The organism is Nonomuraea composti (assembly GCF_012034275.1).
GTDB classification, from domain to species: Bacteria; Actinomycetota; Actinomycetes; order Streptosporangiales; family Streptosporangiaceae; genus Nonomuraea; species Nonomuraea composti.
Genome location: NZ_JAATEP010000008.1, coordinates 169255 through 281097, shown reverse-complemented (window position 1 = coordinate 281097; position 111843 = coordinate 169255). Strand labels below are relative to the sequence as shown.

General features: G+C 71.2%; 109 protein-coding genes, 1 tRNA gene, 1 pseudogene and 1 riboswitch (2 of these 112 cut by a window edge). Of the genes and pseudogenes, 60 read left to right on the top strand and 51 right to left on the bottom strand.

Features of this window, described 5'->3' with window-relative positions; translation table 11 throughout:
• The 6 genes from HCN51_RS14495 to HCN51_RS14470 form a co-directional block, all read right to left on the bottom strand.
• Positions 1-1027, bottom strand: the 5' portion of a protein-coding gene (locus HCN51_RS14495) for a catalase (protein ID WP_168010152.1). 632 nt of this gene lie to the left of the window's left edge; only the first 1027 of its 1659 coding nucleotides appear in the window; the start codon lies at positions 1025-1027; its stop codon lies beyond the left edge, outside the window.
• Positions 1028-1151: 124 nt separating this feature from the next.
• Positions 1152-2201, bottom strand: coding sequence for a hypothetical protein (locus HCN51_RS14490; RefSeq protein WP_168010151.1), 1050 nt, complete (start codon positions 2199-2201; stop codon positions 1152-1154).
• A gap of 237 nt (positions 2202-2438) precedes the next feature.
• Positions 2439-3401 (bottom strand): sugar kinase, encoded by a 963-nt coding sequence (locus HCN51_RS14485; RefSeq protein ID WP_346433641.1) that lies wholly within the window; start codon positions 3399-3401, stop codon positions 2439-2441.
• A gap of 101 nt (positions 3402-3502) precedes the next feature.
• Positions 3503-4603 carry a winged helix DNA-binding domain-containing protein gene (locus HCN51_RS14480; protein WP_168010149.1) on the bottom strand — a complete coding sequence of 367 codons (1101 nt, stop codon included), beginning with the start codon at positions 4601-4603 and terminating at the stop codon, positions 3503-3505.
• A 130-nt stretch (positions 4604-4733) separates the two neighbouring features.
• Positions 4734-6281 carry a clostripain-related cysteine peptidase gene (locus HCN51_RS14475; RefSeq protein WP_168010148.1) on the bottom strand — a complete coding sequence of 516 codons (1548 nt, stop codon included), beginning with the start codon at positions 6279-6281 and terminating at the stop codon, positions 4734-4736.
• The gene (locus tag HCN51_RS14470) at positions 6281-7243 is read right to left on the bottom strand and encodes a hypothetical protein (RefSeq protein WP_168010147.1); all 963 of its coding nucleotides are present in this window, start codon (positions 7241-7243) and stop codon (positions 6281-6283) included. Before HCN51_RS14470 ends, HCN51_RS14475 begins: the two co-directional genes overlap by 1 nt.
• Positions 7244-7486: 243 nt before the next feature.
• On the opposite strand from HCN51_RS14470, the gene HCN51_RS14465 reads away from it, so the two are divergent.
• From HCN51_RS14465 to HCN51_RS14450, 4 genes are all read left to right on the top strand, one after another.
• Positions 7487-10435 (top strand): helix-turn-helix transcriptional regulator, encoded by a 2949-nt coding sequence (locus HCN51_RS14465; RefSeq protein WP_168010146.1) that lies wholly within the window; start codon positions 7487-7489, stop codon positions 10433-10435.
• Between the two features lie 144 nt (positions 10436-10579).
• Positions 10580-11584, top strand: a complete 1005-nt coding sequence (locus HCN51_RS14460; RefSeq protein ID WP_168010145.1) for a hydroxyacid dehydrogenase — start codon at positions 10580-10582, stop codon at positions 11582-11584.
• Positions 11585-11643: 59 nt separating this feature from the next.
• Positions 11644-13260: a methionine--tRNA ligase gene (gene metG, locus HCN51_RS14455; RefSeq protein ID WP_168010144.1), complete on the top strand. Its 1617-nt coding sequence runs from the start codon at positions 11644-11646 to the stop codon at positions 13258-13260.
• Positions 13261-13322: 62 nt separating this feature from the next.
• The gene (locus HCN51_RS14450; RefSeq protein ID WP_206066989.1) at positions 13323-15116 is read left to right on the top strand and encodes a serine/threonine-protein kinase; all 1794 of its coding nucleotides are present in this window, start codon (positions 13323-13325) and stop codon (positions 15114-15116) included.
• 12 nt (positions 15117-15128) lie between these two features.
• On the opposite strand, the gene HCN51_RS14445 is transcribed toward HCN51_RS14450, so the two are convergent.
• From HCN51_RS14445 to HCN51_RS14435, 3 genes are all read right to left on the bottom strand, one after another.
• Positions 15129-19139, bottom strand: a complete 4011-nt coding sequence (locus HCN51_RS14445) for an nSTAND1 domain-containing NTPase (protein WP_168010143.1) — start codon at positions 19137-19139, stop codon at positions 15129-15131.
• A gap of 122 nt (positions 19140-19261) precedes the next feature.
• Positions 19262-19840 carry a GNAT family N-acetyltransferase gene (locus HCN51_RS14440; RefSeq protein WP_080045652.1) on the bottom strand — a complete coding sequence of 193 codons (579 nt, stop codon included), beginning with the start codon at positions 19838-19840 and terminating at the stop codon, positions 19262-19264.
• Between the two features lie 12 nt (positions 19841-19852).
• Entirely contained in the window at positions 19853-20362 is a 510-nt protein-coding gene (locus HCN51_RS14435) for a shikimate kinase (RefSeq protein ID WP_206066987.1), read from the bottom strand.
• A gap of 38 nt (positions 20363-20400) precedes the next feature.
• Between HCN51_RS14435 and HCN51_RS14430 the strand changes: the two genes are divergently transcribed.
• A complete protein-coding gene (locus tag HCN51_RS14430) occupies positions 20401-20682 on the top strand; it encodes a hypothetical protein (protein WP_168010142.1) in 282 nt (93 codons plus the stop codon).
• Positions 20683-20695: 13 nt separating this feature from the next.
• Positions 20696-21076, top strand: a pseudogene (locus HCN51_RS59395) (ChaB family protein); the annotation flags it as partial.
• Positions 21077-21403: 327 nt separating this feature from the next.
• On the opposite strand, the gene HCN51_RS14420 reads toward HCN51_RS59395, so the two are convergent.
• The 3 genes from HCN51_RS14420 to HCN51_RS14410 form a co-directional block, all read right to left on the bottom strand.
• Positions 21404-23233 carry a transketolase gene (locus tag HCN51_RS14420; RefSeq protein WP_240972800.1) on the bottom strand — a complete coding sequence of 610 codons (1830 nt, stop codon included), beginning with the start codon at positions 23231-23233 and terminating at the stop codon, positions 21404-21406.
• 102 nt (positions 23234-23335) lie between these two features.
• Positions 23336-24349, bottom strand: coding sequence for an SDR family oxidoreductase (locus HCN51_RS14415; protein ID WP_168010140.1), 1014 nt, complete (start codon positions 24347-24349; stop codon positions 23336-23338).
• Positions 24350-24356: 7 nt separating this feature from the next.
• Complete coding sequence (locus tag HCN51_RS14410) at positions 24357-24620, bottom strand: hypothetical protein (protein WP_155129213.1); 264 nt, start codon at positions 24618-24620, stop codon at positions 24357-24359.
• Positions 24621-24704: 84 nt separating this feature from the next.
• Between HCN51_RS14410 and HCN51_RS14405 the strand changes: the two genes are divergently transcribed.
• From HCN51_RS14405 to HCN51_RS14395, 3 genes are read left to right on the top strand one after another with little or no spacing between them, the layout of a single operon-like run.
• The gene (locus tag HCN51_RS14405; RefSeq protein ID WP_168010139.1) at positions 24705-25700 is read left to right on the top strand and encodes a DNA topoisomerase IB; all 996 of its coding nucleotides are present in this window, start codon (positions 24705-24707) and stop codon (positions 25698-25700) included.
• A 45-nt stretch (positions 25701-25745) separates the two neighbouring features.
• Complete coding sequence (locus tag HCN51_RS14400) at positions 25746-25994, top strand: BON domain-containing protein (RefSeq protein WP_080045658.1); 249 nt, start codon at positions 25746-25748, stop codon at positions 25992-25994.
• Complete coding sequence (locus HCN51_RS14395) at positions 25987-26730, top strand: metallophosphoesterase family protein (RefSeq protein WP_206066985.1); 744 nt, start codon at positions 25987-25989, stop codon at positions 26728-26730. Before HCN51_RS14400 ends, HCN51_RS14395 begins: the two co-directional genes overlap by 8 nt.
• Positions 26731-26739: 9 nt before the next feature.
• Here the strand turns inward: HCN51_RS14395 and HCN51_RS59390 are convergent, their stop codons facing one another.
• Positions 26740-28521 (bottom strand): SpoIIE family protein phosphatase, encoded by a 1782-nt coding sequence (locus HCN51_RS59390; protein ID WP_168010138.1) that lies wholly within the window; start codon positions 28519-28521, stop codon positions 26740-26742.
• A 141-nt stretch (positions 28522-28662) separates the two neighbouring features.
• Entirely contained in the window at positions 28663-28812 is a 150-nt protein-coding gene (locus HCN51_RS14385) for a GPGG-motif small membrane protein (RefSeq protein ID WP_165959640.1), read from the bottom strand.
• A 62-nt stretch (positions 28813-28874) separates the two neighbouring features.
• Between HCN51_RS14385 and HCN51_RS14380 the strand changes: the two genes are divergently transcribed.
• Positions 28875-29828 carry a TIGR03557 family F420-dependent LLM class oxidoreductase gene (locus HCN51_RS14380; protein WP_168010137.1) on the top strand — a complete coding sequence of 318 codons (954 nt, stop codon included), beginning with the start codon at positions 28875-28877 and terminating at the stop codon, positions 29826-29828.
• A gap of 30 nt (positions 29829-29858) precedes the next feature.
• Here the strand turns inward: HCN51_RS14380 and HCN51_RS14375 are convergent, their stop codons facing one another.
• Entirely contained in the window at positions 29859-30419 is a 561-nt protein-coding gene (locus tag HCN51_RS14375; RefSeq protein ID WP_346433640.1) for a TetR/AcrR family transcriptional regulator, read from the bottom strand.
• 81 nt (positions 30420-30500) lie between these two features.
• Here HCN51_RS14375 and HCN51_RS14370 point away from each other — a divergent pair, with 81 nt between their 5' ends.
• A complete protein-coding gene (locus HCN51_RS14370) occupies positions 30501-31652 on the top strand; it encodes an FAD-dependent monooxygenase (protein ID WP_168010136.1) in 1152 nt (383 codons plus the stop codon).
• Here the strand turns inward: HCN51_RS14370 and HCN51_RS14365 are convergent.
• The 3 genes from HCN51_RS14365 to HCN51_RS14355 form a co-directional block, all read right to left on the bottom strand.
• The gene (locus HCN51_RS14365; RefSeq protein ID WP_240972799.1) at positions 31579-32613 is read right to left on the bottom strand and encodes a DMT family transporter; all 1035 of its coding nucleotides are present in this window, start codon (positions 32611-32613) and stop codon (positions 31579-31581) included. The two genes, HCN51_RS14370 and HCN51_RS14365, sit on opposite strands and share 74 nt — an antisense overlap.
• A gap of 208 nt (positions 32614-32821) precedes the next feature.
• Complete coding sequence (locus HCN51_RS14360; RefSeq protein WP_168010135.1) at positions 32822-33193, bottom strand: VOC family protein; 372 nt, start codon at positions 33191-33193, stop codon at positions 32822-32824.
• A gap of 115 nt (positions 33194-33308) precedes the next feature.
• Positions 33309-33653 (bottom strand): PRC-barrel domain-containing protein, encoded by a 345-nt coding sequence (locus HCN51_RS14355; protein ID WP_080045662.1) that lies wholly within the window; start codon positions 33651-33653, stop codon positions 33309-33311.
• 149 nt (positions 33654-33802) lie between these two features.
• On the opposite strand from HCN51_RS14355, the gene HCN51_RS14350 reads away from it, so the two are divergent.
• The 4 genes from HCN51_RS14350 (at position 33803) to secA2 (ending at position 39184) form a co-directional block, all read left to right on the top strand.
• Positions 33803-34882, top strand: coding sequence for an acyltransferase family protein (locus tag HCN51_RS14350; protein WP_168010134.1), 1080 nt, complete (start codon positions 33803-33805; stop codon positions 34880-34882).
• Between the two features lie 77 nt (positions 34883-34959).
• On the top strand, positions 34960-35763 hold the full coding sequence (locus tag HCN51_RS14345; protein WP_168010133.1) for an SAM-dependent methyltransferase: 804 nt from the start codon (positions 34960-34962) through the stop codon (positions 35761-35763).
• A gap of 204 nt (positions 35764-35967) precedes the next feature.
• On the top strand, positions 35968-36828 hold the full coding sequence (locus tag HCN51_RS14340) for a DMT family transporter (protein WP_168010132.1): 861 nt from the start codon (positions 35968-35970) through the stop codon (positions 36826-36828).
• Between the two features lie 145 nt (positions 36829-36973).
• Complete coding sequence (gene secA2, locus HCN51_RS14335) at positions 36974-39184, top strand: accessory Sec system translocase SecA2 (protein ID WP_168010131.1); 2211 nt, start codon at positions 36974-36976, stop codon at positions 39182-39184.
• A 38-nt stretch (positions 39185-39222) separates the two neighbouring features.
• Here secA2 and HCN51_RS14330 read toward each other — a convergent pair whose 3' ends face one another.
• Complete coding sequence (locus tag HCN51_RS14330) at positions 39223-39819, bottom strand: nucleotidyltransferase (protein WP_080045667.1); 597 nt, start codon at positions 39817-39819, stop codon at positions 39223-39225.
• 70 nt (positions 39820-39889) lie between these two features.
• Here HCN51_RS14330 and HCN51_RS14325 point away from each other — a divergent pair, with 70 nt between their 5' ends.
• Positions 39890-40378: a DUF1360 domain-containing protein gene (locus HCN51_RS14325; protein WP_168010130.1), complete on the top strand. Its 489-nt coding sequence runs from the start codon at positions 39890-39892 to the stop codon at positions 40376-40378.
• 54 nt (positions 40379-40432) lie between these two features.
• On the opposite strand, the gene HCN51_RS14320 is transcribed toward HCN51_RS14325, so the two are convergent.
• Both HCN51_RS14320 and HCN51_RS14315 read right to left on the bottom strand, forming a co-directional pair.
• Positions 40433-42844, bottom strand: coding sequence for an nSTAND1 domain-containing NTPase (locus HCN51_RS14320; protein WP_168010129.1), 2412 nt, complete (start codon positions 42842-42844; stop codon positions 40433-40435).
• 56 nt (positions 42845-42900) lie between these two features.
• A complete protein-coding gene (locus HCN51_RS14315) occupies positions 42901-43491 on the bottom strand; it encodes a GNAT family N-acetyltransferase (RefSeq protein WP_168010128.1) in 591 nt (196 codons plus the stop codon).
• Positions 43492-43598: 107 nt separating this feature from the next.
• Between HCN51_RS14315 and HCN51_RS14310 the strand changes: the two genes are divergently transcribed.
• From HCN51_RS14310 to HCN51_RS14300, 3 genes are read left to right on the top strand one after another with little or no spacing between them, the layout of a single operon-like run.
• Positions 43599-44801 (top strand): acyl-CoA dehydrogenase family protein, encoded by a 1203-nt coding sequence (locus HCN51_RS14310; RefSeq protein ID WP_168010127.1) that lies wholly within the window; start codon positions 43599-43601, stop codon positions 44799-44801.
• Entirely contained in the window at positions 44798-45961 is a 1164-nt protein-coding gene (locus tag HCN51_RS14305) for an acyl-CoA dehydrogenase family protein (protein WP_346433639.1), read from the top strand. The genes HCN51_RS14310 and HCN51_RS14305 overlap by 4 nt, the downstream gene beginning before the upstream one ends.
• Entirely contained in the window at positions 45958-47010 is a 1053-nt protein-coding gene (locus HCN51_RS14300; protein ID WP_168010125.1) for an acyl-CoA dehydrogenase family protein, read from the top strand. The genes HCN51_RS14305 and HCN51_RS14300 overlap by 4 nt, the downstream gene beginning before the upstream one ends.
• Here the strand turns inward: HCN51_RS14300 and HCN51_RS14295 are convergent.
• Positions 46975-47571, bottom strand: a complete 597-nt coding sequence (locus HCN51_RS14295; RefSeq protein ID WP_230465841.1) for a TetR/AcrR family transcriptional regulator — start codon at positions 47569-47571, stop codon at positions 46975-46977. The two genes, HCN51_RS14300 and HCN51_RS14295, sit on opposite strands and share 36 nt — an antisense overlap.
• A gap of 174 nt (positions 47572-47745) precedes the next feature.
• Between HCN51_RS14295 and HCN51_RS62255 the strand changes: the two genes are divergently transcribed.
• A complete protein-coding gene (locus HCN51_RS62255) occupies positions 47746-48513 on the top strand; it encodes an NERD domain-containing protein (protein WP_168010124.1) in 768 nt (255 codons plus the stop codon).
• 13 nt (positions 48514-48526) lie between these two features.
• On the opposite strand, the gene HCN51_RS14285 is transcribed toward HCN51_RS62255, so the two are convergent.
• Complete coding sequence (locus tag HCN51_RS14285; RefSeq protein WP_168010123.1) at positions 48527-49909, bottom strand: vWA domain-containing protein; 1383 nt, start codon at positions 49907-49909, stop codon at positions 48527-48529.
• Complete coding sequence (locus tag HCN51_RS14280; protein ID WP_168010122.1) at positions 49902-50741, bottom strand: AAA family ATPase; 840 nt, start codon at positions 50739-50741, stop codon at positions 49902-49904. Before HCN51_RS14280 ends, HCN51_RS14285 begins: the two co-directional genes overlap by 8 nt.
• 112 nt (positions 50742-50853) lie before the next feature.
• Between HCN51_RS14280 and HCN51_RS14275 the strand changes: the two genes are divergently transcribed.
• From HCN51_RS14275 to HCN51_RS62955, 4 genes are all read left to right on the top strand, one after another.
• Positions 50854-50927, top strand: a tRNA-Lys gene (locus tag HCN51_RS14275).
• 639 nt (positions 50928-51566) lie between these two features.
• Complete coding sequence (locus tag HCN51_RS14270) at positions 51567-56288, top strand: Ig-like domain-containing protein (RefSeq protein WP_168010121.1); 4722 nt, start codon at positions 51567-51569, stop codon at positions 56286-56288.
• Between the two features lie 101 nt (positions 56289-56389).
• Entirely contained in the window at positions 56390-56998 is a 609-nt protein-coding gene (locus tag HCN51_RS14265; RefSeq protein ID WP_168010120.1) for a hypothetical protein, read from the top strand.
• A gap of 293 nt (positions 56999-57291) precedes the next feature.
• The gene (locus HCN51_RS62955; RefSeq protein WP_428981537.1) at positions 57292-57444 is read left to right on the top strand and encodes a hypothetical protein; all 153 of its coding nucleotides are present in this window, start codon (positions 57292-57294) and stop codon (positions 57442-57444) included.
• A 450-nt stretch (positions 57445-57894) separates the two neighbouring features.
• Here the strand turns inward: HCN51_RS62955 and HCN51_RS14255 are convergent, their stop codons facing one another.
• Positions 57895-59139: a hypothetical protein gene (locus HCN51_RS14255; protein ID WP_168010119.1), complete on the bottom strand. Its 1245-nt coding sequence runs from the start codon at positions 59137-59139 to the stop codon at positions 57895-57897.
• A gap of 957 nt (positions 59140-60096) precedes the next feature.
• On the opposite strand from HCN51_RS14255, the gene HCN51_RS14250 reads away from it, so the two are divergent.
• A complete protein-coding gene (locus tag HCN51_RS14250; protein WP_168010118.1) occupies positions 60097-61071 on the top strand; it encodes a nuclear transport factor 2-like protein in 975 nt (324 codons plus the stop codon).
• 417 nt (positions 61072-61488) lie between these two features.
• Positions 61489-62127: a hypothetical protein gene (locus HCN51_RS14245; RefSeq protein WP_168010117.1), complete on the top strand. Its 639-nt coding sequence runs from the start codon at positions 61489-61491 to the stop codon at positions 62125-62127.
• Between the two features lie 17 nt (positions 62128-62144).
• On the opposite strand, the gene HCN51_RS14240 is transcribed toward HCN51_RS14245, so the two are convergent.
• Positions 62145-63500 carry a cytochrome P450 gene (locus HCN51_RS14240; RefSeq protein ID WP_168010116.1) on the bottom strand — a complete coding sequence of 452 codons (1356 nt, stop codon included), beginning with the start codon at positions 63498-63500 and terminating at the stop codon, positions 62145-62147.
• 98 nt (positions 63501-63598) lie between these two features.
• On the opposite strand from HCN51_RS14240, the gene HCN51_RS14235 reads away from it, so the two are divergent.
• Entirely contained in the window at positions 63599-64714 is a 1116-nt protein-coding gene (locus HCN51_RS14235; RefSeq protein ID WP_168010115.1) for a terpene synthase family protein, read from the top strand.
• A 152-nt stretch (positions 64715-64866) separates the two neighbouring features.
• On the opposite strand, the gene HCN51_RS14230 is transcribed toward HCN51_RS14235, so the two are convergent.
• Positions 64867-65631, bottom strand: coding sequence for an MBL fold metallo-hydrolase (locus tag HCN51_RS14230; RefSeq protein ID WP_168010114.1), 765 nt, complete (start codon positions 65629-65631; stop codon positions 64867-64869).
• A gap of 156 nt (positions 65632-65787) precedes the next feature.
• Positions 65788-66885 (bottom strand): oxygenase MpaB family protein, encoded by a 1098-nt coding sequence (locus tag HCN51_RS14225; protein ID WP_168010113.1) that lies wholly within the window; start codon positions 66883-66885, stop codon positions 65788-65790.
• A 333-nt stretch (positions 66886-67218) separates the two neighbouring features.
• On the opposite strand from HCN51_RS14225, the gene HCN51_RS14220 reads away from it, so the two are divergent.
• Both HCN51_RS14220 and HCN51_RS14215 read left to right on the top strand, forming a co-directional pair.
• Entirely contained in the window at positions 67219-67497 is a 279-nt protein-coding gene (locus HCN51_RS14220; RefSeq protein WP_168010112.1) for a chitin binding peritrophin-A domain-containing protein, read from the top strand.
• Between the two features lie 402 nt (positions 67498-67899).
• Entirely contained in the window at positions 67900-68274 is a 375-nt protein-coding gene (locus HCN51_RS14215; protein ID WP_168010111.1) for a hypothetical protein, read from the top strand.
• Positions 68275-68300: 26 nt separating this feature from the next.
• Here the strand turns inward: HCN51_RS14215 and HCN51_RS14210 are convergent, their stop codons facing one another.
• Positions 68301-69119, bottom strand: coding sequence for a hypothetical protein (locus HCN51_RS14210; RefSeq protein ID WP_168010110.1), 819 nt, complete (start codon positions 69117-69119; stop codon positions 68301-68303).
• Positions 69120-69242: 123 nt separating this feature from the next.
• Here HCN51_RS14210 and HCN51_RS14205 point away from each other — a divergent pair, with 123 nt between their 5' ends.
• The 3 genes from HCN51_RS14205 to HCN51_RS14195 all read left to right on the top strand — a co-directional run bounded on the left by HCN51_RS14205 (position 69243) and on the right by HCN51_RS14195 (position 71366).
• Positions 69243-69662, top strand: coding sequence for a RidA family protein (locus tag HCN51_RS14205; protein WP_168010109.1), 420 nt, complete (start codon positions 69243-69245; stop codon positions 69660-69662).
• 65 nt (positions 69663-69727) lie between these two features.
• Positions 69728-70372: a hypothetical protein gene (locus tag HCN51_RS14200; protein ID WP_168010108.1), complete on the top strand. Its 645-nt coding sequence runs from the start codon at positions 69728-69730 to the stop codon at positions 70370-70372.
• Positions 70373-70523: 151 nt separating this feature from the next.
• Positions 70524-71366 carry an SDR family oxidoreductase gene (locus HCN51_RS14195; protein ID WP_168010107.1) on the top strand — a complete coding sequence of 281 codons (843 nt, stop codon included), beginning with the start codon at positions 70524-70526 and terminating at the stop codon, positions 71364-71366.
• A gap of 91 nt (positions 71367-71457) precedes the next feature.
• Here the strand turns inward: HCN51_RS14195 and HCN51_RS14190 are convergent, their stop codons facing one another.
• Entirely contained in the window at positions 71458-71874 is a 417-nt protein-coding gene (locus HCN51_RS14190; RefSeq protein WP_240972798.1) for a VOC family protein, read from the bottom strand.
• A 394-nt stretch (positions 71875-72268) separates the two neighbouring features.
• Here HCN51_RS14190 and HCN51_RS62950 point away from each other — a divergent pair, with 394 nt between their 5' ends.
• From HCN51_RS62950 to HCN51_RS61330, 3 genes are all read left to right on the top strand, one after another.
• A complete protein-coding gene (locus HCN51_RS62950) occupies positions 72269-72439 on the top strand; it encodes an SEC-C metal-binding domain-containing protein (RefSeq protein ID WP_206067024.1) in 171 nt (56 codons plus the stop codon).
• A gap of 263 nt (positions 72440-72702) precedes the next feature.
• Complete coding sequence (locus HCN51_RS14180; protein ID WP_168010105.1) at positions 72703-74154, top strand: MFS transporter; 1452 nt, start codon at positions 72703-72705, stop codon at positions 74152-74154.
• A 4-nt stretch (positions 74155-74158) separates the two neighbouring features.
• The gene (locus HCN51_RS61330; protein ID WP_168010104.1) at positions 74159-74461 is read left to right on the top strand and encodes a YciI family protein; all 303 of its coding nucleotides are present in this window, start codon (positions 74159-74161) and stop codon (positions 74459-74461) included.
• Here HCN51_RS61330 and HCN51_RS14170 read toward each other — a convergent pair.
• Together HCN51_RS14170 and HCN51_RS14165 are read right to left on the bottom strand one after the other, a co-directional pair.
• Positions 74442-75674, bottom strand: coding sequence for an ATP-binding protein (locus HCN51_RS14170; protein ID WP_168010103.1), 1233 nt, complete (start codon positions 75672-75674; stop codon positions 74442-74444). The two genes, HCN51_RS61330 and HCN51_RS14170, sit on opposite strands and share 20 nt — an antisense overlap.
• A complete protein-coding gene (locus HCN51_RS14165; protein WP_080045685.1) occupies positions 75671-76327 on the bottom strand; it encodes a response regulator transcription factor in 657 nt (218 codons plus the stop codon). Before HCN51_RS14165 ends, HCN51_RS14170 begins: the two co-directional genes overlap by 4 nt.
• Before the next feature lie 267 nt (positions 76328-76594).
• Here HCN51_RS14165 and HCN51_RS14160 point away from each other — a divergent pair, with 267 nt between their 5' ends.
• From HCN51_RS14160 to HCN51_RS14145, 4 genes are read left to right on the top strand one after another with little or no spacing between them, the layout of a single operon-like run.
• On the top strand, positions 76595-77122 hold the full coding sequence (locus tag HCN51_RS14160) for a hypothetical protein (protein ID WP_168010102.1): 528 nt from the start codon (positions 76595-76597) through the stop codon (positions 77120-77122).
• Positions 77123-77127: 5 nt separating this feature from the next.
• Complete coding sequence (locus HCN51_RS14155; RefSeq protein WP_240972797.1) at positions 77128-78252, top strand: efflux RND transporter periplasmic adaptor subunit; 1125 nt, start codon at positions 77128-77130, stop codon at positions 78250-78252.
• A complete protein-coding gene (locus HCN51_RS14150; RefSeq protein ID WP_168010100.1) occupies positions 78249-78959 on the top strand; it encodes an ABC transporter ATP-binding protein in 711 nt (236 codons plus the stop codon). The genes HCN51_RS14155 and HCN51_RS14150 overlap by 4 nt, the downstream gene beginning before the upstream one ends.
• Positions 78959-80173: an ABC transporter permease gene (locus tag HCN51_RS14145; protein ID WP_240972796.1), complete on the top strand. Its 1215-nt coding sequence runs from the start codon at positions 78959-78961 to the stop codon at positions 80171-80173. The genes HCN51_RS14150 and HCN51_RS14145 overlap by 1 nt, the downstream gene beginning before the upstream one ends.
• 283 nt (positions 80174-80456) lie before the next feature.
• Here HCN51_RS14145 and HCN51_RS14140 read toward each other — a convergent pair whose 3' ends face one another.
• Positions 80457-80915, bottom strand: a complete 459-nt coding sequence (locus tag HCN51_RS14140; RefSeq protein ID WP_168010099.1) for a hypothetical protein — start codon at positions 80913-80915, stop codon at positions 80457-80459.
• A gap of 141 nt (positions 80916-81056) precedes the next feature.
• Here HCN51_RS14140 and HCN51_RS14135 point away from each other — a divergent pair, with 141 nt between their 5' ends.
• Positions 81057-81383: an STAS domain-containing protein gene (locus HCN51_RS14135; protein ID WP_168010098.1), complete on the top strand. Its 327-nt coding sequence runs from the start codon at positions 81057-81059 to the stop codon at positions 81381-81383.
• Positions 81384-81429: 46 nt separating this feature from the next.
• Here the strand turns inward: HCN51_RS14135 and HCN51_RS14130 are convergent, their stop codons facing one another.
• The 3 genes from HCN51_RS14130 to HCN51_RS14120 are packed head-to-tail and all read right to left on the bottom strand — an operon-like array spanning position 81430 to position 83488.
• A complete protein-coding gene (locus HCN51_RS14130) occupies positions 81430-81942 on the bottom strand; it encodes a VOC family protein (RefSeq protein ID WP_080045691.1) in 513 nt (170 codons plus the stop codon).
• Positions 81939-82517, bottom strand: a complete 579-nt coding sequence (locus HCN51_RS14125; RefSeq protein WP_080045692.1) for a DUF421 domain-containing protein — start codon at positions 82515-82517, stop codon at positions 81939-81941. The genes HCN51_RS14130 and HCN51_RS14125 overlap by 4 nt, the downstream gene beginning before the upstream one ends.
• Positions 82514-83488, bottom strand: coding sequence for a rod shape-determining protein (locus HCN51_RS14120; protein WP_168010097.1), 975 nt, complete (start codon positions 83486-83488; stop codon positions 82514-82516). Before HCN51_RS14120 ends, HCN51_RS14125 begins: the two co-directional genes overlap by 4 nt.
• A 78-nt stretch (positions 83489-83566) precedes the next feature.
• On the opposite strand from HCN51_RS14120, the gene HCN51_RS14115 reads away from it, so the two are divergent.
• The 4 genes from HCN51_RS14115 to HCN51_RS14100 all read left to right on the top strand — a co-directional run bounded on the left by HCN51_RS14115 (position 83567) and on the right by HCN51_RS14100 (position 86598).
• Positions 83567-84148 carry a methyltransferase domain-containing protein gene (locus HCN51_RS14115; protein WP_168010096.1) on the top strand — a complete coding sequence of 194 codons (582 nt, stop codon included), beginning with the start codon at positions 83567-83569 and terminating at the stop codon, positions 84146-84148.
• Between the two features lie 48 nt (positions 84149-84196).
• Entirely contained in the window at positions 84197-84397 is a 201-nt protein-coding gene (locus tag HCN51_RS14110) for a DUF5302 domain-containing protein (RefSeq protein WP_080047561.1), read from the top strand.
• 153 nt (positions 84398-84550) lie between these two features.
• Positions 84551-84685, top strand: a riboswitch (cyclic di-AMP (ydaO/yuaA leader).
• 189 nt (positions 84686-84874) lie between these two features.
• Complete coding sequence (locus HCN51_RS62945) at positions 84875-85600, top strand: hypothetical protein (protein WP_428981536.1); 726 nt, start codon at positions 84875-84877, stop codon at positions 85598-85600.
• Positions 85601-85752: 152 nt separating this feature from the next.
• On the top strand, positions 85753-86598 hold the full coding sequence (locus HCN51_RS14100; RefSeq protein WP_346433638.1) for an alpha/beta fold hydrolase: 846 nt from the start codon (positions 85753-85755) through the stop codon (positions 86596-86598).
• 75 nt (positions 86599-86673) lie between these two features.
• Here HCN51_RS14100 and HCN51_RS14095 read toward each other — a convergent pair whose 3' ends face one another.
• The 5 genes from HCN51_RS14095 to HCN51_RS14075 form a co-directional block, all read right to left on the bottom strand.
• The gene (locus HCN51_RS14095) at positions 86674-87045 is read right to left on the bottom strand and encodes a hypothetical protein (protein WP_080045695.1); all 372 of its coding nucleotides are present in this window, start codon (positions 87043-87045) and stop codon (positions 86674-86676) included.
• A gap of 21 nt (positions 87046-87066) precedes the next feature.
• Positions 87067-87441, bottom strand: coding sequence for a roadblock/LC7 domain-containing protein (locus HCN51_RS14090; protein ID WP_080045696.1), 375 nt, complete (start codon positions 87439-87441; stop codon positions 87067-87069).
• Between the two features lie 29 nt (positions 87442-87470).
• Complete coding sequence (locus HCN51_RS14085) at positions 87471-88256, bottom strand: transcriptional regulator (protein WP_168010095.1); 786 nt, start codon at positions 88254-88256, stop codon at positions 87471-87473.
• Positions 88257-88259: 3 nt separating this feature from the next.
• On the bottom strand, positions 88260-88634 hold the full coding sequence (locus tag HCN51_RS14080) for a roadblock/LC7 domain-containing protein (RefSeq protein ID WP_168010094.1): 375 nt from the start codon (positions 88632-88634) through the stop codon (positions 88260-88262).
• A 137-nt stretch (positions 88635-88771) separates the two neighbouring features.
• Complete coding sequence (locus HCN51_RS14075) at positions 88772-89080, bottom strand: winged helix-turn-helix transcriptional regulator (protein ID WP_346433637.1); 309 nt, start codon at positions 89078-89080, stop codon at positions 88772-88774.
• A 96-nt stretch (positions 89081-89176) separates the two neighbouring features.
• Between HCN51_RS14075 and HCN51_RS14070 the strand changes: the two genes are divergently transcribed.
• On the top strand, positions 89177-89779 hold the full coding sequence (locus tag HCN51_RS14070; RefSeq protein ID WP_168010092.1) for an NAD(P)-dependent oxidoreductase: 603 nt from the start codon (positions 89177-89179) through the stop codon (positions 89777-89779).
• 18 nt (positions 89780-89797) lie between these two features.
• Here the strand turns inward: HCN51_RS14070 and HCN51_RS14065 are convergent, their stop codons facing one another.
• Complete coding sequence (locus HCN51_RS14065) at positions 89798-91009, bottom strand: DUF4032 domain-containing protein (protein ID WP_206066982.1); 1212 nt, start codon at positions 91007-91009, stop codon at positions 89798-89800.
• Positions 91010-91031: 22 nt separating this feature from the next.
• Here HCN51_RS14065 and HCN51_RS14060 point away from each other — a divergent pair, with 22 nt between their 5' ends.
• Positions 91032-92600 carry a DUF885 domain-containing protein gene (locus HCN51_RS14060; protein ID WP_346433636.1) on the top strand — a complete coding sequence of 523 codons (1569 nt, stop codon included), beginning with the start codon at positions 91032-91034 and terminating at the stop codon, positions 92598-92600.
• A 48-nt stretch (positions 92601-92648) separates the two neighbouring features.
• Here HCN51_RS14060 and HCN51_RS14055 read toward each other — a convergent pair whose 3' ends face one another.
• Entirely contained in the window at positions 92649-93275 is a 627-nt protein-coding gene (locus HCN51_RS14055) for a class II aldolase/adducin family protein (RefSeq protein ID WP_168010090.1), read from the bottom strand.
• 49 nt (positions 93276-93324) lie between these two features.
• Positions 93325-93909 (bottom strand): TetR/AcrR family transcriptional regulator, encoded by a 585-nt coding sequence (locus tag HCN51_RS14050; RefSeq protein ID WP_168010089.1) that lies wholly within the window; start codon positions 93907-93909, stop codon positions 93325-93327.
• A 45-nt stretch (positions 93910-93954) separates the two neighbouring features.
• On the opposite strand from HCN51_RS14050, the gene HCN51_RS14045 reads away from it, so the two are divergent.
• On the top strand, positions 93955-94872 hold the full coding sequence (locus tag HCN51_RS14045) for a carbohydrate kinase family protein (RefSeq protein ID WP_168010088.1): 918 nt from the start codon (positions 93955-93957) through the stop codon (positions 94870-94872).
• 45 nt (positions 94873-94917) lie between these two features.
• A complete protein-coding gene (locus HCN51_RS14040; RefSeq protein WP_168010087.1) occupies positions 94918-96135 on the top strand; it encodes an aminotransferase class III-fold pyridoxal phosphate-dependent enzyme in 1218 nt (405 codons plus the stop codon).
• Between the two features lie 398 nt (positions 96136-96533).
• Here the strand turns inward: HCN51_RS14040 and HCN51_RS14035 are convergent, their stop codons facing one another.
• Positions 96534-96959: a nucleotide triphosphate diphosphatase NUDT15 gene (locus HCN51_RS14035; RefSeq protein ID WP_168010086.1), complete on the bottom strand. Its 426-nt coding sequence runs from the start codon at positions 96957-96959 to the stop codon at positions 96534-96536.
• 84 nt (positions 96960-97043) lie between these two features.
• Here HCN51_RS14035 and HCN51_RS14030 point away from each other — a divergent pair, with 84 nt between their 5' ends.
• Both HCN51_RS14030 and HCN51_RS14025 read left to right on the top strand, forming a co-directional pair.
• On the top strand, positions 97044-97586 hold the full coding sequence (locus HCN51_RS14030; RefSeq protein ID WP_168010085.1) for a sigma-70 family RNA polymerase sigma factor: 543 nt from the start codon (positions 97044-97046) through the stop codon (positions 97584-97586).
• Between the two features lie 50 nt (positions 97587-97636).
• Positions 97637-98560 carry a hypothetical protein gene (locus HCN51_RS14025; protein ID WP_168010084.1) on the top strand — a complete coding sequence of 308 codons (924 nt, stop codon included), beginning with the start codon at positions 97637-97639 and terminating at the stop codon, positions 98558-98560.
• A 115-nt stretch (positions 98561-98675) separates the two neighbouring features.
• On the opposite strand, the gene HCN51_RS14020 is transcribed toward HCN51_RS14025, so the two are convergent.
• Complete coding sequence (locus HCN51_RS14020) at positions 98676-99911, bottom strand: alkyl sulfatase dimerization domain-containing protein (RefSeq protein ID WP_168010083.1); 1236 nt, start codon at positions 99909-99911, stop codon at positions 98676-98678.
• Positions 99912-100057: 146 nt separating this feature from the next.
• Here HCN51_RS14020 and ngcE point away from each other — a divergent pair, with 146 nt between their 5' ends.
• From ngcE to HCN51_RS13985, 7 genes are all read left to right on the top strand, one after another.
• On the top strand, positions 100058-101509 hold the full coding sequence (gene ngcE / locus HCN51_RS14015; RefSeq protein ID WP_168010082.1) for an N-acetylglucosamine/diacetylchitobiose ABC transporter substrate-binding protein: 1452 nt from the start codon (positions 100058-100060) through the stop codon (positions 101507-101509).
• Positions 101510-101512: 3 nt separating this feature from the next.
• Positions 101513-102427, top strand: a complete 915-nt coding sequence (locus HCN51_RS14010) for a carbohydrate ABC transporter permease (RefSeq protein WP_168010081.1) — start codon at positions 101513-101515, stop codon at positions 102425-102427.
• 2 nt (positions 102428-102429) lie between these two features.
• Entirely contained in the window at positions 102430-103278 is an 849-nt protein-coding gene (locus HCN51_RS14005) for a carbohydrate ABC transporter permease (RefSeq protein ID WP_168010080.1), read from the top strand.
• Positions 103279-103301: 23 nt separating this feature from the next.
• Positions 103302-103586, top strand: a complete 285-nt coding sequence (locus HCN51_RS14000) for a 4a-hydroxytetrahydrobiopterin dehydratase (protein WP_168010079.1) — start codon at positions 103302-103304, stop codon at positions 103584-103586.
• A gap of 85 nt (positions 103587-103671) precedes the next feature.
• Positions 103672-104226 carry a superoxide dismutase family protein gene (locus tag HCN51_RS13995; RefSeq protein ID WP_080045713.1) on the top strand — a complete coding sequence of 185 codons (555 nt, stop codon included), beginning with the start codon at positions 103672-103674 and terminating at the stop codon, positions 104224-104226.
• A 34-nt stretch (positions 104227-104260) separates the two neighbouring features.
• Positions 104261-105463 carry a low temperature requirement protein A gene (locus HCN51_RS13990; protein WP_168010078.1) on the top strand — a complete coding sequence of 401 codons (1203 nt, stop codon included), beginning with the start codon at positions 104261-104263 and terminating at the stop codon, positions 105461-105463.
• Positions 105460-105789, top strand: a complete 330-nt coding sequence (locus HCN51_RS13985) for a nuclear transport factor 2 family protein (RefSeq protein ID WP_168010077.1) — start codon at positions 105460-105462, stop codon at positions 105787-105789. Before HCN51_RS13990 ends, HCN51_RS13985 begins: the two co-directional genes overlap by 4 nt.
• Here HCN51_RS13985 and HCN51_RS13980 read toward each other — a convergent pair.
• From HCN51_RS13980 to HCN51_RS13965, 4 genes are all read right to left on the bottom strand, one after another.
• A complete protein-coding gene (locus HCN51_RS13980; protein ID WP_168010076.1) occupies positions 105782-106144 on the bottom strand; it encodes a nuclear transport factor 2 family protein in 363 nt (120 codons plus the stop codon). The two genes, HCN51_RS13985 and HCN51_RS13980, sit on opposite strands and share 8 nt — an antisense overlap.
• Positions 106141-106692, bottom strand: a complete 552-nt coding sequence (locus HCN51_RS13975) for a MarR family winged helix-turn-helix transcriptional regulator (RefSeq protein WP_168010075.1) — start codon at positions 106690-106692, stop codon at positions 106141-106143. The genes HCN51_RS13980 and HCN51_RS13975 overlap by 4 nt, the downstream gene beginning before the upstream one ends.
• A 44-nt stretch (positions 106693-106736) precedes the next feature.
• Entirely contained in the window at positions 106737-107705 is a 969-nt protein-coding gene (locus tag HCN51_RS13970) for a pirin family protein (protein ID WP_168010074.1), read from the bottom strand.
• 65 nt (positions 107706-107770) lie between these two features.
• Positions 107771-108592 (bottom strand): spermidine synthase, encoded by an 822-nt coding sequence (locus HCN51_RS13965; RefSeq protein WP_168010073.1) that lies wholly within the window; start codon positions 108590-108592, stop codon positions 107771-107773.
• A gap of 123 nt (positions 108593-108715) precedes the next feature.
• Here HCN51_RS13965 and HCN51_RS13960 point away from each other — a divergent pair, with 123 nt between their 5' ends.
• Together HCN51_RS13960 and trhA are read left to right on the top strand one after the other, a co-directional pair.
• Positions 108716-110176: a penicillin-binding transpeptidase domain-containing protein gene (locus tag HCN51_RS13960; RefSeq protein ID WP_168010072.1), complete on the top strand. Its 1461-nt coding sequence runs from the start codon at positions 108716-108718 to the stop codon at positions 110174-110176.
• A gap of 61 nt (positions 110177-110237) precedes the next feature.
• A complete protein-coding gene (trhA, locus tag HCN51_RS13955) occupies positions 110238-110885 on the top strand; it encodes a PAQR family membrane homeostasis protein TrhA (protein ID WP_168010071.1) in 648 nt (215 codons plus the stop codon).
• Between the two features lie 2 nt (positions 110886-110887).
• Here trhA and HCN51_RS13950 read toward each other — a convergent pair whose 3' ends face one another.
• Positions 110888-111583: a DUF4097 family beta strand repeat-containing protein gene (locus HCN51_RS13950; protein ID WP_168010070.1), complete on the bottom strand. Its 696-nt coding sequence runs from the start codon at positions 111581-111583 to the stop codon at positions 110888-110890.
• 152 nt (positions 111584-111735) lie between these two features.
• Between HCN51_RS13950 and HCN51_RS13945 the strand changes: the two genes are divergently transcribed.
• Positions 111736-111843, top strand: partial view of an SPFH domain-containing protein gene (locus tag HCN51_RS13945; RefSeq protein WP_168010069.1) — the 5' portion only. The gene runs 828 nt beyond the window's last position; the window shows 108 of its 936 coding nt (coding positions 1-108); its start codon is at positions 111736-111738; the stop codon falls past the right edge of the window.

Sequence of the window (111843 nt, the reverse complement as noted above, 5' to 3'; positions counted from 1 at the left end):
CGGAGAAGTCGAGGCCGTCCACGAGCACGCCGGTGCCGAACGCGGACTGCTCGTTCTCGGCGAACTGGTTCTCGACGTTGCGGTTCAGCACGATCCGGCCGACCGCCTGGGGCGGGAAGTCGTTCTCCGGCCAGACCTTCGTGTCGTCCAGCGGGTCGAAGTCCAGCTCGGGGTGCTCGTCGTCGGTCATGATCTGCACCAGCAGCTCCCACTCGGGGTAGTCGCCGCGCTCGATCGCCTCGTACAGGTCCTTCGTGGCGTGGCCGAGGTCGTGCGCCTGGACGGCTGCGGCGTCCGCCTCGGTCATGCTGCGCACGCCCTGCTTCGGCATCCAGTGATATTTCACGAGATGCGTCTCGCCCTGCGCGTTGACCCACTTGTAGGTGTTCACCCCGAACCCCTGCATGTGCCGGTAGTCGGCCGGGATGCCGCGCGGGCTGAACAGGTTGACGAGCATGTGCATGCTCTCCGGCGTCTGCGACATGAAGTCGAAGATCCGGTTGGGGTCCTGCCGGAACGTGACGGGATCCGGCTTGAGCGCGTGGATGACGTCGGGGAACTTGATGGCGTCCCGGATGAAGAAGACGGCCAGGTTGTTGCCCACCAGGTCCCAGTTGCCGTCCTCGGTGTAGAACTTGATCGCGAAGCCGCGCGGGTCGCGGGCCGTCTCCGCCGAGTCGCGCCCGCCGATCACCGTGGAGAAGCGCAGCGCGATGTCCGTACGCTTGCCGCGCTCCTGGAAGAGCTTGGCCCTGGTGTAGCGGCTGATCGGCTCGTCGCCGAACGTGCCGTACGCCTCGAAGTAGCCGTAGCTGAGCGCGCCGCGCGCGTGCACGACCCGCTCGGGGATGCGCTCCCTGTCGAAGTGGCTGATCTTCTCCAGGAACTGGTAGTTCTCCAGCGTGGCCGGGCCGCGCGGGCCGACCGTCCGCTGGTTCTGGTTGTCGTAGACCGGGTGTCCCTGCCTGTTGGTGAGCACTGGCCGCTCATCGTCAGGCCGAGATCCCATGCCCGAAACGTCTGTCATCGCACCGTTCCTTCCCCCGGACGAGATCTTCCCCGCCTGCCCCCAAGGCCGGAACGGAAACGGGCAAAGGTTGCTCCTGCGGGCAGGGGCCGGGCGGGGAGATCTGCGGTGCGGCCTCCAGGCGTTACTCGGGGGCGCCCTCTGGCGCGACCCGCGACAGCCAGTCCGCGGCCTCCTCGGCCGGCAGGATCCGCTCCAGGCGGATGCGGCCGTCCATCATCGGGTAGCGGCGGCCCGGGCTCCACGACCGCTCGTACGGCGGCGGGTCGAGGACCACGACCCGGACCCCGTCCAGGCGCGGGATGTCGGCGGGGACGCCCTCGTTCCAGATCCACTTGCCGTACGCGTCCACCAGGTTGAACTGGCCGTGCACCGGGTCGAGGTCGTCCGGGTCCACCTCGCCGTCGGAGGCGGCCAGGACCCACTGCGGGTCCGGCTGCACGCCCTCGATCAGCCCGTGCTCGGACGGGCCGCTCACCACGTCGGCCAGCAGCGTGTGGAGCTGGAAGTTGTCGCCGATACCGCCGATCACGACCTCGTAGCCGCGGCCGCTCTCCCGGTGCAGGACGATCAGGCGCTCGTCCTCCAGCACCTGGAGCAGGCCGGTCAGCCACTCCAGGTCCGCGCGGTCCGCCACCACCGCCGACAGCGCCTCGGCCAGGCGCTCGCGGCCGGGCAGGTCGGCGCGCAGGCGCGGCGAGAGCTGGAGGATGGACAGGATCGGCATGTGCGCCAGGTAGACCGTCGCCCACGCGTCGGCCAGCGCGAACGCCTCCCCCTCCGGCAGGCCGGTCAGGCGGGCGGCCGCGCCCACGAACCACTCGGGGTCGTTGTCGTCGGGCTCGGGCGGCTCCTCGCCGGTCGCCGCCCGCCACGCCGCGGCGAACCTGGCCGACTGCTCCAGCAGGCCGGTGAGCTGCTTGACCAGCGGCTCGGCCAGCGGCACCGGGTCGGCGCCGCGCTCGGCCAGCGCGCCCGCCACGATGCCCAGGCGGGCGCCGATGCCGGGGGGCACCAGGTCGAAGACCTCGCCGAACCGGGCCGTCGCGGCCGAGAGCGTCGGCTCGTCGGCGTCCTCGCTGGCGGCGTAGAGTTGCGAGGCGTGGCCGAAGAGCCGGTCGGGGTCGCGGTCGCCGGCCGCCTGGAAGAGCGCGTCGAGATGGTGATCGAGCATTCCGGCAGGCTATGACATGTCGCGACTCGCCGCATGCCAAAGGCACGGACCGGCGAAGCCGGGGCAGCCGGGCCCGCCGCATCCCAAGCGCGCGGACAGCGGGCGCCGGGTGCGGTGCGGTGCGCGGGCGGTCAGTGGGCGGTGGGTGTGGCGCGGTGTTTGGCGGTCAGTGGGCGGTGGGTGTGGCGCGGTGTTTGGCGGTCAGTGGGCGGTGGGTGTGGCGCGGTGCGCGGGCGGTCAGCGGTTGACGCCGTCGGCGGGGCTGTGGAGCAGGGCGAGGTCGGCGCGGCGGGGCAGGCTCTCCCAGTCGCCCTGGCTGGTCACCGCGAACGCCCCCACCGCGCACGCGGTCGCGAGCCGCCGCTCGGGGTCGGCGCCCGCCAGCCAGTCGGCCAGCCACCCGGCCGCGAAGGCGTCGCCGGCGCCCACCGAGTCGACCTCCGTCACCCGGTACGGCTCCGCCCGCCGCACCACGCCGCCCGACAGCTCCAAGGCACCCTGGGCGCCGAACTTGAGCAGCACGTGCCGCGGCCCCATCCCGGCCAGCGCCTTGGCCAGCTCCTCGGCCCCCTCGACCTCGGCCATCAGCCGCCCCTCGGCCTCGGTCGCGAACAGCACGTCCACGTCCCCGGCCACCTCCCGCAGCCACGCCCCGGCCTCCTCGGGCGTCCACAGCGCGCGCCGGTAGTTGACGTCGAGCGAGACCGTCACCCCGGCGGCGCGCGCCACGGTCATCGCGTGGCGCACGGCTTCGCGCGCCGACGCGGACAGCGCGGGCGTGATGGCGGAGACGTGCAGCACCCTGGCCGAGCGGATCAGCTCGGGGTCGAGGTCGGCGGCGCTCAGCCGGGAGCCGGCGCTGTCCCTGCGGTAGTACCGCACGTCGATCAGGTCGGCCGTGCGCCTGCCCTTGATCATCAGGCCGGTGGGCGCGCCGGGGTCGGGGATCGCGTGCGTGCTGACGCCCTCGCCCATGAGCGTGGTGCGGATCAGGTCGCCGAACTCGTCGGCCCCCACCCTGCCGACCCAGGTGGCGGCGTGGCCGAGCCGGGCCACGCCGATCGCGACGTTGGACTCGGCGCCGCCCACGCCCAGGTCGAAGTCGCGGGCGAAGCGCAGCGGGCCGGTGCGGCGGGCGGCGAACAGGGCCATGGTCTCGCCGAAGGTCACCAGGTCGGTCGACGGGTTGCGTTCCTGCACGTGGCCCACCATACCGGCGCAGATCGCCCCGCCCGCCGGCCTCACCGCTCGGAGGCGGTGATCACCGCTTGGAGGCGGCGATCAGCGTCTGGAGGCGGCGATCAGCGCCTGGAGGGGCCGTCGAGGACGGTGACGTCGTGCCGGTCGCCCGGGGCCAGGAACTCCAGGAGCCGCCGCCCCTCCTCCTCGACCTCGTCCAGCACCTTGATCGGCTCCCACTGGTGCACGTGGAGGGTGGAGACGCCCTTGGCGCGGGTGACCGTCCACTCGCCGGCGGTGACCCCGTCCACCAGGATCACGCGCGGCACGATGTTCGTGCCCATGAAGCTCTGCAGCACCGCCGCGCCGGTCTCGGTGATGGTCCTGGAGCGGTCGGCGTAGGAGAGGAAGAGGTTGTCGAAGTCGTACATGAGCCGCACCGGGGCGGGCACGTCGGGGCCGGGCCGGGGCGCGTCCGGCAGGTCGTACAGGGTGCGGCCGGCCTCGTCCCTGAGCCTGATCAGGCCCATCGGCTCGACCACCTCGGCCAGCCGGGTCAGCCCCGACCACGTCTGCACGTCCTGCACCGACGCGGGCCCGAACGCGGCCAGGTAGCGCCGCACCAGCTCGGCCGGCGTCATCGGCGGCACGTCGTAGCCGATCCAGGACTCGGCGCTGGTGTGCGCGACCGGGCCGCTCCTGCCCCAGACGCCGCGCGGCGGCACCTGCACCAGCGGCACGAAGCAGCGCACACCCTGGCCCAGCGCGTGCGGGTCGGCGTCCGGCCAGCGCTCGGCCAGCGCCCGCCCGAGCTCGGCGAACGTCATCGGCTTCGCCTCCAGCAGCGCCCGCCCGGCCGCCGCCAGCTCGTCGAGGTCGACGCCGGCCAGCCGCTTGCCGAACGTCGTGCGCGTCATGCGTTCGGTCACCGGCTGCAGCAGCGGCCGCATGGCCAGGCAGTCGCGGGCGGTGACCAGGTGGATGGTGGAGCGCTGCAGCGCGATGCGGACGAGCTCGCGCGAGAGCAGCAGGTCGGCCGCGTCGGCGGGACGGAACCCGGCGATGCGGCTCCACAGGCCGGTGTACCAGGTGTGCGGGGTCTGTGCCTGCAGCCCGCCCAGGTGCTCGACGACCTCGGCGACGGAGCGGTCGGTGCGGCGCAGCAGGTGCTGCCGCTCCAGCGTGGCCCGGTTGAGCGCCCTGCGGCTGATGAGGGGATCCATGACAGCAAAGGTAGGGGCTATTGCGGCCGGTCCCGGGCCGCAATAGCCCCAGCGACGCCGGCGGAACGCCGGCATGTGGCTCTGACGCCGCCTTGAGACGCCGTCTGAAGACGCCGCCTCGGGCGCTCTCCTACCGCCTGATGGTACGCGCGTTCGCGTAGTCCCTGAGGAATTCGTCCCACTCGGTGTGCTGGGCGATCTGGAGGTCCCCGTAGTAGCGCGAGATGGTGCGCTCCATCGGGAAGTACGCGCTCAGCCCGCCGCACTCCTCCACCTTCTCGCCCTGGTGGCCCTCGTTGATCACGAAGCCGCCCGGCCCGTGGATGGCCAGCAGCTTGTCCGCCACCGAGGCCAGCGTCGGGTCGGTGCGCGAGTCGGCCACCAGCGCCAGGCAGATCGTGCGCAGGTCCATGAGCGAGCGGTCGATGTGGAAGCGGGTCGCGACCGACTGCACGCTGTCCACCACGGACCGGTTGACCTGCACCTGCCGCCGCATGCCCGCGGCCAGCGTCTGGAACTCGCCCATGAACTCCTCGATGCGGGTCGCGTCCACCGCGCACTGGGTGACGGTCTGGTGCGTGCCGCGGTAGGACTTCACGTACTCCTCCACGGCGATCCGCCCGAGCTCGCGCGCGTCCATGCGCGGATCGGCCGCCATGGCGGACAGGATCTCCGTGTACGGCCAGCCCTCGTTCGGCTCCAGCTCCTCCGAGCCCACCACGACGCCGACGTGCTCGCGCAGCTCGAAGCAGACCTCCAGGTTGCTCATGAGGCAGGCGTCCATGCCGAGCAGGTCGAGCGGCCGGCCGAGGTCCTGGTGGACGGCCCGCATGACGTTGCACAGCTCGATGGTGTCCAGCGAGTGCAGCGTCCCGTCGTCGCCGGCGATCGCCCGCTCCTGCCCGTTCGGCAGGCGCAGCACCTCGGTCAGCGACGTCGTGAACACCGCCTTGGTCATCTCCTGCGACTCCGTCAGCCTGGACAGCTCCGAGAAGGCCGGCTCGCCGTCCGCCATGGACGCGCGCGGCGCCCTGCGGACGTAGCCGCTCTCCACGTCGCGCCGCGCCGCGCGGCCCCTGACCTGGGTGTAGATCTGGTCGAGGTCGTCGGGGGACCAGCCGCCGCCGTGGTTCCAGATCACCAGCGCGTACCGCTTGGCGGGCGCGCGGCGCACGGACCAGCGCACGAAGTCGAGCAGCGTCTGCGGGTGGCCGGAGTCGACCGGCGGGTGCAGCTCCTCGATCAGGTCGGGCGCGCCGCCGGCCCTGACCTCCATGTGCTGGGCCCGGCCGCCGGCGTCCTGCCGCTTGACGAAGCAGGTGACCCGGACGCCGTTGTACGACGGGACGGCGCGCAGCTCCTCCAGGTCGCGCCCGGCGGCGTCGGACAGGTTGTTGTTGCCGGCCATGTAGACCATGAAGCTCCACTCGGCCGGCTCGTCCTGGCGGGGCTCGCTCGCCAGGCTCGCCTGGGTCCGGCCGAGCGCCCGCCACGTGCCGGGGCCGGTCACGCCGTCGGCGGGCAGCCCCTCGCGCTGCTGGAGGCTCAGCACGGCCCCGTACGTGGCGCCGCCGAAGTACCCGTCGGCCCGTACCCGGTAGCCGCGGGCGCGCAGCAGCTCCTGGAGCCGCCTGACCTGTTCTCCTCTGCTGCCGAGCCGCAGCGTGGGCCCGGCCATCAGTCGGCGGCCCAGTGCAGGTCGAAGCACTTCCCGTCGGGCGTCAGGTCGCCGATCGGGATGACGTACATCGGCGCGTGCTCGCCGAACATCCGGGCCTTCCACAGCACGATGGAGCCGCCGGACTGCACGGCCCTCGACTCGAAGACGGCGTAGCGGTCGCCGTCGGTCTCGACGAAGCAGAGCTGCTGGCCGGTCTCGTCGGTGACCTGAACGCCCTTCCACCACATGGTGTGCGGCGCCGTCGTGATGCGGATCTCGGTGGTGCCGGGCTGGGCGGGCGTCTCGGTGAGGTGGAGGACGTCGCCGTCGCGCAGCCGGTGGGCGTTGACGAGGTCGTTCCTGGAGATCCGCATGAGCTGGATGGGGCCGCGACCGGGCATGGGCTCGTACCGGACGGGGGCGCGCTGGTCGCCGTGCACCATGGCCAGCAGCTCGGGCAGCTGCGAGACGATCGCGGGCAGCGTGGCCTGCACGATCGGGCCGAAGTAGCGCTGGTTGAGCTCGCGGTCGGTCACGCGTACGGGGTGCTCGGCGCGCATGCCGTGCATCGACTGGAGCAGGCCCGGCAGCACCTGCATCATGATCGGCGTGACCGTGCCGAGCAGCTGCGGCACGAACTGCAGGAAGCGGTCCTCCTCGTTCTGGTCGGTGTCGGCCTTGGCGGGGCCGAAGCTGAGCAGCTGCTCCACCAGCGGCGGGATGATGGCCTGCACGACCGGCATGAGGACGGCGGCCACGTCCATGAACGAGCGGTCGGCGGCGAGCTGGGCGTAGGTCCACCCGGGGCTGAAGGGCTCCTGTTGCTGCTGGTACTCCACGGGCCGGTGCTCCATGCGCGGCCTCATCGGCAGCAGGTGGGCCTGTTGCGGACGTGCTCCGAACTGGTCGGCTGCCTGGTGGGTCAGCTGGAGTCCCTGGAGGATCGTGGGGAAGAGCACGTTGAGAATGCGTGCTTCCACTCCCCGCTGCTCCTCGGCGATGTAGGACGGCATCATGTTCTCCCGGCGATTTGGGGCATTCGTCCACGTTGGACGGTATGAATGGGTTTTGCCGGGAGCATCAGGGAACGCCCTGGGGAATACCCCGGGGCGTTTCCCTAATGACCGAAAGAGCTGACTCGGGTAAAGGAGACTGGACGCCCGCCGGGCCAAGGCCCACGATGAACTTTGGCCTAGGGAACATCCGGCGAGGGGGTGAGTCCGATGGCAGCCCGCGCCCTCCGCAATGGACCCGAGCGCTCCCGGGACGAACAGTTCGTCGGCCGGTACCGCGAACTGGCGGTGCTCCACGCTCAGCTCGGGCGGGTCTGCGAAGGACGGTCGAGCCTCGTCGTGCTGGAGGGGCCGGCCGGGATCGGCAAGACGGCGGTGGCAGGGGAGTTCCTGTCCGCGATCGAGAACGCGGCCGTGCTGGAGGTCAGCGGCGACGACGGCGAGTCCGAGCTGCCCTACGGCGTGCTCGCCCAGCTCGTGACCCAGGCCCACCAGGTGCCCGAGGCGCTGGCCGGGCTCGCCGCCGGCGCCACCCCCGACCCGCTGGCCGTGGGGGCCGCGCTGCTGCAGCTCCTGGCCCAGCTCCAGCACGCCGCGCCCGTCGTCGTCGCCATCGACGGGGCCGACTGGGCCGACCTGCCCTCGCTGCAGGCGCTGACGTTCGCGCTGCGGCGGCTGCGTACCGACCGGGTGCTCGCCGTCGTGATCGTCAGGGAGAGCGACCACCCCCGCCTGCCCGACGGGCTGCGGCGGCTGCTGCGCAGCAGCGCCGCGCTCCGGCTCCCCCTGGACGGGCTCAGCGCCCGCGAGCTGCAGGCGCTCAGCGCCCGGCTCGGCCCCGTGCGGCTCACCCCCCAGGCCGCCGAACGCCTGCACGAGCACACCAAAGGCGTCCCCCTGCACGCGCGGGCGCTGCTCCAGCAGGTGCGCGCCGAGACCCTGGCCGACGTGGACGCCCCGCTGCCCGCGCCACGCGCCTACGCCACCTACGTGCGCGGGCGGCTGGGCGCCTGCGACGACCCCGCGCAACGGCTGCTCACGGCCGCCGCCGTGCTCGGCACGTCCGCGCCCCTGCACCTCGTCGCCCGCATGGCCGGGCTGACCGAACCGCTGCCCGCCCTGGAGCAGCTCACCGGCGCCGGGCTGCTCGCCGAGTGGCGTACCGGCGCCGGCGTGTCGGTCGGCTTCCCCAACCCGCTCGTCAGGGCCGCCGTCTACCACGACCTCGGGCCCGCCACGCGGCGGCGGCTGCACCTCCAGGCCGCCTCCCTCGTCGAGGACGTCGTGCACCGGCTGCACCACCGGCTCGCCGCCGCCGACCAGGTGGACGACGCGCTCGTCCGCGAGGTCGCCCTCGTGGGGCGGCGGCAGGCGGCGGCCGGGCACTGGGCCGGCGCGTGCGGCTGCCTGACCAGGGCCGTCCAGCTCACCCGCGCCGGGCCGGAACGCGACCGGCTGATCGCCGAGGCGGTGGAAGCCCTCCTGGCCGCCGGCCGCCCCGCCGACGCCGCCGCCCTGGGCGCCCAGATCTCGCCTGGGGGCGATCCCGGGGTGCACGGTTACGTCCAGGGGTCGGTGGCGCTGGTGGCGGGACGGGTGGAGGAAGCCGTCCGGCGCCTTCACGAAGCCTGGACCCACGCCTCCGGCGCCCCGGACCCTGCCCAGGCGCGCGCGGGCGGTGACGTGCGGCTCGCCTCCGCGATCGGCGCTCGCCTGGCGCTGGCCGGCCTGCTGCGGGGCAGCGGCCCGGACGCCGCGCGCTGGGCCGCTCACGCGCTGGCCCTGCCCCGTGGACAGGAGGACGGTCAGGACAACGGACGGGACTGCAGGCAGGAGAGCGGACGGGGAAGCAGGCAGGCGAGCGGCCAGGAGGGCGGCCAGGAGAGGGGACGGGGGACCAGGCAGGAGAGGGGACGGGGGACCAGGCAGGAGAGGGGACGGGGGAGCAGGCAGGAGGGTGGCGGGGAGTTCGGGCGGTTTGCCCGGTTGGTGGGGCTGGGGCTGGCCGGGGAGGTCGAAGCGGGGCTGGCGGAGTGCGCCGAGCTGCCCGTGCCCGCGCAGGCCGGCCCCAGTGAGCTGGACGCCCTGCTCGGGCGCGGCACCCTGCGCCTGTGGGCCGACGACCTGGCGGGCGCGCAGGCGGACCTGCTCGGGCTGCTCGCCGTGAGCGCCGGCCGGTCGGCGCCGTTCCAGCTGCTGGTGGCGACGACGCTGGCCCAGGCCGAGTACCGGCTGGGCCGGTGGGACGACGCGGCCGGGCACGCCGAGCTGGGCGCCTCGACGGCCGACGACTTCGGCCAGGCGTGGCTGGCGAGCCACGCCCACGCCGTGGCCGCCCTCGTCCCGGCGGCGCGCGGCGAGTGGGAGCGGGCCGCCACGCACGTACGGGCCGCCCGCGCCGCCTGCTCGCCCGGCAACGTCGCCGCCCAGGTGAGCACGGCCGCCGCCGAGGCCCTGGTGGCGACGGCGCGCGGCGACCACGACGGGGTCGTCGCCGTGCTCACCCCGCTCACCAGGACGAACCTGCCGGACGAGCCGGTCGTCGTGCTCTGGCGCACGCTCCTGGCCGACGCCCTGGTCAACGCGGGCCGGCCGGAGGAGGCCGAGGAGGTCCTCGTCCCGTGCGAGCTGCTGGCCCTGGACAGGGAGCGGCGCAGCGTGCTGGCCGCCGCCGCCCGCGCCAGGGCGGGGCTGCACGCGGCCAGGCACGAGCCAGGCGAGGCGGAGACCTGCTACCAGGTGGCGCTGGAGCACACGGCCAAGACCGAGACGCCGTTCGAGGAGGCCAGGATCCAGCTCGCGTACGGAACGTTCCTGCGCCGTAGGGGCCGCCGCTCGGCCGCCGCGGAGCAGCTCGAAGCGGCCCAGCTCACGCTGTCGCGGCTGGGGGCGCTGCCGTACCTGGAGCAGTGCGACCTGGAGCTGGCCGCGAGCGGGCGGGCGGTGCTGCGCCCGCAGGACACCGCGCGGCTCGGGCTGACGCCGCAGGAGCACACGGTGGCGGTGCTGATCAGCAGGGGCCTGACGAACCGGCAGGCGGCCCGCAAGCTGGTGCTGAGCGTCAAGACCGTGGAGTACCACCTGAGCCACATCTACACGAAGCTCGGCATCACCTCCCGCACGGCGCTGATCGGCAAGCTGAGCGATCTCGGCGAGTGAGACGGCGTGCGGCGACGGCACGAGCACGGCTGAGGAGGCGGGTCGTAAGGCGACAGCCCGGCCGAGGAGGCGGCCCGGGCGGGGCCGGGCCGTAGTCGATCGTTATGATCGCGTTTGACCTACGCCGATGTCCGGGGGAGCGTGATGACCGTTTCGCGGCCGAAGACCCTGCTCGCGATGGCACCGCACATCGCCGACCGGCTCATCACCGGGCCGGTGCGCGAGCGCCTGGTCGCGATCGCCGACGTGGACCCCGGCCTGGTGGCCGCCGACTTCGCCGACCCGGCCGTGGCCGGGGCGCTGGCCGAGGCGGAGGTGCTCTACACGAGCTGGTGGTGCCCGCCCATCACCGCCGAGGTGCTGGCCGCCGCCCCGCGCCTGCGGGCCGTCGTGCACGCGGCCGGCTCGGTCAAGCACCACATCACCGAGGCGTGCTGGGAACGCGGCCTGCTCGTCTCGTCCGCGGCGGTGGCCAACGCCGAGCCCGTCGCCGAGTACACGCTGGCCGCCATCCTGTTCGCCGGCAAGCGGGTCGTGGACATCGCCCGGCTCTACCGCGAGCACCCCGGCACCCGGCTCGACCTCGACGCGATGTTCCCCGGGTTCGGCAACTACCGGCGCACCGTCGGCATCATCGGCGCGTCCAAGATCGGGCGGCGGGTGATCGAGCTGCTGCGGCCGTTCGAGCTGGAGGTGCTGGTCGCGGACCCGTACCTGACCGACGACCTCGGCGTGGAGAAGGTCGAGCTGGACGAGCTGTTCGAGCGCAGCGACATCGTCAGCGTGCACGCGCCCGCGCTGCCCGAGACCCGCCACCTCGTCAGCGCCGCCCGCCTGGCTCTGATGCGCGACGGCGCCACGCTGATCAACACCGCTCGCGGCGCGCTCGTCGACCAGGACGCGCTCATCGCCGAGCTGGCCTCCGGCCGCCTGTACGCCGTCCTCGACGTCACCGAGCCCGACGTGCTGCCGGCCGGCTCGCCCCTGTACGACCTGCCGAACGTGCTGCTCACCCCGCACATCGCCGGGTCGCTGGGCGGCGAGCTGGCCCGCCTCGCCGACCTGGCCGTGGACGAGCTGGCCAGGTACGCCCAGGGCCTGCCGTTCGCGCACGGCGTCGCCGCGGAGGAGCTGTCCACGCTCGCCTGACCGGGGCCGTCGGTCAATCCATGTGAAACGCCGGGGCCCCGGCCAGTAGGATCACGCCCATGGTGGCCACCGGATCCGGGACTAAGAGTGGAAAGGCGTTCTACGTCACCACTCCCATTTACTACGTCAACGACGCGCCGCACTTGGGCCATGCCTACACGACGGTCGCCGGCGACGTTCTCACCCGGTGGCACCGGCAGCGCGGCGAGCGGGTCTGGTTCCTCACCGGCACCGACGAGCACGGCCAGAAGGTCCTGCGCACCGCCGAGTCCAAGGGCGTCAGCCCGCAGGAGTGGTGCGACAAGCTCGTGGAGGAGGCGTGGAAGCCCCTCTGGCAGCACCTGGAGATCGCCAACGACGACTTCATCCGCACCACCGAGAAGCGGCACACCGACCGGGTGCGCGAGTTCGTCCAGGACCTTTACGACAAGGGCGAGATCTACAAGGGCGGATACGAGGGCCCCTATTGCGTGGGCTGCGAGGAGTACAAACTCCCCGGCGAGCTGCTCGAAGGCACGGGCGAGAACGCGGGCAAGCAGTTGTGCCCGATCCACAAGCGGCCGGTGGAGATCCTCAAGGAGGAGAACTACTTCTTCCGCCTGAGCGAGTACGCCGACAAGCTGCTCGCCCACTACGAGGCCAACCCCGGCTTCATCCAGCCCGAGTCGGCCCGCAACGAGGTGCTGAGCTTCGTCCGCCAGGGGCTGCAGGACCTGTCGATCTCCCGCTCCACGTTCGACTGGGGCGTGCCCGTCCCGTGGGACGACGACCACGTCATCTACGTGTGGGTGGACGCGCTGCTCAACTACGCGACGGCGGTCGGCTACAACCAGAACCAGGAGACGTTCGACGCCAGCTTCCCGGCCGACGTGCACCTGCTCGGCAAGGACATCCTGCGCTTCCACGCGGTCATCTGGCCGGCGCTGCTGATGGCCAACGGGCTGCCGCTGCCGGGCCGCATCGTCGCCAACGGCTGGCTGCTGGTCGGCGGCGAGAAGATGTCGAAGTCGAACCTGACCGGCATCAGCCCGCGCCAGATCACCTCCCACTTCGGCGTCGACGCCTTCCGCTGGTACCTGCTGCGGGCCATCGCCTACGGTCAGGACGGCTCGTTCTCCTGGGAGGACCTCGCCGCCCGCTACACCTCCGAGCTGGCCAACGACTACGGCAACCTCGCCTCACGGGTGGCCGCCATGGTCGGCAAGTACTTCGACGGCGTGCTGCCGGACGCGAGCGCCGACGGCGACGCCGAGCAGGCCGTCCACGACGGCCTGGCCAGGGCGGTCGCGGAGGCCGACAGGAAGATCGGCGACGACGTCGAGTTCCAGGCGGGCCTGCTGGCCATCTTCGAGTTCATCAAGCAGGTCAACGGCTACATCTCCGAGCAGGAGCCGTGGAAGGTGGCCAAGGACGACTCCCCGGAAGCGCGGGCCCGCCTGGCGACCATCCTCTACACCGCCGCCGAGTCCCTGCGGGCGGTCGCCGTGCTGCTGCACCCGTTCATGCCCGCCAGCTCCCAGAAGCTGTGGGAGTCGCTCGGCGCCGAGCCCGCCCTCGGCCCCCTGGCCGACCAGCGGGTCCAGGAAGCCGGCCAGTGGGGCAGGCTGCCGGCCGGCTCGACCGTCACCAAGGGCGCCGCCCTGTTCCCGCGCCTGGAGGAGCAGCCGGGCGCGTAACCCACCTGGCCGGGCGGGCGCGCGCGTAGCGCGCCCGGGCGGGCCGGCCCTACGCTCTCCGCATGGACAAGAGGGTGATCGACGGCCGCTTCGAACTCGTGGAGCGGCTCGGTGGCGGCGGCATGGGCCTGGTCTGGCGAGCCTGGGACGTCGCCCTGCACCGCGAGGTCGCGCTCAAGGAGGTACGCCCGCCCGACCCCTCCATCGAGGAGCACGACCCCACCCTCGCCCGCGAGCTGCGCTCCAGGGTGCTGCGCGAGGCCCGCGCCCTCGCCCGGCTCAACCACCCCCACGTGGCCACCATCCACCACATCGTGGACCCGGGCGAGCAGGGCTACCCCTGGATCGTCATGGAGCTGGTCACCGGCGGCTCCCTCCAGGACCAGCTCCAGCGCGGGCCGTTACCGGTCAGGGAGGCGGCCCGGCTCGGCCGCGAGGTCCTGTCCGGCCTGCGGGCCGCCCACGCCGTCGGCATCCAGCACCGCGACGTCAAACCCGCCAACGTGCTGCTGCGCGAGGACGGCCGCTCCGTGCTGACCGACTTCGGCATCGCCGCGATGCGCGAGTCCACCAGCCTCACGGCCACCGGGTCGTTCATCGGCTCGCCCGAGTACATGGCGCCCGAGCGCATCAACGGCGTCGAAGGCGACCCCGCCTCCGACCTGTGGTCGCTGGGCATGATGGTGTACGTCGCGGTGGAGGGGCGGCACCCGCTGCGCCGCAGCACCACCCTGGCCACGCTGGCCGCCGTCCTCAACCAGGACGTGCCGCCCGCGGAGCGCGCCGGGGCGCTCGGGCCCGTGCTGGGCGCCCTGCTCGTCCGCGACCCGGCCGCCCGCCCGGACCCGGAGACCCTGGACCGCATGCTGGCCGCAGCCGAATCCGGCCGCACCCCTCCGCCGCACCTGGGCCCCGGGATGCCGGCCTCCGGTCCTGGGATGCCGCCGGCCGGCGGGTCTGGGATGCCGCCGGCCGGCGGGTCTGGGATGCCGGTGGGGGCCGGGGCGTTCGGTGCGGGTCCGGCGATGCCGCAGCACGGGGCCGGTGGCCCGCACTTCCCGGGCGCGCACACCGTTCCGCCCGGTTCGGGGCAGACCGTCCCGCCCGGGTACGCCAAGGCGCCCCAGCAGCAGCCCCCGTGGGGCGCCGGGCCGATCCCGGGCGCCGACACCGCGACCACCCGCCGCAGCACCCGCGCCGGGCGCGGAGCGGCGGTGGCGGTGTCCGTGTCGGTGGCGGCGGTCGCGGCGGTGGCCGTGCTGGTGTGGCAGTTCCTGCCCACGATCACGGACGCGGCCGGCGGCAACCCCCGGACCACCAGCCTCAACCTCGGGATCGATCCCACCACCGCCACCACGGAGCCCGCCGACGAGCCCGCCGACGAGCCCGGCGACGACGCCACCGGCGAGCCCGCCGCGAAGAACCTGCTCACCCCCGCCGGCATGCGCGACATGATCGCCAAGCTGAAGCCGGTCATCGGCGGCACCAAGGTCGTCAAGATGACGGTCCACCCGACCCACGCCTCCGTGGACGTCCCCCGCAAGGACGACCCCGAGGTCTACGACAGCTACGACTACCGCGACGGGAACGTCACCGGCCCCAGGACGGGCAGCACGTTCGACACCCCCCTCATCGACCTGGCCAAGTTCAACTGGGACGCGCTGCCCTCCCTGCTCAAGAAGGCGAAGAGCGACCTCGGCGCCCGCGCCCCGATCTCCCATCACATGATCGTCGACCCCGACTACTCGTTCGCCTCGATGAAGCAGGTCCTGCTCGTCTACGCCTACGACACCTACAGCCGCGGCGGCTACCTCGTGGCCAGCCCGCAGGGCAAGGTGCTCAAGGTCGTCAGCTAGGGCGGGGCGGGGTCAGCAGCTGTCCTGGTAGCCGCTCTCCGGGATCAGGCGCGCCCACTCCGCCCTGGTCAGCGCGCCGTCCGCGCGTGCGCACACCTCGCGCGCCGTCAGCCCGGGATCGACCGCGACCTCCCGTACGGTGCCGTCGAGCGCCACGCCGCGCAGCCGCTTGCCGTCCTGGCTGAAGGCGAGCCCGGCGGCCCACGAGCCGACCTGGCCGACCTCGCGCAGCGCCGCGGTGTCCCAGAGGGAGGTACGGCCCGCGTCCACGGCCAGCAGGTCGCCGGCCGGGGAGAAGCGCAGCTCGTCCACCGGGGCGGAGCCGGTCTCGATCGTGCCCATGGTCGCCCGCTCCCGGACGTCCCACAGCAGCACCCGGCCGCCCTCCAGCGCGATCGCCAGCCGGCCGCCGTCGGGGGAGAAGGCCAGCGCCGTCGGGGCCGCGCCGTCGGTCAGGTCGAGCGGGGTGACGCGGCCCGTGGGCAGGTCGAGCAGGTTCCGGCCGGCGGCCAGCGTCGTGCCGTCGGGGCTGAAGGCCAGCGCCAGGTCGCCGGCGCCCGCGTACTCCTTGATGCGCCGGCCCGTACGCACGTCCCACGTCTCCAGCAGCTTGCCGCGCGCGGTCGCCAGCGTGCCGCCGTCGGGGGAGAGGGCCACGGCGGGCACGTCGCCGCCCGCCTCGATCGTGGACACCTGCCTGCCGCCGGCCACCTCCCACACCGTCACCGGGTCGCCCGCCACCGCCAGCAGCCGGCCGGCCGCGTCGAACGCCAGGTCCCCGGCCGCCGCGATCCGGCCCAGCTTCCTGCGCTCCTCGGTGTCGGTGAGCTCGATCGCGTTCCCGACCTCCTTGGCCGCGACGCGGCCGTTGCCCGAGAACGCCGCTATGTGGCCGTCGCCGGACGGCGCCGGCAGGCCGGACACGTCCAGCGAGACGACCGAGCCCAGGCCGCCGAGGTAGCGCAGCTGGCGGCCGTCCAGGGAGAAGGCCAGGCCGTGGCCGGGGTCCTTGAGGGGGTACGAGCCGGACAGGCGGCGCTCGGCGACGTTCCAGACACGTACCTCGCCGGCGCCGGGGAGTGCGAGCAGGCGGCCGTCGGGGCTGAAGACGAGCGGGCCCGCCGACGCGCCCGGCGCCGCCTCCATCCCGTCCACGACCTCGACCCCCCACGCCCGGTCCTGCCCCTGCCGGGCCCCGGGCCCACGCCCATCATCCGGCTCACCACCCGGTCGCGCCCCCTGACCGTCACCGGCCCGCGCGTCCTGCCCGTCACCGGCCCGTGCCGCCTGACCGTCGCCGGTCCGCGCCGCTTCCCCGCCACCGTCACTGGTTCGCGCCGCCTCCCCGCCACCGTCGCCGGCCCGTGCCGTCTCGCCGTCGCGGGGGCGTGCTGCCTGGCCGTCGGAGGAGCGGGCCGCCTCGCCGTCGCCCGTCCGCGCCGCCTGGGGATCGCCGCTTCCGGACCGTCCGGTGCCCGCCTCGTCGGCGTGGCGCGGCGTCGCTCCGGTCGCGCGTGCCTGCGGCTGCCCGGTGCCCGAGCCGCCGGTGCCCGGCCGGCCCGCCTTGCTCGCACTGGCCTCGGCCTCCGCTCGGGCCGTCCCGGTCTGCGCGTCCGGCTGGGCCGGGCCGGTCGCGGGGGCGTCCGCGCCCGTGCTCGCCGACGCGCCCGCCGCCGGGGCCTGCGACGCGCCCGCGGCGGGAGGCTGCGAGGTGCTCGCGGCGGGAGGCTGCGAGGTGCTCGCCACTGGCGCCTGCGAGGCGCGGGCCGCCGGAGCCTGGGAGGTGCCCGGGGCCGCCGCCTGGGATGGGGCCGAGGGCGGGGCCTGGGCCGGGGTGGGGGTCGGGGCGGGCAGGGCGAGGACGCCCGAGCTTGGGGCGGTGGCGCCGGTCGGGGCGGGCGACGCACCGCGCGACAGGTCGGCGACCGTGTCGGGCCCGGGCTGCGTCGCCGTCCCGAACGTCTCGGCGGAGGCTCCGCGCGACCGCGCGTCCTCGCCCCCGACCAGCGTGACCCCGTCGCGGCCGGCGACCGCGAGCGTGCGGCCGTCCGGGCTGAAGGCGAGGGCGGGGGCGGCGGCGTCCGCGCCGGTGAGGGGTTCGACCTCGAGGACCTTCACCCGGGTACGGCGCGGCGCCAGGTCCCACAGCTCGACCCGCCCGTTGAGGCGGGAGACGGCCGCCCGCGCGCCGTCGGCCGACAGCGCGACCTTGGCGTCGGTGAGGTCGAAGAGCACGCGTGTCCCCCGGTAGACCCGGGTCCTGTTCCCCTTGCTGATGGCGTAGACGGCCGCGTCGGGCGCGCGGCCGGTGGTGACGTCGATGGGGCCGGTGGCGGGGCCCTCGGCGTAGCGGCCGTCGTCGCTGAGTGCCGTGATGCCGGCGGGCAGCGGGTACGACGCGACCCGCCGCCGGGCTGCGACGTCCCAGAGGGTGAGCGCTGAGGCGTCCCATCGGATGAGGGTGTCGCCGCGCAGCAGGTAGCGGGCCTGCGGGTCGGCGTCGGGGTCGGTGAAGACGGCCAGCTCCGGCTGGACGAGCGACGCCTGGAGCGCGGCCCGCGCCTCGAAGACGGGCGCGAGCCGCCACGCGGCCACGCTGAGCCGCATGGCGGTGCGCGGGTCGGAGGTGCGCAGCGACTCGGCGCGGGCGGCGACGGCGCGGGCGTCGGCTTCGATGAGGCGTTCGCGCAGGTCGTTCTGCCCGTGCACGGACACGACGGTCATCGTGACGGCGACGGCCAGCACGGCCGCGACGGACGCGAGCGCGGGCACGAGCAGCTTCCTGCGTTGCTTGGACAGGGCCACGCTGTCGTTGATGAAGTCGCGTTCGAGCTGGTTGAGCCGCACGTGGCGGCGCTTGGTGGCGGCCCAGCCGAGCGCGGTGTCGAGCTCGTGCCCGCGCAGCAGGTGCCCGCGCCCGCGCCGGTGCTCCGACCAGTGCCGGGCGGCCTCGCGGATGCGGCGGTGCACGACCAGGCCCTCGCGCTCGTCGGCCACCCAGCCGCGCAGCCGGGGCCAGGCCCGGTAGAGCGCGGCACTGGCCGGGGCGACGCGGTCGTCGCTGACGGCGACGAGCTTGCCGACGGAGGTCTCGACGGCGGGCACGCGGACGCTGCGGCGGACGAGCAGGCCGGCCTCCATGAGCGGGCGCAGCACGTCGCCCTCGTCGTGCGGGGTGTCGCCGTCGAGCAGGCGCAGCAGCAGGCCGGGCACCTCCTGCTGCTGGGCGGGCGTGAGCGTCGCGTACACCTCCTCGGCCAGCTCGCCCAGCGACCGCTGCCGGACGTACGTCTCGGGCGGCCGCAGCTGCGCGTCGCTGTCGACCAGCAGCTCGGCGGCCGTGGGACGGTCGGCGGGGTCCTTCGCCAGCGCCCGCCCGACCAGCTCGGCGAGGGAGCCGGGCAGGCAGCTCACGTCGGGGTCGACGGTCAGCAGCCGGTGCATGATGCCGCCGAGGCTGTCGCCGTGGAACGGGTCGTGTCCGGTGGCCGCGAACAGCACGACGGCGCCCCACGCGAACACGTCGGCCGCCGCCTCGGCGGCCTGCCCGGTGAGCACTTCGGGCGCCTGGTACGTGCACGCGCCCAGCGGCCGGGGCACCGGCAGCCCCAGCTCGATCACCTTGGGGCCGTCGTCGGCCAGGAGCACGCTCTCGGGGTTGAGCCCCCGGTGGGTGAGCCCGGCGTCGTGCAGCGCGCGCAGCACCTCGGCCAGCGCCCCGGCCAGCGCGGCCAGCTCGGCGCCCGCGTACGGCCCGTGCAGCGCGACGGCCTGCCGCAGGTCGGGCCCGTTGACGAACTCGCTCACCACGTAGGGGATGCCCGCGTCGGACCCGACGGCGACCACTTCGGCCAGGTGGCGGCAGGTCACGCGCTCGTAGCGGTGCCCGACCTCGCCGCGCGGCACGGTGACCGCGAACCGGTGGCCTTCGTCGTCGTAGGCGTCGTAGACGACACCGCGCCCGCCCGCGCCCAGCCTGGCGGCCAGCCAATAGCCGCCAAGCCTTTCGGGATCACCGGGCACCAAGCGCATCGTCACTGATGCTTAGATGCACGACACCGCCCATTGGTTGTCCGGAAACGACCTGATCCGGAAGGACGCGACAGGTCCCCCGCGCGCCTCGGGGGACCCATGCGTCATGATCATTATGCCAGGCCCCGCGACGCGGCCTGCCACTCCGGCCGCAGGATGGCCATGAGCACGCAGTCGTGCCACTGCCCGTCCCACAGGAGCGCGTCGCGCTCGACGCCCTCCTCGACGAAGCCGATCTTCTTGTAGACGTGCCGCGCCCGCTCGTTGAAGGCGTAGACGCCGAGCCTGATCCGGTGCAGCGGCGTGGTGCCGAACGCGTGGCCGAGGACCAGCTCGATCGCCTCCGTGCCGTACCCCTTGCCGAACACGCGGGGGCCGACCAGCCCGATGCGCAGGTTGCACGACAGGTTGGGAGCGTCGAGCTCGTTCAGCACGACCTCGCCGACGTACTCGTCGCCGGCCATGATGGCCAGGTCGAGCCGGTCGGGGTGGTCGCCGCGGGTGGCGTACCACGCGCGCAGCTGATCGGGGTCGAACGTGGCGTGCGAGCCCGTCAGCCGGCGCACATCGGGGTCGGAGACCGACTCGATCAGGCCTTCGACGTGCTCGGGGCCGACGGGGCGCAGCGTGACGCGCGCGCCCTTCAGCGTGGGTTTCTCGGCGAACGGTCCTTCTGGCAGTCCCTCTGGCATCCCTTCTGGCTATCAGTCGCGATCAACGCCGGGCAAACCCATTTCGGCCAGCACCTCGTCGCGCACATGCTCGGGGGTGAGCACGCCGACGTCGCAGATCAGGTCCGACACCTCGCGGAAGAACGTCTCGCGGCGGGCCCGCATCTCCCTCGGGTCGTAGTCGGGGCGGTGCTTGCTGGTGCGCATCCGCTCGGCCAGCACCGCGTCGTCGGCGTCCACCCAGACCACGAACGCCTTGCGCATCGCCGCGCGCACCTCGGCGTTCTCCAGCGTGCTGGCCGCCGCGGCGATCACCTTCGGCTCGCCCGCCAGCTCCTCCAGCACGTGCTCGGCCTCGTAGCGGTGCAGAGCCTCTTTGCCCTCGCGGGCGGCGATCGGCGCGGAGGTGGCGCCGTACTTCTCCTGGAGGTACTGGTCGCTGTCGGTGAACGGCAGCCCGAGCGCCTCAGCGATCAAGCGGCCGGCGGTCGTCTTGCCCGAGCCCATGAGCCCGATCATCACGACTGGTTTGTTTTTCGACATGTGGATAGAGGTTCCTTCGTGTCAAGGAGGTAAATCTGATGACCATCGCCGGAAGCATCATCCTCATCATGCTCGGTGCGATCCTCACCTGGGCCGTCGAGTTCGACCTCGCCGGCCTCGACATCAACGTAGTTGGCGTCATCCTCATGCTCGGTGGCCTGGTCGGGCTCCTGTTCGGCATATACAGGATCACCGTCACGCGCCGCGCGGTCGGCCCGATCGACGAGCCGGTGCACCGTCACGAGATCTACGAGGAGCCGGAGGCCCGCAGGACCACGGTCTACGAGGAGCGCCGCCACTACGACGAACCACCGCTGTAGGAGGTGAATCGACATGCCAGCCGTTGAAGAGCTGCCGTCGACCATCAAGCGTTCTCCGAAGAAGGCGCAGAACACGTGGATCAAGGCGCACGACTCGGCCGTCAAGGAGTACGGCGAGGGACGGCGCGCCCACATGACCGCGTTCGCCGCGCTGAAGCACTCCTTCGAGAAGGTCGGCGACCACTGGGAGGCGAAGGACGGCAAGGGCCCTTCCGACAAGGGCGCCACCGACCGCTCCGGCAGGACGGAAGAGGGCGTGGACGCCAACGCCAGCAAGGACCACCTGATGCAGGTGGCCGGCCGGCTCGGCGTGACCGGCCGGTCGAGGATGACCAAGCCGGAGCTGGTCGAGGCCATCAAGAAGGCCAACAGGTCGGCCACGGCGAAGTCCCGCTCGAACGGGAAGGCGAGCACGAAGTCGACCGGCACCAAGTCGACCGGCACCAAGTCCACGGGCACCAAGTCCGGGACGAAGGCGGCTTCCTCGTCGAAGTCCGGCACCAAGGCGACGTCCAAGGTGAAGTCGGGGCCCAAGTCGTCGCCCAAGAAGTCCACGAAGTCCGCCCCCAAGAAGTCCACCGCGAAGAAGTCCACTCCCAAGAAGGCTTCCGCGGCGAAGTCCCGCTGACGAGGTGGGGCTTGGCGACATCGTTCACCAACCACCCGGAGGGCCGTCGATCTCGCTGGATCGACGGCCCTCACTCATGTCTCCGGGCGGCGCTCACAGCAGCCGCTTGACCGCGTCGGCGATGGCGTGGCGGTCGATCCGGGCGTCGGCGAGCTGCTCCCGCGGCGTCGCCGAGCCGGGCAGATCGGTCACGGCCAGCTTCACCACGCGCGGCCCCAGCTCGCTCACGGCGTCCAGCACCGCGTCGCCCAGCCCGCCCTCGGCGCGGTGGTCCTCCACGGTGATCAGGTTGCCGGTGGTGGTCGCCGCCTCGGCCAGCACGGCCGTGTCGACCGGCTTGATCGAGTACAGGTCGATGACGCCCACGGGGATGCCGTCCGCCTGGAGGTCGTCGGCCGCCGCCAGCGCCTCGTGCACGGTGACGCCCGCCGCCACGATCGTGGCCCGGTCGCCGGGCGTGTGCCGCAGCACCCGCGACCCGCCCACCGTGAACCGCTCGCCCGGCGGATAGATCACGGGGGTGTCGCCGCGCGTGGTCCGCAGGTAGGACACGCCCTCCAGGTCCGCCATCTCGGCGATCAGCGCGGCCGTCTGGTTGGCGTCGCACGGGTAGAGCACGGTGCTGCCGTGCACCGTGCGCATCATCGCCAGGTCCTCCAGGCCCATCTGCGACGGCCCGTCCTCGCCGATCGCCACCCCGGCGTGCGAGCCGACCAGCCGGATGTCGGCCCCGCTCACGCCGGCCATCCTGATGAAGTCGTGCGCCCGGGTCAGGAACGCCGCGAACGTCGCCGCGTACGGCTTCCACCCGCGCACCTGCAGCCCGACGGCGGCGGCGACGAGCTGCTGCTCGGCGATGTACATCTCGAAGAAGCGCTCGGGGTGCTCCTTGGCGAACGTCTCCGTCTTCGTCGAGTCGGCCACCTCCCCGTCCAGCGCCACGACGTCGCCGCGGGCCGAGCCGAGCGCCGCCAGCGCCGCCCCGTACGCGGTCCGCGTCGCGACCTGCTCGCCCACCTGGTAGGAGGGCAGCTTCATCCCGTTGCTCGCGAACCGGAACGGCGTCGCGTCCACCTCGGGCCGCTGCACCTCGACGCGCACACTGCGCGGCCCGCCCAGCTCCTGCACGGCCTTGTCCGGGTCCTTGAGCGCCTTGCCGTGGGCGCCCTCGCGGTTCTCGACCTCCAGCACGCCCTCGCCCTTGCGGGTCTTGGCCAGGATCACGGTCGGCCGGCGCCGCGTGTTGCGGGCGTCGCCGAGGGCGAAGTCGATCTGGCCGGGGTCGTGCCCGTCGATCTCGATGGTGTGCCAGCCGAACGCGCCGAACCGGCGCGCGTACGCGCCGGTGTCCCAGCCGTGCCGGGTGGGGCCGCGCTGGCCGAGCCGGTTCACGTCCACGATGGCCGTCAGGTTCGCCAGGCCCTCGCTGCCGGCGTGCTCGGCCGCCTCCCAGATGGAGCCTTCCGCCAGCTCGCTGTCACCGCACAACACCCACACGCGGTACGGCAGCCGCTCCAGCCGGCCGGCCATCGCCACGCCCACGCCGACGGGCAACCCCTGGCCCAGCGAGCCGGTCGCCACGTCCACCCAGGGCAGCCGGGGCGTGGGATGGCCCTCCAGGCGGCTGCCCCTGCGGCGGAACGACAGCAGCTCCTCGTCGCTGATCACGCCGGCCGCCTTGTAAAGGGAGTACAGCAAGGGGGAGGCGTGCCCCTTGGAGAAGATCACGTGGTCGTTGGCCGGGTGCTCCGGGTGCTCGAAGTCGTAGCGCAGGTGGCACGCGAAGAGCACCGCCATCAGGTCGGCCGCGGACATGGACGAGGTCGGATGGCCCGAGCCCGCCTCCGCCGCCGCTCGTACGGAATCCACGCGAAGCTGTGCCGCCAGCTCGGCCAGGTACTGAAGATCGCGGTCAGGCATCATGACCTCCTCGAGACGTTTCCGCCCCGCCTACCCGGGCGCCGTCGCTTGACTCGGCGCGCGCGAGTCGCCCTGGGGAAGGCGCGGGCCCGGGTGATCAGGGGGTCAGGCCCGGCGCAGGCGCCGCACGGCGGCGACGGCCGCGGCGGCGGCACCACCGGCCAGGCCGAGCAGGACCGGCCCGCGGTGCTGGGAGAGCCAGACCTGGGGGCTGCGCGCGTGCGAGCGGTCGTCGAACGAGCCGTGCGCGCCGTAGTCGGTGCTCTCGTCGGCGGGCTCCCACAGGTTGGCCACGCCCGTGGGCTGCTTGTCGTCCGTCACCTGCGACTGCGTGCCGGTGCGGGCCAGGTAGCGGTCCACCAGGGCGGGCGCGACGCGCTGCGCGAGCAGGGTCGCCACGGTGCTGGTCCCGACCCAGTACTCCTTGCGCTCGGGGTGGGCGGCCGCGTACACGATCGCGCGGGCCGCCACTTCCGGCTGGTAGATCGGGGGGACGGGCTGGGGGTGGCGGCGCAGCTTGGACAGCACCCAGTCGAACTGCGGGGTGTTGACCGCGGGGAGCTGGACGAGCGTGACGCGCACGTTGCTGCGGTCGGCCAGCAGCTCCGTGCGGACGGACTCGGTGAAGCCCTTGATGGCGTGCTTGGCGCCGCAGTAGGCGGACTGGAGGGGGATGCCCCGCTGCGACAGGGCGGAGCCGGTCTGGACGATCGCGCCGGCGTTGCGGGGGCGCATCAGGTCGAGCGCGACCTTGGTGCCCCAGACGTAGCCCAGGTAGGTGACGGCGGTGGTGCGCTCGTACTCCTCGGGGGTGATGTCGGTGAACTTGGCGAACACGGAGGAGAAGGCGGTGTTGATCCAGACGGAGATGGGGCCCATCTCCTTCTCGATGCGTTCCGCCGCCGCGCGCACCTGCTCGTACTCGGCCACGTCGGCCTCGTACACCTGCCCGGTGCCGCCCTCCACGCCCACGTCCACGGCGGCCGCGCCGAGGCCGGTCGTACCGCGGGCGATCAGCGCGACCTTGGCGCCCTGCGCGCCGAGCTCGCGTACGACGGCGCGCCCGACGCCGCCGCTCGCGCCCGTCACCACTACCACGCGTCCACGAAGTGGTGCCATGCCGGAATCAGCCCGCCTCTCCGTCAGGTCCCTGCTGCCGCTTCTGGCGTCGTACGGCCAGCGTCATGTCGATCGCCGTGCCGATGGCCAGCACGACGGCGATGCCCGTCAGCACCGGCGCCCCGGTGAGCAGGCCGAGCACCGCGAAGGCGAACAGGAAGACCAGGATGAACGACCCGACCCTGACGTGCATGACGTCGCGGGGGGTCGCGGGCACCATGGCGTGCCCTCGGGTGTCGCGTGTCTCGTGCCATTCTCCGTTGTCAGACATGCGGCTCACCTGCCCCTACTGTTTGCCGCCTAACGTCGGGGGTAGCCGCCCTGCGTGCCCGAGCGAGATCGACATTCCGGCGAGTTGCACCCCAGCGACCAGAGCGAGCCGGGCATCGTGCGGCGCCGGCGCGGGCGCGGGTTCAGCTACGAGGGCCCCGACGGCCGGCCGGTGCGCGATCCCGCCACGCTCGCCCGCATCAGGGCGCTGGCCATCCCCCCTGCCTGGCGGGACGTGTGGATCTGCACGTCGCCGCGCGGGCATCTGCAGGCCGTCGGCACGGACTCCGCAGGTCGGCGGCAGTACCGCTACCACGACCTGTGGCGCGAGCAGCAGGACCGGGCCAAGTTCGACCGGGTGCTGGAGGTGGCCGAGCGGCTGCCCGCGTTCAGGAAGACCGTGGACGAGCAGCTCCAGGGGCGCGGGCTGACCAGGGAGCGGGTGCTGGCCGCCGCGGCCCGGCTGCTCGACATCGGCTTCTTCCGCATCGGCGGCGAGAGCTACGACACCTACGGCCTGGCCACGCTGCGGATGGAGCACATCACCTGCTCGCGCGGCGTGGTCACCTGCTCCTACCAGGCCAAGGGCGACATCAGGCGGGAGGTCGAGGTGGCCGACCCGGCCGCGTGCAAGGTGCTGCGCTCGCTCAAGGCGCTGCGCGTGGAGGGCGAGCTGCTGCGCTACCGGCGTGAGGGCGGCTGGGGCGACATCAGGAGCGAGGACATCAACGAGTACCTGCGCGAGACCATCGGCTACGAGGTCACGGCCAAGGACTTCCGCACCTGGCACGCCACCGTGCTGGCGGCGGTGGGGCTGGCAGTGTCCAGGCCGGCGCGGGAGGGCGTCACCAGCAAGAAGCGGGCCATCACCCGGGTGATGCGGGAGGTCGCGGAGTATCTGGGCAACACTCCGACGGTGGCGCGGGCGTCGTACGTGGATCCGCGCGTGGTGGAGGCGTACGACCAGGACAGGACGATCGCGGGGGCGCTGACGGAGCTCGGGGCGGACGCGGATTTCGGGCAGCTCGCCACGGCGGGACCCGTCGAACGGGCGGTCATTGAGCTGATTCGCGCCGTTTGAGCTGTTCGCGACCGGGCATGCGCCGACAGAAGAAGGAGGCGAGCGATGGAAGCTCCGCAGTACGTCGCGGCCCGTGTCCAGCAGGCGCTGGCCGAGGACGGACGCACGCACGAGCTCGGAATTCGCGTCGACATCAGAGGCGACCAGCTTTTCCTGCGCGGACAGGTGAGCGGCGCCGAGCAGCGCGAGCGGCTCGGCCAGGTGGCGCACGAGGTCGCGCCCGAGCTCCACGTGCACAACGAGATCAACGTCGTTGAGGCGACCGCGCCGGGGGAGGATGAGCATCTTGACTGACCTGCGTATAGCCGCCGTGGGGGACATCCACCTCGGCGAGGACGTCAGAGGCCAGTACAGGAAGAAGCTCGAAGGCATCGAGGACCGTGCGGACGTGTTCATGCTGGCGGGAGACCTCACCCGGCACGGCACGCTGGAAGAGGGCCGGGTCGTGGCCGACGAGCTGCGCGGCCTGCCGATCCCCGTCATCGCGGTGCTCGGCAACCACGACTACCACTCCGACCTGCAGTACGAGATCGCCAGCGAGCTGCGCGACGCCGGCGTCATCGTGCTCGACGACGACGGTGTGGTCGTGCAGTGCGGCGACAAGAAGCTGGGCGTCGTCGGCGGCAAGGGATTCGGCGGCGGGTACGCGGGCAAGTGCGCCAGCGAGTTCGGCGAGCGCGAGATCAAGAACTTCGTCTCCCACACGCGCTACATCGCCGAGGCGTGGAAGGTGGCACTGAAGGAGATCGTGGCCGACCACCGCGTGGTGCTGTCGCACTACTCCCCGATCAAGGAGACGCTGGAGGGCGAGCCGCCCGAGATCTACCCCTTCCTGGGCAGCTACCTGCTGGCGGAGGCGGTCGACACGGCCGGCGCCGACCTGATCCTGCACGGGCACGCGCACAAGGGCAGCGAGAAGGGCATGACGCCGGGCGGCATCCGGGTCCGCAACGTGGCGCTGCCGGTGCTCGGCAGGGCTTATTGCGTGTACTGCCTCAACTGCGCCGACGACCTGCAGACCCACCCTTAGAGAGCCCGCCTAGAGGACTCGTACGGCGAGGAGACACACGTCGTCCTCCAGCGAGTCGCCCCCCAGCCGATCCAGCACGCAGTCGATCAGCTCTTCCGGATCGTCGGCGTCGCAGGAGCGCGCGGCCTGGAGCAGGGCGTCCATGCCCGCCTCCAGGTCCTGCCCGCGCCGCTCCACCACCCCGTCGGTGTAGAGCAGCAGGACGTCGCCCGACTGGAGCGCGGTGGTCGTCATCCGGTACTCGGTCACGTCGAACGCGCCGAGCATCATCCCCTGCGCGCCGTCGATCGGCTGGGGCCGGCCGTCCCTGATGAGGAGCGGCGCCAGATGGCCGGCGTTCGTCCACCGGAAGGTGCAGTCGTGCGGGTCGAAGTGGCCGATGATGGCCGTGCCGGTCACGGTGACGCCCTCGTTGGAGTGCACGATCAGGTCGTTCAGCCAGGTGGCGAGCCGGTCGGCGGGCGCCTGCGTGTAGGCGAGGCCGGCCAGCCCCGAACGCATCTGCAGCATGATGCTGGTCGCGGTCAGCCCGTGCCCCATCGCGTCGCCGATGGCGAGCAGCACCCTGCCGTCGGGGATGAGGCGGGCCTTGAACCAGTCGCCGCCGAGCCGGATCAGCTCCTCGCCCGGCAGGTAACGCACGCCGACGGTCAGGCCCGGCAGGTGGATGAGGCCGCGGCGGATCGGCAGGATCGTGTTCTGCAGCTGCACCGTGATCCGGTGCTCCTCCTCGGCCCGGCGGCGCTGCCGCTGCGCCTGCTCGTGCGCCACGGCCAGGGCCCGCTCCTTGCGCCGGTTCTTCGTCACGTCCTGGGCCAGGCAGCGCACCTTGACCGGCACGCCGTCGGCGTCGAGGATCGGCTCGCTGAACACGCTCAGGTGCCGCACCCCGTGCCGGTGCTGGATCCTGAACTCCGTCTCGACCGCCTCCCTGTGCTCCAGCAGGGAGCGGACCAGGTCCTCGACGATCGGCAGGTCCTCCGGCACGACCACGGCCGGCAGGTCCTCCAGGGGCATCGGGCCGTCGGAGCGGTCGCGGCCGAACATCTCATACATCTGGGGCGTCCACAGCGTGCGCTGCGTGGCCAGGTTCCACTCGCCCCAGCCCAGCTCGGCCAGCCGTTGGGCGCGTTCCCAGCCGGAGACGAGCAGCTCCTCGTCGTCCAGGGGGCGCCAGCTCACCAGCAGCCCGCCGTCCACGCGCGAGGCCCGCACGGCCAGCGTCGCGGGCCACAGCAGGGAGTCCACCGCCTCCACGAACTCCACCGACTCCCGGTGGATCGGCTCGCCGCTCTCGAAGACGGCGATGTAGTCGTCCAGCAGCCCGGAGCCCGCCACGCCGGGGCTGGCCTCCATGAGCCGGCGCCCCGTCAGCTCCGCGGCGGTACGCCCGGCCACCGTCCTGGCGTGCCGGTTGGCGGCGAGAATGAGGAAGTCCACGACGCGGCCCGTCGCGTCCTTGACCGGGGTGAGATAGAGGGCCGAGGCGTGCACCGCCTCCAGCATGCCGCTCACCCAGTCGGGCACCTCGGGCCGCGGCCTGGGCCCTTCAGGGGAGCGCTCGATGCCCCTGGCCACCTCGACCAGCTCCAGGCCGCTGTGCTGGGCCATCCTCGACAGCTGCTCGGCCGCCTCGCCCGGAAGGATGTTCAGCTCCGTGGCGAGGCGGGCCACGGCCTCGTCGAGGATGGCCTCCTCACGCATGTGCAGGCGCAGCCGTACGAGCTGGTCCCTGACCCTCGCCGACGCAGCGCCCGACTCGTAGCGGCTGAACGGCGGAAATCTACTCACACGCTCGTCATCCCCGGCACTTGGGAATGACGAGGAGCGTCACTAGCGATATTTCAGCAAAACGATATAGAGACCGCTGGACCGTTCACGGGGATCGGCCCAGCGGGTAAGGACAGGGGCGTCGAACGGGTCGAATGCCCCCTACACATTGAAGATGCTGACCCCGCCCGGCCCGACCAGGAAACCGAGGACGATGAGCACGATCCCCCAGAGCAGATCGCGCCGGGCCAGGATCACATAGATCCCGGAGATGACGAGAATTACCGCGATGATCCAGAGCAAAGTAGCCATGGGCTGGCATCTGCCCCGGAGAAGCGCCGCATAACATATCGCAGCCGGGCAGGAGGAAAACCATGACGACCTTCGGTTATTTCCTGTCCTGTGAGGAGCACGGCCCCAAGGAGCTCGTCCGCCAGGCCAAGGCCGCCGAACGCGCCGGCTTCGAGGCCCTGTGGATCTCCGACCACTTCCACCCCTGGCTGGACGAGCAGGGGCAGGCCCCGTTCGTCTGGTCCGTGATCGGGGCGATCGCCGAGGCCACGTCCCTGCCCATCACCACCGCCGTGACCTGCCCCCTCGTCCGCACGCATCCCGTCGTGATCGCGCACGCCACCGCCACCACCGCCGCGCTCACCGGCGGCCGCTTCCGGCTCGGCGTCGGCACCGGCGAGGCGCTCAACGAGCACGTCGTCGACTCCCGCTGGCCGCCGCTCAGCGAGCGGCTGGAGATGCTGGAGGAGGCCATCGAGCTGATGCGGGAGCTGTTCACCGGCAAGCTGGTCACCCACCGGGGCCGCCACTACCAGGTGGACACCGCGCGCCTCTACACGCTGCCCGACGAGCCCGCCCCCATCCTGGTGTCGGGGCTCGGCGAGAAGTCCACGGCGCTGGCCGGGCGGCTCGGCGACGGCTACGTCTCCGTCGCGCCGGACGCCGACGCCGTACGCGCCTTCCGCGCGGCGGGCGGCACCGGCAAGCCCGCGCTCGGCGGCCTCAAGGCGTGCTACGCCGAGAACGAGAAGGCGGCGCGCAAGACCGTGCACCGCCTGTGGCCCACCCAGGGCATCAAGGGCGAGGCCGCCCAGCTCCTGCCGCTGCCCCGGCACTTCGAGCAGCTCGCCGAGATGGTCGGCGAGGACGAGGCCGTCGCCGGCAGCCCGGTCGGGCCCGACCCCGAGGTGCACGCCCAGGCGATCCGGCAGTACGTGGAGGCCGGGTTCGACGAGGTGTACGTCAACCAGATCGGGCCGGAGCAGGACGCGTTCTTCGACTTCTACCAGCGCGAGGTCCTGCCCCGCGTCCGCTGAGCGGCGGCGCGGCGCGGCTCGCCCTTGAGGTCAGCCACTGCGCAGCATGCCCGCCAGCAGGTCGCGGAGGGCGTCCCGCAGCTCCTCCCGCGTGGGGACGCTGCCCGCCCCCGCGATCGCGTCGAACATCAGCCCCTCCCCGAACGCCACCAGGTTGCGGGCGTGCGCCACCGGGTCGGGCGAGCCGATGGCGGCGAGCATGGCGACGGCCGGGTCGCGGAAGCGGCGGCCCGCCTCGTCGTAGATGCGCCGCAGCTCCGGGCGCCGGGTGGCCTCCAGGGCCAGCTCGTAGCGGGCCAGGGTGCGGCGCCGGTCCGTGAGCTGGATGTGCAGCGCCTGCGCCATCAGCTCCGGCAGGCGGGCCAGGTCGGCCGCCTCGGCGGTGTACGCGCCGGCCAGGGCCCGCTGCTCCAGCTCGGTGAGGCGGGACAGCGTCAGCTCCAGCAGGGCCGCGCGGGTGCGGGCGAGGTTGGAGGTGGAGCCGGGCGGCAGGCCGGCGGCCTCGTCCACGGCCCGGTGGGTGAGGCCGCGCATGCCGCGCTCGGCGAGCAGGGTGATGGCCGTGTCGGCGACGAGGTCGGAGCGTTTCACGGCATCCGATACTACAGCGGTAGTGAGACCCGACTACAGGCGTAGTAGAGTGGCACTACAGACGTAGTTGAGGAGGCTGTCATGGCCAGAGCTGTGGTGATCGGCGGCGGCATCGGCGGGCTGGCCGCCGGGGCGGCGCTGCGGCGCAAGGGGTGGGAGGTGATCGTGCTGGAGCGCGCCCCCGCGATCGAGCCGGTCGGGTCGGGGCTGGCGATCGCCGCGAACGCGCTCAAGGCGCTCGACGTCCTCGGCGTGGGCGACCGCGTCAGGAGCCTGGCCACCGCCGAGGGCCGGCTCGGGCTGCGCCGGGCCGACGGCCGCTGGCTGACGCACACCACGGAGGCCGCCGCCGACGCCAAGTACGGCGACTCCGTGGTGATCATGCTGCGGGCCACGCTGATGGACGTCCTCGCCGACGCGCTCGGCCGCGACCACGTCCGCCTGGGGACGACCGTCTCGGACGTGGACGCGGAAAAGGGCCTCGTCCGGACCTCGGAGGGGGACGTGGAGGCCGAGCTCGTCGTGGGCGCCGACGGCATCCACTCGGCCACCCGCGCCGCGCTCTTCCCCGCCCATCCCGGGCCGGTCTACTCAGGGGTGACGGCCTGGCGCGGCCTCGTCCCGCGCGGCGGGCTCGACGTGCCACGCTCCGAGAGCTGGGGCAGGGGCCTGGTGTTCGGCATCCACCCGCTGGCCGGCGACATCGTCTACGTCTACGCCACCGACGTGCTGCCCGCCGGCACCGTGCACGCCGACGAGCGCGAGGAGCTGCTGCGCAGGTTCGGCGGCTGGCACGACCCGATCCCGGCCCTGCTGCGGGCCGCCGATCCGGCCCGGATCATCCGCAACGACGTCTACCGCAACGCCGAGCCGCTGCCCGCCTTCCACCGGGGCCGGGTCGCGCTGGTCGGCGACGCGGCGCACGCGATGACGCCGAACCTCGGGCAGGGCGCCTGCCAGGCGATCGAGGACGGGGTGGTGCTCGCCCACCACGCGAGCGCGGCCGCGTCCGACGGCGGGCTGGCCGCCTACAGCGCCGCGCGCGGGGAGCGGACCGCGAAGATCGTCCAGCGGTCGTGGACGTTGTGCCGCATGAGCAAGCTGCGCCACCCGCTGGCCGTGGGGCTGCGCGACTTCGGGGTGTCGGCCGCGGCCCGGCTCAGCCCAGATCTGATGTTGCGGTCGATGGACGAGGTGCTGGGCTGGCGTCCACCGGCTGAGGCCGCACGGTGACCGACGTCTGCACGGTGGCCGGCGCCTGCACTTTGGCCGGTGCCTGCACTTTGACCGGCGCCTGTACGGTGGCCGGCGTCTGCGCGGCGGCCCGGGGCGCCGGGCTCTCCACGGGCACCGGCGGCGCGGGCACGGGCTTGGCCTGGTGATCGGGGGCCAGCCGGCCGAGCGTGATCGTCCCGCCGATGGTCAGGGCGGCGGCCAGCACGGCGGGCACGGCCGTCGAAGGGGAGGTCGGCAGCGGCTCGCCGAGCAGGATCGCCCCGGCCAGCACGGAGGTGATGGGGTCGATGACCTGCACGCCGGCGTAGGCGATGCCGAAGTAGCCCACGGCGTACGAGCGCTGGAGCAGCACCACGGCGCAGATCAGCAGCACGGGCACGGCGAGGCTGAACCAGTGGATCAGCCGCCCCCAGTCGCCCTGCATCCCGCCGCCGATCACCCGTACGAACGTGGACACGCTCGCCGTCACGGCCCCCGCGCCCACCGACAGCAGCATGGCCTTGGCCGGGCCGTGCACGCGGCTCGCGACGAGCTGGGTGACCAGCGCGATCGCCGCGATCACGGCGATGAACGCGAGCGCCGCGCCGTCGCCCAGCACCGGCGTCACGTTGTGCGCGGGCACCAGCAGCATGAGCCACAGCAGGCCCACGGCCACGGCGACCGAGCCGAGGATCTCGGCGCGGTACGGCCGGCGCCCGTACATGAACGCGGCCAGCGGCACCGCGAACACCAGCGTGGCCACGCTGATGGGCTGCACGGCGACCAGCGGGGCGAAGCTCAGCGCGACGGCGTGCAGGCAGGCACCGCTGAAGGAGATGATGCCGCCGACCCACCATCGAGGGCGTTTGACCAGGCTGAGCGAGGCGCCCTCGGCCACGACCTCGTACTGCTGCATCGCCGCGCCGAGCGCGTATCCCAGCGCTCCGGCGAGGGCGATCAGCATGCCGACCCAGGTCATCGCGGCCCGCGCAGGAACAGGGATCCTTTCAGGAGCATTGCTCCAGCTTAAGAGGCAGCAGAAGCTGCACAATCATCCTTCAGGCTGAAAAATCGGGATAAGTTGCCTCCGACCTGCACGAACATGTGGCGCATCCTTGGGGCGACGGTGGCGGGCAGGCGCCGGCTGCTCCCAGGCCGGCGCGCCACCGGAGGTGACCCCAGACGCGTCACGACTTGCGGCAGACGCAGAACAGGTGCCCCTGCGGATCCCGCAGCACGATCCACCGCGTGCCCTCCTCCGTGACGCCGGGCTGGAACTCGGGCCGGGTGGCGCCCAGCGCGACGTACTCGGCCGCCGCCGCCTCCACGTCCGGCACCTGGAGGTCGAGGTGGAACTGCTTGTCCGGGCTCGGCCACTCGACCGGCTCACGGTCGGGGACGCGGCCGAAGTAGATGTTGACGGTGCCGTCGGTGATGGCGGCGTACTCGTCCTCGGCGTAGGTGACCTCCATGCCGGTCACCTCGTGGTAGAAGGCGGCCAGCGCCTTGGGGTCGTCGCAGTCGATGGTGAAGGCCAGGAGGCTTGCTTTCGTCGTCATGCCCATCAGCCTGTCAGCCGTACCTGCCACCCTCTGTCAGGTACATGAAAGGACATGACCGACTATGACGAAGGGCCGCGCCGGGACGGCGCGGCCCTTCGCTCACAGCATCAAGTCACCCGGGGAAGCGGCCGTAGTAGTCCCCCAGCCGCGACCGGTACTCGGGCTCCTTGAACTTGCCCTCGTCGAACTCGGGCGCGTCCTTGATCTCGGCCTTGGTACGCGACACGAACACGTTGCGTTCCTGGGGATCGATGTTCGTGATCACCCGGGCCGGGAGCAGGACCTTCTTACCGAAGATCCAGGGGCCGGTGTCGACGATGATGTAGCTCTCGCCGACCTCGTACGTCGCCTCGTCGACGGACCCGATCTTCCCGTCGGTCGCCTGGACGTGGTATCCCACCAGGTCCAGAGCCTGCCCACGGTCGTAGACGTCAGGTCGATAGTCCCAGAGCTCCATTGGGCTCTCTTCCTCTCTTCTTCCGTCTTGTCGGGCAAGCCATCAACTACCCGTCGCTTTTCGTGTAAACCCGTAAGAATGCCTTTGGCGATCCTTTACCAACCCTCAAGCTGATGCCGCCACCATCTGCACACCGGAAGGAGACGGCCATGCGAACCAGGCCAGAACGCCTCTACGAGATCGACGGGCTGCGGCTGCTGGCGGCTCTGTGCGTCGTGCTGTTCCACTACGTGTTCTCCGGCTGGGCCGGGGGCAAGACGACGGTGACGTTCGTGGCCGAGTCCGCGTGGGCCAAGTACGGCTATCTCGGCGTCGACCTGTTCTTCCTGATCAGCGGTTTCGTCGTGCTGATGAGCGCCTGGGGGAGGACACCCCGGCAGTTCGTGGTCTCCCGGGTGGTGCGACTCTATCCGGCCTACTGGGTCGGCATCGCGGTCACCGCGCTGGTCACGGTGACGCTGGGGCAGGGCCTGTTCCACGTGTCGCTGCCGCAGGTGCTGGCCAACCTGACGATGTTCCAGGCCGTCCCGAACATCGAGAACGTGGACGTCGTCTACTGGACTCTGTGGGCCGAGATGCGGTTCTACCTGCTCATGCTGGTCGCCGCCTGGATCGGGATGACGCGGGGCCGGATCATGGCGGGCCTGTGGGGCTGGCTGGCGCTGACGTTCCTGGTCGAGCTGGGCGTGCTGCCGGGCATCGCGGACCTGGTCGTGCAGTCGGAGTTCTCCCACTACTTCATCGCCGGGATGGCGCTGTTCATGCTGTACCGGTTCGGGATGGACTGGCAGATCGCGCTGCTGGTGCCGATCTGCCTGGGGAACGCGGTCTACCGGGCGATCGGCTACGCCGAGGCGGTCGGGACGCGCTACCACGTGACCTACTCGCCCACCGTCATCACCGCCGTCGTCGTGGCGATCTTCCTGATCATGACGTTCGTGGCGCTGCGGGTGACGAGCCGGCTGGCCCGGGCGTGGCTGGTCACGGCGGGCGCGCTCACGTACCCGCTGTACCTCCTGCACGCGCACGTCGGCTTCATCCTGTTCGCCCGGCTGGAGGGCCTGGTCAACAAGTACGTGCTGCTCGTCGCGATGATCGCGGTCATGCTGGCGGCGGCGTACCTCGTGCACCGGTTCGTGGAGCGGCCCCTGGCGCCCCGGCTCAAGCGGCTGCTGTCGAAGCGGCAGCCCGCGCACGCGGCGGCGCCGGCGGGCAGCCCGACAGGATGACCTGACTCTCCTGACAACCGGCCGCCAGCCAGGGCGCCGGGGCCCGGCTGCGGATACGATCCGCGCGAGGAGGTCGGATGAGCGTGGAGTGGGTGCCTCCCGGCGTTGACCCGGAGCGGCCGAGCGTGGCACGGGTGCACGACGCGCTGCTGGGCGGCATGGAGAACTTCGCCGCCGACCGCTCGGTGGCACGCAAGCTGAAGGCCGCGGTGCCCGAGGTGGTGGACCTCGTCTGGTGCAACCGCGCCTTCATCGGGCGGGTCGTCGACTTCCTGGTCCGCGAGGCCGGCATCAGGCAGATCATCGACCTCGGCGCCGGCCTGCCCACCGTGGAGAACACGCACGAGGTCGCCCAGTTCGCCGACCCCAGGTCCAGGGTCGTGTACGTGGACATCGACCCCATGGTCGAGCCGCACGCCCGCGCGATACTCCACGGCAACCCGTACGCCGACGCGATCACCGCCGACGCCCGCGACGTGGCGGGCGTGCTCGGGCACCCCGCCGTGCTGCGCCTCCTGGACCTGTCGCAGCCGACGGCGGTCATCGCCGTCGGGCTGCTGCACCTGTTCTCCGAAAGGGAGAACCCGCACGCGCTGGTCCGGGCCTACGCGGACGCGCTGCCGCGCGGCAGCTACCTGGCCGTCTCCAACTTCCTGGCCTCCGACAACCCCAAGGCCAAGGCGCTGGAGGTGATGTTGCAGGCCACGATGGGCACCGGCTACTTCCGCGACCGGGCGGCCATCGAGCGCTTCTTCGACGGCCTTGAGCTGGTGGAGCCGGGCGTGGTGCACCTCCCCGAGTGGCATCCCGACGAGCGCCTGCCCGGCCCGCTCGCGTCCTGGGAGGAGCTGCTGCTGGGCGGGGTCGCCCGCAAGCCCTGACCCGCTCGAAGCGTCATGTAATCCGCTTGGGGGCGTACGCGCGAGCCCGTAAGCTGTGTGCCGTGCCGAGACGTCTGATTTGCTCCCCGCCCGCCGTCCACTAGCGGGCGGCATGTCCTGAAATTTCCGGGTCTGACCGATCCGGGGGTGGTCGCTGCCCGCACACCGGGCCCATTCCGACCACTCCACCCGGAGAACCCTGTCATGACCCACGTCTCCGCCCGGCGGGGCGCCCTTTACGTGTCCGTCGCCGCGACCGCCTGGGGCACCGGCGGCGCCGCCGGCTCCCTCCTCTTCGACACCGGCGGCCTCGGCCCCGTCGGCGTCTCCCTGTGGCGCTACCTGCTCGGCGCCGCCTTCCTGCTCCTGCTCACCCGGGGCACCCCCTTCACGTGGAACGGCCGCACGCTGCTCGTCGGCGCCGGCATGGCCGTCTACCAGACCGCGTACTTCGCCGCGATCGCCCACGCGGGCGTCGCCCTGGCCACCGTCGTCACGATGGGCGCCACCCCGGTCTTCACCGCGCTGGGCAGCCGCTTCCTGCTGCGCGAGCGCCTGGGCCGGACCGCGCTCGGCGCCCTGGCCGCCGCGCTGGCCGGGCTGCTCCTGCTCACGGGCGAGGCCGCGCTGCGGGCGGGCTCGTTCCCCGGCGTCGCCTTCGCCCTGCTCTCGGCCGCCGGCTACGCGGGGGTCACGCTGCTGTCGCGGCACGGCAGGGACGACGACCCGCGCGCGGCGGCGGTCGGCGGGTTCGTGGTCGGCGCGGTGTGCCTGGCGCCGTTCGCGCTGGCGGAAGGGGTGGTGCCCGAGGTGAGCTGGGCGTCCGTGGCGCTGCTCGGCTACCTGGGCGCGGTGCCGACGGCGCTCGCGTACGGGCTGTTCTTCCGCGCGCTGACCGCCCTGCGGGCCACCACCGTGTCGATCATCTCGCTCGGCGAGGCGGTGGGCGCGGCGCTGCTCGGCGTGTTGCTGTTCGGGGAGCGGCTCACGCCGGTGGCCTGGTCGGGCTGCGTGCTGCTGCTGGCCGCCGTCACGGTGCTCGCCGCACGGGCGGAAACGGCGTGATGTGACGGTCCTGGGCGCCGGATGAGTTAAGGTCCGGTACGGCGACGCTTGCCGGATCGTCGCTCCGCTCCCCGGCCCCAAGGCCAAGCGACGGGCCCCGACGAATGAAGGGAACGGTGTCGGCGAAGCGTGCGTTGGAGGAACTGTGGCCTCGTTTAAGGGAATACTGAGGAACCTCCTGGATCGTCCTGGAGGCGTCCCTCTGACGCCCTATCAGAAGATCGTCAAGGCGGCCGAGGGCCGGGCGGAGCGCCTGCGCGAGCTCCGCGAGCTCGACGAGCTGCCCAGGCCCGACATGAGCGATCTGGCCGAGTTCTGTGCCGTCGCGCGCGAGGCCGCCGACCGCACCTTGGGGCTGCGGCCGTACGACGTGCAGCTCCTGGGCACGCTCGCCCTGCTCGACGGCAAGGTCGCCGAGATGGCCACCGGCGAGGGCAAGACCCTGTCGGGGGCCATGGCGGCGGCCGGCTACGCGTTGCAGGGCAAGCGCGTGCACGTCATCTCGGTCAACGACTACCTGGCCAAGCGCGACGCCGAGTGGATGGGCCCGTTCTACGAGGCGCTGGGCGTCGGCGTCGGCTGGATCGACCAGAACTCCACGCCGGAGGAGCGGCGCGAGGCGTACGCGAAGGACGTCACGTACGGGCCGGTCAGCGAGATCGGCTTCGACGTGCTGCGCGACCGGCTGCGCACCGACGCGAGCGAGATCATCGTGCCCGCGCCCGAGGTGGCGCTGATCGACGAGGCCGACTCCGTGCTCGTCGACGAGGCCCGCGTGCCGCTGGTCATGGCCGGGGCGGCCGACCCGGGCAACGCGGTGCCGGAGATGGCGGCGCTGGTGCGCCAGCTCGTCCGCGGCTACCACTACGAGATCGACGAGCAGGCCCGCAACGTCTACCTCACGCCCAAGGGCGCCGACACCGTCGAGAACCTGCTCGGCGTCGACCTCTACGACGAGCACGAGCCGGGCACGCTCATCGAGCTGAACCTCGCCCTGCACGCCCACGCCCTGCTGACCCGCGACGTCGACTACATCGTGCGCGACGGCAAGGTGCAGCTCATCAACCCCTCGCGCGGCCGGGTGGCGCTGCTGCAGCGCTGGCCCAACGGCCTCCAGGCGGCCGTGGAGGCCAAGGAGGCGCTGGCGCCGAGCGAGAAGGGCGAGATCCTCGACTCGATCACCGTACAGGGCCTGATCCGCCGCTACCCGCAGATCTGCGGCATGACGGGCACGGCGGTGGCCGTCAGCGAGCAGCTGGGCGAGTTCTACGGCCTCAAGGTCGCGGTCATCCCGTCGAACCGGCCGTGCGTGCGCGTGGACGAGCCCGACCGCATCTACCCGACCGTGCCCGACAAGGACGCGGCGCTGGTGGAGGAGATCCAGACCGTCCACGAGACGGGCCGGCCGATCCTCATCGGCACCCTCGACGTGGCCGAGTCTGAAAACCTCGCCAAGCTGCTGCAGCGGCGCGGCCTGGAGCCGGTCGTCCTCAACGCCAAGAACGACGCGGAAGAGGCCGCGATCATCGCCAGGGCGGGCGAGCGCGGCGCCATCACCGTCTCCACCCAGATGGCCGGTCGCGGCACCGACATCCGGCTCGGGGAGGGCGTGGCCGAGCTCGGCGGCCTCTACGTGATCGGCTCGGGCCGGCACGCCAGCAGCCGCCTCGACGACCAGCTCCGCGGCCGCGCGGGCCGCCAGGGCGACCCCGGCGGCTCGGTCTTCTTCGTCAGCATGAAGGACGAGCTGATCACCCAGTTCGTCCCCGACGAGCGCCCGCCCGCCGCCGACGCCGACGGGGTCGTCCGCCACCGGCGCGGCGCGTACCTCGTGGGTCACGCCCAGCGCGTCGCGGAAGGCGTGAACCTGGAGATCCACCGCAACACGTGGCGTTATACCCGGCTGCTGGAGCACCAGCGCGAGCTCATCCTGGAGTGGCGCGACAAGGTGCTGCACGGCGACGCCGCCGCGAAGGCGCTGGCCGAGGCCGACCCCGAGCGCTGGGCGGCCATGCCCGAGGACACCAGGGATGAGACGGCCCGCCAGATCGTGCTGTACGCCATCGACCGCTGCTGGACCGAGCACCTGGCGTTCCTGACTGACCTGCGCGAGGGCATCCACCTGCGGGCGCTGGGCCGCATGAGCCCGATCGACGAGTTCCACCGCGAGGCGGTGGCGGAGTACAAAGCGCTGCTGGCCGAGGTGGAGAAGCGCTCGCTGGAGGCGTTCGAGGCGCCGGAGCCCGACCTGAAGCGGCCCACGGCGACGTGGACCTACCTGGTGCAGGACAACCCGTTCGGCACGGAGTGGGACCGCATCCTCAAGCGGGTCACGGCCGCCAGCCGGCGCGGCTGATCACGTCCGGGGGCCGCTGGAGGTCGCCCGACGGCGGCTCAGGGCCACTTGGGGTCACCCGACGGCACGACCGGCCCGTCCAGCACGCCCAGCCGCTCCAGCAGGGTGATGAACGTGGTCGCGTACGGCGACTCCGCCGTCACCGCGGCCACCCGCGGCCAGTCCACCTGCTCGCGCAGCGCGCGCACCTGCGCCAGCAGCGCGCCGTAGTCGCAGGCGTGCTCCGACAGCGGCAGCAGCCACGAGATGACCAGGTCGGTGGCCTCCAGCACGGGCACGATCACCGCCGACGCCTTCAACGGCTCGGCCCGGTCGAGCAACGCGTCGGTGATCGCCAGGTCGGACACCCGGAAGATCAGGTCCACCAACCGGCCGTCGTCGTACGCCTTGACCAGCCAGTCCTCGGGCGGTTTGGCCGTCTGGAAGCCGAGCCCGCGCAGCGCTTCCAAGGCGGCGGGCACATCGTGCTCGGTCAGGACGAAGTCCACGTCGTGCAGCGAAGGGGCGGCGCCACGCGCGTACGCGGCGCACCCTCCGGCCAGCGCGAACTTCACCCCGGCGTCCTTCAGCCCCGAGCTGGCCCGCTTCAGCGTGTCGAGGATGGCGTCGGTGACCGCGTGACCGTGGCTACTCATGTGGTCGGGCTACCCAAACGATCGTCAAGTAGACGTTGGGAGCCAGGGGTTGCGGGTAGCGCGGGAAGCTATGACCGACATCCTGCAGAAGACGGAACAAGCCTACGAGAACGGGCACGACCGGCCGCTGGGCGGCTACGTCGGGCTGCTCGTCGCGTACGGCGGAACGGTCGGCGTGGCCGCGGCCGTGGCGATGCTGGCGGGCCGCAAGGCGCCCGAGCAGATCGGCCTGATGGACCTGGCGCTGATGGCGGCCTGCACGCACAAGGTGTCGCGCCGCCTGGCCAAGGACCCGGTGACCAGCCCGCTGCGGGCCCCGTTCACCCGGTACGAGGGGCAGGGCGGCCCGTCCGAGGTGCAGGAGAAGCCGCGCGGCGCCATCGGCGAGCTGCTGGCCTGCCCGTTCTGCCTGGCCCAGTGGGTGGCCACCGCGTACGCGGCCGGGCTCGTGCTGGCTCCCCGGGTGACCCGGCTGGTGGGCGCGACGATGACGGCGGTGGCGGTCTCGGACTGGCTGCAGTTCGCCTACGCGAAGCTGATGAAGTCGGCGGAGGAGTGACCGCTCAGGAGCCCGGCCGCTGAAGGAGCGGCGCGTCCAGGGCCGGCCCCGCCTTCAGCAGGTTTCCCGGTAGGGCACCTCCGGCAGGTGCCCCCGCCACTCCGCGGGCGAGAGCGGCCCGTACCGCTCGCACACCCACGCGTCGGGCCGTGCGGGAGCGGCGGGCGCCGCCAGGTCGATGGTCAGGACGGTGCCGCGCCCGGCCAGCACGCGCAGCCACCGCCCGTCCGCCGAGATGGCGGCCTCGGCGGGCCGGTCGGCGGAGGCGGGCACCCGCCGGTCGGCGATTTGAGTGCCGTGGTCGAGCCGCCAGACCCGGACGCGGTCGCTGTCGGTGCTGATCAGCAGCCGCCCGTCCCAGCTGAAGCGCAGCCGCCCGGGGGAGGGGCGGTAGCGGCTGTTGTGGGTGGGCACCCCGTCCAGGCCGTAGATCTGGATGCCGGTCTCCTCGGCGATGGCCACGCGCACGCCGTCGGGGGCGAACGTGGTGTACTCCCACGGCATCCGCTCCAGCCACGGCGCGGGCGTCGCGCGGCCGCCGTGCCGCAGCTGCGAGCGTTTCCCGTCGAACACCAACGCCAGCCGGTCGCCGGGGCCGATCACCGCGTACTCGCCGACGTAGGCGGCCCGCCGTGCCCGCAGGTCCCACGCCCACCGCTCGCCCGACTGCCTGGCCGCCGCGAACAGCAGCCGGCCTCCGGGGCTGAACCAGGCGGACTGCTCGCCGGGCGCGCCCAGCCCCCTGCCGAAGGGGCGGCCCATGACGCCGGTGCGCAGGTCGTACAGGTAGGAGCGGTCCACCCCGACCAGCGCCAGCGTGCGGTTGTCGGGGGCCCACGCCATCGCCCGGACGCTCTGCGCGGGGCCGGGTGCCGTGGCCAGCGTGCGGCCGGTGGCCAGGTCGTACAGCCGCAGCGTGCCTTCGTCGAGTGCGGCGAGTGTGGCGCCGTCGGCGGTGATGGCGTGCAGCGCGCGCGGCCCCGCGTGCGGGTCGGCGAACACCGCCACCGCCGGGTCGTACGCGGTCAGCGCCCGCCTGGCCTCGGGCGTGGGCGCCAGCCGCCACGCGGCCAGCGCCAGCCGCCACGCGGTCACCGGGTCGGCCACCCGCAGCGACTCGGCCCGCGAGGCGGCCACCCTGGACATCGTCTCGGCCAGCCGCCCGTCGGCCGCGCCGCGCTGCCAGAGCGCGAGCAGCACCGCCACCAGGGCCACCGACAGCAGCCCCGCCACGGCCGTGCGCCGCTTCCGCGCCCGTTCCCGTGCCCGCCGCCGCGCGTGCGCCAGGGCCTCGTCCAGGAAGGTCTGCTCGCCCGCGCTCAACGTCAGCCGCCGCCGCCCGCCGGCCGCCCACGCCAGCGCCCGGTCCAGCGGCTCCCCCTGGAGGAGCTGCGCCTCCCGCCGCCCGCCCGCCTCCCACTGCCGCGCCGCCCGCGCCAGCTCCCGGTGCACGGCCAGCCCGGCGCGCTCGCTGTCCAGCCACTCCCGCAGCCGGGGCCAGGCCCGCAGCAGCGCGGCGTGCGCGATCCGCGGCGGCTCCTCGATCAGCCCGGCCTCCCGGTACGCGGCCAGCACCCGCTCGATCGCGGCCGTCTCGTCGCCGGCCCGCCCGGCGACCAGCTCGTCCAGGCCGGCGCTCACGACGGTGTCGGCGCCCTCGGCGTCCACGCCGACCAGGCGCAGGAACACGTCCGGCACCAGGGCCTGCTCGGCGGGGCTGAGCCGCGCGTGGACGGCCTCGGCGCGGGCGCCGAGCGGCGGGTCGTCCACGGGCTCGGGCGGTAACAGGCGGCCCTGCTGCGACTGGGGCGCGTCGAGCAGGGACATGAGGAGCTGGCGGGCGCTCGGGCGCCGGTCGGGGTCGCGGTGCAGCGCGGCGGCGACGAGGCCGCGTAACGGGCGGTCGAAGCGCTCGCCGCCGTCGTCGCGCACGCCGGGTAATCGTTCGTCGGGCCCGTAGGCGGCGAAGACCAGCAGGCGGCCCCAGGCGTGCACGTCCGCGGCCGGGCCGCCGCCGTCGCCCGACAGGCCGAGCCCGACCAGGCGGGGCCCCTCGGCGCCGAGGACGACCTTGTCCGGCGTGAGCGCCCCGTGCGTGGCGCCCGCCTCGTGTACGGCCGCCAGCGCGGTGGCCGTGGCGGCGGCCAGCCGGTAGAGGTCGTCACCCGCGTACGGGCCGTGCCGGCACACCACCTGGCGCAGGGTGGGGCCCTCGATGTACTCGCTGACCAGGTAGGGCGGGTCGGTGTCGAGGCAGGCGGTGGTCAGCCTGGCCACCGACAGCGAGCGCACCTGCCCGGCCGCCTCGGCCGCCGCCGCGAGCCTGGCCCGCGCCTCGGCGTCGGGCACGCACGGCACGCCCAGCGCGTGGCGGGTGCCCGACTCGTCGTACGCCTCGCGCACGACGACCTGCCCGCCGCCGTCGAGCCGGGCGCCGAGCCAGTAGCCCCCCAGCCTGTCGGTCATGCGGGATGAGACGCCGCCCTTCTGGGAAAGGTTCAGGCGGGCTGTGCTTGTACGGGTCAGAACTGGTTCAGGCGGGCCGCCAACCGGTCGCGGTGCGGCGGCCACTCCTCTTCGAGGATGCCGAAACAGACGGTGTCGCGCCAGGTGCCGTCCGAGCGCTTGCGGTGCCGGCGCAGGGTGCCCTCGTGCACGCCGCCGATGCGCTTGATCGCGTTCTGCGAGCGGAGGTTGAGGTTGTCGGTCTTGAGCAGGACGCGGTTGTAGCCGAGGGTGAAGGCGTGGTCGATGAGCAGGACCTTGCAGCTCGTGTTCACGGCGGTGCGCCAGACGGCCCGGCCGTACCAGGTCCAGCCGATCTCGATGCTCTGGTCGAAGCCGGGCACGTCGGCGTAGGTGGTCCAGCCGACGGCGCGCCCGCCGTCCTTGAGCACCACGGCGTGCGGCACGTGCACGTCGTCGTCGATGAGCTTCCTGGCGACCTTGCCCAGGTCCTCCTCGGTGCGCGGGGTGTCGATGGGCAGCCAGCGCCACAGCTCGTCGTCGCCGCCGCCGGCGGCGAACAGGTCGGGTACGTGGTCCATGGTGAGGGGTTCGAGGCGGACGACGTCGTTCTCGAGCACCACCGGCGCAGGCAGCTTCGCGGTCATGGCGGCAACCCTACGAGACCCCTTGTGCCACTTTTATGGCCACCTGCACCTTTTTACGGGGAACCACCTGTCGACACTCATACCGGCCGGTCGGTAGGCTCACGCCCATGGACTTCGCCTATGACCACGTCACCGAGGACCTGCGCGAGCGCCTGCTCCACTTCATGGACGAATGCGTCTACCCGGCCGAGCCCGCCTTCGAGGAACAGGCCGCCACCAGCGGCTGGAGCCCGCCGCCCCTGCTGGAGGACCTCAAGGACGAGGCCAGGAAGCGCGGCCTGTGGAACCTGTTCCTGCCCGGCGAGCACGGCGCCGGCCTGACGAACCTCCAGTACGCGCCCCTCGCCGAGATCATGGGCCGGAGCCCGTCCATCGCGCCCGTCGCCACCAACTGCGCGGCCCCCGACACGGGCAACATGGAAGTGCTGGCCATGTTCGGCAACGAGTGGCAGCGCAAGGAGTGGCTGCGGCCGCTGCTCGACGGCGAGATCCGCTCGGCGTTCGCGATGACCGAGCCCGACGTGGCCTCCTCCGACGCCACCAACATCGCCACCTCCATCACCCGCGACGGCGACGAGTACGTCATCAACGGCCGCAAGTGGTTCATCAGCGGCGCCATGAACCCCAACTGCAAGATCTTCATCGTCATGGGCAAGACGAACCCCGACGCGCCGAAGCACCGCCAGCAGAGCATGATCCTCGTGCCCCGCGACACCCCCGGCGTGCACGTCAAGCGCGGCATGCGGGTCTTCGGCTACACCGACGCCGACCACGGGGGCCACGCCGAGGTGGTGTTCGAGGACGTCCGCGTCCCGGCGGGCAACCTCATCGGCGAGGAGGGCGGCGGCTTCGCCATCGCCCAGGCCCGGCTCGGCCCCGGCCGCATCCACCACTGCATGCGCCTGATCGGCATGGCCGAGCGCGCGGTCGAGATGATGTGCAGGCGGGCCCTGGCCAGGACCGCGTTCGGCAAGCCCGTGGCGCAGCAGGGCGTCGTCCAGGACTGGATCGCCGAGTCCCGCATCAGGATCGAGCAGGCTCGCCTGCTCGTGCTCAAGACGGCCTGGCTCATGGACACGGTGGGCAACCAGGGCGCCCACACCGAGATCCAGGCGATCAAGATCTCCACTCCCGTCACCGTGGAGTGGATCCTCGACAAGGCCGTGCAGGTCCACGGCGCGGGCGGCGTCTCCCAGGACTTCCCCCTGGCCGGCCTCTGGGCCGGCGCCCGCTCCCTGCGCCTGGCCGACGGCCCCGACGAGGTGCACAAGCGGTCATTGGCCTATCGCGAGCTCAAGAGGTGGATGTGAACGAAGCTGAGATCAAGGAGCGCGTGGCGGCGTTCCTCGGCGAGCACGACCCCCATGGGAACCGGCTGGAGTTCCTGCGGGCCAGGTTCGACGCCGGGCTCGCCTGGGTGTGGTTCCCCGAAGGGCTCGGCGGCCTGGGCGTCGGCCGCGAGCTGCAGCAGGTCGTCGAGCGGGAGCTGGCCGACACGCCGCAGCTCAACAGCGGCAAGCAGGGCATCGGCCTGGGCATGGCGGCGCCGACGATCCTGGCGTTCGGGACCGAGGAGCAGAAGCGCCGGTTCCTGCGGCCGCTGTGGACGGGCGAGGAGATCTGGTGCCAGCTCTTCAGCGAGCCCGGCGCCGGGTCCGACCTGGCCACGCTGGCGACCCGGGCCGTCAGGGACGGCGACGAGTGGGTGGTGGACGGCCAGAAGGTGTGGACGTCCGGCGCGCACCACTCCCGCTGGGCCATCCTCGTCGCCCGCACCGACCCGGACGTGCCCAAGCACCGCGGCCTGACGTACTTCGTGTGCGACATGCAGGCGCCGGGCGTCGAGGTGCGGCCGCTGCGGCAGATCACCGGTGAGGCCGAGTTCAACGAGGTGTTCCTGACCGGCGTGCGGCTCTCCGACGACCTGCGGCTCGGCGAGGTCGGCGACGGCTGGCGGGTCGCGCAGACCACGCTGATGAACGAGCGCGTCGCCATCGGCGGCGCTCCCACGCGGCGCGGCGGCGGCGTCATGGCCACCGTCCTGTCGGCCTGGCGCGAGCACCCCGAGCTGCGCAGCCACGACCTGCACCAGCGGCTGCTGTCGCTGTGGGTGGAGGCCGAGGTCACCCGCCTGTCGGGGGCGCGCCTGCGCGAGCAGCTGGCCGCCGGGCAGCCCGGCCCCGAGGGGTCGGGCATGAAGCTGTCGTTCGCCAAGCTCAACCAGGCACTGACCGGCCTCGACGTCGAGCTGCGCCGCGACCTCGGCTACGACGACTGGACCTTCCGCCGCTCCGAGGACGTCGACTTCTACGGCCGCGGCCCCGGCTACCGCTACCTGCGGGCCAAGGGCAACTCCATCGAGGGCGGCACCTCCGAGATCCTGCGCAACATCATCTCCGAGCGGGTGCTCGGCCTGCCCTCCGAACCCCGTGTCGACAAGGACGTGCCCTGGAAGGACCTGCCGCGATGACGTTGCTGTACTCCGAGGTCGAGGAGGAGCTCAGGTCCTCCGTACGGGGCCTGCTGGCCGACCGCTGCCCGCCCGCCGCGGTGCTCAAGCGCATCGAGTCGGAGCCCACCGACCTGGACCTGTGGAAGACCCTGGCCGGCGAGATCGGCGTGGCCGGGCTGCTGATCCCCGAGGAGCTGGGCGGCGCCGGCGCGGGCCCGGCCGAGGCGGCCGTGGTGCTGGAGGAGCTGGGCCGGGCGGTCGCGCCGGTGCCGTTCCTCACCAGCGCGGTGCTGGCCACGCAGGCGCTGCTGCCGACCAGGGACGCGCTGCTGGGCGAGCTGGCCGAGGGGCGGAGGACGGCGGCGCTGGCCGTGTCGTTCGCCGCCTCCCCGTACGTGCCGGGGCGCGGCTCGTCCGTGACCGTGGACGGCGAGGGCCGGCTGTCCGGGACCGTCACCGGCGTGGCCGGGGCGGACATGGCCGATGTGCTGCTGGTGCCGGTGGACGGCGACCTCTACGCGGCCGAGGGCGCGGCGGTCGAGGTCGTGCCGTCCCTGGACCTGACCAGGCCGGTCGCCACGGTGACGTTCGCGCGCACGCCGGCGCGGCGCGTGGGGGCGTGCGACGTGGCCGCCGTGCTGCGGTTCGGGGCGGGGCTGCTGGCCTCCGAGCAGCTCGGCGTCGCCGAGTGGTGCCTGGAGACGACGCTGGCCTACGTCAAGGAGCGCCACCAGTTCGCCCGGCCGGTCGGCTCCTTCCAGGCGATCAAGCACCGGCTGGCCGATCTCTGGCTGGACGTGGTGCGCGCCAGGGCGGCGGCCAGGAACGCGGTGGCGGACGCCTCGTCGGTCTCGGTGGCCGTGGCCCAGGCGTGGAACGCGGGCGTGGCCGTGCACGCGGCCGAGGAGGCCCTGCAACTGCACGGCGGGATCGGGATGACGTGGGAGCACCCCGTCCATCTCTATCTCAAGCGCGCGAAGGCGACGGAGATCGCGCTGGGCACGCCCGGCGACCACCGCGCCGCGCTGGCCTCACTCGTGGACGTGCCCGGCCCCGGGGTCGAGTGAGGTCAGCAGCAGGTCGGCGAAGTGCTTGCCCACCTGGGCGCCGGTCAGCGGCCCGTCCGCGTGGAACCAGCTGCCCAGGTGGTGCACCGAGCCGAAGAAGAAGTCGACGACCAGCTCCGCCGGGACGCGGTCGCTGAAGACGCCGGTGCGCTGCCCCTCGGCCACGAGCCCCCGGAAGCGCTCGTGGTAGCGGCGGCGCTCGGCCCGCACGGTCTTCTGCGTCTCGGGCGCGAGCAGGTGGATCGACCTGAAGAAGATCTTCGAGTCGTCGAGGTTGGCGGCCGTCGTCTCCACGACGTCGGCCGCGGCCCGGTGCAGGCGCTGCTCGATCGTGCCGGGGCCGTCGGCGATCTGCGTCAGCCGGTCCATCTGCATGCGCAGGACCCGCGCGTAGATCTCGTGCAGCAGGTCGTCCTTGGAGTCGAAATAGTGGTACATGGCGCCCTTGGTGACGCCCGCCGCCACGACGATCTCCTGAACGGAGGTGCTCTCGAAGCCCCGCTCGGCGAACAGCCGGGTCGCCTCGGCGAGCAGCCGCTGCCTGACCGGTTCGTCTTTCACATGGTCCCCCTTGGTCACCGCCTTAGCATACCGACTGGTCGGTTGATGGTCTTGCGGGTACTAATTCCGTCACCTTAGGCTCGCCTTGGTTGGGGAGCGGGTATCCCTTGACCGGCGAGGGATCTTCGGCGTGGCAGATCCTGTACAACATCTACTTCATTCGGGGAGTTTGCCGTGCCCGGTGGCTCGATCTACGTGCAGCCCAACGAGAAGTACACAGGGTCGTCCCCGCAGTGGTGGTACGAGAAGTTCTGGCGCGAGGACGCGCCGAACCGGCGCAAGTACCGGTACGTCAAGGCGGGTGTGGGGTTCATCATCGGCGTGGCGCTCGGCCTGAGGTTCGACCTCGCCGGCGTCTCCGCGCTGACCGGCGTGCTGGCCGCCGCGGCCGTGTACGGCGGAGACTGGTTTCTCGACTGGTACTCCTTCTACCGCACCGCCGTGTGGCGGGGCGCCCGGCGCGGCGAGCTGATCACCGGCCGCCTCCTGCGCCGCTCGCTGCGGCGCCGGGGCTACCAGGTGCTCGACGGCCGGGCCATCCGCGACCAGGCCAGCATCGACCACCTCGTGATCGGCCCGGGCGGCGTCTGGATCATCGACAACGAGTCGTGGGCGCCCGACGTCGAGATCGCCTGCTACGTGGGGCGGCTGTTCTTCGGCGAGAAGTACGGCAGCAAGACTGCCAAGGCGCTGGTCGACAAGGCCGAGGCGTTCGCCGAGCTGCTCACCCGCGAGACCGGCGTCCCCGTCACGATCACCCCCATGATCGCCGTCCACTGCGGCGTCCTGCCCAGGAACGGCGTCGTGTCCGCCGAAGGTCTCACGCTGCTGCGGCCGCGCACGGCGGCCCGGCTGATCAGGTCGGCCGACCCCGGCGTGCTCAACGACTCCCAGATCGAGCTGCTGGCCCGCACCGCCGCCCGCGAGCTGCAGCGCCTCTGATCTTGTACGGCGCTCACGCCAGCGTTTCGATGAACGCGGTGAGCTGGGCGACGTTGCGGCACTCGTACATGGGGACGACCGTGCCGTACTCGCTCGCGACCGAGTCGCCCGTGTCCCACTGCTGCCTCGGCTCGGGGTTGAGCCAGTGGGCGGAGCGGGTCCTCGACACCAGTGACTTGAGCACGTCGAGGGCGGGCGGCTGGTAGTTGGAGCGGGCGTCGCCCAGGATCAGCAGGGACGTCTTGGGGCCGAGCGCGCCGGCGTACCTCTCGGCGAAGCGCTCCAGGCTGTGCCCGTAGTTGGTGCGGCCGAAGCGCACCATGTCCGCCTCGTTCGCCAGCCGCGTCATGGCCTCGACCACGTCGGAGCCCGGCAGGAAGAACCTGGTGATCTCGTCCACGGTGTCCACGAACCCGAACGCCCGCACCTTCGTGAACTGCTCGCGCAACGCGTACGTCAGCAGCAGCGTGAAGTGCGCGAACGACGAGACCGAGTCGCTGGTGTCGCAGAGCACGACCAGCTCCGGCTTGTGCGGCCGGGGCGGCTTGAAGTGGGTGGTCAGCGGCACCCCGCCGCTCTGCAACGAGGCCCGCATGGTCCGGCGGAAGTCGAGCCGGCCCCGCCGGCCCTTCCTGTGCTTGATCGTCAGGCGCGCCGCCAGCCGCCTGGCCAGCGGATACACCTCCCTGCGCAGCCGCGCCAGGTCCGCCTTCGTGATGCGCAGGAAGTCGATCTGGTCGAGCGGCGGGCGCACGGCCGAGCGGGCGATGCGCTCGATGCCCGACTCCTCGGCGATCCGCCGCCGCACGTCGGTGGCCACGGCCTCCTCGAACCGCCTGATCCCGGTGTTGACCTGCTGACGCACGGTCTTCTCCGCCAGCCCGCCGCGCTCGCGTCCCTGCAGCACCTCGCGCAGGATGCCCGCCATCAGCGTCTCGGGGGACAGCGCCCGCAGCACGCTGTAGGAGAACCAGCTCTGCCGCCCCGGCCCCGCCGCCTCCTGCCGCCCGAACCGCTCCACCATGGCCTGCGCGAACTCGCGCATCTCCTGGTCGGTCGAGTCCGTCAACAATCCGGCGAGGTGGGCGCGCAGCTCCTTGAGGTCCGCCGTCTCCGGATCTATCCCGCTCCGGGAACGTACGGCGCCGGCCAGGCCGGTCGTACTCGCCGGAAACCACAGATCGAACAGCACGTCGAACCCCGGCCGGTACGCCGGCTTCTTCACCAGCGTCGCCGCGTACGCCGCCCGCAACGACTCCCGATCCGCCAGCTCGATCACCCGCATCGCGTTGGCCGCGTCCAGGCCCTCGGCCACCGACACCGGCAGCCCGGCCGCCCGCAACGCGTGCACGAACCCGACATGCCGGTCCACCAGCGACCCCCGCGGCTCAGGCATCGGGCAGCCCCAGCTCCTTGACCGCCCGCTCGTGGTCGGAGGCGTGCTTGAGCACCACGCCCAGCGTCCCCGCCACCGTCGCCTCGTCCAGCTCCGCCCGCCCCAGCGCCAGCAGCGTGTTCGCCCAGTCCACGGTCTCGGCCACCGACGGCGCCTTCTTCAGCTCCAGCGCCCGCAACGTCGCCACCGTCCTGGCCAGCTGCTCCGCCAGCTCGGCCCGGATGCCCGGCACCTGCGCCAGCACGATGTCCCGCTCCCGCTCCGGCGTCGGGTACTCGATGTGCAGGTAGAGGCAGCGCCGCTTGAGCGCCTCCGACAGCTCCCGGGTCGCGTTCGAGGTCAGCACCACGTACGGCCGTCGCGTCGCGGCGACCGTGCCCAGCTCCGGAATGGTCACCTGGAAGTCCGACAGCAGCTCCAGCAGCAGCCCCTCCACCTCGACGTCGGCCTTGTCCGTCTCGTCGATCAGCAGCACCGCCGGCCCCTCGGACCTGATGGCCTTCAGCAACGGCCGCTCCAGCAGGAACTCCTCGCTGAAGATGTCGTCATCCGCACTCGTGGCCTGGATCCTGAGCAGCTGCTTCTTGTAGTTCCACTCGTACAGGGCCCTGGCCTCGTCCAGCCCCTCATAACACTGCAACCTGATCAGCGCCGCCCCGGTGGCCTGCGCCACCGCCTTGGCGAGCTGCGTCTTCCCGACCCCGGCCGGCCCCTCGACCAGCAGCGGCTTGCCCAGCGCGGCGGCCAGGAACACCGAGGTGGAGATGGCGTCGTCGGAGAGGTAGTCCACGGCGGCGAGCCGCTCCGTCACGTCGGCGGGCGAGTCGAACATGCATGATCCTGTCTGCCGGAGCCTGTGAGCCGAACTTTATTCTAGCCGGTGATGTGCCCCGGATACCGATTCGACCAGGATGCGGATCACCGGTATATTCCTGTCTGCCAGCGCGCCGCTAGCTCAGTTGGTCAGAGCAGCTGACTCTTAATCAGCGGGTCCGGGGTTCGAGTCCCTGGCGGCGCACCGCACGAAAACCCCAGCTCAGGGTTCTGAGCTGGGGTTTTTCGTTTTCTCAGCGACTCCGGCCGCGCTGATGTGCCCCGTGGTTGCTCGCTGGTTGCTCTTCGGCATGGTTCCGGCATGTGGCGGGGCGTTCCGCGAACCCGTTCGTCAGATCAGACCCGTAAGACGATCAAGTAACGCCAAACCGGAAGGCGCAGCGGGCATGCCGGGCCGGAAGGGTTGACGTTCCGACAAAGAGTTGATCAAGCTGTACGGCTGGAGGACTTCGACCCCGAGCCGGGTCCATCCCCGCGTGCGCGGGAACACGACGCCGATGACCCCTACGACTGGTCTACCGGGGACCATCCCCGCCTGCGCGGGGAGCACCTGGCCGGGTGTCCCATGTGAAACGGCCGGAGCCGGCCGGTGCCCCAGACGCCGTGGATGGAAGATCCGGACGCGCGTCAGCATGACGCGCGCCAATGTCGCGACTCCGTTGGTGGTCGCCAATGCGGCGATCTCGACGGCATGTGACGCCTCTGGGGCCAGCGCGTGGAGCAGCGCCAAGCCGCCGGTGCTCAGCGCCGAAGCGGATCTTTATGTAGCTCGTTACCCATGTGATGATCACGTCGTTGCGCATGATCGTCCGAAGGGATGCGAGTGACCGAACGATCACCTTCCGGCTTATCCATCCGGGCCCGCCACCGTGTCGCCTTATTGGCCGCACTGCTGCTGCCCATTCCGCTTGTGGCCACGCCTGCGGATGCCCGAGAATCCATTCAGCCCTCCGCCGTGACCACTCAGTCGAATAACGTCGGCTCGCCAGCAGATGAATCCAATCCTGTTCGTGTGGACAAGGTGCTGGCAGCCGCCAAGGCCAAGGCCGTCAAGACCGGTGAACGCGTAGCCCTTCCCTCTCGTTACACCGAGACGATGAAGGTGTGGGCGAACCCTGACGGTAAGACCCTGCAGGCCGAGCTCAGCACCGCTCCGGTCCAGCTGGAGGTGGCCGGAAAGGACGGTAAGAAGTCCTGGCGGCCGATAGACACCTCGATTGTGACGAGGGCCGACGGCACGCTCGAGGCCAAGCTGGTCAAGACACCCTTGATCTTCGGTGGCGAGGGTGCCGGCATCCTGGTCACCGCCCATGACAAGGACGGCCCCGTTTCGATTGGCTGGGATCGCAAGCTTCCGAAACCGGTCGTTAAGGGCAACAGGATCACTTATCGAGACGCGGTGGCAAAGGGCGCTGATCTGGTGCTCACCGCGCTTCCGGATGGGTTCGCCCAAGAGGTGGTGCTTCGCACCCGTCCTGAAGGACGGGTCCAGGTCACCTTGCCTGTCACCCTGCCGAAGGGACGCGCGTTCAGCAAGGCCGCGGACGGCTGGCCGCAGCTCATGTCAGCACAGGGCACGGCCGAGAGCCCACCTCTGACGGCGCAAGCCATCGACGCCAAGGCCGCTGAGGCGCCGGAGCAGGGCAAGATCGGCAAGGTGGACGTCTCGGTGTCCACGGACGCTGCGGGTAGGCCATCACTGGTAGTGGTGCCCGACGCCGGCTTCCTGTCGGATCCCTCGGTGGCCTACCCGGTGATCGTGCCGATGAGTGATGACTGGGTCGGCGCGGGCGACTCCTCCGACACCTTCGTCTCCAGCGTGCAGTACCCCAATTCAGCGACGCTGTCCACGTGGCTCCGGGCGGGCCGGTCGGCCGACGGAGAACTGTGGCGTACGTACCTCCGGTATGTGATCAACGGTACCGATCTGGACTACGCCACGATCCTGAACGCGGACCTGCGGTTGTGGAATTACCACGCCAGCGGTTGTGGCACTACGGTGGGAGTGGGGATCGTCGCGCGGCGGCTCACCGAGGCGTACGACTACTCCACCTTGACCTGGGCTCATCAGCCCTCCAGCACCGGCACGGACGCGGTGATCGCCACTGGCGGCTACAGCGCAACGCTGGCAGGTTGTTCGGGCAGCGGCGAGCTCTACCACTCAATTGAGAACATCGTGCAGGCATGGGCGGACGGAACTGCGGACTACGGGCTCATGATCCGCGCCGCCACCGAGGGTGCCGCCGGGGCCAACTGGCGCCAATACCGCTCCGACCAGTACACCGGCAGCGACGGACGGGGCCCTGTTCTGTTCGTCCAGTACGAGCCGGCGCCACGAGCGTCGGTCGTCTACTCCACGCTGAAGGAGCAGACGACCAATCCCAGCTATGAGGAAGCGGTCGCCCTTCAGGACTATCAGCCTGAGGAGATCGAGGCGGTGTCGGTCAGCGATCAGTTCACCGCCCTCCTGGAGCGGTCACGCAACTCAGGAGATGCTGTTGAGGCGTACCCGGTGGGCACTGACAAACTTGACACCAGCGGAGCGGAAGGAGACCCGGAGAGGCTTGGCGACGATGCCCCTCCGACCATCACCTCGGTGACACCATCACCCGGCGCTGTCGGCGTGCCTGTGGACACGACGGTGTCGATCACCTTCTCCGAGAAGGTGATCGGGGGAACCGTCAGTCTCAAAGCGTCCGACGGAACCGAGGTTTCCGGAACCACCGAGGCGGATGAAACCGGAACGAGGACGACCTTCACACCCGCCACCCCACTGGCCGCCGGCGTTCAGTACACCGCTACCGTGTCGGGCGCTGAGGACATCTGGGAGAACGTGGTTGGTGACTATTCGTGGACGTTCACCACGGTCTCGCACTGCCCGCCGAACCCGGATCCCGATACGGCCGCGCCTTCGATCCGCTCGCACAGCCCGGCGGCCAACGCCCCAGGGGTGGGCACGGACACCAAGGTCCTGGTGATGTTCTGCGAACCCGTCCAGAACCCGGTCCTGACCCTGAAGGACGCCGCGGGCGCAACCGTCCAGGGCACGGCATCGCTCGACCAGGCCGGCACCACGGTCACGTTCACCCCAGCCGCCCCGCTCGCGGCCGGCACCGGCCACACCGCCGAGATCAGCGGCGCCTCCGACGCCGCCGGCAACGTCATGACCGCCTACTCCTGGTCCTTTACCACGGCCACCGCCGTCCCCCCGGACACGACACCACCCTCCGTGACGGAGACAGCGCCGCCTGACGGAGCCGTCGACGTGATACTCGGCACGCACCTGCGCGTCTCCTACAGCGAGCCGGTGATCGGCCCGCAGATCACCCTTTCTGAAAGCGGGGGTGCAACCGTCGCGGGAACCGTCTCGATGCCCGAGGACGATGTGGCCGTCTTCACCCCCTCAGCTCCGCTGAAGGCGGGGACGACCTACACAGCGACCGCCGGTGCTGCCACGGACGTCGCCGGCAACACGCAGACCGCGCATTCGTGGTCGTTCACCACGATCGCGGCGGCGGCCGAGCCGGTGAACCCCAACCCGTACTTCGAGTCGGAGATCGACCCTTGGTACACCTACTACGAAGAGGACGAACTCACCAGGTCAACCGAACGGGCGCACGAAGGGAACGCCTCGGCCAAGTTCGCCCCTCTAGAGGGCACCTGGGGGGCTGCCGCGGAGACGTTCGAAATCTCCGAGGACACCGACTACGGGCTGTCGGGCTGGTTCTACCCGGCCGCCACGTCCCTTGACGGGTTCAACTTCGGCATCGAATGGTACGACCTGGGCTTCGACCTCCTGTCGGTCGACAACTTTCCCATAGAAGAGGAGATCGGCCAATGGCAACAGGTCTTCGGCCAGGTCAGGGCGCCGGCAGGAGCCGCATACGCCGTTATCTATGTGGACGGCTCAGCCACGATCTACTTCGACGAGGTCACCCTGATCACCGCGAACACCCTGGCCGCGGCTCGCGGTAGCGGGGCAGCGGAAAAGGACAGGGAAGAAAGCCGCCCTTCGTCCGTGTACGTGCCGCAGGGCCAAAGCCGCCACAAGCCCAAGGCGGTGACGGCCACCGGCACCGGCCCTGGCAAGACAGCGGTAGCCGCCGAGACACCCTTCAATTATGAGCACATATCCATGGAGGACTGCCTTGAAGTGGCGCGACAGGCCGGCATCGACCCGGGCCTGGGGCGTGGCAACGTCGCACATCTCGTGGTCAGGCCGTACAGCGCCTGCTGGAGCCGCTACATCAACGTGATCGACTACATCTTCGCCAGGAAGGCCGGCAAGTGGATCGCCAGCGCCGGTAAGAAGGACTCCGTCCGCCTGCAGTACCAGGCGACCTGGGTGATGCACACCTACCTGGGCAACGCCACGGGCGACGGAGTCGTCAACGGCGGCACGAGCGGTCTCCAGCCACAGCAGATCAAGATGTGGACGAAGATCAGCAACGTCAAGACGTACAACGTGCTGGGCAACGTCACGACGGGCGACGACGACGAGTTGCTGAAACTGGAGGTCAAGCCGACCGCCGACAGCGGCTCCACCTGTCGGATGACGTCCGGCTCCAGCCGTCAGACGAGCCTCACCGGCTGGAAGGCGGATGGAGACGACGAATTCCTCTTCACCGTGCAGGACACCGACGGTGACAAGGCTGACAAGTGCACGCTGCGCCCGACCATGGTGGATGTGGACGACGAATGGACGTACCGGCCGATGTACCTGTGGAGCCAGGTCGTCTACGACCAGAAGGGGCAGATTCTCGGCAAGCACAACGGCGGCGGTGACCCCAGCGGTAACGATCCCAACGAGAAGCCCTACACCCCGCATGTCCGTTGCGATTGGTACCGCGTGAGCAACGCGGATCCCGAAGGCGAAGGCACGGCCGCAGTCGCGGCAGCCTCGACGACAGGTGTGCATACCGGCGCCTGCATCCTGCCCCTCGCCAAACGGATCTTCATCATGTCGAAGAGCAGGGATGCGAGTTACCTTCAGGTCATCCAGCACATCGAAAAGGCACTCAAGCAGGACGGCAGCGCCACCGACAACAAACTCACCGTTCCGCCACTGCGTGACAACGAAACCCAGGACCCGCCGGCCAAGGGTGTTAGCGGCTCCGAGAAGACCAAGGTCATCCCCGGCAACTGGGCAGCGCCTTTCGGTACTGACCCTGAGGTACTGGAGGCGGGGGATCCTCTGGTCAGGGGCCCGGCAGGCGAGACCCAGAGAAAGAACCGGCCCGTTTTCCTCAGGACTTTCATGGTCGACGGGACCAGCTATGCCAACTACTGCAGGTATTACTTCCCGGAGAGATTCGTGGATCCCCTGAGGCATGCACTGGACCCGAACGGCGAGATCCAGTGTGACGAATATCCCTTCGCCTCCACCTTGCAAGGCGCATACTACGCCAAGGGGAAATACTCGCTGCTCGCCGTCGGAAAGGCCCACAACACAGGAAGGGGAAGTCATGGAGCGGCACTGGGCAGCTTCTACGCCCGCAATCGGGTGATTGCCGACACCCCGTTCTGGGTCTGGATCGTCCCGTGATCAGTGTGTGACGAGATCGAGATGTCCGCCCGATAAGCATTCGGGGTGGTGGCCGGCTCGGCCCCACCCCGAAATGCTGTCTACTTACGCAAGAAGGCTGGATGGCTGACATTGAGCAGGGAATGCCGCAGCAGGATCAACACGAGTTGCTGGCGGCGCATGGGTTCACCGACGCGTTCTGGGGTCTGTGGATAGAACGGAATGACGTCGATGAAATCGCCGAGTTACTCCAGCTCGACTTTCGAACACGGCGTGACGCAACCTTGCGTGAGGAAGCGTCGGCAATGGCCGATCCGTCCGTTCCGCTGGACGAAAAAAACAGCTTGTGGTTGGGTCGGCACAACTCCGACTGGTCAGTTGTGGTCAGCCCCGTCGGGGTGCGTGCGGCACTCCTGCCACTCAGTGCCGGCGACCGGAAAACGCTTGAGATCAGCTGGTTGCAGGATGTCGACGGCCTCTACCCGCTGTATTTCCATGCCAAGGGCGGGGAGGTGTCAGAGGAGATCGAGCCTTTCTGGGATGGGCATCTGCCGGAGAGCTCTGTTTTCGAGCGATACGTTCAAGGCTTGGTACGGGACTATGGCGATGATGAAAGCGACGTGCCGCTGGCCAATGCCTTTCTGGTCATCGTAGGACGTATGACGGGCCGCTTCATCGACGAGGAGTGGTTCCAGACCCTTGGCCGGGTTTACGACCATCCGTCCATCTGAACTTGTTCTTCATCGTCCGGATGCTTGCCGGGCGGAGCGCCAAGTAGCCCGGCCGAAGCTGGACTGGAGCGATCGAGCGGTCCTGGCAGCATCGGCCCGCTCCTGCCGGAGGTGCTGCGGTACACGGTGAGGGTGCGCTGGTTCGGCTCGGTTTGCAGGTCAGTGCAACGACGGTGCTACCGGTTCTGCGCTCGCCACCGCCACGGTCCGGCGCCCCCGCACCTTCGACACCTCCTGGCGGCGCTCGCGTGCACGGGGAGCACCACCAGACGCGGGATGGTGGGGGCCTTCCGTTGGGACCATTCATCCGCTACCTGAGCGAGCACGCAGCGTTCCTCCGCTACGACCAGGCGCTGGCCCCAGGACGGCCCATCGCGACCGGTGTCATCCAAGGCGCCTGCCGCCACCTCGTCGCCGACCGCCTCGACATGACCGGCGCCCGCTGAGGCCTTCCGGAGCCGAAGTCATCCTCAAACTCCGCGCCCTCATCACCAACAACGATCTGCCCGAATACTGGCGCCATTACCTCGGCCAAGAACATCAACGCGTCCACGGCCGGCGCGACTACGAAGTCACCGCCTGATCAACTCGGTCCCTCAAAAGGAGCTACACCCGCCCGAGTTAAGCCACGTGTCATTTGCCGCGGATGGCCACTTTGCTGCGGCTCGGTGATCTCGGCTTACCAGCTAACATCATCTGGCAGATGCACGTGCAACAAGAGCTGCCTCGATGAGACTAATTTTCGGTTGCCGAGCCATACGATCGCCCGAACGCTTGCGCCCCACCTGCCAGGGCGGGACCTATGACTGCGTTTAGGCGCCACGCTTCGCACGCGGCAAGCACGGAACATGTCGACCACGTGACATGGCCATCGGGTCACGAGTCGTTCGCCAAAATTACAAGTTGGACTTCGGGCGCTGCCAACGGTCATCGGGGTATGCAGTCGCGAAGTGGTCATGCAAGACGGCGTGGCGGAACTGGTACACCGGCCCAACTGCGCGAAGCAGACCTAACCGGTGAGCGTCTTCGAGAAACAGCATAATCCGTCTAGGCAGCCTCTGTCGGATGGCGAGCCTCCTGGCGGCGCTGCTAGTTGCCAGCCAAGCACTCCTTTTTGCTGTGCGCGCCACGTAGCCCGCGATAGAGAGAAACGTGAATATCGCCCCAAGCTCAGGCATGGGGTCAATTTCAGGGAGAAGCCCGATTGCAAAACCAGCTCCAATCCCCACAAACATATACCCAAGGCCGACGGTGGAAATGCTGCGAAGAGTGGCGGCCCTAGATGATCGCCAACTTGAGACAGGCGTGCTGATGGGTGTGAGGTCAAGAGGCTCCGGCCTCATAAGGCTGACACTAACTGCCAGGTCTATGTCTGATTCCATGTCCGAACCCCACGGATACGTCTCTGGATTCGGGACAAGAGGAACGTGAGTTGCATCTGGAATGCCCCACCAAGCGATGTCGCGGGTGACCAGAGGGTCGAAGATGCAGGCGAGAGTGACAAGGTATCGGCGGGTAGCTTCAGGATCCCAACGATGGCGAGGGCGGAAATAGTCACCCGGATCCTGGCTGGGTGTCCGAGTTTGGATGAGGGCAGGAATGAGCTGGTCGAGTAGATGCACGCGTAGCGCGCGGGTGTGGCGGCCGAATGTTTCGATCAGAGGAGTGGGGTCGGCGCGGCCAGCGGTATAGACAGTGCGAACGAGCCATAGGCCCAGCGGAGTGGCGGTCAGTTCGGCAAGAGCAGGAGCGTCGTGTGACTCCAGCGCGCTGAGCACTTTCTGCCATGGCGTGGTTGGTGTCGTCGGCAGGCATGCACGCAGATAGCGGGCGGCGTTTTGGGAGGTGAGTTGGGTGGGAGTGATAACGGCGGCACCCGTTAAGGGTCGGCCTGCGGCGGCGACAGCGGCCGCGAACTCGATGGAGCGACTGGTCAGGATGAGCTGATCGCTGTATTTGAGAGAGCCGTTGAGCGCAGTGATGATCTCGGCGCGGACCATCTCGCCTACTTCATCCAGGCCGTCCAGGATGGGCAAGATGTATCCGCCCTTGGCCAATACGTCGGCGGCATCGGCCCCCAGTTCAGGAGCGCGGAGAGCGGGATAGTCCTGGGTCAGTCGGTGATACAGCCAATCTTGCAAGAGAGGGTGGGTCTTAAGATTCCACCCGGATACCGGCAGCAGTACCGGTATCGGGACCGGACCTGACTTGTAACCGCCTCGTTGGCGGTCAGCTGCCACCGGACCGGAATCGGCTCCGGGTCATCTAGCGAGCGGTGTCTGGCCTCGGCCTCCCACTGACGCCGGACCAGGCTGGCAAGCACATCGGCAGCCTCCCTTACGTCTACAGGGGCCGGCCCGCCAACTCTCGAGGAATGGCGCCGCCGGATCATCCATTCCGCTAAAGCGCTGATTGCCACCGCTGCAGCGATGCCCACTCCGGCTAGATCGGCGAAGTTGACCTTGTCCTCAGGGTCCAGAGCGCGCGCTACAACAATGACCACTATGGCCAGCGCGGCAATAGCGAGTACAACGCCTGCAGCCTGCCAGCGTCGCCTCACGTTGGCATTGTCTCTTGCGATGGTGGTGGGTGGTAGTGACGGACGCCACCAGCACCCTTCCTCCTGAGCTGCGTGCGCAGATACGAACCCCGCCGTGGCATGTCGCGATGTCTCACGACATCGGAAACCCTGCCTCCGGGTTCGAGCGCGGGTTGTCGATACCTATGTGGTGCAGCCGGCCATTGACGCGCAGCTGCCCCGCCTCCTCCGGCTCCCGGACAGCACCACGCGTACGCACGGCCCGCTGTTCCCGTCTGAACGCCGCCCGGTCCCCGCTCGCCGCCCGGGCGCCGGAGACATCTGCCCGCGCACCGGCCGCGCCCGCCTCGGCTATGATCGCGCCCGCGTCCTGCTGGAGAAGTACGCGGGGCTGCTCTTGGAGAAGGAGGGCACCCTGCACCAGAGGAGCCGCCGTCCGAAATCCGCCTACCTGGTAGGTAATCGACAGGTAAGGGCTATTTAGGGCCGAATGATGGCCATGAACATGAAGCGGAACCTCGGCCTTGTCCTTACGGTCGGCGCTCTTGCCTTCGGTGTCGTGGCCACTCCAGCTCAGGCCCTGGAACCGGTCCAGGCCCAGGAGCCGGCGCAGCCGGTGATCGAGGGGCGGATGACCCCGCAGGCCGGCACCTTCATCGAGCGGCAGACCACCTTCGGCGCCATGCTCACCGAGGACGGCTTCGACGAGCGGGTGGCGGCGTACGAGAAGATCTGGTCGCAGGACGCCACCCTCTGGGAGGCGGCCAGCCCGATCGTGCAGGGCAGGGAGAACATCAAGAAGGCCATCTCCAACAGCCTCACGCTCCTCCCGTCCTTCAACATGCACCCGACTCGCATCGCCATCGGCGACAACACTGTCATGTACGGCGCCGCCAACCGGGTCGTGGTGCACGGCCGAACCATCGACTACCCCGCCATCTACCGCGTCGTGGTGAACAAGGACGGCGACGTGGTGCAAGGACGGCGCTATTACGACAGGTTCGCCTGGTTCAACCCGATCGCTCCCGAGGAACTGCGCCTGGAGGACATGTTCGGCGGTATCACCGACTCCGGCGAACCCGCGTCCCTCCGGCCAGTGGACGTGAGCCGGCTGACCAAGAACCTTCTCGCCCGCGCCGCCGCCTGGAACGGCAAGAATGCCGAGGCGCTGGTGGACGGCGTCGGCGCGGCGCCGCTGTCGGGTATAGGGCTCGGCGAGCGTACGCTGCACACCCGATCTGCCCAGCTCGCCTACATCAACAAGCTGGTCGGCAAGTTCGAGGACGACCAGGACGGCGCCCTTGCCGGCAGGCTCGAACCAGGGCAGACGGTCCGCACCAGGAACGCCACCTATCAGGAGTGGTACGGCACGGTCCGCAGTCAGGGTCGTGACATCACCTACGGCATCGTCGAGCGCTTCGGCCACCGGGACGGCAAGGTGACCGACTGGAACCTGACGTTCGACACGCTGCCGCTCATCGCCGACCAGGAGAAGATCAGCAAACTGTACGGCCTGCTCACGGTCACGAACTGACCCTTGTCTCGCTATCGAGACCACCCGGGATGCGGGCTCACCGGCCGGTGACACCAGGCATCCTGCTGGCCTGGCACCGTCGCCTGGTCCAGGGCGATGGACGTGTCCGCACCGGTCCGGCCGCCCCTGGATGAGCCAGGAGATCCGGGAGCCGGATCCTTTGGAGCAGGAGGGTCGGCCCAGCACCGATACCTCGTGTGCACGTCCTCGGGCTGACCGCCGACCCGACCGGCGCCTGGACGGCCCAGCAGGCCCGCAAGATCAACGAGTAGAGCCGAGCCGCGTAGCCACTGCGGCACAGGTCCGGTGCCGGCACCGGACTGTAGCATATAGTCACCATTCATAACGGTACGTGGTCGCCGGGGCGGCAATAAGGCGAGTAACCACCGCCCCCTCTTCCTCCGGAAGGTTCCTCCCGTGCGCCGTTTCCTCACCACACTCAAAACCGCCCGCGTCCTGTGGCCGACCGCGATAGCGCTGACCGGCGCGGCGGCAGGTCTGGGCCTGCTCGCCTACAGCAGCGGCATGAAACTCGCCACGATCACCAACGGCACCCTCGAATGCCGACTCACCCCCGAGGCCGCCCAGGTCCTCAACGACAGGCAGATCACCTTCGACGCGGTGGCCCCGGCGCGGAAAGTGTCCGCGGACACCATCCGGTACGGCAGACCGGAGGGCAGCGTGGACATCGCACTACAGGGCAAGGTCGCTGTGACCGGCGGATTCTCCCTGCGCGGCGGGCAGGGGCGTGCGGTGGAGCTCACCGACCCTGGCGGAACGACCCCCTCGGGCACGCCCAAGGGGGCGATCACCATCAGAACCCCTTCGGGCCCGCAGGAGAGCCGTGACGTGGAGATGTTCTCCTACACGATCCCCCCGGCCAACATCAGCGGACAGCCGACCGGCCCAGCCTCGTTCAGGGTGAAGGCGACCGACATCCCGGTCTCCCTCGCTCCGGCTGCCATCACGAAGATCAGCGACGTCCTCGGCCCCGTCCTGTCCAGCGGCCGGCCGTTCTTCACCTGCCAGGGCGAGGTCCAGGCCGGAGCCGGATGACGAAGCGGGGCAAGCGCTCACACGCGGCCAGGGCGAGGCGTCAGCGTCAGCCGGACGGGCCCGCCGGGCTCCAGCATCAGCGCCAGCCGGGACCGGACATGATCGAGGACCCGTACCTCGAAACGGCTCATCAGGCAGGCCACGATGAGCGTCATCTCCTGCAGGACGAACGCCTGCCCGACGCACTGGTGCTCGCCCGCCCCGAACGGCAGGTACGCCAGCGGGTGCCGGGCGCGGACCCGCTCGCGGGCGAACCGCTCGGGACGGAATTCCAGCGGCCGTTCCCAGAGTTGCGGCAACCGGTGCGTCAGGTACGGCGACAGGACGACGGTGGCGCCGGCTGGAATCCGTACCCCGTCGATGACGTCGCCGGACAGGGCCACCCGCGGCACTGCCCAGGCCATGCACGACAGGCGCATCACCTCGGCCAGCACCATCTGCGTGTAGACCAGCCGGCGGGCATGATCCGGCCGCGGGGGCCCGCCGTCCAGGACGTGATCCACCTCTTTGTGCACCTTCGCGGCGATCCGGGGGTGCTCGGTCAGTGCCACCCACAGCCATTGCAGCGTCAGCGAGGTGGAGTCGGAGCCGGCCACGAACAGCGCGACGATGTCCTGCCCCACGTGGTCGTCGCTGAGTGGACGGCCGTCCGCGCCGGTGCCGTTCAGCAGCGCGGTCATCAGATCGTGCCCGCCGCCCGGGGCCTGGCGGGCGGCGGTGATGACGGGATGCAGCAACTGGCGCACCGTACGGTCGGCGCGCCGGAACGCCCGATCGCCGGGCAGCGGCACCGCGTACGGTACGCCGGGCAGCGCCATCCGCCACAGCAGCGAGCCCAGCGCGGCCCCGATCTCGGCGCCCAGCCGGTCACAGTCGTCCTGCGGGATCCGCCCGCCGAAGAAGACCGGGTTGATCACCCGGTGCACCAGCCGGGTCATCTCCGCGCCGCCGTCCACCGGCCGGCCGCCGCGCGCCCGCCGGCCCAGGTCCTCGACGCCGGCGGCGACCGAGGAGGCGATCTGCTCGCCATGGTCGTGCAGGTAACCCGCCGACAGCGCCGAGCGCAGGATGTCGCGGCTGGCCCGCCACCGCGGGCCCTCGCCCGCGATGCCCTGGCCGCTCAGCCGTCCCAGCGCCTGCCACATCGCCGCGCCCCGGGGATAGTTGTCCGCGCGTTCCCGCAGGATGTGTCCCACATGGCCGGGGTGGGAGATCAGGTACGGCTGGAACGGTCCCAGCCCGAGCCGGACGATCTCCCCCCGGGACTCCAGCGCCAGCCGGTCGAGCATGGCGGCCACACCACCCCTGCTCAGCTCCACGGCCAGCCGCCACGACGACATGGTGCGCAGCCGACCCGTCACCCCTGTGAACATGAGCCCCCTCCAGCACCCATCATTTCCGCCTCTGCCCGACCACAAGGGCCACACCTGCCTCACCAGGACGCCAGGGCCCGGGAAAGGTCTCAGCATTCATGGCCGTCACGTTCATCGACCACGCGACCGTCCCTCCCCTCCAGGTGAGCCTGCCGCCCCGCTACTGTCCGCTGCCCGTCCGGCGGCATGCGGAGGCGGAGGCTCTCAACCGGCGCGCCGCCGACTGGATCAACGCCTTCGGCCTGTGCATCGCCGGCTCCCCGCGCACCCGCATGATCGGCAACGACTGCGGCGGCTTCTACGGCCGCATCCTGCCGGACGCTCCCGCCGACCGGCTGCAACTGGCCGTCGACTGGTGCGTGCTGATGTTCACCCTGGACGACGTGCACTGCGACGAAGGACCGGCCAGCATGCGCCCGGACTCGTTCGCCGACCTGGCCGCGCGGATCGTGCGCCTGCTGGAGGCGCCCGGCGCGGCGATGAGCGCCGGCGGCGACCCGTTCCTGGCCGCGACCGCCGACCTGGCCGCCCGTGCCCACGCCCTCGGCACCCCCACCCAGCTGCGCCGGGTCGCCGACGCCCATCGCGGCTGGTACCTCGGCGTCCTGTGGGAGTTCGGCTGCCGGCTGCGCGACCGTACCCCGTGCCTCAACGACTACGCCCACCTGCGCCAGCACACCGCGGCCGGCGCCGCCACCATGAGCTGGACGGAACTGATCGACGGCGAGCAGATTCCCGCCCGGGAGCTGGACGCCCCCGCGGTGCGGGCCCTGAGCGAGCTCGCCCTCACCGTCGCCGCCTTCGACGACGACCTGTTCTCCTACGGCAAGGAACGCTGGCTCGCCGCCCGCACCACCCGGCCGTCGCGCTGCCGCCTCAATCTGCCCGACATCCTGGCCGCCGAACAGGCACTGTCCCCGCAGCAGGGCCTGGCCGCGGCCGTGACGCTGTGCAACCGCCTCACGCTGCGCTTCCTGCAGCTACGCGAACGTGTCCTGCCCGCCGCGAGCGCACCCCTGCGCCGGTACGTGGAGCACCTGTCCTGCCTGATCCCGGGCAACCTCGCCTGGGGCCTGCGCGCGGGCCGCTACCGCAACCCCGACGGCGGCCATCCTGACGCGGTGCGCACCACCCTCGCCTTCACCCAGACCGCCCCGCCCACCGGCCCGCCGCCCATCGCCTCCATCGCCTGGTGGTGGGACCCTTGCCTCTGACACCTCTCACGGGCTGATGAGCCGGCTTCCAGTGCCTCCGGACGGACCCGGGCGCGCCATGGGTCGCTCGATGGTTGCTCTTCGGCACGGTTCCGGCACGCGGCAGGGGTGTCCTGGCACCCTGCGGATGAGGATGCCCGGCCTCCGCGGGGTCAGGAGGGTCGATTCCCTTCTCGCTGGTCGGGGGCGAGCCCGTCCGGGTTCAGCTGGAAGATGTCGCCGTCGGTGGGGAACAGGACGGTCGAGCGGCTGGAGGTGTTGACGTCGTCGTCTCGGTGGGTGGTCAGCAGGGGCAGGTGCGGCCAGCGGCCGGCGAGCGCTTCGACGTCGTCCAGGCCCATGTGGCCGGCCCTGCTGTGGTGGAAGCTCGTGTCGAGGACGAGTGCGGAGCTGTCGCGGGCGAGGTCTTCCACGGCGGGGCAGTAGACGGTGTCGCCGGTGTAGCCCAGGCGGGTGCCGGCCTCGTCGGTGATCAGGTAGCCGAGCGAGGGGACGGTGTGCTGGGTGGCCGTGGCGCGGATGGTGTAGCCGTTGCCGGACCATTCGCCGCCGCTCTGGTCGAACTCGATGAAGCGGGGGCGGGTCTTGGCCTTCATCCCCGGCCAGGTGTCGGGGTAGGCCAGCTCGAACAACTGCTCCACGCGCTCCTGGAAGCCGGTGAGGCCGATGAGGATCAGGTCGCTGTCGCGGGGGCGCCGCAGGCCTTGTTCGAGGAAGAGGAAGACGATGTCGAAGAAGTGGTCGGCGTGGAAGTGGGTGATGAGGCAGAGGTCGATGGTGGCCGGGTCGAGGTGGTCGCGCCACATGGCCTTCATGGCGCCGTTGGGGGCGTCGATGAGGAGCTTGTTGTCGACGAGGGCGGAGGCGCTCATCTGGGTGCTGAGGATCGATCCGGTCCCGATGAAGTGGAGCTGCATGGCTGAGGTTCCTTTCCGCCGATGGAGGCAGGCCCTGGCGGGCCGATGGAGGCGGGCCCTGGCGGGCCGATGGGGCAAGGGCTGCCAGGGCCCGTTCTCCGCGGCTGACGGGTCGCGCCGCAGCGACCGCGCGTTCCTACCTGACGGAGTTCGGGGTCATCGTGCGACGATGCGGTCAGCCATCTGCGGCTCGGTCTCCTGGCCGTGGGTGAAGGCCCGGATGGAGACTTCCTGTACGGCGTTGCTCAGCTCGCCGAGCACCGTCTTGACCGGCGGGGTCTCGTACAGCGGGGTAGCGGAGACGACCTTGTTGAACAGGCCGCCGATCTGGGCGACGGGGTCCAGGACGGCGTTCCTGGGAATCTTCATCATGTCGGCGTAGGTGTCGCCGAGGGCCAGGCGCAGGAACGCGGCCACGGCGCCGGGCATCCCGACGTAGCCCTGGTACAGCTCGATGCATTCGCGGGTGAGGTTGATGCCTTCGGGGCTGGAGGCCCACTCGTGGGGGCGGGCCTCGTGCCACAGGGTGCGGCCCTGCTGGTAGCCCTCGGGCAGGATGTCGTCGGGCACGCCGAGGAAGTGGGCGACGATCCGCCAGGCGTAGTAGAAGCCTTCGGCGTCGTCCGGTGTGACCCGGTAGCCGAGGTTGTGCATGGCGTCTAGGATGCCGATGGAGAAGACCAGGGCGGCGCCGGCGGTGTAGAGCTGGGAGACCGGCATGCCGTCGCGGGCCTGGTCCCACTGGCCGGAGCGCAGGTGGAGCTGGCGGATCGCGGCGTGGATGAGCCGGACCTTCTGGCAGGTGGGCACCAGCTTGGAGTGCGGGGTGAAGGCGTCCTCGTTGCCCATGCCGACGAACAGCCGGGTCGACTGCGACAGGCGGCGGTGGGGCTGGCGCAGCACGTGGGTGGAATCCAGGGTCTTGGCGCCCATCGGCGCCAGATAGGTGCCGACCAGGCCCGCGGTGGCCTGCAGCGTGGAAGCCTCGCCCTGGTAGCGCCCGAAGAACCCCGCGGTGCGGGCCAGCTCGCCCTCCTTGACCCAGGAGGGGAACTGCCGGGTCGATTCCATGTAGTCGCGCAGCACCGCGGGCGCGTCCGCGGGGATGGCGGAGTCGGCGGTGCTGATCTGCCGGAAGACCTCGTTGACGGTGTTGACCTGGCCGGCGTCCAGGAGCTGGGTGACGACCTCGTCGGCGAGAGGGTCCCCCATGTCCTTGAGCTGTTGTTTGAAGTCGGCGTAGCTGAGAGCCATTGGCTGTCTCCGTGCTCTTGCGGGCGGCCGGGATCCCGCCCACCCGTACCTTAACGTTTCGTAGTCATTTCTATACGGAGAGTAGTCGCGTGACCAGCGTGGCCGCGGGGGGCTGCGCCGACCGGCCGTTCGAAGGCGACAGGCGGAGCCGGAGTCGATCGACTACACGGGTGCGGTCGGGGCTGAGGCCCGGATGCGGGTGTTTCCCAGGATGCGGCCAGGGGCAGGGGACGACACGGGGCCGCACGGCTTGTCCGCCTGGAGAAGGGTTCAAGACGGCGAGACGGTGCGACCCGAACTTCCCCAAGCAGTACGCGCCGGAAGGACCAACTGATGCGCCTGGCCGGAAAGCTCTCCCTGTTATCCGCTTTGACGGTCGCCGCCTCCGCTGGGGCCCTCGCCTTTGCCGCTCCCGCCTCGGCCGCCCCAGTCGGCCAGTGCCCGCCCACCAACCAAGGGGATCCGGTCTACCTGATCGACGACAGGTATATGGAGGTCTTCTACGAGTGCTCGTGGGGTGTCCCGACCCTGTTCGTGTGCCCGACCGGCCTGGTGTTCAACCCCGTCATCAACGTCTGCGACTACCCCAGCAACGTTCCGGACAGGCCCTGAGCGCACCCGCGGCCCCACCGTGCCCGCTGATGCCTGACCCTGGATCCCCTTGACGATCCTGGCGACCTCAGGCGAGACGAAGGCGCGGCCGGCCAGGTCCGCCGTCCTGCCGCCGCTCCGGGGCGAGTGCACCACGCAGGGCGAGCCGACCTCCGGAGGGGGACACGTCACCACCCCTAACGTCCACGTGTACGCCTTGGCGCGCAGGGCATCCCGGCGGGCACCCTCAACAAGAACGGCGAGGCTCCAGCCCCAGCCGCTGGGCGGGCGCTCGTGCGGCCGGGGAGGTGCCGGCGGCGACCGTCGGGGCCGCCGCCGGCGAACGGAACGCGAGGTTGTCGGTGCGGGCTGCTAATCATGGGTGGACCCGTCAGACACCGACACCCTCAGCGGAGCCGCCCCATGGCCACGGTCACCTTCCGGGACGAGAGCGCGACCGGCAGGCCGCTCGACGAGTTCACGCTGCCCGGGCTGCCCGCGCGCATCTCGGCGCGCGAGCTCGTCCGGCTGCGCGTCCGCGAGGAGGTCGCCCGGCACAACGCCGAGCCCGGCTCCCACTTCCGTGGCCTCGTGCGGCCCGTGGCGGCCGAGACGGAGCTGAACGGCCGGCGCGTCGGCTGGGAGCGGCAGGCGGACCTGGCGGAGCGGGCGTTCCAGCGCAACGGGTTCCTGTTACTGGTGGGGGAGCGGCAGATCGAGGACCTGGCGGAGACGATCGATCTCACCGCCGATCCCGTGGTGTCGTTCGTCAAGCTCGTGCCGCTCGTGGGAGGCTGACGCCACTTCTTGGGCCTCTGGGGCCTTTAGGGGCCGGTGTTCGGGCCCTGGTGCGTTCGGGGGCGGGGTCTGCGGAGGCGGAGGCCGGTGGCCGCCGCCAGCGTGATCACGAGACCCGTCAGCGCCAGCGCCCGCCCGTCCGGGCCGGCCAGCCCGCCGGCACCGGTGTCGACCCCGCCTGCCGGGATGTCGGCGGAGTCGGTCGTGGCGGGGCTCTCCTGGTCCTCGCCGCCGGTGCCGTCGTCGCCGGCTTCGGGGGTGCCGGTGTCCGTGGGGGTGGAGGTGGGTGTGGGGGTCGAGCCGTCGGCGTCGAGGACGGTGAGGGGGTACTGCGTCAGAGAGTCCTTGTCCTTCACCTCGCACTCGACGAGGCGGTCCTGGGGCGTCATGCCGAAGTTGATGGCGCCCGCGTGCACGGTGCCGCTGCCGCCCTTGCGCGGGGTGGTGGTCATCGTGGCCGTCGGCGGGATGGCGACGGGCTCGCCGGGGATGACGGTGCCCAGCTCGGCGACGCCGGTGGCCGAGGTCAGGTCGTCGATGCCGCTGATCCCGGCGTACACGTACATGTTGAGCTCGCCCTCCATGCCCGTCGCGGGAGCCGTCAGCTCCTTGCCCGTCACGAACACCCCGCTCCACCCGATCGTCATCTGCTGGCCCACGGTGGCCTGCGCGGGCACGGTCAGCTCGACGTCGACGCCGACCTCCTGCTTCTCGCCGGTGGCCTTGGTGGTGCACTCGTACGACACGGTCGCGGCGGCCGACGCGGGCAGGACGGCCAGTGCGGGCAGGACGGCACACGGGAGGATCGTGACGGTGGCGGCTAAGACGGCCAGGTGGACGCGCACGGCGACTCTCCCTTGAGCTGACGGTGCATGAGGGGACGCTCCAGGAGGATGGTATCGGCGCTGGTCGAAGTGCGGAAAAATCCGGAGGCGGCGACGGGACGCCGGATGGTAGGAAGAACGGTCATGACATCAGGAGTTCGACTCATTCGCAACGACCAGCTCACCCAGCAGGTCGAATACGCCTACGCCGCCACCGTCGACGCGCCCGTACGCTCGATCTGGGTCGCCGGCGCCTGCCCCCTCGACCTCGACGGCAAGACCGTCGCCGTCGGCGACTACGCCGGCCAGGCCCACCAGGTGATGCGCAACCTCGTCACGGCACTCGAAGGCGCCGGCGCGTCACTGACCGACATCGTCAAGACCACCGTGTACGTGGCCTCCACCCGGCAGGCCGACCTGGTGACGGCGTGGGAGGTGTACCGGGAGTACATGGGGGAGCACGACGTGCCGAGCACGCTGCTCGGCGTCACCGTGCTCGGCTACCACGACCAGCTCGTGGAGGTGGAGGCCGTGGCGGTGATCGCCGGCGAGGGGCAGGCGTAGCTCGATCGTCCTGAAGTCACCTGCTTCGTCTATACGAAGAGTAATCCGACTGACACAATTTGCTCATGAGTATGTTTCGGTCGGCTGAAGGTCTGCCCGATCACGGGTGCGGCGCGCTGGGCCGGGTGGCGCACGGAGCGCTGACGGCGCCGATCGGCCCCCGCGGGGCGCCGCCCGGCGGGCCGAGACTCTTCCTCGGCTACAACACGCTGCCCGACCCGCCGTTCCCCCTGGCCGGGTTCATCGAGTACGAGATGGACCCCAGGGTGGCCGAATGCGAGCTCGGCTCCGTGCTCCGTACGCTCGTCGAGTCGTTCAGAACACAACCGGTGCCGCCGGAGGGAACGTTCGACGACACCCACCGGCGCAGCGCCGCCGCGATGCGGGTCGACGCCATGGTGGTCGTCTTCTCGGGGCGGGCCTTCAGCCCCGACCAGAGCCCGCCCGCCCGCGCCCTGTGGGACAACCTCGTGGAGGGCTACTACCACGAGGGCGACGCGGAGGCGTGCGCGGGCGCCCGGGCCGCGCTGGTGGGGCTCGGCGTGGACCGCGCCGACGGCCGCGTGATCCTCCTGGCCGAACGGGACTCCGAGGGCGAGCACGGGCAACCGGAGCGGGTCGGGGTGTACCCGGAGGGAACGTTGTACGACCTGCTGGGCGACCTGCTGGACGCCCAGTACCGGTGGACCCGCGCCGCCTTCGGCCTCTGAGCACCGCCACCACTTGTGAGCGGCGTTCGGGTTGGCTATGGGATGGCGGCAGGCGCGTTGACTGGGTCCCCGCCAGGGCGGGCGCGGCGGTTCCGGTCGGTTGCGGGACGGCGGGCGGGGGCACGGATGGTGTCCCGGTTAGGGTGCCGGTATGTCGTTCATCGTCACGACCGGAGCCACCGGGCGTCTGGGTGGGCGGGTCGCCGTGCGGCTCGCCGCCGCCGGCGTCGAGCAGCGGCTCGTCTCCCGGCACGCCACCGCCCGCGCCCCGCGCCTCGACCGCGCCACGGCCGTCGACGCCGCGTACGGTGATCGGGCGGCGCTGCGGCAGGCGCTCGACGGGGCCTCGACCGTGCTGTTCGTGTCGGCGTCCGAGAGCGCTGACCGCCTCGACCAGCACCGCGCGTTCGTGGACGCCGCCCGCGACGCCCGCGTCTCCCACCTCGTGTACATCTCGTTCTACGGCGCCGCCCCCGAGGCGACGTTCACGCTGGCCCGCGACCACTGGGCGACCGAGCAGCACATCCGCGACAGCGGCCTGACCTTCACCTTCCTGCGCGACAACCTGTACGCCGACTTCCTGCCGGGCATGGCGGGGGACGACGGCGTGATCAGGGGCCCGGCCGGGCAGGGGCGGGTGGCCGCCGTGGCGCAGGACGACATCGCGGAGGCGGCGGCGAACGTCCTGCTGGCGCCGAAGGAGCACGAGGGCGCCACGTACGACCTGACCGGCCCGCAGGCCCTCACTCTGGACGAGGTCGCCGCCACGATCGGCGCGGCGACGGGACGCACCATCACCTACCATGCCGAAACGGTCCCGGAGGCGTACGCGTCACGCGAGAGCTACGGCGCGCCCGCGTGGCAGGTGGAGGCGTGGGTGTCGACGTACCTGGCGATCGCGGCGGGGGAGCTCGAAGCGGTCACCGACGACATCCCGACCCTCACCGGCCACCCGGCCACCAGCCTGGCGGAACTACTCGGCCGCTCCAATTGAGGCACGAGCTCCTGATGAGACGGCGACTTCCTGATCGGACGGCGACCTTCTGATCTGACAGCGACCTTCTGATCGGACGGCGACCTTCTGATCAGACGGCGAACACCTGCGAGTCGTCGGCGAACGCCTTGAACTCCAGGGCGTTCCCCGCCGGATCCAGCAGGAACATCGTCCACTGCTCGCCCGGCTGCCCCTCGAAGCGCAGGTACGGCTCGATGACGAACGCGGTGCCCGCCTCGCGGAACCGGCCGGCCAGCTCATGAAATTCCGGAATCGCCAGGATCAGGCCGAAGTGCGGGACCGGCACATCATGGCCGTCGACCGGATTGTGCACCCGCTCGGCGCGGGCCGGGGCCAGGTGGGTGACGAACTGGTGGCCGTGCAGGTTCCAGTCGATCCAACGGTCGGAGCTGCGGCCCTGGGCACAGCCGATGAGGTCGCCGTAGAAGTGGCGGGCCGCGTCCAGGTCGTCCACGGGGACGGCGAGGTGGAAACGGGGGAGTTCCATGAGCATCCTTCCGGTTTCGGGCGTCGGGATGATCACATAGGTACCCGAGACTCCGCCCCTGTACGCGATCACCAGCCGCAACCCCGCACCGTGCTGCTCGCGCAGGTGCTCGCCGACGAGGGTGGCGTGCGTGCCAGGAACGCGTTCGTGCCGGCCGACCGGTCGCTCACCGAGGAAGGCGGCGTGCGGGGCGGGAACGCGTTCGTGCCGAAAATCGGTCGCTCGCCCGCGCGCCGACCGTCTATCGTGACGCCCGTTCATCACCGGACCGAGGAGGCCCGCCATGTACCGCGACGAGATGTCCTTTTGAGCCGACCAGCAAGCGCCGCCGGGGGTTCCCCTTAGCGAGACGCACGTCAAGCGCGGCGACCGGCGCGCCGGCCGCGACAAGGAGCTGATCGAGAAGCTCGGCGGCAACGACCCGTGCCCCTGCGGCTCCGGCCGCCGCTTTCCGCCGCTGCTGCCGCCCCACCGGCCGGTACGACGACACTCTCGGCGACTACTACGTCCGCGACCGGCGGTGAGCCGATTCTGTCGGTGGCGCCTGGCAAGGTGGCCATCCTGAGCTCGTCGGCCCGCGTCCCGCCACACCGGCAGGGCGAGGGCCGAAGAGCCGGCCCAGCCCGTGCCCAGCCATGTGGGAGGCAAGAGCTGGCCAGCCGCCGGTCGGCGTCCTGCCACCTGGGGGCGGAGCCGGAAGGCCGCCGGTCAGCGCCTCGGAACATCGGGGCGAAGGGCCGGCCAGCCGCTGGTCCGCGTTCCCGGACATCCGGGTGAGGGCCGGGCGGCCGCTGGTCAGCGTCCTCGAACGTCGGGGGTGAGGGCCGGGTGACGATCAGTCTGTGCCGGCTCGGCTGCGGTTGCCTGCACGGGCTTGATGAGCCGTACGAGGACCTGCGCAGGAAAGGGGCACGCGCCATCTTCACGCCACTGGCGATCCGCGACTTCCGCCGCTACTTCGTGGGCCAGACGGCCTCGACGTTCGGCGACTCGCTGACGCCGCTCGCGCTCGCGTTCGCCGTCCTGCACCTGACCGGGTCCCCGGCGGACCTCGGCATCGTCGTGCTCAGCACCCGGCTGCCCGTCATCGTGCTGACCCTGGTCGGCGGGGCGGCAGGTGACCGGTACTCGCGGCGCACGATCATGCTCCTCGCCGACCTGGTCCGTTTCGCCGCGCACGGCGTCACGGCGGTGCTGCTGATCACGGGCACCGCGCAGATCTGGATGCTCGTGATCCTGCAGCTCGCCGCCGGTGCGGGGTCGGCGTTCTTCAACCCGGCGGCCGTGGGGCTGATCGGCTCGCTCGCGAAGGGTGAGCACCTCCAGGCGGCCAACTCGCTGGTCTCGATCTCCCGCAGCGGCACCTCCATCGTGGCGCTCGGCGTGGCGGGAGCGCTGGTGGCGCTGGTTGGGCCAGGGTGGGCGGTGCTGATCGACGCGCTGACGTTCCTGGTGAGCGCGGGCTTCCTGGCCTTACTGCCCCGCGCGATCACGGACGGCCGGCCGCCGCCGAGCCGGGGCCTGCTGGCGAGCATCGGCGGCGGCCTCGCCGAGGTGCGCAGGCACACCTGGCTGTGGGTGTGGATCGCGCACATCGCCCTCGGCAACGCGGTCGTGGTCTCGCCGATCCTCGTGCTCGGCCCTTATGTCGCGGATCGGCAGCTCGGCGGCGCTCCGGCCTGGTCGGCGATCGGCATCGCGTACGCGGTGGGCGGGCTGGCCGGGGGCCTGCTCGGCACCCGGTGGCGCCCCGGACGGCCCATGGTCGCGGCGCTGCTGGCCTTCCTGCTCATGGCGCCGCTCCCCGCGCTGCTCGCCGTGCCCGCCGGCCTGTGGCTGCTGGTGGCGGCGGGCGCGGCCGCCGGTCTGCAGCTCGTCGTCTACAACGTGCTGCAGACCACCGTCGTGCAGCAGCACGTGCCGGAGGAGTTCGTGGCGCGGGCCACGTCGGTGACGATGCTGGGGTCGCTGGTGGCCGCGCCGCTCGGCATGGGCCTGGCCGGCCCGGCGGCGTCCGCGTTCGGCAGCGGGCCGGTGCTGGTGGTCTGCGCCGCGTTCACCGTGCTGCTGACGCTGGCCACGCTGTCGGTGCCGGCGGTGTGGCGCGTCCGTACGACTCTTCGTGCGGGACGGCAGGAGAACGGCCGGTCGAACCGGCGCACTCTTCCCGGCCCGTCTGTGCGCGAAGATTTCCGCACGGCCACGCGGCAAGATCCGCGGTTGGGCGGGCAGGAGGTGCCGGCCTCGGAAGCGGCCTCCCCCTTGTACAAGGAAGAATGACGTCGTGCTCCACGTACTACTCGTCCGCTACACCGCCCCTCCCGACGAAGTGACCCCGCACGTGCCGGGCCACGTGGCCTACCTGGAGCGGCACCATGCCGACGGTACGTTCCTGCTGTCGGGTCAGACCGTCCCGGACGATCTCGGCGGGGTCATCCTGGCCATCGGGCCGAGGGAGCGGGTGGAGCGGGTGGCGGCTGAGGATCCGTTCGCGGTGGCGGGCGTGGCGGCGTACGAGATCGTAAGTGTGGATCCCGGGCGGCTGCACGAGGAGTTGCGCGGGCTGCTCACCAGGAGCGGTCGGTAGCGCGGGGCAGCGACACCGCCACGATGAGGCCGCCGCCGTCGCGGGGGCGGGCTCGGACGTCGCCGCCGTGGGCGATCGCCACCGATCGTACGATCGACAGGCCCAGCCCGGCGCTGGTGCCGGTGACGGCGCGTTCGCCCGCCTGCCGGTGGAACGGCTTGAACAGCAGCGGCACGTCGTACGGCGGTATGGCGGGGCCGGTGTTGCTGACCTCGACCTCGACCTTGTCGCCCGACACGGTGCGGCTGACGATCCGCACCCAGCCGGTGCCGTCGTCGAGGTTGTAGCGGATGCCGTTCTCCACGAGGTTGTGGACGAGGCGTTCGAGCAGGAGCGCGTCGCCGGTGGTCGGGGCGGGGGCGACGACCTCGTACACGGTGATCTTGGCGTCGGCGGCCTGGCCGGCGGTCTGGGCGGTGACGTGGGTGACGATGTCGGCCAGGTCGACGGGCGAGCGGTCGGCGACCTCCTGCTCGGACCTGGCGAGCAGGAGCAGCCCGCTGATCAGGCGTTCGTGGCGGGCGTTGATCTCCAGCAGGCTCTCGCCCAGCTCCTTGACGTCGGAGGAGGCGGTACGCCGGTGCATGGCCAGCTCGACCAGCGCCCGGTTGAGCGTCAGGGGTGTGCGCAGCTCGTGGGAGGCGTTGGCGACGAACCGGCGCTGCCCGTCGAAGGAGTGGTCGAGCCGCTCCACCATGGTGTCGAAGGTGTCGGCGAGGTCCTTGACCTCGTCGGCGGGCCCGCGCAGGGCGATGCGTTCGTGCAGGCCGCGCTCGGCCATGGGAGCGGCGGCGATCTTGCGGGCGGTGGCGGTGACCAGGTGCAGCGGGGCCAGCACGCGGCCGGCCACCCACCAGCCGAGCCCGACGGCCGCGCCGCCGACCACGACGAGCGCGATCGCTCCCTGGGTGAGCAGCGAGGTGACGGCGGCGTCGCGCAGCTCCTGCTGCTGCCGCCACAGCCATTCCATGGCGGCGTCGCCGTAGAGGGTGACGCCGTCCTGCTTGATGAACAGCTGCTTGAACCGGCCGGGTTCGGCGGGGGAGGCGTACCGGTCGTCGAAGGTCTGCACGAGCTGCTGCTGGAACAGCAGGTACGTGACGCCGAGCAGGACCAGCCCGGCCAGGAGGAACACGGCGCCGTACACGAGCGTGAGCCGCAGCCGCAGCGTGGGCCGGACCCGGCTGCGCAGTGAGGACGGCAGGAGGTTCACGCGATCCGGTACCCCACTCCCGCCACGGTCTCCACGACAGGCGGGTCGGCGAGCTTGCGGCGCAGCTTGAGTATGGTGAGCCGGACCGCCCCGGTGAACGGGTCGGCGTTCTCGTCCCACGCCTTCTCCAGGAGCTGCTCGGCGGAGACGACGTTCCCGTCGGCGCGCAGCAGCTCGGCCAGGACGGCGAACTCCTTCTTCGACAGCGGGACGAACCGCCCGTTCCTGAACACCTCCCGCCGCGCGGGGTCGAGCGTGATCCCGGCGCGGCGCAGCACGGGCGGCGCGGCGGGCCGCGAGCGCCGCCCCAGCGCCAGCACCCGGGCGGCCAGCTCGGGGAACGCGAACGGCTTGGTCAGGTAGTCGTCGGCGCCCATGGACAGGCCCGTCACCCGGTCGTCGAGCTGGGCGGCGGCGGTGAGCATCAGCACCCGCGCGTCGCACTCCGAGGCCACCATCTCCCGGCACACCTCGTCGCCGTGCACGCGCGGCAGGTCCCGGTCCAGCACGACCACGTCGTAGTCGTTGACGGCGATCCGCTCCAGCGCGGCCTCGCCGTCGTGGGCCAGATCGACCGCGTGCGTCTCCTCGCGCAGCCACTCGGCAATCGCGTCGGCGAGCATGGGCTCGTCCTCAACCACCAGCACCCGCATGGCGTATCTCAGGCCCTTCCATCCGCTTACAAGGCCGAGTGTGACGGACGGGGCATTTGCTCCGGATAAGCCGCGGATGGCGGCCGGGGAGCGTGCCGTTCAACGGAACGAGGCCGCCCGGTGCCGCCTGCCCGGTGCCGCCCGGTGCCGCCCGCCCGGCGATGCCCCGCCGACGCGGAGGTGCCGTCGAGACGGAAACGCTGAGGAAACACCGCCCCCTATTGCATCTCCCCTCGAACGACGTTCACCCCGACGAGGAGAGCTTCCATGCGACGACACGTCCTCAGCGCGCTGGTCACGGCACCGTTCGCGCTCACCCTGCTCCTGACCGGCTGCGGCTCGGGCGACACCGGCGGGTCTGACGTGGCCTCGGTGAGCGGCACCGGCAACCAGGCCGCCACCAGCGCCAAACCGTCCGAGGACCCGCAGGCGAAGGGCCTGAAGTTCGCCCAGTGCATGCGCGAGAACGGCATCGACATGCCCGACCCCGAGCCTGACGGCCGGGTGATGATGAAGTTCGACAAGAACACCCCGCAGGAGAAGGTCCAGGCGGCGCAGGAGGCGTGCAAGCAGTACGCCCCGAGCGGCACCCGGCAGGGCGGCGGCGACCCCAAGCAGGCCGAGAACATGCGCAAGCTCGCCCAGTGCATGCGCGACAACGGCGTCGAGGCCTACCCCGACCCCGAGGGCGGCATGATGCGCATCACGCCCGAGGTCGGCGAGGACCCCGACTTCAAGTCCGCGCAGGAGAAGTGCCAGAAGGAGTCCGCTGACGCCGGCCTGGGAGGCTCTTGATGGGTATGGCGACCATCGACGGAAAGGCGGAGCCGGAGGCCACGCCTCCCCGGCAGCGCCGCCGCCGTGGCAAGGGCCGGCTGGTGGCCGCGCTCCTGGTCGTGGCGGCGGCCGCGGGCGGCGGGTTCGTCGCGGTCAACAGCGCGGGCCTGCTGAAAGGCGGCGCCGGCCCGACCGCCTCGGCGGGCGCGCTGCCGCCGGCCACCACGACGGTGACCAGGCAGACGTTGAACGACACGCGGGACGCGGACGGCGAGCTGGGTTACGGCCCGGTGACCTCGGCCGTGGCCCGGCAGCCCGGCACGATCACGTGGCTGCCGGACAGCGGTGCCACGATCAGCCGCGGCAAGTCGCTGTACCGGCTGGACAACGACCCCGTGACGCTCATGTACGGCGGCACGCCCGCGTACCGTGACCTGAAGATCGGCGTGGAGGGCAAGGACGTCGAGAGCCTGGAACGCAACCTGAGCAAGCTCGGCTACGACGGTTTCACGGTGGATGAGGAGTTCACCTACGACACGTACGAGGCCGTGCTGGAGTGGCAGGAGGATCGCGGGCTGCCCGAGACCGGCGTGGTCAAGCTGGGCCAGGTCGTCTTCGCGCCCGGCAAGGTGCGGGTGGAGAGCCTGGAGGCGGAGAAGGGCTCGCCGGCGCAGCCCGGGCAGAAGGTGCTGACGTACACGGGCACCGACAAGGTGATCACGGTGGAGCTGGAGGCCGAGGACCAGCGGATGGCGAAGAAGGGGGCCAGGGTCGAGGTCACGCTGCCGGACGGCAAGAGCGTGAAGGGCAAGGTCACCGAGGTGGCCACGGTGATCGTCCCGGGTGAGGGGCAGGAGGATCCGGACACGCGGGTGGAGGCGCTGGTCTCGATCGGGAACGCCAAGTCGGCCCGGGGGCTGGACAAGGCGTCGGTGGACGTGACGTTCACCGCCTCGCAGCGCAAGAACGTGCTGACCGTCCCGGTGGCGGCGCTGGTGGCGCTGCAGGAGGGCGGCTTCGGGCTGGAGGTCATCGAGGGCGGCCGGTCCCGCTACATCGCGGTCGAGACGGGCCTGTTCGCCGGGGGCCGGGTCGAGGTCAAGGGGGACGGGCTGAGCGAGGGCATGACCGTGGGGATGCCGAAATGACGTATCCCATGATCTCCCTGCACGAGGTGTCCAGGACGTATCCCGGCGGGGTGGCGGCGTTGAAGGAGGTGTCGCTGCGGATCGGCCACGGCGAGCTGGTCGCGATCGTCGGCCCGTCCGGGTCCGGCAAGTCGACCATGCTGAACGTGGTCGGCACGCTCGACCGGCCGTCGTCCGGGACGATCGAGATCGACGGGTACGACGTGTCGAAGCTGTCGGACAACCAGCTGTCGGCGCTGCGGGCGACCACGATCGGGTTCGTCTTCCAGTCCTTCCACCTGGCCGCCAAGGTGCCGGCGCTGGACAACGTCGCCGACGGCCTCGTCTACACCGGCCTGAGCAGGGCCGAACGCCGCCGCCGCGCGGCGGCGGCCTTGAAACGCGTGGGGCTGGAGCACCGCATGGACCACGAGCCGCACGAGCTGTCCGGCGGTGAACGGCAGCGCGTCGCCATCGCCAGGGCGGTCGCGGGCGAGCCGCCGCTGCTGCTGGCCGACGAGCCCACCGGCGCGCTCGACTCCGTCTCCGGCACCGGCGTCATGGAACTGCTGCACGAGCTGAACGCCGGAGGAACCACCATCGTGATCATCACGCACGACCGGGAGATCGCCGCCAGCCTGCCCCGGCAGGTCCGCATGCGCGACGGCCAGATCATCTCCGACTCCGCTTTCACGCCGTCGGAACCCGTGGAATCAGGGGTGGCGTGATGGTGGCCATCCAGCGGCCCCGGCTGTCCCCCGCCAGGATGCGGGCGGCCGACGTGATGCGGGTGGGCGCCGTCGGCCTGCGCACCAGGCCGCTGCGGGCGTTCCTGTCCGCGCTGGGCATCGCCATCGGCATCGCGGCCATGGTCGGCGTCGTCGGGCTGTCGTCCTCCTCGGGCGCCGAGCTCGACCGCCAGCTCTCCGCCCTCGGCACCAACCTGCTCACCCTGTCGGCCGGATCCACGATCACCGGCGAGGCCGCCCAGCTCCCCAAGGACGCCGAAGCCATGATCGAGCGGATCGGGCCCGTCCAGGCGGTCTCGTCCATCGGCAAGGCCGCCGACGCCAAGGTCTACCGCTCCGAACAGATCCCCGAAGCGCAGACGGGCGGCATCAGCACGTACGCGGCCCGCCTCGACCTGCCCGCCACCGTCGGCGCGACCCTGCGCAGCGGCACCTGGCTGAACGCGGCCACCGAACGCTACCCCGCCGCCGTCATCGGCTCCCTCACCGCCCAACGCCTCGGCATCGGCGCCGCCGGCCCCGACACCCAGATCATCGTCGGCGGCATCCGGTTCACCGTCGTCGGCGTCCTGGAGCCCGTGGCGCTGGCCAGCGAGCTGGACAGCGGCGTCCTGGTCGGCTGGCCCGTCGCCGAGTCCCGGCTCGGCTTCGACGGCCACCCGACCACCCTCTACACCCGCTCAGAAGAAGCCAAGCTGGAGTCGGTACGCCAGGTGCTGGCCGGCACCGCCAATCCCGAGGCGCCGAACGAGGTCGACATCTCCCGCCCGTCCGACGCCCTGGCCGCCAAGCAGGCCACCAGCCAAGCCTTCGCCAACCTGCTCCTGGGCGTGGGCGCGGTGGCCCTGCTCGTGGGCGGGGTCGGCGTGGCCAACACCATGGTCATCTCCGTCCTGGAACGCCGCGCCGAAATCGGCCTGCGCCGCTCACTCGGGGCGACGCGGGGGCAGATCAGAACCCAGTTCCTGGCCGAGTCCCTCCTGCTGTCGGCACTTGGCGGCACCGGCGGGGTCCTGCTGGGGACGGGGGTGACGATGGGGTACGCCCTGTACAGCGGCTGGCCCTCGGTCGTCCCCGCCTGGGCCACGGCCGGCGGCCTCGCCGCCACCCTCCTCATCGGCGCCATCGCCGGCCTCTACCCCGCCATCCGCGCCTCCCGCCTCTCCCCGACCGAGGCCTTGTCCACCCCGTGAACGGCCCGGCAAGAAGGGACGGTGCGGCCCTGCTCGGCCGGGCCACCGGTTCTCCGGGGTGTGGTGTCGGAGCCGGTGCCGGTTCTTGAGGCTGAGTGGGCGGGCGCTGGGCGGGTGCCAGCCTCGCGCCTTGGCACCGGCTTCCGCAACTGGCGCCGGGTCGGCGAGGGGCCGTGCGGACCGGCTCGGCGCAACGTGGACGGGGCTCAGCCGGGGCGTTCGTGAGGGGAGGCTCGAACGGTACCCGGAGCCGGTACCGTTCGGTCAGGCGGGTGGCAGGTGGTTACTCGGTGGCGTAGCAGGTGGTCTTGCCTACCACCCGCACCCGCGCGTCCTCCCCGGACAACACAGTGAGCTCGAACTCCAGCCGGTTCTGCGGGTTGCGCAGCACCGCCACGTCCTGCTCCTCATCCCGCAGGTCGTGATCGTCCACGACCTTGTCGTACCCCAGGGCCCGCAGCCGCTCCAGCAGCCCGTCGGAGGCTTCGGCGAGGTCGCTCTCGGCTTGGAAGAAGTGGCGTAGCTGGCCTGGTACGCAGGTGTCGTCGTCGGTGCGGGCCACGGCGGACAGGTGGAGTTCGGTGGCCTTGAGGAGTTCGCCGGCGTCGGCGTCCAGTTGTCTGGCGGCCTCTTCGAGGGTGGGCGGCTCGGCCGTGGACATGCAGGCCGTCGTCACCGTGACACCCGTCATCGCCGCGACACTGAGGAGCACCGCGGGCAGGGCGTGACGGCGGGCGCGCACGAGGGGACCCTATCGAAGATCACCGTCGGCTAACGAGTGAATCACACAAAAAGCACGAGCCTGCGGCGGACCGTCACCGCATGATCCGGTCTTTTCAGGGCAGATGCCCCCATGTACGGCAGGCGCCCCCCACGGAGCCGGATGACCTTCGAAACCGATGACCGAGCACGCGTCACCCTCGTTTCGCACCCCTTCGGCCTGCGTATCACCGGCGAGATCGACCGCGGCAACCGTCATCTGCTCGCCGGGGCCCTCACGTGGGCCCTCCTCGCGGGCAGCCACGACATCCGGCTCGACCTGTCGGGGCTGACCTTCATCGACGTGGCGGGCATGCGCCTCATCGTCACCGCCGCCGCCCGATTATCCTCGGACCGCGAGGTGATCCTGGATCCGATCTCCCCCGCGGTCCGCCGCGTTCTGTCCCTGACCGGCTGGGAGCAGGCCCCCGGGCTGCGCGTGTGCTCCTGAGCCGACCCGCTTGAGCTCCCGAGTCGGCAAAAAGCCGAGGCCGCCGTTACGGCCGCCAGCGGCGCTGGTCCGTTTCCTTCTCGTACGGCTGCGCATCCGGATAAGTCAGCAGCTCCACCGTCCCGCCCCAAGGCGTCCGGCAGTAGGCGAACCGGTTGTGCTCGCCGGACTCGGGCCCCGGCAACGGCACCGGGTCGGACAAGCGAAGCCCACCCGCTTCGGTGAACCGCCGCAGCGCCTCGTCGAGGTCGTCCACGTACAGGGCGACGTGCTGCCACCCCAGGTCGCACGGCAGCGCCGCCCCGCCCTGCCGCGGCCCGCTGAACTCGAACAGCTCGATCCCCGGCCCGTTCGGCAGGCGGAGCATGCGGACGGCGACCTCGGCCGTCCCTTGCGGCACCCCGAGCCGCCGCTCGGTCGCCCAGCCGCCCTTGGGGCCCTGCGCGCGGGGGAGCGTGTCGTAGAGGACCTCGGCCCCGAACGCGCGGGCGAAGAACTCCGTGGCCGCGTCGAGATCGGGCACCGTCACCCCGACGTGGTCGATGCCGCGGACGGTCATGTGCTGCCTCCTGTTCCGGCCAGGGCGTCGAGCTTGCGCTCGATCCGGTCGAGCCGGGTGCGCAGCTCCGCCACGTCGCCCCGCTCGGCGTTCTCCTCGTCGGGCCGCAGCCGGACGAGGACGGCGCCCCCGGGCTCCAGCCGCACCAGGCTGGTGTCGGCGACGCTCGTACCGCCTCTGAGCTGGATGGCCACGTCGAGGTCGGCCTGGCGCACGCCCAGCCGCCGCAGCGCGGAGCGGACGTAGCCCCCGTCGCGGGCGAGCACGGTGGGGCTGCCTTCGACGAGCCGGCCGATCGCCGGCACGGTCGCGGCGAGCCGCACCACGACCGCGTTCACGGCCATGAGGATCACCAGCCCGGCCAGGCCGCCGGCCAGGGAGTTGTCCGGGCCGATGATCGCGTTCTGTACGACGTTGCTCATCAGCAGCATGACCACGAAGTCGAAGTTGTTGAGCTGGGCGATGCCGCGCTTGCCGCCGAGGCGCAGCAGGGCCGCGACGGTGACGTACACGGCGACGGTCCTGATGGCCTTGTCGGCGAGCGAGACGCCCGTGTGGAACAGGTCGTCGATCATGTCCGGCCGCCACGGAGCCTCCCGATCACGCCCAGCTCGTCCACGCACCGGCCGAGCCCGAGCGCCACGCACTCCAGCGGCCGCTCGGCCCGGCGCACGGGCATGCAGAGCGCGTCGCGCAGCCGCCGCCCGAGGCCGCGCAGCAGCGCCCCGCCGCCGACCAGTACGGCGCCGCGTTCGCCGAGGTCGGCGGCCAGCTCGGCCGGGCAGCGCTCCACGGTCTCCATGGCCGCCCGTGCGATGGTCTCGACGGGCTGCCTGGTGGCTTCGAAGATGTGCTCGACGGGCAGCGACAGCTCCCGTTCGCGGCCGGTGCCGGGGTCGCGGGCCCGCACGACCACGAGCCCGTCGTGGGCGTGCCGCTTGGCCGTCTCGGCCGCCTCGTCGTCGAGTTGCAGCCCGTGCTCGCGCTCGACGAAGCGGGCGATGGCCCGGTTCACGGCCTGCCCGCCGTACGGGACGGAGCCGGTCGCCACCACGGACTCGCCGGACAGGACGGCGATGCGCGCGGCGTCCCGGCCGATGTCGATCACCATGTGGCCGGTGCGGTCGTGGAGCGACATGCCGGCGCCGAGCGCGGCGGCCAGCGCGTGCGGGACGAGCCGCACGGTCCTGGCGTCGGCCTCGTACGCGATGTCCTGCAGCGCCTCGCGGTCGATCGGCGTGGAGTCGCCGGGCAGCGCCATGACCAGGCGCGGCCGGGCGTACGGGTGCCAGTGCACCTTGCGCAGGAAGTGCCGCACCATGCGCCGGGCGAGCTCGGCGTCGGCCGGCAGCCCGCCGCTGACCGGCCAGTGGGTGCTGCCGCCGCTGTCGGCGACGGCTTCGGCGCCGTACCGGACGATCTTGCCCGTCCGGACGTCGCACATGACGACGGAGGGCTCGTCGAGCACGATGCCCTTGCGTCTGACGTAGATCCGCGTGCTCGCCGCTCCCAGATCCATCGCCAGGTCACGACCGAGGAGTCTCATCGCGGGGACTGTTTCCTGATCCGTCCCAACACAACACCACGAACGGAACGGATCCCCTTTACCTGCTGTACTGGGACCGTGCTCGACTACAGCCTCGAAGCGGCGCGTTACGACGAGACCCGGGGCGGGCTGCCCCGCGCGCGGGCGGCGGCGGAGGCCGTCCGGGGTCTGATCCCCGAGCCCGGCACGCTGCTCGACCTGGCCTGCGGCACCGGGCTGGTCACCAGGGAGCTGGCCGCGCGCGGCCTGCGGGTGCTCGGCGTGGACGCCGCCGCCGGCATGGCCCGCCTCGCCTCGGAGCGGGTGCCGGTCGTGCTGGGTGACGGGCGCCGGCTTCCGGTACGCGACCGCTGCGTGGACGCGGTCACCACTTTCTGGCTGCTGCACCTGCTCGACGACGCCCGTCCGGTCATCGCGGAGGCGGCCCGCGTGCTGCGGCCCGGGGGAGTGTTCGTCACGACGGTGGATAAAAAGGCCGCGCACCGGCCGGGCGACCGGTCGCCCGCGACGGACGGGGCGGAGATCGTCATCGCCGAAGCGGCACGGCGCGGGTTGCGGCTCCGCGGCGAACCGGGCACGGGCAGGGGCGTTCGGGGGGTCCCGACCCGGTTTTCCGGTTGCTGGCCTTCACCTCGCAGTGAGCCCGGTTTCGCGTCATAAGCGGTGCCGTGCGAAGCTGTGACTGTCCCCAACACCATGGAGGTCCTCATGGCGGATGCACCGGAGCCGGATGTCAGCGACACTCCGGAGGACGAGATGAAGCGCAAGTTCCGCGAGGCGCTGGAGCGCAAGCGCAACCAGCACGCGGGTTCGGGCGCGGGTGGCAGGGGCGGCGACCCATCCAAGATCCACGGGGCGCACGGTCCGGCTGCGAGTAAGAGATCATTCAGGCGCAAGAGCGGCGGCTGAGGCTGGAATCTGGCGGGGGTACGGCATGCCGTGCCCCCTTTTTCTTTACCTAACCAGGTAGATCTTTTGCCCGATACGTTGGCATGTGTCCGTTTCCGTGGCTAACGTATTCGCCATTACCAGCCGGTTACCCGGTCCTTACCCCAGAAGGACCGCCGGTTGGCGCCGAATCCCGAACGTCGGGAACCGGGGAACCACCTCCGTTGGGGTGAATCCGGCCACGCGCCGGTAGGGCATCTCCACGCCCGAACCCGTCAGCTAACCCGGTAGGCGTGATGGAGAGGACAAGTTACTTCATGCACCAGCGCGTCGTTCCCCCAGACCGCGTCTTCCCGGCCGCCGCCCGCTGAGCGGCCCCCTTCCCCAAAGGCTCGTATCTTGCGCTCCGCGTAGCGATCTCGCGGCGCCCTGCCCCGCCGCGCCCTTTTTTCCGTGAGTGCAACCTCCCTGTCCCCCAGTGAAGGGTTTTGCTGCTTCATGTTCGCCTGTTTTGGCCTGCGTTCCCTCGCCGTGCTGACCTGCTCCGCCGTCGGAGCACTGACCGTCGCCGGCACGGCCGCCCACGCCGACTCCGACACCGGAGAGAAGATCCTGCTCAAAGGCTCGACCACGGCCTCGTACTTCTGGGACGACGCCTCCGGCCGCGCCGGTGACACGGGCCTGCCGGCCAGCGGCAAGCCGATGCAGAAGGGGCTGGCCGCCAGCCCGAGCTGGCCGCTGATGACCGAGGGATACGTCGTCTACAAGGGCAAGAAGATGCCCTTCTTCGTGGGCGACCGCGGGCCGGGCGAGCCGTCCAGCCGCGGCGTCATGCTGGACCTCGACGCCAAGACGTTCGCCGAGCTGACCGGCGGCGAGTTCAACGCCAGCACGCTGGGCGTGGACGGCATCGGCGGCGAGGGACACATCGACGTCGACTACGTCATCACCAAGTGGGGTGACGGCGTGGGCAAGAAGAACTACCCGGTGCCGTTCTCCACCGGCGCCTGGGCCGAGCGCGACCGCAACCCGGCGACGCCGCCGAAGGCCGACGAGGACGAGGACAACGCGGGCGGCCGGCTCGTGGACGCCCCCGTGGTGCCGGTGAGCGAGCCCAAGGAGCCGGGCGTGGCCGGTAGCACGCTGCTGGCCGGCGTCCTGACGGTGACGGGCGGCGGCGTGGTGCTCGGCGGCGAGCGTCTGCGCGCCCTCCTGCGGCGCTGACCTCCATAAGCAAGCCCTCTCCCCATAAGCAAGCCCTCTCCCCATAAACAGGCGCCTTCCCCATAACCAGGCTCCCGCCGTAAACGGACCCCCTCCCCATAAACACCCGGCGGCCTTTACGCGGCGACGACCAGAATGTCATTCTGGTCGTCGTGACCACCCGCGCAGCCGTGAACGGCATCGACATCGCCTACGAGAGCTTCGGCTCACCCACGGGCCGTCCCCTGCTCCTCGTCATGGGGCTCGGCGCCCAGCTCGTCCAGTGGGACGAGGAGTTCTGCGAGCTCCTGGCGGAGCAGGGACACCACGTCGTCCGGTTCGACAACCGCGACGCCGGCCTGTCCACGCACTTCCACGACCACGGGGTGCCCGCGATGGGCGCCGCGCCGCCGTACCTGCTGGACGACCTGGCCGACGACACCGCGGGCCTCATGGACGTCCTCGGCTGGCCGGCGGCCCACGTGGTGGGCGCGTCGATGGGCGGGATGATCGCCCAGACGCTGGCCATCCGGCATCCAGGGCGGGTGCTGACCCTGACCTCCATCATGTCCACGCCAGGGCCCAGCGTGGCGCCGCCCACCGAGGCCGCCGCCGCGGTGCTGATGGGCCGGCCGGCCGAGGGCCGCGAGGCGGTGCTGGAGCAGGCGGTACGGACCTGGTCGGTCATCGGCTCGCCCGGCTACGAGCTGGACCACGAGCGGATCAAGGCGATGGCCGGGCTGGCCTACGACCGCTGCTTCGACCCGGCGGGCACGGCCAGGCAGCTCGCCGCGATCATGGGCTCGGGGGACCGGACGGCGCTGCTCGCCCAGGTCAAGGTGTCCGCGCTCGTGCTGCACGGTGAGGCGGACCCGCTCATCCCGGTCGCGGGCGGCCGCGCCACGGCCGCGGCGATCCCCGGGGCACGGCTGGTGACGTACCCGGGCATGGGGCACGACCTGCCACGCGAGCTCTGGCCGAGCTTCGTCGCGGAGATCACCAAGCTGACCTCCGCCTGAGGCGGAGATCACGAGACCTGACGCCGCCGGTGGCCCGTCCCCCCACACATGCAGCCGGGCCACCGGAAGCGGGCGTCAGACCTCCAGCTTCTCCTCGATGCCCCGGAGCTGGTGGCGGGCCAGCGCCAGGTTGGCGCGATTGCGATCGAGCGCCAGGTACAGGAACAGGCCCTTGCCGCCGCGCCCGGTGATCGGGCGGATGATGTGGTACTGGCCGCTCAGCGTGATCAGGATGTCCTCGATGCTGTCCTTGAGACCCAGCGAGTCCATCGTGCGCAGCTTGGCCTTGACCACCTCGGTGTTGCCGGCCGCGGCGATCTGCAGGTCGAGATCCTTGGAGCCGCCCAGCGCGCCCAGCGCCATGCCGCTGCCGTGATCGACGATGACGGCCCCGATGGCGCCGTCGATGGCCATCATCTCCTTGAGTGACACGTCCATGCCGGCCATGCTTGCCTCCTTGTCGATGGATCAGTGCTTCCGTGCTGCGACGGCGGCCACGGCGGCAGCCGTCTTCCTGCCCTCCAGCCGCAGCAGCCCGACGTTCGCGCCGGGTCCGGCCAGGACCGTGAGGACGATGGTGGGGCCGGCGGCGTAGAACGCCGTGAAGCCGGCGGTGCCGGAGATGAGCGTCTCCTCGAAGACTCCCTGACCGGTGATGACCAGCATCCGCCTGCTCATCGCGAGCAGCGCCGCCGACAGGGCCGCCGCCTGCTCGCCCTCCTGCCCGGGCAGGTCGCAGGCGAGCTGGAGGCCGTCCACGGTGCCCGCGACGCTCCCCTGGACGTCAGGGGTGCGCTCGCGCAGGAGCGCCATCTCCTCCAGAACCTCTTGTCGTAGCTCCACCGGTGGCCTCCTCCTGAGTGAGGGGAACCTCACGACAGCTCCTCGAGCGCCTTCTTCAGCCGCATCAGCAGCGCCAGATCGGTCGGGTCACCCGTCACGGGCGGGCCCAGCGGCTGGGCCCGCGCCCGCGGGTCGTGCGGCGGGTGCTCCGCGGGAGCCCGCCGCTGGGGCAGGTCGGGCGCGGCCAGCAGCCCGGAGGCGGCCAGCCGCCGCACGGCCACGAGCACCGGGTACGCCGGCCGCCCCAGCTGCTTGGCCAGCTCCAGCGGGGTCGCCTTGTGGTCGGCCCTGACGATGACCTCCCACTGGACCCGGCTCAGCGTCACCCCGTGGCCGGGCAGCCGGGGCAGCGGCCGTACCGGCAGGGAGTCGACGTCGGCGGAGGGCCAGATCTCGGCGAGCTGCGCCCGCCGCCGCGCGCATTCGCGCACCAGGCCCGGCACGTCGAAGAACCACTGCCCGCCGAGCCAGTGCTGCTCGCCGGGGCGGAACTTGGGCCGCGCCCCGCTGACCGGCAGCAGGAAGAAGGCCGCATCGAGGACCCCGCCGAGCACCGCGTACTGCAGCTCGCCCGGCGTGAGCGCCCCGTCGGCGAGCAGCTTCTCGCAGCCGCCGTCGTCCTGCAGCCGCCGCAGCGCCGCCTCGCTCATCAGCCCCCTGGCCGCGAGCAGCCGCTCGACGCTGGGGGTCTGGGCGCACTCCATGTACGTCACGCGCCCCTCGGACAGGAAGATCGTGCCGCTCCTGCCGACCTGGAGCGCGCCGGTGGAGCGCTCGCGGGCGAGGCCGGCCAGGAGTGTGTCGAGCTTGGTCATGGGTCACGTCGCGAACCGGCTGGAGATGGTGCTCAGGCGGTGCCTGGCCAGGGCGAGGTTGGATCGTTCCAGGTCAAGGCGTACGTAGATGACCAGCGGTCCTTCGAACACGGTCTCCAGCAGCCGCAGCAGATGGTGGCCCTTGTCCGTGGTGACGAGCATGTCGTCGATGCGGACGACGTCGCCCGGGCAGGTGCGGGCCAGGCCGTCGGTGGTGGCGCGCAGCGCCTCGGTCAGCGCGGCGGCCGACCGGTCGGCGTCCACGCCCACCGCCGTGCTGAAGGCCACCGCCATGCCGCTCGTGTGGTCCACCAGCATGGCGTCCAGCGCGCCCGGTATGGACATGACTTCCGCCAGGCAGCCGTCGATTCCCAGCACGTGACCTCCCTCGCCGTGGTGGAACGCGAACAGCGTAGGGCGAAGGAGGCGCGCCCATCGGGCGGCGAGTCACAGGTGTGGGGGTTTTATACGGCTGCGGAGTAGAAAAACCCTACTGCTACGGAAAAACGTATGATTTATGAGAATTTCTCGCGGCAACGCATGATCTCGGCGACATTTCTCTCGGCCCAGTCGGCCACCACCGAGATCGGCCCGTGCAGCGAGCGCCCGAGGTCCGTGAGCGCGTACTCGACCCGCGGCGGCACCTCGGCGAACACCTCCCGCGTCACCAGCCCGTCCTGCTCCATGGCCCGCAGCGTCTGCGTGAGCACCTTGGGGGTGACGCCGCCGATCCGGGTGCGGAGCTGGGTGAAGCGCATGGGCCCGCCGTCGAGGCAGAGCAGCACCAGCGCCGACCACTTGTCTCCGATGCGGTCCAGGACCACCCGGGTAGGACAATTAGGGTCGAAGACATCACCGGTATCCATAAGGTACTTATAGCACGATGAAGTAACCAGTATCCGATGGATACTCTTGCCGACATGAAGATTCTTCTCTTCGGCGCGACCGGCATGGTCGGTCAGCGCATCGCCGCCGAGCTGCGCGATCGCGGCCACGAGGTCACCGGCCTCAGCCGCACCGGCCCCGTCAAGGGCGACATCCACGACACCGCCACGCTGGCCGAGGGCCACGACGCCATCGTCTCCGCCATCGCGCCGCCGCGCGACGGCAGCGAGCCCCAGCCGCCCTTCCTGTCGGCCTACCGCGCGCTCATCGAGGGCGCGCGGGCGTCCGGGGTGCGGAGGGTGATCGTCGTGGGCGGCGCGGGCAGCCTCCAGGTGGCGCCCGGCCAGGACCTGGTGGACACGCCCGACTTCCCCGACATCTACAAGAAGGAGGCGCTGGCCGGCCGCTCGCTGCTGCGCCTGTTCCGTGAGGTCGAGGACCTCGACTGGACGTTCGTCTCCCCGGCGGCCGAGATCGCGCCGGGGGAGCGCACCGGGACGTACCGGCTCGGCGGCGACCAGCTCATGACCGACGCCGAGGGCCGCAGCTTCATCACCGCCGAGGACTTCGCGGTCGCGATCGCCGACGAGGTGGACAAGAACGCCCACCCCCGGCAGCGCGTCAGCGTGGCCTACTGAGCGGCGCGTCAAAGGGGCCTACTGGGCGGGCTCCTCGTCCGGCAGCAGCGCCCGCTCGTCGGGCTTGTGCACGAGGACGTTGTCCACGTACGACTTCACCGCCGCGGCCAGCCCGACGTCCGCGCCCTCCTGCTCCGACAGGAACCAGCGGTGGTCCAGGATCTCGTGGAAGAGCTGCGCGGGCTCCAGCTTGCCGCGCAGCTCGGCCGGGATGGCGTCCACGGTCGGCTGGAACACCTCGGCCAGCCACCGGTGCGCCACGATGGCCTCGTCCTCGTGCCGCAGCCCCTTGGCCACCCGGAACCCGTCGAGGTCGTTGAGCAGCCGCCGCGCCTGGTTCTCCTCGACGTCGAGGCCGGTCAGGCGGAGCAGGCGCCGCTGGTGGTGGCCGGCGTCCACGACCTTGGGGCGCACGATCAGCCGGCCGGTGCCGACCTTGCGCCGCACCATCATCTCGGCCACGTCGAAGCCCAGCAGGTTGAGGCGCCTGATGCGCTGCTCGACGCGGTGCCAGTCGACCTCCTCGATGATCTCGCTCTCGTTGATCTCGTTCCAGAGGCGGTGGTAGCGGGCCACGATGTCGTCGGCGGTGTCCATGGGGTCGATCGACGGGTGCAGCAGCCCGCCGGCCTCCAGGTCGAGCATCTCGCCGAAGATGTTGGTGTGCGCGTTGTCGATGTCGGTCAGGCGCTGGCCCTCGCTGATCATCGGGTGCATCTCGCCGGTCTCGGCGTCCACCAGGTAGGCCGCGAACGCCCCCGCGTCGCGCCGGAACAGCGTGTTGGACAGCGAGCAGTCGCCCCAGTAGAACCCGTTCAGGTGCAGCCGCACCAGCAGCACGGCCAGCGCGTCGAGCAGGCGGGTGAGCGTGTCGGGGCGCAGGGTGCCCGACATGACCGCCCGGTAGGGCAGCGAGAACTGCAGGTGGCGGGTGATCAGGGCCGCGTCGAGGCCGTTCTCGCGGCCGGTGACGTACGCGACCGGCTCCACGGCGGGGGCGTCGAGCCTGGCCAGGTCCCACAGGAGCTGGTACTCCCGCTTGGCGTAGCGCTCGCTGATCTCCTTGATCGCGTACACCTTGCCCGACAGGCGGGCGAAGCGCACCACGTGCCGCGAGATGCCGCGCGGCAGATCGACCAGATGGTGTTGCGGCCAGTCTTCGAGAGGGGTCTCCCAGGGGAGGCGGATCAGGTCAGGGTCGCCTAGCGCGCCAGTGATCTGCAGGGGCATTTGCTCAGGATATGGTGCACCGGTGGACGAGTTTCTCAAGTGGTACTTTTCTGACCGTCCGGTCGTCGCCGCCTCGCTCGGGGCCGACGGTTACGATCACACCCTCGGCGATTTCACCGCCTCCGCCTGGCAGGCCCGCGAGCGCGAGCAGGTGCTCTGGCTCGACCGCCTGGCCGCCGCCGAGGCACCCACCCTCGACGACGCGATCGACAGAGATCTCGTCCTGTCGCAGCTCAGAGGCTCCATCGCGCTCGCGTCCTGGCCGGAGTGGCGGCGCGACCCGAGCGTCTACCTCGGAGCCGTCTTCGCCTCCATGTACACGCCGTTCCAGCGCCGGCTCAAGCCCGAGCCCGAGCTGGTCGCCTCCGCGCTGTCGCGCCTGGCCGAGGTGCCCGGCGTGCTCGCCGCCTGCCGCGCCAACCTCGACCCCGACCTCGCCGCCCCGCTGCTGGTGCAGCGCGGGCTCGGCCAGGCCCGCACCGGCCGCAACTTCCTGACCCGCACGATCCCCTCCATGGTCGAGGACGAGCAGCTGCGCGCCCAACTCGCCGCCGCCGCCGAGCCCGCCGCCGCCGCGTTCGACGAGCTCGTGACCTTCCTCGAAGGCTTCGAGTGCGGCGGCACCTGGCGCATGGGGGAGCGGCTCTACTCCACCCTCCTGCGCGAGCGCGAGCTGCTCGGGTACGGCGCCGCCGAGCTGCACGAGAAGGGCAAGGCGGCCTGGGCCGAGCTCGACGCCCGCATGCGCGAGGTGGCGCTCCAGGTCAACGGCACCCAGGACTGGCGGGCCGCCATGGAGCACCTCATGGACGACCACCCGCCGACCCTGGCCGACATGCGCGCCGAGTACGAGGCGGAGACCCTGCGGGCCCGTGACTTCGTCCGCGAGCGGGACCTGGTGACGTTCGCCGACGGCGAGGAGTGCCACGTGCTGCCCTCCGCCGAGTACACCCGCCCGGTCCTGTCCGTGGCCCACTACCTGGCGCCGCCGCCGCTCAGCTCCTCCCGCACGGGCGTCTTCTTCGTGCCCTACACGCCCGACGACTTCACCCCCGAGCAGGTACGCCAGCGCCTGCGGACGAACTCGCGGGCCCAGATGCCCTCGATCGCCGTGCACGAGGCCTACCCCGGGCACCACTGGCACCTGTCGTACATGGCGGGCAACCCCCGTACGGTCAGGAAGGTCTTCAGGACGCCGTACTTCACCGAGGGCTGGGCCCTGTACGTCGAGAAGATGCTGCACGAGCAGGGCTACTTCGACACCCCCGCCACCGAGCTGGCCCACCTCGACTGCCGCATCTTCCGCGCCGCCCGCATCGTCGTCGACACCGCGCTGCACTGCGAGGACATGTCGATCGAGGAGGCCGAGACGTTCATGGCCACCAAGGCGTCGCTGTCGCCGGGCACCGCGCAGGGCGAGGTGAACCGCTACTGCGCCTGGCCCACGCAGGCCCCCTCGTACCTCACGGGCGCGATCGAGATCGAGCGCATCAGGGAGTCGTTCCAGGGCACGCTCAAGGAGTTCCACGACCGGATCGCCGGGTCCGGCGGGCTGCCGCTCGGCCTGGCCGAGCAGGCCACGCTCGCGTAGCCCGGAGTTCTGCAGCGGCGGTGGCCGAGCGTGCGCCCGGCCGAGCGCCTACAGCGGCGGGGGGTTGAGCGCGCGCTCGACCACCGCGGCGAGCTGCTCCTCCGTCAGGATGGTCGGCTTGCCGACGCTCAGCCCCCGCACGTACACCTCGCAGAGCCACTCCAGCAGGCGCGTCGCCTCGAACGCCTCCTCCAGCGTCGCCCCGATGGTCACCCCGCCGTGGTTGGCCATCAGGGCGGCGCGCTTGCCCTCCAGGGCCGCGCGCACGTTCGCGGCCAGCTCGGGGGTGCCGTACGTGGCGTACTCGGCGACCTTCACCACCCCGCCGAGCATCAGCGCGTTGTAGTGGACGGGCGGCAGCTCCGTCATCGTGGTGGCCACCACCGTCCCGAACACGGAGTGCGTGTGCACGATCGCCCGCGCGTCGGTGGTCTGGTAGATGGCCAGGTGCATGGGCGTCTCGCTGGAGGGGCGGGTCTCGCCCGCCACCCGGCGGCCCGTCGTCAGGTCCACCACCGGGCACATCTCGGGCGTCAGCCGGTCGAGCGCCGCGCCCGACGGCGTGACCGTCACCAGGTCGCCCTCGCGCACGCTGAGATTGCCCGAAGTGCCGATGACCAGGCCGAGCTCGACGGCCCGCCGGCCGTACTCGCACAACTGCTCGCGAAGGCTCATGCGCCAGGACAGTAGCGGGCGGCCCGCCGGAGCGGCAATCGGCCCCCCGCTACAGCCGCTCCACGGCCTGGGTCATCAGCCGCCCGGCCACGTCCCGGCCCATCCGGTCGGGGTAGAGCAGCAGGTGCAGGCTCAGCCCGTCGACCAGGGCGAGCAGGCGCTCCGCGACGTCGTCCAGGTCGTCGTCGGTGCTCAGCTCCCCGGCCGCGCGGGCCTGCTCCAGCAGCTCCCGTACGGCGGCGCGCAGCTCGCCCGCCTCGGCCCGCTGCACCTCGGCCAGCCGCTCCGAGGCCAGGCTGCGGCTCCAGAAGCTCACCTCCAGCCGCGTCTCCTCGCAGCGCTCGGCGTCCAGCGGCAGGTTGTCCAGCAGCACCTCGCGCAGCGCCGCCAGCCCCGTCATCCCCGCCACCTTGCCGGTCAGCCGCCCCCGGATGCGCCGGTGCGAGTGCCGCAACGCCGACAGCAGGATCTCGTCCTTGTCGGCGAAGTAGTGCGCGAGCACGCCGTTGGAGTAGCCGGCCTCCTTGGCGATGGCGCGGGTGGTGGCGGCGTCGATGCCGTCCCTGACGATCACCCGGCTGGCCGCCGACAGGACCTCACGCCTGCGCTCATCATGATCAACGATCTTCGGCATAGGGCACCTCTTGACGTTTTATTCGGACGTCTGTCTATTTAGACTATGACCGTCGTCACAGTCGGCGTCCACATCGTCGACATCCTCGCCAGACCCGTCGACCACATCCCCCAGGGCCAGGACACCGTCCTGGTCGACCAGATCCGGCTCACCGCCGCCGGCGCCGCCGCCGGCACCGCCGTCGACCTGGTCAAGCTGGGCAACGACGTGGTCACCATGGGCGCCATCGGCGACGACGAGCTCGGCGACTTCCTGCTCATGATCCTGGCCAAGCGCGGTGTCGACACCTCCCGACTCGTCCGCAGGACGGGCGAGCAGACGGCGGCCTCCATCCTGCCCATCCGTCCCGACGGCGGGCGCCCCAGCTTCCACGTCCCCGGCGCCAACCTCAGCGTCACCTACGCCGACCTCGACCCCGATCTCCTCCGCACCGCCCGGGGCATCCACCTCGGCGGCATGGACGTCACCTTCGGCCTCGGCGATCCCGCCTTCTTCGCCCTCCTCGACGAGGCCCGCTCGTCCGGCGCCATCGTCACCATGGACCTCCTGTCCGAGATGCCCGACCTGCTGGGCATGGCCAGGGCGTTCCTCCCGCACGTGGACTACGTGCTCCCGAACGAGTCCCAGGCCCTGCACATGACCGGCGCCGCCGACGTCGAGACCGCCGCCCGCACCCTCCTCGCCGACGGCCCCCGCGGCGTCGTCGTCACGCTCGGCGCCGCCGGCAGCATGCTCGTCACCGCCGCCGGCACCGAGCACGTACCGGCACTGAAGACGGACGTCTCCGACACCACCGGCTGCGGCGACGCCTACTGCGCCGGCTTCCTCACCGCCCTCCTCCACGACCAGGACGTGCCCGCCGCCGCCCGCTGGGGCACCGCCGCCGCCGCCCGCGTCGCCACCGGCCTCGGCTCCGACGCCGGCCTCACCGACCTCCCCTCCACCCTCAGCCTCCTCGCCTAGTACCTTCCCCCACCCTCAGCCTCCTCCTCGCCTAGGAACACGTTCATGAGCCTTGACGCCGACCTCCGCCAGCGCGCCGCCCAAGTCGTCCCCGGCGGCATGTACGGCCACCTCAACGCCGCCATCTTCGCCCCCGGCTACCCCCAGTTCTTCGAACGCGGCGAAGGCTGCCGGCAATGGGACGTCGACGGCCGCTCGTACATCGACCTCATGTGCAGCTGGGGGCCCGTCGTGCTCGGCCACCGCCACCCGCGCGTCGAGGAGGCCGCCGCCCGCCAGGCCGCGCTCGGCGACTGCCTCAACGGGCCCGGCGCCATCATGGTCGAGCTGGCCGAGCTCCTGGTCGACACCGTGCCCAGCGCCGACTGGGCGATGTTCTCCAAGAACGGCACCGACGCCACCACCCAGGCCCTCATGGTCGCCAGAGCCGCGACCGGCCGCACCAAAGTGCTCATGGCGCACGGCGCCTACCACGGGGCCGACCCGTGGTGCACGCCCTCCCCGGCCGGCACGACCCCGAACGAGCGGGCCGACCTCGTCGAGTTCACCTACAACTCCCTCGAATCCCTCGAAGCCGCGGCGGCGACCGTCGAAGGCGACGTGGCCGCCATCATCGTCACCCCCTTCAAACACGACTCCTTCGAGGACCAGGAGCTCGTCGAGCCCGCCTTCGCCCGCGGCGCCCGCGCCCTCGCCGACCGCCTCGGCGCCGCGCTCGTCATCGACGACGTCCGCGCCGGCTTCCGCATCGACCTGCGCGGCTCGTGGGAGCCCTACGGCGTGCGCCCCGACCTGACCGCCTGGTCCAAGGCCATGGCCAACGGCTACCCCATCGCCGCCGTCACCGGCACCGACGCCCTGCGCGGCCCCGCCCAGACCCTCTACTCCACCGGCTCCTTCTGGTTCTCCGCCGTCGCCATGGCCGCCGCCAAGGCCACCATCGAGACGCTGCGCGACGAGAACGGCATCGCCGCCATGGAACGAGCCGGCACCCAACTCCGCGAAGGACTGTACGCCCAGGCCAAGGCCCACGGGTTCGTGGTCAACCAGACGGGGCCCGTGACGATCCCGTGGCTCAGCTTCGACGGCGACGCCGATCTGTCGGTCGCCATGCACTGGAGCTCGGCCTGCCTGCGGCACGGGGTGTATCTGCACCCGTGGCACAACTGGTTCATGTCGGCCGCCCACACGGAGGCGGAGGTGGCCGCGGCCCTGGAAGGCACCGACGCCGCCTTCGCCGAAACCCGCGCCCACTTCGGCTGACCCCTTTCCCGCCACGGCCCGGGGTGACGTGCCGGGCGCCGCGCCGAGGGCGGACGCACCGGAGCGCGGTGTGGTGCGGGAGCGTGGCGGGGGAGCGGGGCGTGGCGCAGGTTGGTGGCTGATCGCCGTGCGCTTTGCGCCGAACTCCGCCGTCCACCGTCCCGCCGACCCGGCGCCGGAGTGCCTGGTGCGCGGTGCGGCGGCGGGCGGGGAGTGCGGCGCGGTGCGACGGTGGTGGCGCGCTCGACCGCGCGATGCGGAGACCCTCGCACTCCGGCGCCGCGTCGGCGAGGTGGTGGGCGGTGGAGCCCGGCGCAACGTGTCCGGAGACCGGCCTGGCGGCCCTCGGCCTGAGCGGTCGAGCTGGTCCGTGCGGCGGCAGGGGGCCGGTGGGCGGGTCAGGCGGGGGCGACGCGGTAGTGGCCGGTGCCTTCCGCTGCGCCCAGGAGGCGGGCGCTGGCGTCGAAGAGGGGTGATGGGAGGGCGTCCGGGGGGAACCACTGCCACGAGCGGAACACGTGGGGCTCCGTGACCGCCGGTTGGGTGGGGCCCGCCGTCATTCGGACTCCGGCCGTCACCCGGACCGCGCCCCCAGGGTGGTCCACGACCACGGCGGTTACCAATGGTGGGCTCGCGTCGAAGATGCCGGTTTCTTCGGCGAGTTCACGTACGGCCGCTGTTTCGAAGGTTTCGCCGGGCTCCACGGCGCCGCCTGGCAAGCACCAGGATGGTGGTTCGCCGGGTTTGATGCGTTCGCCCAGCAGGATCTGGCCGTCGGGCGCGGTGAGCAGTACGCCCACGCCGATGATGCGGTCAGTGGTCATGTCGGGAAATCTCCTCCGTTCGGTAATGCTCCGGAAATGCCGGACATGGGGTTGAGTGTCGAACGCCCCAAGTGAGGAGCCTAAGTGGGAGCAGATCCCGAGAGGCGCTTCGAGGAGCTCTACGCCTCCTCGTACCGCCCCCTGCTCGGGTACGCGTTGCGCCGCTGTCCGGACCCGGACGACGCGGCGGACGTCGTGGCCGAGACGTTCATGGTCGCCTGGCGCCGGATCGAGGAGGTCCCGCAAGGGGACGAGGCCAGGTTGTGGCTCTTCGGCGTGGCCAGGAAGGTGCTGGCGAACCAGCGGCGCGGCGAGCGCCGGCACGAGCAGCGCACCGCCGCCCTGCGGGCGCAGCTCGCCGCCTCGCCGCTCGTCGCCGAGCTGCCGGGTGAGGATTTCTCGCAGCTCGGCCAGGTGTTCAGGTCGTTGCCTGAGGACGACAGGGAGCTGCTGGCGCTGGTCGCGTGGGAGCGGCTGAGCCCTTCCGAGATCGCCAAGGTGCTCGGCACATCGGCCAATGTCGTACGAGTGAGGCTTTATCGCGCGCGCAGGAGGTTCGCCCGGAGGCTGGCCGAGGCGGGCGTGCAGCACTCGCGCGCCGTCGCGTTCGAAGGGAGCCGGCTGTGAGCATCCGGCGAAGGGAGTCGGCTGGGGACATTCCCCGAAGGGAGCAGGCTGTGAAGATCGCCGATCTTGCCCGCGTGCGGGACGAGGACCTGGATGGCGACGTCGCGGGGCAGGCGTCCGGTGCGGGGGCGCGGGCGCTGATGGAGTCGATCATGGAGACGGAGCGCGAGCCCGTCCCGAACAGGAGCGGGCGCGGGCGGGTCATCCTGCGGCGGGGGCTCGCGTTCGGGCCGGTGGCGGCCGCGCTGGCCGCCGCGCTCGTCGTCTGGACGCCGTTCGGCGGCCCCGCCACCCAGTACGCCAACGCCGCCGTCTCGCTCAGGACCGCCGACGACGGCGGCACCGGCGGCGACGTCGTCGAGGTGGAGATCAACGACCCCGGGGCCGACGCGGGCAAGTTCACCGAGGCGTTCCGGGCGATCGGCCTGGACGTCGAGGTGCGCGAGGCCCCCGTCGCGCCCGAGGACGTCGGCAAGCTGATCGGCCCGGAGCTGATCGAGGGCAGCTACCCCAAGGGCGCCGGCATCACGATCTCCACGCGGGAGGAGGGCTGCCGCTCGGCCTGGTGCGGCAAGGTGTCGATCCCGGTCGGCGTGACGGGGCGGATCCTCGTCGGGATCGGCCGCCCGGCGGCCCCGGGCGAGCTGTACGCCACGCCGGTGCAGATCGACGTCGATCCGGGCGGGGGCGTGATCAAGAAATACGACCCCAGGGGCAAGCCGGTCGCGCGGGTCCGCGCCGATCTGGAGGCGGCCGGGATGAAGGTCGGGTACGTGGTGATGTGGGACAACCCGGACGGCACCGGCGGCGGTTACGCCGTCGATCCCGCGCACGTGAAGGACGAGTGGCTCGTGGAGCACGTCGAGCGGATCGCCTCCGACGCCGTCACCGTGTTCGTCGCGGCCCCCGCCGGCCTGCCCAAGGACTCGCTGCCCATGATCCAGCACCCCAGCCCCGACTGGTGGCAGGACTGACGCCGCCCCCGCAGGCCCGACGCCGCCCCCGCAGGCCGGCCCCCGCAGGCCCGACGCCGCTTCCGCAGGCCCACCCCTGAAGGCCCCGCCGCTTCCGCAGGCCCGCCCCTGAAGGCTAGGAGCGTCGTTTCGACTCCTCCGCGGCCCAGGTGAAGACGCCCTTCGCCATGAGTGACAGCTCGCCGGCCGCCCTGGCCGCGAACACCTCCGCGCGTACGCGGTGCACGCCCGCGTCGTCCGGAGCCGCCAGGGCGGCCATTTCCGCGAGGTGCCCGGCGAGCCGTTCGTCGCCGTCGGAAAGGGCGCGCAGCGCGGCGTCGGCGAGCGCGCCCGGACCGCCGGCGAGTTCCGCCACGGATTTCGCGAGAACGGCGTCGGGCGCGGGTTTGAGATGGGCCGGATTTCCGTCGTACCAGCCGCCGTAGAGGCGCCACAGATTGCGTACGACGAATTCCGGCTCGTCGTACCTGGCCCGGAGGTAGGGCCGGTCGGCGAGGTGGTCCGGGGGCCGGACGGAATGCACGATCTCGTCGAGCCGGGCTCCCGAGTTGAGCAGTTCCAGCGTTTGGGTGACGAGCGAGTCGAGCCATTCCGCGGTTTCCAGCAATGCCTGCCTGATGCGGTCGCGGCCGAATATGGGGGCGCCGTGGCTGGGCAGCATGATCTCGGCGTCCATGGCGGCCATCAATCGCAGGGCGTGCACCCATTCGCGGGGGTAGCGCTGCACTTTCTGCGGGTTCCCGCAATTGGGGGTGACCCAGATGAACAGGTCTCCGGGCAGCAGCAGCCGGTGCTCGCGGACGTAGCCGATGGTGGCGTCGTCGGTCTCGCCCTTGGCGTGCACCAGGTCGAAGGTGAGGTCGCCGCGCCGCACGGTGAGGGCGTCGGTGTAGGTCACGTCGGGGTGGCGGTAGGTGGCGGGCCAGCGCAGGTCGGGGGCCTGGAACTGGCGCTGGTTGATGACCGCGTTGTAGCCGTTCGTCAGCACATAGCGCTCGAAGCGGTCGACAACCGCTTCATGGGCATAAACGGTGGCTCGGGGGCCGGGCTCCTCCTCGAACGGCGCCGTTCCGAAGACGTGGTCGATGTGGCCGTGCGAGTAGAACGCGGTGGTCAGCGGGGCGCGCGTCCACTTGCGTACGTCGTCGTGCAGCCGCGCGGCCGAGAACGGGCTGCTGGTGTCGAACAGGACCAGCTCGCCGCCGGTCTCGAACGTGATGACGTTGCCGAATCCCGGCCACCAGCCCACCCCCTCGATGACGGTCAGGACGCCTTTGCCCGCCATGCCCGCGTCGACGATGCTGTCGTCGGATTCGCCCTGCCACACCTGGTCGGCGTACTCCACAATCATGCGACCCACTCTGCTTCTAGAACGCCGTTCTAAGCAAGGCAATCACGGCAAGGTCACGTCTCGATCGCACCCCCTTGACGGCTGTCGGAAGCCGTTCGTACGTTGCGGGCAATCGTTTAGGAAACTTTCCTAATTCAGGAGCCCCCATGACCCACCCGGGTGAGATCACGAGGCGCCAGCTGTTACGCCGCATCGGCATCACCGCGTTCGCCGCCGGCCCCGGCGCGGGCCTGCTCGCCGCCTGCGCCACCGCCGGCACGGGCGGCGGGAACGAGCCCGCGCCCGCCCCCTCCGCCACACTCCCCGCCTCCGCCGACCCGAAGAACCCGTTCGGCGTGGACCCCAGGAAGCCGCTCGAAGTGGTCATCTTCAGCGGCGGGTACGGCGACGCCTACGCCAAGGACCTGCACGAGGAGCTCTACAAGAAGGAGTTCCCCGGCGTCACCGTCAAGCACACGGCCACCCAGGAGATCGGCACCCAGCTTCGCCCCCGCCTGATCGGCGGCGACGCCCCCGACGTGATCAACAACTCCGGCCCCAAGTCGATGGACCTGGCCGCGCTGGCCGCCGAGGGCCACCTGGCCGACCTGGCCCCGCTGTTCGACGCCCCCTCGATCGACGACCCGGCCAAGAAGGTGCGCGACACCGTCACCCCGGCCGTGCTGGACAACGCCCTGGTCACCGGCAAGGACCTGGTGCTGAACTACACCGTGTCGCACCGCGCCCTCTGGTACAACGCCAGGCTCTTCGCGGACAAGGGCTGGAAGGTGCCCGCGACGTGGGAGGAGTTCACCGCGCTGGGCGAGACGGCCAAGGGGGAGGGCATCCTGCTGTTCGCGTACCCGGGGCAGAAGGGCCCGTACTACCAGCTCTGGAACGTCCTCTACACCGCCGCCAAGATCGGCGGGAACCAGGTCATCCTCGACATCGACAACCTCGTCGACAACGCCTGGAACGCCGAGCCGATGAAGCGGGCGGTCACCGTCTGGGCGGACATCCAGACGAAATATGGCGACAAAGCGTACTTCGGCCTCGACCACACGCAGACCCAGGTCAAGCAGCTCCAGAACAAGGTGCTGTTCTACCCGGTCGGCTCCTGGATCGAGAACGAGATGGCCAAGGACAAGCCGGACGACTTCGAGTACGCCATCGCCCCCATCCCCGAGGTCACCGGCTCCGACAAGATGCCGTACGGCGCCATCCAGGTCGGCGTCGGCGAGAACTTCGTGGTCGCCGCCAAGGGCAAGAACCCGCAGGGCGGCCTCGAGTACCTGCGCATCATGCTCTCGAAGGAGGGCGCGCGCCGCTTCACCGAGCTGACCAAGAACGTCACCGTCGTCAACGGCGCCGCCGAGGGCGTCGACCTGCCCGCCGGCCTCAGGAGCGCCGCCCGCGCCCAGGACGCGGCCGGCCAGAACATCATCACCGAGGCCCGCTTCGAGGGCTGGTACAAGGAGCTGTTCGACTACGGCACCGAGCAGATCAACGTGGTCATGGCCGGCCGGATCACCCCCGACGAGTTCTGCGCGCGGATGCAGAAGAAGGCCGACGCGGTCAAGAAGGACGAGTCGGTCACCAAGCAGACGCGGAGCCGGTGACCGATGGGGCGGTTGCGCACGTACGGATTCGTCGCCGGGTTCCTCGCCGTCCCCCTCGTGCTCTACACGGTCTTCGTCATCAGCCCCTACGTGCAGGCGTTCCAGCTCTCCCTGACGAGCTGGAACGGCTACAGCTCGGTCGTCCGCTACGTGGGGCTGGACAACTTCGGCCGGTTGCTGGAGGACGAGGTCTTCTGGCGGGCCCTGCGCAACCACGGGATCCTGCTGCTGGTGCTGCCGCTCGCCACCATCGTCATCGCGCTGCTGTTCGCGTTTCTGCTCAACCTCGGGGGCGGCCCGCGCGGCGCCGGCATGCGCGGGGTGTGGGGCTCCGGGTTCTACCGCGTGGTGTTCTTCTTCCCGCAGGTCCTGGCGGTCGCCGTGGTCGGCGTGCTGTTCCAGGCCGTCTACCGGCCCGACGCCGACGGTGTGATCAACGGCGTGCTGGCCCGCCTCGGCGTCGAGCCCGTCGGCTGGCTCATCGAGCCGGACCTGGCCCTGTGGTCGATCATCGCGGTGATGGTCTGGCAGGCGGTCGGCTTCTACGTCGTGCTGTTCTCCGCCGGCATGGCGGCCATCCCGAAGGACTACTTCGAGGCCGCCGCGCTGGACGGGGCCGGCCGCATCAGGCTGTTCTTCTCGATCACGCTGCCGCTGCTGCGCGACACCGTGCAGGTCGGCTGGATCTACCTGGGCATCGCGGCCTTCGACGGGTTCGCGCTCGTGCAGGTGCTGGCGGGCGACAAGGGCGAGCCCGACGGGGCCACGACCATCCTGCCGATCACCATCTACAACACCGCCTTCTCCTACCAGAAGGTCGGCTACGCCTCCGCGATGGGCGTGGCGCTGTTCTTCCTCACCGTGACGTTCGCGGTGCTGACCCTGCGGACGACCAGACGTGAGAGGGTTGAGCTGTAGAGATGGCTCCGCGCAAGGACAACGGGCCCGGCCCGCTCGGCGTGCTCTCCCACGTGGCGCTCGCCGTCTGGGCGTTGCTGATCATCGCGCCGCTGCTGTGGACGTTCCTCGCCTCGTTCAAGAGCAACACCGAGATCTTCGGCGACCCGCTGCAACTGCCCGGCGCGCTGCGGCTGGACGCGTGGGGCCGGGCCTGGGACAAGGCGCACATCGGGCAGTACATGCTCAACACGGTCGTCGTGGTGCTGTTCGGCACCGCGGGCACGATGGTGTTCGGGTCGATGGCGGCGTACGTGCTGGCGCGCTACCGGTTCGCCGGCAGCCGGCTGATCTACTACTACTTCGTGGCCGGGCTGGCCTTCCCGGTCTTCCTGGCGCTGGGGCCGCTGTTCTTCGTGGTCAAGCAGGTGGGGCTGCTCAACAGCCACGTCGGTCTCGTGCTGGTCTACATCGCGTACTCGCTGCCGTTCACGGTGTTCTTCCTGGCGGCGTTCTTCCGTACGCTGCCGGACGCGGTCGCCGAGGCCGCGCTGATCGACGGCGCCTCGCACACCCGCACGTTCTTCCAGATCATGGTGCCCATGGCCAGGCCGGGCCTGATCAGCATCACCATCTTCAACGTGCTCGGCCAGTGGAACCAGTACCTGCTGCCGCTCGTGCTGCTCGCCGGCGCGCCCGACAAGTGGGTGCTCACGCAGGGCATCGCCCGCATCTCCACGCTGGCCGGCTACGAGGCCGACTGGCCGGGCCTGTTCGCCGCCCTGTCGATCACCATCCTGCCGGTCGCGATCGTGTACATCCTTTTCCAACGGCAGATCCAGTCGGGTCTCAGCTCCGGAGCCCTGAAGTGAAGCGCTGAAGTAACGTGGCTTCCATGGACGTCGAGAGCAAGCTGAATGACCTGCCCCGGTGGCGGCGCGCGGGCGAGGCGATCAAGCGCACGGTCAGCGCGCCCGACTTCCCCACGGCCATCCGCATCGTCGATGAGATCGCGGTCAAGGCGGAGGAGCTCGGCCACCATCCCGACATCGACATCCGGTGGCGCGACCTGCACCTGACCCTCACCACCCACGACCAGGGCGGCCTCACCGACCTCGACTTCACGCTGGCCGCCGTGATCGATGAGATCGCGGCAAAACATGGCGCCCAGGGCGAATGACCGTACGTAGCGGGCCGATCACTCGTTAGAGTGGTGGCCTCTCGGAGCCCCCGTTGCCGGAGGGGCTCCACCTGTGGGAGGTCCCATGCGCGTGCCCGCGTCCCTGCTCGCCCTCCTGACCGCGACGACCGCGCTGGCGGCCTGCGCGGGCCCGCCCGCTCCCGTCCAGAGCGTCAAGACCACGCCGGACGAGACGGTCACCCTCAACGCCGCCGGCGAGTTCGGCACCGACGACCCCGGCGCCATCGCCTACGACCGCAAGCTCGCCCCCGAGGGCGCCCAGGCCAGCGTCACCGTCGAGTCGGGCGGCGGCCAGACCCGCACCTCGCTCGTCGTCGAGGGCCTGCTGCCCAAGCGCCGCTACGGCGCCCACCTGCACGCCAAGCCGTGCGGCGAGAAGCCCGACGACGCCGGCCCCCACTACCAGCACGACCCCGGTCATGCCGACTCGGCCAGCGAGGTGTGGCTCGACTTCACCACCGACGACGAGGGCGCAGGCCGCGCCAGCGCCCGTAACGCGTGGGTGCTGGAACGTGCCAAGCTGCCGGCCTCCCTCGTCATCCACGCCCAGCCCACCACGATCTCCGGCCCGCAGGCCGGTCAGGCGGGGCCGAGGATCGCCTGCCTCACCCTGAAATAGGGCATAATTACACAATTACATATGGAGGTAGCCCATGACCGGCCGCCAGTGGCAGCCACCCCGCTTACGCCTGTTCGAGGCCGCGCACCGCCGCGCCACCTGGCTGGAGCTCCTCTACGACCTCGTCTTCGTGGTCGCCGTCGCCGAGCTCGCCGCAGTCTACGCCGCGGGCTCCCTGCTCGTCTTCGCCGGCCTGTTCGTCCCCGTCTGGTGGGCGTGGGCGGGATACGTCTTCTACGCCAACCGGTTCGACACCGACGACGTCAGCCACCGGCTCCTCGCGCTGCCGCAGATCCTGGCGGTCGCCACCATGGCCGCCAGCGCCGGCGACATCGAGCACCGCTCCGGCCTGTTCGCCGTCTCGTACGCGGTGGCCCGCCTGCTGCTCGTCGTCGCCTACGTCCGGGCCGGCCGGCACGTGCCCGAGGCCAGGCCGCTGACCACCCGCTACGCGATCGGCTTCAGCATCGCCATCGCCGTCTGGCTGGCCTCGCTGGCGGTCGACCCGCCCCAGCGCTACGCCCTGTGGGCCGTCGCCGTCGTCATCGACCTGGCCACCCCGCTGTTCACCCGCGGCCACCAGGGCCGGCTGCCCCCGCAGACCGAGCACCTGCCGGAGCGGTTCGGGCTCTTCGTCGTGATCGTGCTCGGCGAGGTCGTCGCCGCGGTCGTGCTCGGGCTGAAGGGGCACGACGTCACGCCGGGCGTGCTGCTCGTCGCGCTGGCCGGGGTGGCGATCGCGATGGGCTTCTGGTGGTTGTACTTCGGCCACCTCGACGAGTCCGTGGTGCTGCGCACGCGGCTCGCCGGGCAGGTGTGGGTGTACTCGCACCTGCCGCTGTCGCTCGGCCTGGTCGCGTTCGGGGTCGGGATCGAGCACGCGATCACGCACCCGTCGGGGACGAGCGCGTCGGTCGGGGTGCCGGCCGCGCTCGTGCTCGCCATGCTCGGCGTGCAGCACCTGTGCTCCCGCGACCGCCGCGCCGGCGCCATCCGCCTGCTCGCCGCCGCTCTCGCCCTGGCCGCCTCGCTCCTCCCGGTGGCGGCGGCCCTGCCGGTCCTCCTGCTGCTCGCCGCGGCCCAGGTGACCTACGACGTGCTCCGCCCCCTGCCCGAACGGGACCCCTCGCCCGAACGGGACCCCTCGCCCGAACGGGACCCCTCGCCCGAACGGGACCCCTCGCCCGAACGGGACCCCTCGCCCGAACGGGACCCCGCACCCGAAGAGGCCGCATGACCGCCAAGGACGTCTTCGACCGCCAGCTCGCCGCCATCGCCGGCGGCGACCTGGAAGCCCTGCTCGCCCAGTACGACGACGAGGCCGTGGTCGTCCGCTTCGACCGCGTCGCCGGCGGCCCCGCCGAGATCAGGGAGCTGTTCAGCGCCTACTTCGCCGCGAAGCCCCAGGTGGACGAGGTGGTCTCGATGCGGGCCACCGACGACGTGATCTTCTACCACGCCATGATGACGGTGGGCGGCAACCGCGTCGCCACGTACGGCACGCTCGTCCTCAAGGACGGCCGCATCTGGCGCCAGACCGCCGCCGCGAGCCCGCTCACCTGATCGCGGCGGCCATCGGCTGCCACGGGGCGGAGTCGAAGATCAGCATGATGGTGCCGATCTTCCCGTCGCGCAGCCGGAAGTGCTCGGCCGTGCGCTGGACGCCGGCGGGCGTCGCCGTGTGCACGTCGTACACGAGCGTGGCCTCCGACTCCCCGTACAGCTCGCTGATCATCTCGACCTCGGTCACGACCCGCAGGAACCCCTCCAGCCCCGCCAGGTGCCCGGCGGGGTCGGTGGAGGCGATGAACGGGCTCCGGAACGAGAACGACTCCTCCGACACCAGTGCCACCGCCCCGGCCAGGTCGCCCCGGTAGCGGGCGTCGTGGTAGCCCCTGACGATCTCCCGCGTGTTCATCGGCCGCTCACCTGCCCGCCGAGGTGCTCGGCCAGCCGCTCCTGGTTGGCCGCCAGGCGCAGGCACAGGTGCCGCAATGTGGCCAGTTCGTCGTCCGTGAACCCGTGGAAGATCGCCTTCATCGCCATCCGCGACGGCTGCCTGAACGCCTCGATCCAGGCCCGGCCCGCGCCGGTGATCACGGCCCGCACCGCCCGCCGGTCGTCCGGATCGGGCTGCCGCCGAGCGAGCCCGTCGCGTTCGAGGGTGTCGACCAGCCCGGTGGCGTTCCTGGGGCTGACGCCGGCGGCCTGCGCCAGCTCGCCGATGCTGGCCCCGGCCTCGGCGGCCGAGCTGAGCCGCAGCAGCAGGTCCATCGCGCCCGAGCTGAGGCCGCGCCCCTCGCTGCCGTGCGCCCGCATGCGCTCCACGCCCTGCTGGGCGCTGCGCACGGCCGCCGCCGCCTCGAACGTCAACGTGTCGTCGTCGCCGGTGAACTCCCGCATGGCGGCTCTGACCCGGGGGTCGTAGAGCCGCCCGCCATCGTCCTCATCATGTACATACTTCATAATGAAGCAGTACTTTATTACCTACTTCCATAATTCGGCAAGGTTCAGGCGTGCTGAGCCGGAATGCTGCCCAGCCGCCCGGCCTTGAAGTCCTCGAACGCCTGCACCAGCTCGGCCTTGGTGTTCATGACGAACGGCCCGTAGTGCGCAACCGGCTCCCCGATGGGCTCCCCGCCGAGCACGATCACCTCGAGCGGCTCCTTGGCCGCCGCGATCGTGATGCTGCCGGCCTGCGTCGCGAGCCCCGGCCGGTTCCCGAACCCCTCGAACACGGCGAGCTGCCCGCCGCTCAGCGGCCGCCGCTCCGTGCCCACGGTGCCGCGCCCGGACAGCGCGTACGCCAGGGCGTTGAAGTCCTTGCGCCACGGCATGACCAGCCGCGCCCCCGGCGAGACGGTGGCGTGCAGCAGCGTGATCGGCGTCTGCGTGCTGCCGGGGCCCACGTGCCCGGCCAGGTCGCCGGCGATGAGGCGGACCAGCGCGCCGCCGTCGTGGCTGCTCAGCAGCACGACGCTGGAGCCGCCGATGTCCTGGTACTGCGGCGCGATCATCTTCTTGGCGCCGGGCAGGTTCACCCAGAGCTGGATCCCGTGGAACAGGCCGCCCTGCTGCACCAGCCACTCCGGCGGCGCCTCCTTGTGCAGGATGCCCGCTCCGGCGGTCATCCACTGGGTGTCGCCGTTGGTGATCGTCCCGCCGCCGCCGTTGGAGTCGAGGTGCTCCATCACGCCGTCGATCATGTACGTCACGGTCTCGAAGCCCCGGTGCGGATGCCACGGCGTGCCCTTGGGCTCGCCGGCCGCGTAGTCGACCTCGCCCATCTGGTCCATCATCACGAACGGGTCGAGGTACTCGGGCTTGATCGCCGCCAGCGCCCTGCGGACGGGGAAGCCCTCTCCTTCGAACCCGCTGGGCGCGGTCTCGACGGCGAGCACCTTCCGTCCCGGGTCTCCGGCCTGCGGCTCGGGCAGGCGGGGGAGGGTCAGCGGGTTCTCTACGGTCACGGCGGGCATGTCGCGCTCCTTCCAGCGGGTCTGCCCGGCTCAACCAAGTTGAGAATTCAACTATTCCATGCCGGTCACCCGAAGACGGCGGGCGGCGGGACGGGCGCCATGACCGCGTCGCCGTCCTTGATGGGCGCGGCGCCCGCGACGAAGTTCGTCAGCGCCTCCCCGTGCACGCACCGCGCCTGCGTCAGGCCGCCCGCCGCGCGCCTGGTCAGCAGCTCCAGCGGCAGCTCCGTGCGCGACGCGGCCACGATGAGGTTGCCGAAGCGGCGGCCCCGCAGGATGCCGGGCTCGGCCAGCAGGGCCACGTGCCCGAACGTGCCCGACACCGTGGCCAGCAGGCGCTTGGCGAAGGCCAGCCCCTTGCCGTCGGCCAGGTTGATCAGCAGGGTGCCGCCGGGCCGCAGGATCCTGGCCAGGTCGCCCATGTACTCGGCCGTGGCCAGCTCCACCGGCATCGTCGCGCCCGTGAACGCGTCGAGGACCACCAGGTCGGCCGTCTCGTCCCAGATCTTGGCGGCGCCCTCCCTGCCGCCGGTGACGATGACCTTCAGCTTGGGCACCGAGCGCAGGTCGAGCTGCTCGCGCACCAGGTTGACCAGCAGGCCGTCGGGCTCGATGACGATGTGCCGGGAGCCGGCGCGGGTGGCGGAGACGTAGCGGGGGATCGTGCAGGCGCCGCCGCCCACGTGGACGCAGCTCAGCGGCCCTTCCGGCAAAAGGTCGATCACATCCGCCATGAGTCGTACATACTCGAATTCCAGAAATGTCGGGTCTTGAAGATCTACGTACGACTGAGGTACGCCATCCTTGGACAGCACCCAGCCGTCCTGCCTGTCCAGATCCCGGAGCAACTCGACCTCGCCGAACGTCACCGGGTACAGGCCAGGCATCGGTTCACGCTGTCCACGGGCCACGTCTGATCCCCTCCCTGGGAGTACCGTATGGCACGGCGAAGGCTGATTGTGCTCGTTATCGCGCTTGTCGCGGTAGTCGGGGCCGGTGCTTTCGCCGTCGTGGCGTCCAACCGCGTCAAGGGCAGCCCTGACCGGACGGCCGCCGCGTACTTCGACGCCTGGCGCCGGGGGAACGTCACGGCGATGGAGCGGCTGGTGTACCAGCCGCCGGCCGACTTCTCCGTACGGCACCGCAAGCTGAGCGACGACCTGCACGTGGAGTCGCTGACGCTGACCCCCGGGCAACTGCGGAGCACCGGCGACGCGACGGCCGAGGTGCCGTTCACCGGGGTGCGCAGGCTGGCCGAGCTGGGGGACTGGCCGTTCGGCAGTACGCTGCGGCTGGCGGTGCGCGACCGTACGTGGAAGGTCTTATGGGCGCCCGAGACGCTGCACCCCCTGCTCAAGGACGGCGGCACGCTGGAGCTTGAGGAGGAGGAGACGTCCGGCGCCGAGCTGGTCACCAGCGAGGGCGACAGGATCCCGAACGACAGCTACGCGGAGGCGTACCTGAACCCGCTCAAGCCGGAGTTCGAGCAGGTCAACTACGGCTGGGCGCTGGTGTCGAAGGTGCCGGGGCAGCCGGACACGACGCTGCTGCGCCGCGCGCCCAAGGCGAACGTCGAGCGCACCACCATCTCGCGGGCCGTCCAGGCGGCGGCCGCGCGGGCGCTGGACGCCGTGGAGGACTCCACGATGATCGTCATCCGGCCGAGCACGGGGGAGATCCTGGCGCTGGCCGACCGCCTGGGGGAAAACTACAGCGCCGTCCGGGACGTGTTCCCGCCGGGCTCGGTGTTCAAGACGATCACGGCGGCGGCGCTGCTCAAGGGCGGGCTCGACCCGGCGGCTCAGGTGGGCTGCCCCGGCACGTACCAGATCCCGTTCCACCGGCCTTTCAGCAACGACGGCGAGGTGGATCGCGGCACGGTCACCTTCACCGACGCGTTCGCCTACTCCTGCAACACGACGTTCGTGGAGCAGGCGACGACCCGGCTGACGGGGGAGGAACTGCGCAGGACGGCGGACGAGTGGGGGTTCGGCCGGCCGATCGCGACCGGGATCAGCGGCACCTGCGGCACCGTGCCCGAGACCGACGACCTCGACATGCTGGGCGCCGACGCCATCGGTCAGGGCGAGGTCGTCTCCACCCCGCTGTGCATGGCCGCGCTCGCCGCCGCCGTCCAGAGCGGCACCTGGCGCTCGCCCCGGCTGCTGTCGCCCGAGCAGGTGCGCCGGATCGACGGCGCTCCGCACGCGGACGTCCAGATGGACGAGGGTGTCGTGGCGGCGCTCAGGGACATGATGGCGGCCGTCGTGGACTACGGCACGGCCAGCGGCGCGGGGCTCCCCGAGGGCGTGGCGGGCAAGACCGGGACGGCCGAGGTGGAGGGCGAGACGTCGCACGCCTGGTTCATCGGTTACCGCGATGACCTGGCCTTCTGCGTCTTCGTCCGGCACGGCGGATCGGGCCGGTCGGCCGCCGTTCCGATCGCCGCCCGGTTCTTCAAGGGCCTTTGACCTCTGTTCAGCGGGTCGGCACAGGTTCGCGGCTTTTGCAACCTACGGTACCGTAGGTTGCATGACGACCATCACCGTTAAGCCCAGGCTGCGAGGCTGGTTGCACACCGGAGCACTGCCCGTGACGTTGATCGCCGGCTTCGTGCTCGTGGCGCTGGGCCCGACCTTGCAGGCCCGGCTGGCCTCGTCGATCTACGCCATCACCTCGGCGCTGCTGTTCGGCATCTCGGCCACCTACCACCGCAGCACGCTGGGCCCCCGGCTGGCGGAGTTCCTGCGCAGGGTCGACCACGCGAACATCTACCTGATCATCGCCGGCACCTACACCCCGTTCGCGCTGCTGGCGCTCGACGGCGCGGCCCGCGTGGCGGTGCTCTCCGTCATCTGGGGCGGGGCGCTCGCGGGCGTGCTGTTCCGGGTGCTGTGGATGAACGCGCCGCGCTGGCTCTACACGGTCCTGTACCTGGCGCTGGGCTGGGCCGCGATCTTCGTCATGCCGCAGCTCCTGGAGGGCGCCGGGGTGGCGGCCGTCGTGCTGGTGGCCGTGGGCGGCGTCTTCTACTCGGCCGGAGCCGTCGTGTACGGCCTGCGCCGCCCCGATCCGGCACCCCGCTGGTTCGGCTTCCACGAGGTCTTCCACGCGTTCACGATCGCCGCCTACCTGGTGCAGTACATCGCGGTGTCGATCGTGGTCTACTCCCACGGCTGAGGTCAGAACGTCGCGACCAGCAGGTCGCCCGAGTCGCTGCTCACCTCGATCGAGCGCGGCGCGGAGGGGTCGGAGGTCGCCTTGATCTCCTTGCCGCCCGAGTCGGTCCTGGCCTTGATCGCGTAGGGCCCCTCCGGCGCGCGGACCTCGGTCCTTCCTGAGTCGGTGGTGGCCTTGACCTGGTCCGGCCGCCCCGTGAAGGCCAGCCGCACGTCTCCCGAGTCCGTCTTCGTCACGACGCGGCCGGCCGTCAGCCCGTCGGCCTCGATGGTGCCCGAGTCGCTCGTGGCCTCCACCGTGCCCGACAGGCCCTTCAGCGTGATGTCGCCCGAGTCGGTGCCCAGCTTGACGCGCAGCCCCTTGGGCACCTCGACCTGGTAGCCGACGTCGCAGGACACCACGGCGGCGCCGAACCCCCAGCTGGTGGGGCAGGTGAAGGCCAGCTCCAGCGTGTCGCCGCGTACCTCGTGGGTGGTCGTGGGCTTGTCCTTGCTCCAGGTCAGCCGCTCGCTCACGTGGATGCCGGCGCGCTCCGACTCGACCACCTCGATCCGGCCGGAGTCGGTCTCGACGTGCAGGGCCGCCACCTTGTCCGTGACGTCGTACGCCACGGTGTCCTCGTTGTGCTCCGCGATGCCGCAGCCGGTCACCATCGCGGCGAGCCCGAGCAGGCCCGCGATCAACGCCGTTCTCCGCATGCGAGAAACCCTAGGGGGATCGTGGGGCCGGGGCATTGCCGCCCTCACCCGGAAGCACGGTAGTGCCAGCCCTACCGGCCCTTCCCCGGCCGCCAAAAAAGTGATATCACTTTGCTAGCAAGATGAAGTCACCTACAGGGAAGGGGGAAGCGATGGTCAACACACTGGAGGGCGGCGTGGTCGACATGCCCGCGCCGCACACCTACGAGCGGCCGGTCAAGGCCGCCAACGGGTTCGTGATGCTGAGCGTGGCGACCGTG

Coding starts and splice junctions, on each gene's coding strand:
- HCN51_RS14490 (WP_168010151.1), bottom strand. CDS start 2,201: ATGCTCGATCACCATCTCGACGCGCTCTTCCAGGCGGCCGGCGACCGC.
- HCN51_RS14480 (WP_168010149.1), bottom strand. CDS start 4,603: ATGGATCCCCTCATCAGCCGCAGGGCGCTCAACCGGGCCACGCTGGAG.
- HCN51_RS14475 (WP_168010148.1), bottom strand. CDS start 6,281: ATGGCCGGGCCCACGCTGCGGCTCGGCAGCAGAGGAGAACAGGTCAGG.
- HCN51_RS14465 (WP_168010146.1), top strand. CDS start 7,487: ATGGCAGCCCGCGCCCTCCGCAATGGACCCGAGCGCTCCCGGGACGAA.
- HCN51_RS14460 (WP_168010145.1), top strand. CDS start 10,580: ATGACCGTTTCGCGGCCGAAGACCCTGCTCGCGATGGCACCGCACATC.
- metG (WP_168010144.1), top strand. CDS start 11,644: ATGGTGGCCACCGGATCCGGGACTAAGAGTGGAAAGGCGTTCTACGTC.
- HCN51_RS14450 (WP_206066989.1), top strand. CDS start 13,323: ATGGACAAGAGGGTGATCGACGGCCGCTTCGAACTCGTGGAGCGGCTC.
- HCN51_RS14440 (WP_080045652.1), bottom strand. CDS start 19,840: ATGCCAGAGGGACTGCCAGAAGGACCGTTCGCCGAGAAACCCACGCTG.
- HCN51_RS14435 (WP_206066987.1), bottom strand. CDS start 20,362: ATGTCGAAAAACAAACCAGTCGTGATGATCGGGCTCATGGGCTCGGGC.
- HCN51_RS14430 (WP_168010142.1), top strand. CDS start 20,401: ATGACCATCGCCGGAAGCATCATCCTCATCATGCTCGGTGCGATCCTC.
- HCN51_RS14420 (WP_240972800.1), bottom strand. CDS start 23,233: ATGATGCCTGACCGCGATCTTCAGTACCTGGCCGAGCTGGCGGCACAG.
- HCN51_RS14415 (WP_168010140.1), bottom strand. CDS start 24,349: ATGGCACCACTTCGTGGACGCGTGGTAGTGGTGACGGGCGCGAGCGGC.
- HCN51_RS14410 (WP_155129213.1), bottom strand. CDS start 24,620: ATGTCTGACAACGGAGAATGGCACGAGACACGCGACACCCGAGGGCAC.
- HCN51_RS14400 (WP_080045658.1), top strand. CDS start 25,746: ATGGAAGCTCCGCAGTACGTCGCGGCCCGTGTCCAGCAGGCGCTGGCC.
- HCN51_RS14385 (WP_165959640.1), bottom strand. CDS start 28,812: ATGGCTACTTTGCTCTGGATCATCGCGGTAATTCTCGTCATCTCCGGG.
- HCN51_RS14380 (WP_168010137.1), top strand. CDS start 28,875: ATGACGACCTTCGGTTATTTCCTGTCCTGTGAGGAGCACGGCCCCAAG.
- HCN51_RS14370 (WP_168010136.1), top strand. CDS start 30,501: ATGGCCAGAGCTGTGGTGATCGGCGGCGGCATCGGCGGGCTGGCCGCC.
- HCN51_RS14365 (WP_240972799.1), bottom strand. CDS start 32,613: ATGACCTGGGTCGGCATGCTGATCGCCCTCGCCGGAGCGCTGGGATAC.
- HCN51_RS14360 (WP_168010135.1), bottom strand. CDS start 33,193: ATGACGACGAAAGCAAGCCTCCTGGCCTTCACCATCGACTGCGACGAC.
- HCN51_RS14355 (WP_080045662.1), bottom strand. CDS start 33,653: ATGGAGCTCTGGGACTATCGACCTGACGTCTACGACCGTGGGCAGGCT.
- HCN51_RS14350 (WP_168010134.1), top strand. CDS start 33,803: ATGCGAACCAGGCCAGAACGCCTCTACGAGATCGACGGGCTGCGGCTG.
- HCN51_RS14345 (WP_168010133.1), top strand. CDS start 34,960: ATGAGCGTGGAGTGGGTGCCTCCCGGCGTTGACCCGGAGCGGCCGAGC.
- HCN51_RS14340 (WP_168010132.1), top strand. CDS start 35,968: ATGACCCACGTCTCCGCCCGGCGGGGCGCCCTTTACGTGTCCGTCGCC.
- HCN51_RS14330 (WP_080045667.1), bottom strand. CDS start 39,819: ATGAGTAGCCACGGTCACGCGGTCACCGACGCCATCCTCGACACGCTG.
- HCN51_RS14325 (WP_168010130.1), top strand. CDS start 39,890: ATGACCGACATCCTGCAGAAGACGGAACAAGCCTACGAGAACGGGCAC.
- HCN51_RS14320 (WP_168010129.1), bottom strand. CDS start 42,844: ATGACCGACAGGCTGGGGGGCTACTGGCTCGGCGCCCGGCTCGACGGC.
- HCN51_RS14315 (WP_168010128.1), bottom strand. CDS start 43,491: ATGACCGCGAAGCTGCCTGCGCCGGTGGTGCTCGAGAACGACGTCGTC.
- HCN51_RS14310 (WP_168010127.1), top strand. CDS start 43,599: ATGGACTTCGCCTATGACCACGTCACCGAGGACCTGCGCGAGCGCCTG.
- HCN51_RS14300 (WP_168010125.1), top strand. CDS start 45,958: ATGACGTTGCTGTACTCCGAGGTCGAGGAGGAGCTCAGGTCCTCCGTA.
- HCN51_RS14285 (WP_168010123.1), bottom strand. CDS start 49,909: ATGCCTGAGCCGCGGGGGTCGCTGGTGGACCGGCATGTCGGGTTCGTG.
- HCN51_RS14280 (WP_168010122.1), bottom strand. CDS start 50,741: ATGTTCGACTCGCCCGCCGACGTGACGGAGCGGCTCGCCGCCGTGGAC.
- HCN51_RS14265 (WP_168010120.1), top strand. CDS start 56,390: ATGGCTGACATTGAGCAGGGAATGCCGCAGCAGGATCAACACGAGTTG.
- HCN51_RS14240 (WP_168010116.1), bottom strand. CDS start 63,500: ATGTTCACAGGGGTGACGGGTCGGCTGCGCACCATGTCGTCGTGGCGG.
- HCN51_RS14235 (WP_168010115.1), top strand. CDS start 63,599: ATGGCCGTCACGTTCATCGACCACGCGACCGTCCCTCCCCTCCAGGTG.
- HCN51_RS14230 (WP_168010114.1), bottom strand. CDS start 65,631: ATGCAGCTCCACTTCATCGGGACCGGATCGATCCTCAGCACCCAGATG.
- HCN51_RS14225 (WP_168010113.1), bottom strand. CDS start 66,885: ATGGCTCTCAGCTACGCCGACTTCAAACAACAGCTCAAGGACATGGGG.
- HCN51_RS14220 (WP_168010112.1), top strand. CDS start 67,219: ATGCGCCTGGCCGGAAAGCTCTCCCTGTTATCCGCTTTGACGGTCGCC.
- HCN51_RS14215 (WP_168010111.1), top strand. CDS start 67,900: ATGGCCACGGTCACCTTCCGGGACGAGAGCGCGACCGGCAGGCCGCTC.
- HCN51_RS14205 (WP_168010109.1), top strand. CDS start 69,243: ATGACATCAGGAGTTCGACTCATTCGCAACGACCAGCTCACCCAGCAG.
- HCN51_RS14200 (WP_168010108.1), top strand. CDS start 69,728: ATGAGTATGTTTCGGTCGGCTGAAGGTCTGCCCGATCACGGGTGCGGC.
- HCN51_RS14195 (WP_168010107.1), top strand. CDS start 70,524: ATGTCGTTCATCGTCACGACCGGAGCCACCGGGCGTCTGGGTGGGCGG.
- HCN51_RS14190 (WP_240972798.1), bottom strand. CDS start 71,874: ATGGAACTCCCCCGTTTCCACCTCGCCGTCCCCGTGGACGACCTGGAC.
- HCN51_RS14165 (WP_080045685.1), bottom strand. CDS start 76,327: ATGCGGGTGCTGGTGGTTGAGGACGAGCCCATGCTCGCCGACGCGATT.
- HCN51_RS14160 (WP_168010102.1), top strand. CDS start 76,595: ATGCGACGACACGTCCTCAGCGCGCTGGTCACGGCACCGTTCGCGCTC.
- HCN51_RS14155 (WP_240972797.1), top strand. CDS start 77,128: ATGGCGACCATCGACGGAAAGGCGGAGCCGGAGGCCACGCCTCCCCGG.
- HCN51_RS14150 (WP_168010100.1), top strand. CDS start 78,249: ATGACGTATCCCATGATCTCCCTGCACGAGGTGTCCAGGACGTATCCC.
- HCN51_RS14145 (WP_240972796.1), top strand. CDS start 78,959: ATGGTGGCCATCCAGCGGCCCCGGCTGTCCCCCGCCAGGATGCGGGCG.
- HCN51_RS14135 (WP_168010098.1), top strand. CDS start 81,057: ATGACCTTCGAAACCGATGACCGAGCACGCGTCACCCTCGTTTCGCAC.
- HCN51_RS14130 (WP_080045691.1), bottom strand. CDS start 81,942: ATGACCGTCCGCGGCATCGACCACGTCGGGGTGACGGTGCCCGATCTC.
- HCN51_RS14125 (WP_080045692.1), bottom strand. CDS start 82,517: ATGATCGACGACCTGTTCCACACGGGCGTCTCGCTCGCCGACAAGGCC.
- HCN51_RS14120 (WP_168010097.1), bottom strand. CDS start 83,488: ATGAGACTCCTCGGTCGTGACCTGGCGATGGATCTGGGAGCGGCGAGC.
- HCN51_RS14110 (WP_080047561.1), top strand. CDS start 84,197: ATGGCGGATGCACCGGAGCCGGATGTCAGCGACACTCCGGAGGACGAG.
- HCN51_RS62945 (WP_428981536.1), top strand. CDS start 84,875: ATGTTCGCCTGTTTTGGCCTGCGTTCCCTCGCCGTGCTGACCTGCTCC.
- HCN51_RS14095 (WP_080045695.1), bottom strand. CDS start 87,045: ATGGCCGGCATGGACGTGTCACTCAAGGAGATGATGGCCATCGACGGC.
- HCN51_RS14085 (WP_168010095.1), bottom strand. CDS start 88,256: ATGACCAAGCTCGACACACTCCTGGCCGGCCTCGCCCGCGAGCGCTCC.
- HCN51_RS14070 (WP_168010092.1), top strand. CDS start 89,177: ATGAAGATTCTTCTCTTCGGCGCGACCGGCATGGTCGGTCAGCGCATC.
- HCN51_RS14065 (WP_206066982.1), bottom strand. CDS start 91,009: ATGCCCCTGCAGATCACTGGCGCGCTAGGCGACCCTGACCTGATCCGC.
- HCN51_RS14055 (WP_168010090.1), bottom strand. CDS start 93,275: ATGAGCCTTCGCGAGCAGTTGTGCGAGTACGGCCGGCGGGCCGTCGAG.
- HCN51_RS14050 (WP_168010089.1), bottom strand. CDS start 93,909: ATGCCGAAGATCGTTGATCATGATGAGCGCAGGCGTGAGGTCCTGTCG.
- HCN51_RS14045 (WP_168010088.1), top strand. CDS start 93,955: ATGACCGTCGTCACAGTCGGCGTCCACATCGTCGACATCCTCGCCAGA.
- HCN51_RS14040 (WP_168010087.1), top strand. CDS start 94,918: ATGAGCCTTGACGCCGACCTCCGCCAGCGCGCCGCCCAAGTCGTCCCC.
- HCN51_RS14035 (WP_168010086.1), bottom strand. CDS start 96,959: ATGACCACTGACCGCATCATCGGCGTGGGCGTACTGCTCACCGCGCCC.
- HCN51_RS14020 (WP_168010083.1), bottom strand. CDS start 99,911: ATGATTGTGGAGTACGCCGACCAGGTGTGGCAGGGCGAATCCGACGAC.
- ngcE (WP_168010082.1), top strand. CDS start 100,058: ATGACCCACCCGGGTGAGATCACGAGGCGCCAGCTGTTACGCCGCATC.
- HCN51_RS14010 (WP_168010081.1), top strand. CDS start 101,513: ATGGGGCGGTTGCGCACGTACGGATTCGTCGCCGGGTTCCTCGCCGTC.
- HCN51_RS14005 (WP_168010080.1), top strand. CDS start 102,430: ATGGCTCCGCGCAAGGACAACGGGCCCGGCCCGCTCGGCGTGCTCTCC.
- HCN51_RS14000 (WP_168010079.1), top strand. CDS start 103,302: ATGGACGTCGAGAGCAAGCTGAATGACCTGCCCCGGTGGCGGCGCGCG.
- HCN51_RS13995 (WP_080045713.1), top strand. CDS start 103,672: ATGCGCGTGCCCGCGTCCCTGCTCGCCCTCCTGACCGCGACGACCGCG.
- HCN51_RS13990 (WP_168010078.1), top strand. CDS start 104,261: ATGACCGGCCGCCAGTGGCAGCCACCCCGCTTACGCCTGTTCGAGGCC.
- HCN51_RS13985 (WP_168010077.1), top strand. CDS start 105,460: ATGACCGCCAAGGACGTCTTCGACCGCCAGCTCGCCGCCATCGCCGGC.
- HCN51_RS13980 (WP_168010076.1), bottom strand. CDS start 106,144: ATGAACACGCGGGAGATCGTCAGGGGCTACCACGACGCCCGCTACCGG.
- HCN51_RS13975 (WP_168010075.1), bottom strand. CDS start 106,692: ATGAAGTATGTACATGATGAGGACGATGGCGGGCGGCTCTACGACCCC.
- HCN51_RS13970 (WP_168010074.1), bottom strand. CDS start 107,705: ATGCCCGCCGTGACCGTAGAGAACCCGCTGACCCTCCCCCGCCTGCCC.
- HCN51_RS13965 (WP_168010073.1), bottom strand. CDS start 108,592: ATGCCTGGCCTGTACCCGGTGACGTTCGGCGAGGTCGAGTTGCTCCGG.
- trhA (WP_168010071.1), top strand. CDS start 110,238: ATGACGACCATCACCGTTAAGCCCAGGCTGCGAGGCTGGTTGCACACC.
- HCN51_RS13950 (WP_168010070.1), bottom strand. CDS start 111,583: ATGCGGAGAACGGCGTTGATCGCGGGCCTGCTCGGGCTCGCCGCGATG.